97 protein-coding genes and 1 pseudogene (1 of these 98 running past the window's edge) are annotated in these 114569 nt (G+C 71.7%); 40 read left to right on the top strand and 58 right to left on the bottom strand.

Annotated features, from left to right (window positions below; translation table 11 throughout):
* A protein-coding gene (gene sufB, locus ACIHAR_RS22070) for a Fe-S cluster assembly protein SufB (protein WP_365462752.1) crosses the window boundary here: on the bottom strand, positions 1-1030 show its 5' portion. The gene continues 392 nt to the left of window position 1, outside the view; 1030 of the gene's 1422 nt are visible here — the first part of the coding sequence; its start codon is at positions 1028-1030; the stop codon falls past the left edge of the window.
* A complete protein-coding gene (locus tag ACIHAR_RS22065) occupies positions 1027-1761 on the bottom strand; it encodes a metalloregulator ArsR/SmtB family transcription factor (RefSeq protein ID WP_365462754.1) in 735 nt (244 codons plus the stop codon). Before ACIHAR_RS22065 ends, sufB begins: the two co-directional genes overlap by 4 nt.
* A 173-nt stretch (positions 1762-1934) precedes the next feature.
* Between ACIHAR_RS22065 and ACIHAR_RS22060 the strand changes: the two genes are divergently transcribed.
* From ACIHAR_RS22060 to ACIHAR_RS22045, 4 genes are all read left to right on the top strand, one after another.
* Positions 1935-2738, top strand: a complete 804-nt coding sequence (locus tag ACIHAR_RS22060) for an AAC(3) family N-acetyltransferase (protein WP_365462756.1) — start codon at positions 1935-1937, stop codon at positions 2736-2738.
* A 168-nt stretch (positions 2739-2906) separates the two neighbouring features.
* Positions 2907-3830 carry an ABC transporter ATP-binding protein gene (locus ACIHAR_RS22055; protein ID WP_365462758.1) on the top strand — a complete coding sequence of 308 codons (924 nt, stop codon included), beginning with the start codon at positions 2907-2909 and terminating at the stop codon, positions 3828-3830.
* Positions 3831-3880: 50 nt separating this feature from the next.
* Positions 3881-4597 (top strand): ABC transporter permease, encoded by a 717-nt coding sequence (locus ACIHAR_RS22050; RefSeq protein ID WP_400021320.1) that lies wholly within the window; start codon positions 3881-3883, stop codon positions 4595-4597.
* A gap of 64 nt (positions 4598-4661) precedes the next feature.
* Positions 4662-5672: a COX15/CtaA family protein gene (locus ACIHAR_RS22045; RefSeq protein ID WP_365462760.1), complete on the top strand. Its 1011-nt coding sequence runs from the start codon at positions 4662-4664 to the stop codon at positions 5670-5672.
* A 101-nt stretch (positions 5673-5773) separates the two neighbouring features.
* Here the strand turns inward: ACIHAR_RS22045 and ACIHAR_RS22040 are convergent, their stop codons facing one another.
* The 3 genes from ACIHAR_RS22040 to ACIHAR_RS22030 all read right to left on the bottom strand — a co-directional run bounded on the left by ACIHAR_RS22040 (position 5774) and on the right by ACIHAR_RS22030 (position 8370).
* Positions 5774-6880 (bottom strand): amidohydrolase family protein, encoded by a 1107-nt coding sequence (locus tag ACIHAR_RS22040; RefSeq protein ID WP_400021204.1) that lies wholly within the window; start codon positions 6878-6880, stop codon positions 5774-5776.
* An 80-nt stretch (positions 6881-6960) separates the two neighbouring features.
* Positions 6961-7293, bottom strand: coding sequence for a hypothetical protein (locus ACIHAR_RS22035; RefSeq protein WP_365462764.1), 333 nt, complete (start codon positions 7291-7293; stop codon positions 6961-6963).
* Between the two features lie 108 nt (positions 7294-7401).
* The gene (locus tag ACIHAR_RS22030) at positions 7402-8370 is read right to left on the bottom strand and encodes a heme o synthase (RefSeq protein WP_388755556.1); all 969 of its coding nucleotides are present in this window, start codon (positions 8368-8370) and stop codon (positions 7402-7404) included.
* Positions 8371-8768: 398 nt separating this feature from the next.
* Between ACIHAR_RS22030 and tkt the strand changes: the two genes are divergently transcribed.
* From tkt to pgl, 5 genes are read left to right on the top strand one after another with little or no spacing between them, the layout of a single operon-like run.
* Positions 8769-10856, top strand: coding sequence for a transketolase (tkt, locus tag ACIHAR_RS22025; protein WP_400021201.1), 2088 nt, complete (start codon positions 8769-8771; stop codon positions 10854-10856).
* Positions 10857-10889: 33 nt separating this feature from the next.
* Positions 10890-12008, top strand: coding sequence for a transaldolase (gene tal / locus ACIHAR_RS22020; protein ID WP_365462768.1), 1119 nt, complete (start codon positions 10890-10892; stop codon positions 12006-12008).
* Positions 12009-12012: 4 nt separating this feature from the next.
* Complete coding sequence (zwf, locus tag ACIHAR_RS22015) at positions 12013-13551, top strand: glucose-6-phosphate dehydrogenase (RefSeq protein ID WP_365462770.1); 1539 nt, start codon at positions 12013-12015, stop codon at positions 13549-13551.
* Entirely contained in the window at positions 13548-14642 is a 1095-nt protein-coding gene (opcA, locus tag ACIHAR_RS22010) for a glucose-6-phosphate dehydrogenase assembly protein OpcA (RefSeq protein ID WP_400021198.1), read from the top strand. The genes zwf and opcA overlap by 4 nt, the downstream gene beginning before the upstream one ends.
* Positions 14639-15421 carry a 6-phosphogluconolactonase gene (gene pgl / locus ACIHAR_RS22005; RefSeq protein ID WP_384650320.1) on the top strand — a complete coding sequence of 261 codons (783 nt, stop codon included), beginning with the start codon at positions 14639-14641 and terminating at the stop codon, positions 15419-15421. The genes opcA and pgl overlap by 4 nt, the downstream gene beginning before the upstream one ends.
* Positions 15422-15479: 58 nt before the next feature.
* Here pgl and ACIHAR_RS22000 read toward each other — a convergent pair whose 3' ends face one another.
* From ACIHAR_RS22000 to ACIHAR_RS21980, 5 genes are all read right to left on the bottom strand, one after another.
* Positions 15480-16319, bottom strand: coding sequence for a carbohydrate ABC transporter permease (locus ACIHAR_RS22000; protein WP_400021195.1), 840 nt, complete (start codon positions 16317-16319; stop codon positions 15480-15482).
* On the bottom strand, positions 16316-17680 hold the full coding sequence (locus tag ACIHAR_RS21995; RefSeq protein ID WP_365471698.1) for an ABC transporter permease subunit: 1365 nt from the start codon (positions 17678-17680) through the stop codon (positions 16316-16318). The genes ACIHAR_RS22000 and ACIHAR_RS21995 overlap by 4 nt, the downstream gene beginning before the upstream one ends.
* Before the next feature lie 7 nt (positions 17681-17687).
* The gene (locus tag ACIHAR_RS21990; protein ID WP_365471701.1) at positions 17688-19016 is read right to left on the bottom strand and encodes an extracellular solute-binding protein; all 1329 of its coding nucleotides are present in this window, start codon (positions 19014-19016) and stop codon (positions 17688-17690) included.
* 37 nt (positions 19017-19053) lie between these two features.
* A complete protein-coding gene (locus ACIHAR_RS21985; RefSeq protein ID WP_365471740.1) occupies positions 19054-20676 on the bottom strand; it encodes a glycoside hydrolase family 13 protein in 1623 nt (540 codons plus the stop codon).
* A gap of 210 nt (positions 20677-20886) precedes the next feature.
* Complete coding sequence (locus ACIHAR_RS21980; RefSeq protein WP_365471704.1) at positions 20887-22158, bottom strand: ABC transporter substrate-binding protein; 1272 nt, start codon at positions 22156-22158, stop codon at positions 20887-20889.
* Positions 22159-22280: 122 nt separating this feature from the next.
* Here ACIHAR_RS21980 and ACIHAR_RS21975 point away from each other — a divergent pair, with 122 nt between their 5' ends.
* The 3 genes from ACIHAR_RS21975 to ACIHAR_RS21965 are packed head-to-tail and all read left to right on the top strand — an operon-like array spanning position 22281 to position 25878.
* Positions 22281-22796, top strand: a complete 516-nt coding sequence (locus ACIHAR_RS21975) for a PadR family transcriptional regulator (RefSeq protein WP_365471707.1) — start codon at positions 22281-22283, stop codon at positions 22794-22796.
* Positions 22793-23542 carry an ABC transporter ATP-binding protein gene (locus tag ACIHAR_RS21970; protein WP_400021191.1) on the top strand — a complete coding sequence of 250 codons (750 nt, stop codon included), beginning with the start codon at positions 22793-22795 and terminating at the stop codon, positions 23540-23542. The genes ACIHAR_RS21975 and ACIHAR_RS21970 overlap by 4 nt, the downstream gene beginning before the upstream one ends.
* A gap of 53 nt (positions 23543-23595) precedes the next feature.
* A complete protein-coding gene (locus ACIHAR_RS21965; RefSeq protein ID WP_400021189.1) occupies positions 23596-25878 on the top strand; it encodes an FtsX-like permease family protein in 2283 nt (760 codons plus the stop codon).
* 160 nt (positions 25879-26038) lie between these two features.
* Here the strand turns inward: ACIHAR_RS21965 and pgi are convergent, their stop codons facing one another.
* The 12 genes from pgi to uvrC form a co-directional block, all read right to left on the bottom strand.
* Complete coding sequence (gene pgi, locus ACIHAR_RS21960; protein WP_400021187.1) at positions 26039-27694, bottom strand: glucose-6-phosphate isomerase; 1656 nt, start codon at positions 27692-27694, stop codon at positions 26039-26041.
* A 73-nt stretch (positions 27695-27767) separates the two neighbouring features.
* The gene (locus ACIHAR_RS21955; RefSeq protein WP_400021185.1) at positions 27768-29036 is read right to left on the bottom strand and encodes an MFS transporter; all 1269 of its coding nucleotides are present in this window, start codon (positions 29034-29036) and stop codon (positions 27768-27770) included.
* Between the two features lie 165 nt (positions 29037-29201).
* Entirely contained in the window at positions 29202-29537 is a 336-nt protein-coding gene (locus tag ACIHAR_RS21950) for an RNA polymerase-binding protein RbpA (RefSeq protein WP_003976875.1), read from the bottom strand.
* 210 nt (positions 29538-29747) lie between these two features.
* Complete coding sequence (gene secG / locus ACIHAR_RS21945; protein ID WP_365471746.1) at positions 29748-29978, bottom strand: preprotein translocase subunit SecG; 231 nt, start codon at positions 29976-29978, stop codon at positions 29748-29750.
* A gap of 133 nt (positions 29979-30111) precedes the next feature.
* Complete coding sequence (tpiA, locus tag ACIHAR_RS21940) at positions 30112-30888, bottom strand: triose-phosphate isomerase (RefSeq protein WP_365471719.1); 777 nt, start codon at positions 30886-30888, stop codon at positions 30112-30114.
* Positions 30889-30893: 5 nt separating this feature from the next.
* Positions 30894-32105 (bottom strand): phosphoglycerate kinase, encoded by a 1212-nt coding sequence (locus tag ACIHAR_RS21935; protein ID WP_365471722.1) that lies wholly within the window; start codon positions 32103-32105, stop codon positions 30894-30896.
* Positions 32106-32241: 136 nt separating this feature from the next.
* Positions 32242-33249: a type I glyceraldehyde-3-phosphate dehydrogenase gene (gap, locus tag ACIHAR_RS21930; RefSeq protein WP_365471725.1), complete on the bottom strand. Its 1008-nt coding sequence runs from the start codon at positions 33247-33249 to the stop codon at positions 32242-32244.
* Positions 33250-33478: 229 nt separating this feature from the next.
* Positions 33479-36436, bottom strand: coding sequence for a M14 family zinc carboxypeptidase (locus ACIHAR_RS21925; protein ID WP_400021182.1), 2958 nt, complete (start codon positions 36434-36436; stop codon positions 33479-33481).
* 156 nt (positions 36437-36592) lie between these two features.
* Positions 36593-37582 (bottom strand): DNA-binding protein WhiA, encoded by a 990-nt coding sequence (gene whiA / locus ACIHAR_RS21920; RefSeq protein WP_365471731.1) that lies wholly within the window; start codon positions 37580-37582, stop codon positions 36593-36595.
* Positions 37573-38640, bottom strand: coding sequence for a uridine diphosphate-N-acetylglucosamine-binding protein YvcK (yvcK, locus tag ACIHAR_RS21915; protein ID WP_365471734.1), 1068 nt, complete (start codon positions 38638-38640; stop codon positions 37573-37575). The genes whiA and yvcK overlap by 10 nt, the downstream gene beginning before the upstream one ends.
* Positions 38637-39719: an RNase adapter RapZ gene (gene rapZ, locus ACIHAR_RS21910; RefSeq protein ID WP_400021179.1), complete on the bottom strand. Its 1083-nt coding sequence runs from the start codon at positions 39717-39719 to the stop codon at positions 38637-38639. The genes yvcK and rapZ overlap by 4 nt, the downstream gene beginning before the upstream one ends.
* Entirely contained in the window at positions 39716-41791 is a 2076-nt protein-coding gene (uvrC, locus tag ACIHAR_RS21905) for an excinuclease ABC subunit UvrC (RefSeq protein ID WP_400021177.1), read from the bottom strand. The genes rapZ and uvrC overlap by 4 nt, the downstream gene beginning before the upstream one ends.
* 475 nt (positions 41792-42266) lie before the next feature.
* Between uvrC and ACIHAR_RS21900 the strand changes: the two genes are divergently transcribed.
* Positions 42267-43226: a hypothetical protein gene (locus ACIHAR_RS21900; protein WP_400021175.1), complete on the top strand. Its 960-nt coding sequence runs from the start codon at positions 42267-42269 to the stop codon at positions 43224-43226.
* 30 nt (positions 43227-43256) lie between these two features.
* Here the strand turns inward: ACIHAR_RS21900 and ACIHAR_RS21895 are convergent, their stop codons facing one another.
* Positions 43257-43700, bottom strand: a complete 444-nt coding sequence (locus tag ACIHAR_RS21895) for a Rieske (2Fe-2S) protein (RefSeq protein WP_365470230.1) — start codon at positions 43698-43700, stop codon at positions 43257-43259.
* Positions 43701-44040: 340 nt separating this feature from the next.
* Here ACIHAR_RS21895 and ACIHAR_RS21890 point away from each other — a divergent pair, with 340 nt between their 5' ends.
* Positions 44041-45096, top strand: coding sequence for a LacI family DNA-binding transcriptional regulator (locus ACIHAR_RS21890; protein ID WP_400021317.1), 1056 nt, complete (start codon positions 44041-44043; stop codon positions 45094-45096).
* Entirely contained in the window at positions 45093-46004 is a 912-nt protein-coding gene (locus ACIHAR_RS21885; protein ID WP_400021172.1) for a carbohydrate kinase, read from the top strand. The genes ACIHAR_RS21890 and ACIHAR_RS21885 overlap by 4 nt, the downstream gene beginning before the upstream one ends.
* 57 nt (positions 46005-46061) lie before the next feature.
* On the opposite strand, the gene ACIHAR_RS21880 is transcribed toward ACIHAR_RS21885, so the two are convergent.
* Entirely contained in the window at positions 46062-46916 is an 855-nt protein-coding gene (locus ACIHAR_RS21880; protein WP_400021170.1) for a helix-turn-helix domain-containing protein, read from the bottom strand.
* A 100-nt stretch (positions 46917-47016) separates the two neighbouring features.
* Between ACIHAR_RS21880 and ACIHAR_RS21875 the strand changes: the two genes are divergently transcribed.
* A complete protein-coding gene (locus ACIHAR_RS21875) occupies positions 47017-47589 on the top strand; it encodes a YceI family protein (protein ID WP_400021168.1) in 573 nt (190 codons plus the stop codon).
* A 135-nt stretch (positions 47590-47724) separates the two neighbouring features.
* Here ACIHAR_RS21875 and uvrA read toward each other — a convergent pair whose 3' ends face one another.
* Positions 47725-50754, bottom strand: coding sequence for an excinuclease ABC subunit UvrA (uvrA, locus tag ACIHAR_RS21870; RefSeq protein ID WP_365470239.1), 3030 nt, complete (start codon positions 50752-50754; stop codon positions 47725-47727).
* Positions 50755-50977: 223 nt separating this feature from the next.
* Here uvrA and ACIHAR_RS21865 point away from each other — a divergent pair, with 223 nt between their 5' ends.
* Together ACIHAR_RS21865 and ACIHAR_RS21860 are read left to right on the top strand one after the other, a co-directional pair.
* Positions 50978-51664, top strand: coding sequence for a maleylpyruvate isomerase family mycothiol-dependent enzyme (locus tag ACIHAR_RS21865; protein WP_365470242.1), 687 nt, complete (start codon positions 50978-50980; stop codon positions 51662-51664).
* A 10-nt stretch (positions 51665-51674) separates the two neighbouring features.
* The gene (locus ACIHAR_RS21860; RefSeq protein WP_365470245.1) at positions 51675-52331 is read left to right on the top strand and encodes an MBL fold metallo-hydrolase; all 657 of its coding nucleotides are present in this window, start codon (positions 51675-51677) and stop codon (positions 52329-52331) included.
* 357 nt (positions 52332-52688) lie between these two features.
* Here the strand turns inward: ACIHAR_RS21860 and aroQ are convergent, their stop codons facing one another.
* The gene (gene aroQ / locus ACIHAR_RS21855) at positions 52689-53162 is read right to left on the bottom strand and encodes a type II 3-dehydroquinate dehydratase (protein ID WP_365470247.1); all 474 of its coding nucleotides are present in this window, start codon (positions 53160-53162) and stop codon (positions 52689-52691) included.
* A 101-nt stretch (positions 53163-53263) separates the two neighbouring features.
* Here aroQ and ACIHAR_RS21850 point away from each other — a divergent pair, with 101 nt between their 5' ends.
* Complete coding sequence (locus tag ACIHAR_RS21850; RefSeq protein WP_365470250.1) at positions 53264-54310, top strand: S66 peptidase family protein; 1047 nt, start codon at positions 53264-53266, stop codon at positions 54308-54310.
* A gap of 69 nt (positions 54311-54379) precedes the next feature.
* Complete coding sequence (locus tag ACIHAR_RS21845; RefSeq protein ID WP_365470253.1) at positions 54380-55690, top strand: MFS transporter; 1311 nt, start codon at positions 54380-54382, stop codon at positions 55688-55690.
* A gap of 163 nt (positions 55691-55853) precedes the next feature.
* On the opposite strand, the gene ACIHAR_RS21840 is transcribed toward ACIHAR_RS21845, so the two are convergent.
* The 6 genes from ACIHAR_RS21840 to ACIHAR_RS21815 form a co-directional block, all read right to left on the bottom strand.
* Positions 55854-56954 carry a calcium:proton antiporter gene (locus ACIHAR_RS21840; protein ID WP_400021163.1) on the bottom strand — a complete coding sequence of 367 codons (1101 nt, stop codon included), beginning with the start codon at positions 56952-56954 and terminating at the stop codon, positions 55854-55856.
* A 219-nt stretch (positions 56955-57173) separates the two neighbouring features.
* Complete coding sequence (locus ACIHAR_RS21835; RefSeq protein ID WP_400021161.1) at positions 57174-58175, bottom strand: TerC/Alx family metal homeostasis membrane protein; 1002 nt, start codon at positions 58173-58175, stop codon at positions 57174-57176.
* A gap of 289 nt (positions 58176-58464) precedes the next feature.
* Positions 58465-60489: a TerD family protein gene (locus ACIHAR_RS21830; RefSeq protein WP_400021159.1), complete on the bottom strand. Its 2025-nt coding sequence runs from the start codon at positions 60487-60489 to the stop codon at positions 58465-58467.
* Positions 60490-60550: 61 nt separating this feature from the next.
* A complete protein-coding gene (locus ACIHAR_RS21825; protein ID WP_365470264.1) occupies positions 60551-61129 on the bottom strand; it encodes a TerD family protein in 579 nt (192 codons plus the stop codon).
* A gap of 154 nt (positions 61130-61283) precedes the next feature.
* The gene (uvrB, locus tag ACIHAR_RS21820) at positions 61284-63443 is read right to left on the bottom strand and encodes an excinuclease ABC subunit UvrB (RefSeq protein WP_400021156.1); all 2160 of its coding nucleotides are present in this window, start codon (positions 63441-63443) and stop codon (positions 61284-61286) included.
* Positions 63444-63483: 40 nt separating this feature from the next.
* Positions 63484-64356 carry an MHYT domain-containing protein gene (locus tag ACIHAR_RS21815; RefSeq protein WP_400021154.1) on the bottom strand — a complete coding sequence of 291 codons (873 nt, stop codon included), beginning with the start codon at positions 64354-64356 and terminating at the stop codon, positions 63484-63486.
* A 275-nt stretch (positions 64357-64631) separates the two neighbouring features.
* Between ACIHAR_RS21815 and ACIHAR_RS21810 the strand changes: the two genes are divergently transcribed.
* The 3 genes from ACIHAR_RS21810 to ACIHAR_RS21800 all read left to right on the top strand — a co-directional run bounded on the left by ACIHAR_RS21810 (position 64632) and on the right by ACIHAR_RS21800 (position 67549).
* Complete coding sequence (locus tag ACIHAR_RS21810) at positions 64632-65501, top strand: glycerophosphodiester phosphodiesterase (protein ID WP_400021152.1); 870 nt, start codon at positions 64632-64634, stop codon at positions 65499-65501.
* A 76-nt stretch (positions 65502-65577) separates the two neighbouring features.
* On the top strand, positions 65578-66132 hold the full coding sequence (locus ACIHAR_RS21805; protein ID WP_400021150.1) for a methylated-DNA--[protein]-cysteine S-methyltransferase: 555 nt from the start codon (positions 65578-65580) through the stop codon (positions 66130-66132).
* A 130-nt stretch (positions 66133-66262) separates the two neighbouring features.
* Positions 66263-67549 (top strand): MFS transporter, encoded by a 1287-nt coding sequence (locus tag ACIHAR_RS21800; protein ID WP_400021148.1) that lies wholly within the window; start codon positions 66263-66265, stop codon positions 67547-67549.
* Positions 67550-67602: 53 nt separating this feature from the next.
* Here the strand turns inward: ACIHAR_RS21800 and ACIHAR_RS21795 are convergent, their stop codons facing one another.
* Positions 67603-68031, bottom strand: coding sequence for a VOC family protein (locus ACIHAR_RS21795; RefSeq protein ID WP_365470282.1), 429 nt, complete (start codon positions 68029-68031; stop codon positions 67603-67605).
* A 99-nt stretch (positions 68032-68130) separates the two neighbouring features.
* Between ACIHAR_RS21795 and ACIHAR_RS21790 the strand changes: the two genes are divergently transcribed.
* Both ACIHAR_RS21790 and ACIHAR_RS21785 read left to right on the top strand, forming a co-directional pair.
* The gene (locus tag ACIHAR_RS21790) at positions 68131-69039 is read left to right on the top strand and encodes a pseudouridine-5'-phosphate glycosidase (protein ID WP_400021146.1); all 909 of its coding nucleotides are present in this window, start codon (positions 68131-68133) and stop codon (positions 69037-69039) included.
* Complete coding sequence (locus ACIHAR_RS21785; RefSeq protein ID WP_400021144.1) at positions 69024-70124, top strand: carbohydrate kinase family protein; 1101 nt, start codon at positions 69024-69026, stop codon at positions 70122-70124. Before ACIHAR_RS21790 ends, ACIHAR_RS21785 begins: the two co-directional genes overlap by 16 nt.
* A gap of 313 nt (positions 70125-70437) precedes the next feature.
* On the opposite strand, the gene ACIHAR_RS21780 is transcribed toward ACIHAR_RS21785, so the two are convergent.
* A complete protein-coding gene (locus ACIHAR_RS21780; RefSeq protein WP_365470287.1) occupies positions 70438-71232 on the bottom strand; it encodes a methyltransferase domain-containing protein in 795 nt (264 codons plus the stop codon).
* On the opposite strand from ACIHAR_RS21780, the gene ACIHAR_RS21775 reads away from it, so the two are divergent.
* Both ACIHAR_RS21775 and ACIHAR_RS21770 read left to right on the top strand, forming a co-directional pair.
* Complete coding sequence (locus ACIHAR_RS21775) at positions 71231-71398, top strand: hypothetical protein (protein WP_400021142.1); 168 nt, start codon at positions 71231-71233, stop codon at positions 71396-71398. The genes ACIHAR_RS21780 and ACIHAR_RS21775 overlap by 2 nt on opposite strands.
* 246 nt (positions 71399-71644) lie before the next feature.
* Positions 71645-72772, top strand: a complete 1128-nt coding sequence (locus ACIHAR_RS21770; RefSeq protein ID WP_365470290.1) for a magnesium and cobalt transport protein CorA — start codon at positions 71645-71647, stop codon at positions 72770-72772.
* A gap of 60 nt (positions 72773-72832) precedes the next feature.
* Here ACIHAR_RS21770 and ACIHAR_RS21765 read toward each other — a convergent pair whose 3' ends face one another.
* From ACIHAR_RS21765 to ACIHAR_RS21755, 3 genes are all read right to left on the bottom strand, one after another.
* The gene (locus tag ACIHAR_RS21765; protein WP_365470293.1) at positions 72833-73267 is read right to left on the bottom strand and encodes a CBS domain-containing protein; all 435 of its coding nucleotides are present in this window, start codon (positions 73265-73267) and stop codon (positions 72833-72835) included.
* Positions 73268-73606: 339 nt separating this feature from the next.
* Complete coding sequence (locus tag ACIHAR_RS21760) at positions 73607-74020, bottom strand: PPOX class F420-dependent oxidoreductase (RefSeq protein WP_400021139.1); 414 nt, start codon at positions 74018-74020, stop codon at positions 73607-73609.
* Positions 74021-74151: 131 nt separating this feature from the next.
* A complete protein-coding gene (locus ACIHAR_RS21755; protein WP_365470298.1) occupies positions 74152-74793 on the bottom strand; it encodes a uridine kinase in 642 nt (213 codons plus the stop codon).
* A 329-nt stretch (positions 74794-75122) separates the two neighbouring features.
* Between ACIHAR_RS21755 and ACIHAR_RS21750 the strand changes: the two genes are divergently transcribed.
* The 3 genes from ACIHAR_RS21750 (at position 75123) to ACIHAR_RS21740 (ending at position 78080) form a co-directional block, all read left to right on the top strand.
* Positions 75123-75827, top strand: coding sequence for a DUF2293 domain-containing protein (locus ACIHAR_RS21750; RefSeq protein WP_400021137.1), 705 nt, complete (start codon positions 75123-75125; stop codon positions 75825-75827).
* A gap of 150 nt (positions 75828-75977) precedes the next feature.
* The gene (locus ACIHAR_RS21745) at positions 75978-76457 is read left to right on the top strand and encodes an anthrone oxygenase family protein (protein ID WP_365470303.1); all 480 of its coding nucleotides are present in this window, start codon (positions 75978-75980) and stop codon (positions 76455-76457) included.
* A gap of 135 nt (positions 76458-76592) precedes the next feature.
* The gene (locus ACIHAR_RS21740; protein ID WP_400021135.1) at positions 76593-78080 is read left to right on the top strand and encodes a glutamate synthase subunit beta; all 1488 of its coding nucleotides are present in this window, start codon (positions 76593-76595) and stop codon (positions 78078-78080) included.
* Between the two features lie 117 nt (positions 78081-78197).
* On the opposite strand, the gene ACIHAR_RS21735 is transcribed toward ACIHAR_RS21740, so the two are convergent.
* Positions 78198-78794, bottom strand: a complete 597-nt coding sequence (locus ACIHAR_RS21735) for a carboxymuconolactone decarboxylase family protein (protein WP_400021133.1) — start codon at positions 78792-78794, stop codon at positions 78198-78200.
* Between the two features lie 47 nt (positions 78795-78841).
* Here ACIHAR_RS21735 and ACIHAR_RS21730 point away from each other — a divergent pair, with 47 nt between their 5' ends.
* The gene (locus ACIHAR_RS21730; RefSeq protein ID WP_400021131.1) at positions 78842-80335 is read left to right on the top strand and encodes a PLP-dependent aminotransferase family protein; all 1494 of its coding nucleotides are present in this window, start codon (positions 78842-78844) and stop codon (positions 80333-80335) included.
* Positions 80336-80769: 434 nt separating this feature from the next.
* Here ACIHAR_RS21730 and ACIHAR_RS21725 read toward each other — a convergent pair whose 3' ends face one another.
* From ACIHAR_RS21725 to ACIHAR_RS21715, 3 genes are all read right to left on the bottom strand, one after another.
* Positions 80770-81582, bottom strand: coding sequence for an SAM-dependent methyltransferase (locus ACIHAR_RS21725; RefSeq protein ID WP_400021129.1), 813 nt, complete (start codon positions 81580-81582; stop codon positions 80770-80772).
* A 114-nt stretch (positions 81583-81696) separates the two neighbouring features.
* On the bottom strand, positions 81697-81951 hold the full coding sequence (locus ACIHAR_RS21720) for a DUF397 domain-containing protein (protein ID WP_365472439.1): 255 nt from the start codon (positions 81949-81951) through the stop codon (positions 81697-81699).
* Positions 81952-82812 (bottom strand): helix-turn-helix transcriptional regulator, encoded by an 861-nt coding sequence (locus ACIHAR_RS21715; protein ID WP_365472442.1) that lies wholly within the window; start codon positions 82810-82812, stop codon positions 81952-81954.
* Positions 82813-83070: 258 nt separating this feature from the next.
* Here ACIHAR_RS21715 and ACIHAR_RS21710 point away from each other — a divergent pair.
* The 3 genes and pseudogenes from ACIHAR_RS21710 to ACIHAR_RS21700 all read left to right on the top strand — a co-directional run.
* A pseudogene (locus ACIHAR_RS21710) lies at positions 83071-83796 on the top strand (ATP-binding protein); the annotation flags it as partial.
* 473 nt (positions 83797-84269) lie between these two features.
* Positions 84270-84710 (top strand): hypothetical protein, encoded by a 441-nt coding sequence (locus ACIHAR_RS21705; protein ID WP_365472444.1) that lies wholly within the window; start codon positions 84270-84272, stop codon positions 84708-84710.
* A gap of 340 nt (positions 84711-85050) precedes the next feature.
* On the top strand, positions 85051-87159 hold the full coding sequence (locus ACIHAR_RS21700; protein WP_400021126.1) for an ATP-binding cassette domain-containing protein: 2109 nt from the start codon (positions 85051-85053) through the stop codon (positions 87157-87159).
* A 28-nt stretch (positions 87160-87187) separates the two neighbouring features.
* Here ACIHAR_RS21700 and ACIHAR_RS21695 read toward each other — a convergent pair whose 3' ends face one another.
* The 5 genes from ACIHAR_RS21695 to ACIHAR_RS21675 all read right to left on the bottom strand — a co-directional run bounded on the left by ACIHAR_RS21695 (position 87188) and on the right by ACIHAR_RS21675 (position 93018).
* The gene (locus ACIHAR_RS21695; protein WP_199844529.1) at positions 87188-87364 is read right to left on the bottom strand and encodes a hypothetical protein; all 177 of its coding nucleotides are present in this window, start codon (positions 87362-87364) and stop codon (positions 87188-87190) included.
* A gap of 156 nt (positions 87365-87520) precedes the next feature.
* Positions 87521-88210 carry a DUF899 domain-containing protein gene (locus ACIHAR_RS21690; RefSeq protein ID WP_400021124.1) on the bottom strand — a complete coding sequence of 230 codons (690 nt, stop codon included), beginning with the start codon at positions 88208-88210 and terminating at the stop codon, positions 87521-87523.
* A 122-nt stretch (positions 88211-88332) separates the two neighbouring features.
* Positions 88333-89721 carry an amidohydrolase gene (locus ACIHAR_RS21685; RefSeq protein WP_400021122.1) on the bottom strand — a complete coding sequence of 463 codons (1389 nt, stop codon included), beginning with the start codon at positions 89719-89721 and terminating at the stop codon, positions 88333-88335.
* A gap of 279 nt (positions 89722-90000) precedes the next feature.
* Positions 90001-91839 (bottom strand): FUSC family protein, encoded by a 1839-nt coding sequence (locus ACIHAR_RS21680; protein WP_400021315.1) that lies wholly within the window; start codon positions 91837-91839, stop codon positions 90001-90003.
* A gap of 387 nt (positions 91840-92226) precedes the next feature.
* Positions 92227-93018, bottom strand: a complete 792-nt coding sequence (locus ACIHAR_RS21675; RefSeq protein ID WP_400021120.1) for a nucleotidyltransferase domain-containing protein — start codon at positions 93016-93018, stop codon at positions 92227-92229.
* A gap of 124 nt (positions 93019-93142) precedes the next feature.
* Here ACIHAR_RS21675 and ACIHAR_RS21670 point away from each other — a divergent pair, with 124 nt between their 5' ends.
* Positions 93143-93853, top strand: coding sequence for a hypothetical protein (locus ACIHAR_RS21670; RefSeq protein WP_400021118.1), 711 nt, complete (start codon positions 93143-93145; stop codon positions 93851-93853).
* A 343-nt stretch (positions 93854-94196) separates the two neighbouring features.
* Complete coding sequence (locus tag ACIHAR_RS21665; protein ID WP_400021116.1) at positions 94197-95678, top strand: LamG domain-containing protein; 1482 nt, start codon at positions 94197-94199, stop codon at positions 95676-95678.
* Between the two features lie 51 nt (positions 95679-95729).
* On the opposite strand, the gene ACIHAR_RS21660 is transcribed toward ACIHAR_RS21665, so the two are convergent.
* The 3 genes from ACIHAR_RS21660 to ACIHAR_RS21650 form a co-directional block, all read right to left on the bottom strand.
* Positions 95730-96425 (bottom strand): uracil-DNA glycosylase, encoded by a 696-nt coding sequence (locus ACIHAR_RS21660; protein WP_365472465.1) that lies wholly within the window; start codon positions 96423-96425, stop codon positions 95730-95732.
* 110 nt (positions 96426-96535) lie between these two features.
* Positions 96536-97219: a methyltransferase domain-containing protein gene (locus tag ACIHAR_RS21655; RefSeq protein WP_365472468.1), complete on the bottom strand. Its 684-nt coding sequence runs from the start codon at positions 97217-97219 to the stop codon at positions 96536-96538.
* Positions 97220-97318: 99 nt separating this feature from the next.
* On the bottom strand, positions 97319-98218 hold the full coding sequence (locus ACIHAR_RS21650; protein ID WP_400021113.1) for an acyltransferase domain-containing protein: 900 nt from the start codon (positions 98216-98218) through the stop codon (positions 97319-97321).
* 96 nt (positions 98219-98314) lie between these two features.
* Here ACIHAR_RS21650 and ACIHAR_RS21645 point away from each other — a divergent pair, with 96 nt between their 5' ends.
* Positions 98315-98581, top strand: a complete 267-nt coding sequence (locus ACIHAR_RS21645; RefSeq protein WP_365473454.1) for a DUF6343 family protein — start codon at positions 98315-98317, stop codon at positions 98579-98581.
* 28 nt (positions 98582-98609) lie between these two features.
* Here the strand turns inward: ACIHAR_RS21645 and ACIHAR_RS21640 are convergent, their stop codons facing one another.
* The 4 genes from ACIHAR_RS21640 to rpsA form a co-directional block, all read right to left on the bottom strand.
* Complete coding sequence (locus tag ACIHAR_RS21640; protein WP_365473451.1) at positions 98610-98990, bottom strand: tetratricopeptide repeat protein; 381 nt, start codon at positions 98988-98990, stop codon at positions 98610-98612.
* 50 nt (positions 98991-99040) lie between these two features.
* Positions 99041-99670, bottom strand: a complete 630-nt coding sequence (coaE, locus tag ACIHAR_RS21635) for a dephospho-CoA kinase (RefSeq protein ID WP_400021110.1) — start codon at positions 99668-99670, stop codon at positions 99041-99043.
* A gap of 69 nt (positions 99671-99739) precedes the next feature.
* Complete coding sequence (locus tag ACIHAR_RS21630; protein WP_365473445.1) at positions 99740-100678, bottom strand: PAC2 family protein; 939 nt, start codon at positions 100676-100678, stop codon at positions 99740-99742.
* 212 nt (positions 100679-100890) lie between these two features.
* Positions 100891-102381: a 30S ribosomal protein S1 gene (rpsA, locus tag ACIHAR_RS21625; RefSeq protein WP_023551529.1), complete on the bottom strand. Its 1491-nt coding sequence runs from the start codon at positions 102379-102381 to the stop codon at positions 100891-100893.
* A 378-nt stretch (positions 102382-102759) separates the two neighbouring features.
* Between rpsA and ACIHAR_RS21620 the strand changes: the two genes are divergently transcribed.
* Both ACIHAR_RS21620 and hrpB read left to right on the top strand, forming a co-directional pair.
* The gene (locus ACIHAR_RS21620) at positions 102760-103596 is read left to right on the top strand and encodes a class I SAM-dependent methyltransferase (protein WP_365473143.1); all 837 of its coding nucleotides are present in this window, start codon (positions 102760-102762) and stop codon (positions 103594-103596) included.
* A gap of 106 nt (positions 103597-103702) precedes the next feature.
* Positions 103703-106225 (top strand): ATP-dependent helicase HrpB, encoded by a 2523-nt coding sequence (hrpB, locus tag ACIHAR_RS21615; protein ID WP_400021108.1) that lies wholly within the window; start codon positions 103703-103705, stop codon positions 106223-106225.
* Here hrpB and ACIHAR_RS21610 read toward each other — a convergent pair.
* The 3 genes from ACIHAR_RS21610 to ACIHAR_RS21600 form a co-directional block, all read right to left on the bottom strand.
* Positions 106215-107207 (bottom strand): DUF3068 domain-containing protein, encoded by a 993-nt coding sequence (locus tag ACIHAR_RS21610; RefSeq protein WP_365473134.1) that lies wholly within the window; start codon positions 107205-107207, stop codon positions 106215-106217. The genes hrpB and ACIHAR_RS21610 overlap by 11 nt on opposite strands.
* Positions 107208-107229: 22 nt before the next feature.
* Positions 107230-107364, bottom strand: coding sequence for an SPW_0924 family protein (locus ACIHAR_RS21605; protein WP_365473088.1), 135 nt, complete (start codon positions 107362-107364; stop codon positions 107230-107232).
* Between the two features lie 151 nt (positions 107365-107515).
* On the bottom strand, positions 107516-109291 hold the full coding sequence (locus ACIHAR_RS21600) for a lytic transglycosylase domain-containing protein (RefSeq protein ID WP_400021105.1): 1776 nt from the start codon (positions 109289-109291) through the stop codon (positions 107516-107518).
* Positions 109292-109628: 337 nt separating this feature from the next.
* Between ACIHAR_RS21600 and ACIHAR_RS21595 the strand changes: the two genes are divergently transcribed.
* Complete coding sequence (locus ACIHAR_RS21595) at positions 109629-110468, top strand: DUF4184 family protein (protein WP_400021103.1); 840 nt, start codon at positions 109629-109631, stop codon at positions 110466-110468.
* Here the strand turns inward: ACIHAR_RS21595 and ACIHAR_RS21590 are convergent.
* Positions 110455-110802, bottom strand: a complete 348-nt coding sequence (locus ACIHAR_RS21590) for a hypothetical protein (protein WP_400021101.1) — start codon at positions 110800-110802, stop codon at positions 110455-110457. The genes ACIHAR_RS21595 and ACIHAR_RS21590 overlap by 14 nt on opposite strands.
* Before the next feature lie 378 nt (positions 110803-111180).
* A complete protein-coding gene (gene polA, locus ACIHAR_RS21585) occupies positions 111181-113907 on the bottom strand; it encodes a DNA polymerase I (RefSeq protein ID WP_400021098.1) in 2727 nt (908 codons plus the stop codon).
* Positions 113908-114569 lie beyond the last annotated feature (662 nt).

Raw genomic sequence — 114569 nt, 5'->3', positions numbered from 1 at the left:
GGGCCATGTGGACCATCTTGGCGCCGGCGTCCTGGTGCTGGCCCTCGCCCGCGAAGGCGATGGACAGGGTCTCGCCCTTGGCGTGCTCGCCCATCAGGTAGACGGCCGGGTACTTCATCGTCACCTTGGAGCCGATGTTGCCGTCGATCCACTCCATGGTCGCGCCCTCGTAGGCGACGGCGCGCTTGGTGACCAGGTTGTAGACGTTGTTCGACCAGTTCTGGATGGTCGTGTAGCGGCAGCGGGCGTTCTTCTTGACGATGATCTCGACGACCGCGGAGTGCAGCGAGTCCGACTTGTAGATCGGGGCGGTGCAGCCCTCGACGTAGTGCACGTAGGCACCCTCGTCGACGATGATCAGGGTCCGCTCGAACTGGCCCATGTTCTCCGTGTTGATGCGGAAGTAGGCCTGGAGCGGGATCTCCACGTGGACGCCCGGCGGGACGTAGATGAACGAGCCACCCGACCACACGGCGGTGTTCAGCGCGGCGAACTTGTTGTCACCGGCCGGGATGACGGTCCCGAAGTACTCCTTGAAGAGCTCCGGGTGCTCCTTCAGCGCGGTGTCGGTGTCGAGGAAGATGACGCCCTGCTCCTCCAGGTCCTCGCGGATCTGGTGGTAGACGACCTCCGACTCGTACTGGGCCGCGACACCGGCGACGAGGCGCTGCTTCTCCGCCTCCGGGATGCCGAGCTTGTCGTACGTGTTCTTGATGTCCTCGGGCAGGTCCTCCCAGGACTCCGCCTGCTTCTCCGTGGAGCGCACGAAGTACTTGATGTTGTCGAAGTCGATGCCCGACAGGTCCGAGCCCCAGTTCGGCATGGGCTTCTTCTCGAAGAGCTTCAGGCCCTTGAGGCGGAGCTTGGTCATCCACTCCGGCTCGGACTTCTTCCCGGAGATGTCCTTGACGACGTCCTCGTTCAGACCGCGCTTCGCAGCGGCACCGGCCTCGTCGGAGTCGGCCCAGCCGTATTCGTACTTGCCCAGACCCTCGAGTTCGGGGTGAGCAGTCTCCGTGGGGAGAGTCATGCGGGGTTCCTCCCGGCCGTGCTTGCAGATGCGTTGTGGGAAATCTTGGGGATGAACGTCGTGCAGACGCCGTCGCCGTGGGCGATGGTCGCCAGTCGCTGGACGTGCGTTCCGAGCAGCTGGGAGAAGATCTCCGTCTCCGCCTCGCAGAGCTGCGGGAACTTTTCCGCGACGTGAGCGACCGGGCAGTGGTGCTGGCAGAGCTGCTCGCCGACCGGTGCGCTGCGCGCCGTAGCAGCGTACCCGTCCGCACTCAGGGCCTTGGCCAGCGCTTCGGTGCGCTGTTCGGGGGCCGCGGCCTCGATCGCCTCGCGGTACGCGGCGGCCTGCTCGGCGATCCTCGCGCGCGCGAAGGCGACGACGGCCTCGTCCCCGCCGAACCGCTCCTGGATCCAGCGGAGCGCGTCCGCGGCGAGCTTGTCGTACGACTGGTCGAAGGCGTCGCGACCGCAGTCGGTGAGGGCGAAGACCTTGGCGGGACGCCCGCGGGTCCGCGCGCCGTACACCCGCTGCTCGCGAGCTTCCACGACGTCGTCGGCGACCAGCGCGTCGAGGTGCCGGCGCACGGCGGCCTGGGTGAGGCCCAGCCGCCCGGCCAGCTCGGCGACGGTCGACGGCCCGTGGTCCAGGATGGACCGCGCGACCCGGTTGCGCGTCGAGCGCTCACCGGTCGCCAGCTCCTCCTGAGGGGCCCCCGTGGGGGTCTCCCGAGCCTGTCCGACGTTTTTCACAACGCCATTGTTGCGTAATTCCGCGGAGCCAGGCAAGCGGCGTCCGGAGCGGCGGACGGTGCCCTGCGTCACTTAGGCATACCTAATCTGACCTGCGCAAACGATCTTTGATCGATCAGAGGGGCAAGGAAACCACTGGCCCCCGGAGCACGGGGCGAGGACACTCCGGAAGCATGCCCACACCCTCTCCGACCGGCCCACTCGTCACCCGCGACAGCCTCGCCGTCGACCTGCGCAGGCTGGGTGTCGAAACGGGAGAGACCCTCCTCGTCCACTCCTCCCTCAGCTCGCTCGGCTGGGTCTGCGGAGGCGCCGTCGCGGTCGTCCAGGGACTGCGGGACGCGCTCGGCCCGGACGGCACCCTCGTGGTCCCCACCCAGTCCGGCGACCTGTCCGACCCGGCGCTGTGGGGCCGTCCTCCCGTACCGGAGGAGTGGTGGGAGCGGATCAGGGCCACCATGCCGCCCTACGACCCGCTGATCACCCCCAGCCGGGGGGTCGGCGTGATCCCCGAGAGCCTGCGGACCTGGCCCGGCGCCCTGCGCAGCGCGCATCCGCAGACCTCGTTCGCGGCGCTCGGTCCGCGCGCGGCCGAGATCGTCGAGGGCCACGCACCGGACTGCCGGCTCGGGGAGCGCAGCCCCCTGGCGCGGCTGGAGAAGCTCGGCGCGCGCGTCCTGCTGCTGGGCGTCGGCTACGACAGCTGCACCAGCTTCCACCTCGCCGAGTACCGGATCGAGTCCCCCCTCGTGGCAGTGGGCCGGCCCGCGCCCGGCGGAGGCTGGGAGGTAGTCACCGAGGTGTCCGTCGACTCGGACCGGTTCGACGAGCTGGGCCACGACTTCGAACGGGACCGTCCCGTCGTCCGCGGAAAGGTGGGCGCGGCCGACGCGCGCCTGTTCCCGGTCGCGGACGCGGCGGCCTACGCGCAACGGTGGCTGCCGCTGCACCGGCCGCGCGGGGAGGAGACGGCGTAGGCGGTGACGGGCCGGGAGGCAGCCCCTGTCCCGAGCCCGGAGGAGCGGGGCGCGCTCCCCGTCCCACCTGCGCGGAGGGAGGCTCCCGCCCGGCCCGGTGGGCTTCCCGGGAGCGGATCCCCAACCCGCCGACCTGAGTCCCCGCCCGCGAACCTAGACTCTGGAGCCATGCGAACTGAGCCTGTCGTCCGGGTCCAGGCCCTGGTGAAGCGGTACGGGACGAAGACCGCGGTGGACGGCCTCGACCTGACGGCCCGGCCGGGTGTCACCGCCGTCCTCGGCCCGAACGGCGCCGGCAAGACGACGACGATCGAGACCTGCGAGGGCTACCGCCGGCCGGACTCCGGCACCGTGCGCGTCCTCGGCCTCGACCCCGTGGGACAGGCCCGTGAACTGCACCCCCGCATCGGTGTGATGCTGCAGTCCGGAGGTGTGTACTCGGGCGCCCACGCCGACGAGATGCTGCGGCACGTCGCCAGGCTGCACGCCCGTCCGCTCGACGTGGACGCCCTGATCGAGCGACTCGGCCTCGGCACCTGCGGCCGGACCGCGTACCGGCGGCTGTCCGGCGGGCAGCAGCAGCGGCTCGCGCTGGCGATGGCCGTCGTGGGGCGCCCCGAGCTGGTGTTCCTGGACGAGCCGACGGCCGGCCTCGACCCGCAGGCCCGTCGCGCCACCTGGGACCTCGTCCGGGACCTGCGGGCCGACGGCGTCTCCGTCATCCTGACCACCCACTACATGGACGAGGCCGAGCAGCTCGCCGACGACGTCGCGATCATCGACGCCGGCCGGGTCATCGCCCAGGGCTCCCCCGAGGAGCTGTGCCGCGGCGGCGCCGAGAACACGCTGCGCTTCACCGGCCGCCCCGGTCTGGACGTCGGCTCCCTGCTCAAGGCCCTGCCCTCGGACTCCTCCGCCGCCGAGCTCACCCCCGGTTCCTACCGGGTCAACGGCAAGGTCGACCCGCAGATGCTGGCGACGGTGACCTCCTGGTGCGCGCAGCACGGGGTGATGCCGGACCGGATCTCGGTGGAGCGGCACACCCTGGAGGACGTGTTCTTGGAGCTGACCGGCAAGGAGCTTCGCTCGTGACCACCACTGGCACCTACACCCCCGAGCCGGGCGCGGCCCCCCTCCCCCGCATGATCGCGGCCCAGGCGGCGCTGGAGACGAAGATGCTCCTGCGCAACGGCGAGCAACTGCTGCTCACCGTCGTGATCCCGACGCTGCTGCTGGTGCTGTTCAGCACGGTGGACATCGTCGACACGGGCGCGGGCGAGGCGGTGGACTTCCTCACACCCGGCGTCCTCGCGCTCGCCGTGATGTCCACCGCGTTCACCGGCCAGGCGATCGGGACCGGTTTCGAGCGTCGTTACGGCGTCCTGAAGCGGCTGGCGTCCTCGCCGCTCCCCCGCTGGGGCCTGATGACCGCGAAGACGCTGTCCGTGCTCGTCACGGAGGTCCTCCAGGTCGCCCTGCTGACGGGGATCGCGTTCGCGCTGGGCTGGTCCCCCCACGGCAACCCGCTGGCCGTCCTGCTCCTGCTGGTTCTCGGCACGGCCGCCTTCTCCGGCCTCGGTCTGCTGATGGCGGGCACGCTGAGGGCGGAGGCCACGCTGGCCGCGGCCAACCTGGTGTTCCTGCTGCTCCTGGTCGGCGGCGGGGTCGTCGTGCCGCTGGACAAGTTCCCGCCGGCCGCCCAGGACGTCCTGGGCCTGCTGCCCGTCTCGGCCCTCTCCGACGGCCTGCGGGACGTGCTCCAGCACGGGGCCGGCATGCCGTGGGGCGACCTGGGGATCCTGGCGGTGTGGGCGGTCGCCGGGCTGGCCGCCGCCGGCCGGTTCTTCCGCTGGGAGTGAGGCGCCTGCCCGGCCGCACGGCACGGGGGCCCCTCGTGAAAGCGTGCACAAGCGGCCCCCTACGATGGAACGCGTGCCAAACGTGACCCGCGCCGACGCCGTAGCGGCCGTCCGCAACCCTCTCGCCTTCATCGCCGAACGCTGGACCCCCACACCGCGGACGGTCCAGCGGGCGGCCCTCGCCGCACTCGTGATGTCGGTGGTCATCGTGGTCACCGGCGGCGCCGTGCGCCTCACCGGGTCCGGGCTCGGCTGCCCGACCTGGCCCAAGTGCACCGACGACTCCCTCACCGCCACCAGCGAGATGGGCGTCCACGGCGTCATCGAGTTCGGCAACCGCCTGCTGACGTACGTGCTGTGCGCCGCGGTCGGCTGGGCGATCATCGCCGCCCGCTCGCAGAAGCCCTACCGGCGCAGCCTGACGCGGCTGGGCTGGGCGCAGTTCTGGCTGGTCATGAGCAACGCGATCCTCGGCGGGATCGTGGTCCTCGTCGGCCTCAACCCGTACACGGTCGCCGCGCACTTCGTCGCGACCTCGGCGCTGATCGCCGTCGCGACGGTGATGTGGCAGCGCACGCGGGAGGGCGACACGGCGCCCCGTCCACTGGTCGGCAGGTCCGTGCAGCAGCTGGTGTGGTTCCTGGTCGCGGCCTCGGTCCTGCTGATCCTGGTCGGCACGGTCGTGACCGGCGCGGGCCCGCACGCGGGCGACTCCAGCGAGGTCGAGCGGATGCCCGTCGACTGGGAGTCGGTCAGCAAGGTGCACGCCGTGCTGGCCTGGATCGTGGTGTCGCTGACGTTCGCCCTGTGGTTCGTGCTGAAGGCGGTCGACGCGCCCGCGGGCCCGCTGCACCGCACCCGCGACCTCTTCCTGATCCTGCTCGCGCAGGGCGTCATCGGCTACGTCCAGTACTTCACCGACCTCCCCGAGATCCTGGTCGGCCTGCACATGCTCGGCTCGGCCCTGACGTGGATCGCGGTCCTGAGAGTGCTGCTCGCGCTGCGCGAACGCCCGGAGACGACGGTCGACCTGCCGGGTCCGGCGGCCGAGGCCACGGTTGGCTCGCGCACCTGAGTCGGCCCCGCGCCGCTCGGCCGGGCGCCGGACGGCACCGGCCGGGCGCAGCGGGCGCCTGCCCCACCGCTCCTGCCGCACGTCCCCTTGTTCAGCACGCCTCACTCCAGCCCGTACACCCTTCGCGCGTTCTCGGCCGCCACCAGCCCCGCGACCCGCTGCGCGTCCGCGAGGGACCAGGCGCCCTCGGCGACCCAGGCGCCCAGGACCCTGCCCAGGGCCTCACGGAAGAGACGGGCGCCCACGACGTGCAGTTCGGGCAGCCCCCGGGCGCCGGTGGAGAAGAGGATCTTGCCGAAGGGGGCCAGTTCCAGGATCTCCGCGAGGATCGTCGCCGCGCGGGCGCCGGTGCGCAAGAGCGCGGCGCCGGAGTCGGCGTAGACGTGCGGGAAGGCGCCGGCGAGATGGGCGGCGTGGCGGTGGTACGGGTAGCCGTGCAGGAGGACCAGGTCCGTGCCGAGACCGGCCGTCGCCCGGACGAAGTCCGTGAGGAGGACGGGGTCCGTGCGGTCCGCGCGCGGGCCCGGCGCGCCGAGCCCCGCGTGCAGCTGGAGGGGCAGCCCCGAGGCGACGGCGCTCCACAGCAGGTGCCGTAGCAGGACCGGGTCGCTCAGTTCCCCGCCGACCCGGCGTGCGGACAGCCAGCGGCCCGCCGCGCCCCGCACCTCGCCCGGACCGGGCGGCTCGGGCGCGAGCGCGAGGCCGTGCCGGACGCCGGCCACGGAGGTGAAGGCGACGGCGTGCGCGGCCGCGCCGTGCACCGCCTCGGCGAGGTTGGCGAGGAAGGCCTCGACGGTGCCGGAGGTGTCGGCGACCTGTTCGGCGAGGAGTTCCAGGGGGACGATCTCGCGGGCCTCGGCGCCGCCCGCGGAGGCGATCTCGTCGGGGCCCGTGAGGTCGCCCGGCGGGCCCGTGTCGACGAGGTAGGTCGTGATGCCGCTGCCCCGCAGCAGCCGGCGGCCCGCCTCGAACGCGCCGAGTTCACGGCGCCGGGCGAGATACCGGGCGGGCGGGCAGTGCGGCTCCAGGCCGAGGAGCGGGGGGCACCAGCGGCGTACCGCGAAGCCGGTCTGGGTGTCGAAAAGGGTGGTGCCGGAGGCGGGCGGGCCCTCGGTGCGGGCCAGCTGGGCCTCGAACGTGCCGAGGCCCAGCTCCGTTCTCAGGACGCCGTGGCAGTACTGGTCCACCAGGGACGGCGTTTCGATCATCCGGACTCCCCGACGGCTGGACCGTGTGCTCGGCGTACTCCTCACACGGCCTAACGGGTGAACCCGGTGTCAGGTAGTGCTCAGGTGTTGGACGGGCCGCCGACCTGGATCCCGGCCATGCGCGTCCACTCGTACGGACCGGTCTTCACCTTGGCCGCGAACTCGCCGTCGAAAGCCTCGTGGACGGTGATGCCCGCCTTCTCGACGGCCTGCCTCGCGATGTCGACCGAGGGCGCCACGAGGTCGCCCCAGCCGCCGTCCTCGCCGACGAGCACGATCCGGGCGCCGCGCTCCCCGAGGTAGGCGACCTGGCCCTCCGCACCGCCGTGCGCCTTGGAGAAGGTGCTGATCCGCTTGGCGAGCCGGGCCACCGTGCGCCCGGCCTTCGCGTCAACCTGCTTGGTGTCTGCCATGGTCAGGATGCTACCGACGGGTAGATCGAACGGCGACGGCCGGGGTGCGTGGCCTTGACCACGCACCCCGGCCGTCCCGTCGTACGGGGATCCTCGGGGATCGATCGATCAGCGGAGGAAGGGATCCACCGCCACCGCCACGAACAGCAGCGAGACATAGGTGATGGACCAGTGGAACAGCCGCATCTCCTTCAGCTTCGCGCCGGTGACCTCCGCCTTGGCGCGGTTCTGCAGGGCGTGCGCCTCCCACAGCCACCAGCCGCCGGCCGCCAGCGCGACCGCCGTGTAGAACCAGCCGGTGTAGCCGAGCGGGGTCAGCAGCAGCGAGACGGCGACCATCACCCAGCTGTAGATCACGATCTGCCTGGCGACCACCTTGTTGGAGGCGATGACCGGCAGCATCGGCACGCCCACGCGCGCGTAGTCCTCCTTCACCTTCATGGACAGCGGCCAGTAGTGCGGCGGCGTCCAGAAGAAGATGACGGCGAAGAGGATCACCGGCGCCCAGGACAGCGAGTTCGTCACGGCCGACCAGCCGATGAGCACCGGCATGCAGCCCGCGATGCCACCCCACACGATGTTCTGCGAGGTGCGGCGCTTGAGGAGCATCGTGTAGACGACGACGTAGAAGAGGAGCGCGCCGAGGGCGAGCCAGGCGGACAGCCAGTTGACGGTCAGGCCGAACAGGAGCGTCGAGACGACCGCGAGGGTGATGCCGAAGACGAGGCACTCGCGCGGGCTGACCATGCCGGTGACCAGCGGGCGCTGCGAGGTGCGGTCCATGAGCGCGTCGATGTCGCGGTCGATGTACATGTTCAGCGCGTTGGCGCCGCCCGCGGACAGATAGCCGCCGACGGAGGTGAGCAGGACCAGCGTCAGGTCCGGCACGCCCTGCTGCGCCAGGAACATCACCGGGACGGTGGTGATGAGCAGCAGCTCGATGATCCGTGGCTTGGTCAGCGCCACGAACGCCTTGACCCGGGCCCCGACCGGCCGCCGACTCGGGCTCTGGCTCGTCCCGATAACCCCCGCTGGACGGGATTCAACGGCCGTCACGCACACCCCTGACAGAGACATCCCAGCGAGCCTCCCCGTGTGAAGTCCGGGTAAAGGCTCGCGCGTACCACGCCACTGTAGACGTTGCCCATACCTCGCCCTTCGCGGGGGTGGCCTCGTGTTGGGAGGGGCCGGTCGGGGGTGTGTCGCGGGCGCTTTCCGAGGTGCGCTCATCGGTCGCACTGAGGCTCGATTGAGCAGTCAGATGAGCGGGTCCGTATTCATGTGGCGAACGGGATCCCGGCCAGTCGGGAGGCGGATCGCCGGGAGTCCCGGCAGTCTGGAATGACTCGAAAAAACGCACGTCCTCACGGGGGTAGGCTCGACAGCGGCCGGTGGGCACCCAGTGCACCGGCAGCCGGTGGGCGCGCGCCCGAAGCAGCCGGTATTCGACATGTGGAGAGGAGCCCTGACTCAGGGTGAGCACCAAGCCGACCACCACAGACCTCGAGTGGACCGAGTTGGACCAGCGAGCCGTGGACACCGCCCGCGTCCTGGCCGCCGACGCCGTACAGAAGGTCGGCAACGGCCATCCCGGTACGGCGATGAGCCTGGCGCCCGCCGCCTACACCCTCTTCCAGAAGGTGATGCGGCACGACCCCGCGGACGCCGACTGGGTGGGCCGCGACCGTTTCGTGCTGTCCGCGGGTCATTCGTCCCTGACCCTCTACACCCAGCTGTACCTGGCCGGCTTCGGCCTGGAGCTGGACGACCTGAAGGCCTTCCGGACGTGGGGGTCGAAGACCCCCGGTCACCCCGAGTACGGCCACACGGTGGGCGTCGAGACCACGACCGGTCCGTTGGGCCAGGGTGTCGCCAACGCCGTCGGCATGGCGATGGCCGCCCGCTACGAGCGCGGCCTGTTCGACCCGGAGGCCCCGCAGGGCCAGTCCCCCTTCGACCACTTCGTCTACTGCATCGCCGGTGACGGCTGCCTCCAGGAGGGCATCTCGGCCGAGGCGTCCTCGCTCGCCGGCCACCAGAAGCTCGGCAACCTGGTCCTGCTGTGGGACGACAACCACATCTCGATCGAGGGCGACACCGAGACGGCCGTCTCCGAGGACACCGTCAAGCGCTACGAGGCCTACGGCTGGCACGTGCAGCGCGTGGCCCCGAAGCCGGACGGCGACCTCGACCCGCACGCCATCTACAACGCGATCGAGGAAGCGAAGAAGGTGACGGACCGGCCGTCCTTCATCGCGATGCGCTCGATCATCGCCTGGCCGGCTCCGAACGCGCAGAACACGGAGGCCGCGCACGGCTCGGCGCTGGGCGACGACGAGGTCGCCGCCACCAAGCGCGTGCTGGGCTTCGACCCGGAGCGGACCTTCGAGGTCGCCGACGAGGTCATCGGCCACACCCGCAAGGCGCTGGAGCGCGGCGCGGAGGCGAAGGCCGAGTGGGAGAAGTCCTTCCAGCTGTGGCGGGACAAGAACCCCGAGCGTGCGGCCGAGTTCGACCGGATCGCCGCGGGCGAGCTGCCGGCCGGCTGGGAGGAGAAGCTCCCGGTCTTCGAGCCCGGCAAGAGTGTGGCGACGCGTGCCGCGTCCGGCAAGGTGCTCCAGGCGCTCGGCGCGGTCGTCCCCGAGCTGTGGGGCGGTTCGGCCGACCTGGCCGGCTCCAACAACACGACGATCGACAAGACGTCGTCCTTCCTGCCCGCCGGCAACCCGCTGCCGGAGGCCGACCCCTACGGCCGCACGGTGCACTTCGGTATCCGCGAGCACTCCATGGCCGCGGAGATGAACGGCATCGCGCTGCACGGCAACACCCGCGTCTACGGCGGTACGTTCCTCGTCTTCTCCGACTACATGCGCAACGCGGTGCGCCTGTCGGCCCTGATGCACCTGCCGGTGACGTACGTGTGGACGCACGACTCCATCGGCCTCGGCGAGGACGGCCCCACCCACCAGCCCGTCGAGCACCTCGCGTCCCTGCGCGCCATCCCGGGCCTGAACGTCGTCCGCCCGGCCGACGCCAACGAGACCGCGGTCGCCTGGCGCGAGATTCTCAAGCGCTGGACGAAGGAGTTCGGCAAGGGCGCCCCGCACGGTCTGGCCCTCACCCGTCAGGGCGTGCCGACGTACGAGCCCAACGAGGATGCGGCGAAGGGCGGCTACGTCCTGTTCGAGGCCGACGGCGGCGAGCCGCAGGTCATCCTGATCGCCACCGGCTCCGAGGTGCACGTGGCCGTGGAGGCGCGTGAGCGGCTCCAGGCCGACGGGGTGCGGACGCGGGTCGTGTCCATGCCCTCCGTGGAGTGGTTCGAGGAGCAGGACCAGGGGTACCGGGACAGCGTGCTGCCGCCGAACGTGAAGGCCCGGGTCGCGGTCGAGGCGGGCATCGGCCTGACGTGGCACAAGTACGTCGGGGACGCCGGCCGCATCGTTTCCCTGGAGCACTTCGGTGCGTCGGCCGACGGCAAGGTCCTCTTCCGCGAGTACGGCTTCACTGCCGAGAACGTGGCCGCCCAGGCCCGGGAATCCCTCGCGGCCGCCCAGCGCTGACGCTCACACACGACCTGTAGGAGATGTAATTCCATGACAGACGCACTCAAGCGCCTCTCCGAGGAAGGCGTCGCGATCTGGCTGGACGACCTGTCGCGCAAGCGGATCACGTCCGGCAACCTCGCCGAACTGATCGACCAGCAGCACGTCGTGGGCGTCACCACCAACCCGTCGATCTTCCAGAAGGCGATCTCGCAGGGCGACGGCTACGACCAGCAGCTGTCGGACCTGGCCGCCCGCAAGGTCACCGTCGAAGAGGCGATCCGCATGATCACGACGGCGGACGTCCGGGACGCCGCCGACATCCTGCGCCCGGTGTTCGACGCCACCGGCGGTCAGGACGGCCGGGTGTCGATCGAGGTCGACCCGCGTCTGGCCCACGACACCAAGGCGACGGTCGCCGAGGCCAAGCAGCTTGCCTGGCTGGTCGACCGGCCCAACACGCTGATCAAGATCCCGGCCACCCGGGCGGGCCTGACGGCGATCACCGAGGTGATCGGCAACGGCATCAGCGTCAACGTCACCCTGATCTTCTCGCTGGAGCGCTACCGCGAGGTCATGGACGCCTACCTGGCGGGCCTGGAGAAGGCGCGCGAGAAGGGCCTGGACCTCTCGCTGATCCACTCGGTGGCGTCCTTCTTCGTGTCCCGCGTGGACACCGAGATCGACAAGCGGCTCGACGCGCTCGGCACCGACGAGGCCAGGGCCGCCCGTGGCAAGGCCGGCGTCGCCAACGCCCGCCTGGCCTACCAGGCGTACGAGGAGGTCTTCTCCTCCGACCGCTGGAGCGCGCTGGAGAAGGCGGGCGCCAACAAGCAGCGTCCGCTGTGGGCCTCCACCGGCGTGAAGGACCCGGCGTACAAGGACACGCTGTACGTGGACGACCTGGTGGCGCCGAACACGGTGAACACCATGCCGGAGGCGACCCTGTTCGCCACCGAGGACCACGGCGGGATCACCGGCAACACCATCGCCGGCACCTACGAGCAGGCCCGCGCCGACCTCGACGCGGTCGCCGCGCTCGGGATCTCCTACGACGACGTGGTCCAGCTCCTCGAGGACGAGGGCGTCGACAAGTTCGAGGCGTCCTGGAACGACCTGCTCAAGTCGACCGAGGCGGAGCTGGAGCGCCTCGCCCCTTCGGAGGGCTGAGAAGTTGTCCCCCCTTTCCGGTTCCGGAGCGAACCCGCTTCGTGACCCCGCAGACCGACGGCTCCCGCGTATCGCGGGGCCGTCGGGCCTGGTCATCTTCGGCGTCACGGGTGATTTGTCACGTAAAAAGCTGATGCCCGCGGTGTACGACCTCGCCAACCGGGGTCTGCTGCCTCCGGGCTTCTCGCTGGTCGGGTTCGCCCGCCGCGAGTGGGCCAACGAGGACTTCGCCCAGGAAGTCCACGACGCCGTGAAGGAGCACGCCCGCACCCCCTTCCGCGAGGAGGTCTGGCAGCAGCTCATCCAGGGCATGCGCTTCGTGCAGGGCACCTTCGACGACGACGACGCCTTCGAGCGGCTGCGCTCGACCATCGAGGAGCTCGACAAAGCGCAGGGCACGGGAGGCAACTTCGCCTTCTACCTGTCGGTGCCGCCGTCGGCCTTCCCGGTGGTCATCCAGCAGCTCAAGAAGCACGGTCTGGCGGACCAGAAGGGCGGCTCCTGGCGGCGCGCGGTCATCGAGAAGCCGTTCGGCCACGACCTGAGGTCGGCCGAGGAGCTCAACGCGATCGTCCACGAGGTCTTCGCCCCGGACCAGGTCTTCCGCATCGACCACTACCTGGGCAAGGAGACCGTCCAGAACATCCTGGCGCTGCGCTTCGCCAACACGATGTTCGAGCCGATCTGGAACCGGTCCTTCGTGGACCACGTGCAGATCACGATGGCCGAGGACATCGGCATCGGCGGGCGGGCGGGCTACTACGACGGCATCGGCGCGGCCCGTGACGTCATCCAGAACCACCTGCTCCAGCTGATGGCGCTCACCGCGATGGAGGAGCCCGCCTCCTTCGACGCGGACGCGCTCGCCGCGGAGAAGACCAAGGTGCTGGGCGCCGTCCGGCTGCCGAAGGACCTGGGCCGCGACACCGTGCGCGGTCAGTACGCGGCCGGCTGGCAGGGCGGCGCGAAGGCGGTCGGCTACCTCCAGGAGGAGGGCATCGACGCGCAGTCGAAGACCGACACCTACGCGGCCATCAAGCTGGAGATCGACAACCGCCGCTGGGCGGGCGTCCCCTTCTACCTGCGCACCGGCAAGCGCCTGGGCCGGCGCGTCACCGAGATCGCGGTCGTCTTCCAGCGCGCCCCGCACTCCCCCTTCGACCACACGGCGACGGAGGAGCTCGGCAAGAACGCGATCGTCATCCGCGTCCAGCCCGACGAGGGCGTGACCGTCCGCTTCGGCTCCAAGGTGCCCGGCACCTCGATGGAGATCCGTGACGTGTCGATGGACTTCGCCTACGGCGAGTCCTTCACGGAGTCCTCCCCGGAGGCGTACGAGCGGCTGATCCTGGACGTGCTGCTCGGCGACTCGAACCTCTTCCCGCGCACCGAGGAGGTCGAGCTGTCCTGGAAGATCCTCGACCCGATCGAGGAGTACTGGGACGCGAACGGCAGGCCCGCGCAGTACCCGGCCGGAACCTGGGGGCCCGTCGAGGCGGACGAGATGCTCGAACGAGACGGACGGAGCTGGCGCCGGCCATGAAGATAGACCTCACGGACACCACCGCCAGCAAGATCAACAAGGCACTGGTGCAGGGCCGGCGGGCGATCGGCACGCCGGCCGTGGGCATGGTGCTCACGCTGGTCATCGTCACGGACGAGGAGAACGCGTACGACGCGCTGAAGGCCGCGAACGACGCCTCGCACGAGCACCCCTCGCGCACGCTCGTGGTGATCAAGCGCGTCTCCCGCTCCCCCCGTGACCGCACCCAGTCCCGCCTCGACGCCGAGGTGCGGGTGGGCGCGGAGGCGGGCACCGGCGAGACGGTCGTCCTGCGGCTGTACGGCGAGGTGGTGGACCACGCGCAGTCGGTGGTGCTGCCGCTGCTGCTGCCGGACGCGCCCGTCGTCGTCTGGTGGCCGGTGAACGCGCCGCTGGACCCGGCCGCCGACCCCCTGGGCGCGCTGGCCCAGCGCCGCGTCACCGACACCTACGCCGCCGAGCAGCCGGTACGGGACCTGGCGGCCCGCTCCAAGGCCTACACCCCCGGTGACACCGACCTGTCGTGGACCCGCATCACGCCGTGGCGTTCGATGCTGGCCGCGGCCCTGGACCAGGTCACCTGCCGGGTGGAGTCGGTCGAGGTGGAGGGCGAGGAGTTCAACCCGAGCTGCGAGCTGCTGGCGATGTGGCTCGGCGACCGGCTGGGCGTCCCCGTCCAGCGCTCGCTGTCCGGCGGGCCGGGGCTCACGGCGGTGCGCATGGCCACCGACTGCGGCGCGATCGTGCTGGACCGGGCCGACGGCTCGCTGGCCACCCTGTCCATCGAGGGCCAGCCCGACCGTGCCGTGGCGCTCAAGCGCCGGGACACGGCCGAGCTGATCGCGGAGGAGCTCAGGCGGCTGGACCCGGACGACACCTACGCCTCGGCGCTGCGGTTCGGGGTGGATCGGCTGAACGCCTCCACCGCGCCCGCGGTCGGCGAGGAGCCGGCCGCGTCCGGGGAGCCGGGGGCGTCCGGGGAGCCGGTCGCCGTCGAGACCCCTGTGGAGGAGGCCGCGAAGGCGCCCGCGAAGCAGGCGGCGAAGAAGACCGCCCGGAAGGTCCCCACGAAGAAGGCGACGGCGAAGTGAGCGCTCCGCAGCTCGTCGTGCACCACGACAAGGACCTGATGGCACAGGCCGCCGCGGCCCGCCTGATCACGAAGGTCGTGGACGCGCAGGCCTCCCGGGGCCACGCGTCCGTGGTCCTCACCGGGGGCCGCAACGGCAACGGCCTGCTGGCCGCGCTGGCGGCCGCGCCCGCCCGGGACGCCGTCGACTGGGGCCGGCTCGACCTGTGGTGGGGCGACGAGCGCTTCCTGCCGGAGGGCGACCCGGAGCGGAACGTCACGCAGGCCCGCGAGGCGCTGCTGGACTCCGTCCCCGTGGACCCGAAGCGCGTGCACGCCATGCCCGCGTCGGACGGTCCGTACGGCACCGACGTGGAGGCGGCCGCGGAGGCGTACGCCGAGGAGCTGGCCCGGGCGGCCGGCCCCGAGAACCACGGCGCCGTGCCCACCTTCGACGTCCTGATGCTGGGCGTCGGCCCGGACACCCATGTGGCCTCGCTCTTCCCGGAGCTGCCGGCCGTACGGGAGACCGAGCGCACGGTGGTCGGCGTCCGCGGCGCTCCCAAGCCCCCGCCGACCCGCGTCACCCTCACCCTGCCGGCCATCCGGGCGGCCCGTGAGGTGTGGCTGCTCGCGGCCGGCGAGGACAAGGCGCAGGCCGTCGCCATCGCCCTCTCGGGCGCGGGCGAGATCCAGGCCCCGGCGGCCGGCGCCCACGGCCGCGCCCGCACCCTGTGGCTGCTGGACTCGGCTGCGGCCTCGCAGCTCCCGAGGTCGCTGTACCCGCCGGCGTCGCCCTGAGACGCGCGGGGGCGGCGGGCCTTCCCGGCCCGCCGCCCCTTGCCCCCCCGGTGGGCGCTCACTTCACCGAGCCCGCCATCACTCCCTGCACGAAGTGCTTCTGGAACGCGAAGAACACGACCACCGGCACCACCAGCGACACGAAGGCCCCCGGCGCCAGCACGTCGACGTTGCTCCCGAACTGCCGTATCTGGGACTGCAGCGCGACCGTCAGCGGCTGCGCGGAGCTGTCCGCGAACAGCAGGGCCACCAGCATGTCGTTCCACACCCACAGGAACTGGAAGATGGCCAGGCTCGCGATGGCCGGCCGGCCCACCGGCAGGACCAGACGGGTGAAGATCCGCCACTCGCTGCCGCCGTCCATCCGGGCCGCCTCCAGCATCTCCTTCGGTATCTCGACGAAGTAGTTGCGCAGCAGGAACACGGCGAAGGGCAGCCCGTACGCCACGTGGAAGAGCACGACGCCCGGAATCGTCCCGAACAGCCCGAGCTGGCCGAAGAGTTTGGCCACGGGCAGCAGTCCGATCTGCACCGGCACCACCAACAGCGCCACCACGACCAGGAAGACCGCGTCCCGTCCGGGGAAGTCCAGCCAGGCGAAGGCGTATCCGGCGAGGGCCGCGAGCACGACGACCAGCACGGTGGTCGGCACCGAGATCAGGACGGTGTTCCAGAACGCCTGGGTGATCCCGGCGTTCTGCAGCAGCGCCGAGTAGTTGTCGAAGGACAGCTGCCCGGGAGTGGCGAACACCGTCCACCAACCGCCCTTCGCGGTGTCCTCGGCGGACCGCAGCGAGGACAGGAACAGGCCTGCCAGGGGAGTCATCCACACCAGGCCGACCACCACGAGGAAGGCCTGGACGAGCCCGTTGCCCAGGTGGCGCCTGAAGGCGTTCATCGCTGACTCCTTCGGAAACGGCGGACGTTGAACACCATGGCCGGGACGACCAGCAGCAGGAGCAGCACTCCCAGCGCGCTGCCCAGCCCCTGGTTGTTGCCGCCGCCGAACGACACCAGCCACATCTGCGTCGCGAGGACGGTCGCGTCCTCCTGCACCGGTCCGGGCGCGATGATGTAGACGAGGTCGAAGACCTTCATCACGTTGATCACCAGGGTCACGAAGACCACGGTCAGGACGGGCGCCAGCAGCGGAACCGTGATGCGCCGGAAGATCTGCCATTCGTTCGCGCCGTCCATCCGCGCCGCCTCCAGCGCGTCCCGGGGCAGCGTCGCGAGTCCGGCGCCGATCAGCACCATCGCGAAACCGGTCCAGATCCACAGGTAGGCCCCGATGATCGCCGGTGTGACCAGTGCCGGCCCGAGCCAGGAGACACCGTCGTAGGGCGCTGCGAAGTTCGACGCGGGGAGCCGCAGCGTGTAGGCGCCGGCGTCCAGGCCGGACAGGCGGAAGGAGCCGTCCGGCGCCGTCGTCGTGCTCGCGACCGTCCGTCCGTCGCGGACCGCCTCGACCTCCATCTCCGGCAGGCCGCTCTCCCGCCGGTCGACCTTGCCCTGTTCGCCTCCGCCACCCGGGGTGAAGTCCAGGTACACCACCCCGCGCAACTCGTCGGGTGCCGCCGTGCGGCCGGCTGCCGCGTACGCGGGTCCGGCGTCCGCGGGCAGGTCCTTCGGCGGGACGCCGACCAGCGGGAGGGTCACCGTGTCGCCGGGGGAGACGCTCGCGCCGGTCCGGTACGAGCCGTCCGGCTGCCCGGTGAGTCCCTGGCCGTCGCGTGCGCGGGCCGTCGGATAGGCGGACGTGCCCTCGAAGGCGTCGTGGACGGCGACGACGGCCGCGTTCAGCACGCCCTTGTCCGGGTCCTCGTCGTACGCGAGCCGGAAGATGATGCCGGCGGCGAGGAAGGACACGGCCATCGGCATGAACAGCAGCAGCTTGAACGCGGTCGCCCAGCGGACCTTCTCCACCAGCACGGCGAGGATCAGTCCGAGGCCGGTCAGCAGGGCGGGCGCCACGACGACCCAGATCGCCGTGTTCCGCACGGCCTTGAGGGTCGCCGGGTCGCGGAACATCTCGGCGTAGTTCTCGCCGCCCACGAAGCGGGTGCCGGAGGCGTCGAAGAAGCTGCGGCCGACCGAGAACAGCACCGGGTAGACGACCAGGGCGCCCAGCAGGAGCAGCGCGGGGAGGACGAAGAGCAGGGCGACGATCCTCCCGCGCCGCCGCAGGCGCCGTCGCCGCGTGGGGTCGGCGAGGCCGAGGGGCGGTGGGGCCGCCTCTTTCACCAGGGTGGTGGTCATGGCCGCATCAGCCCTGGTAGGCCTTGGCCGCCGCGGCTTCCAGCTCGGCCGCGGTCGCCTTCGGGTCGGACGGGTCACGCAGGAAGTCCTGGAGCAGCTTCCACTCCCCCGCGCCCTTGGTGCCGCCGAACGCGGCCGGCGCCTGGTCGGACATGTCGAAGCGGACCGAGTCCCCGGCTCCGACGAGGGACTTGGCGGTGGCGCGGGTGACGTCGTCGCCGTAGGAGGCGAGGTCGAGGTTCTTGTTCGGGGACAGGAAGCCGCCCGCCTCCGCCCACACGGCCGCGGCCTCGGGGGTCGCCAGGTACTCCAGGAGCGCCATGCCCGCCTCGGCGTTCTTGCCGTCCTTGAGGACCACCGCCGCGTCGCCGCCGCTGACCACCGGCGCCTCGCCGCCGCCGACCGCCGGGAACGGGAAGAAGTTCGCGTCCTGGCCGATCGCCTTGCCGAACTGGTCCTTGGCGACACCGGCGACGAAGTCGCCCTCGTAAACCATGCCCGCCTCGGGCTTCGGCCCGAACACCTTCTCCACGGACCCCGGGAAGTCCGTGTTCAGGGCTCCCTTCTGGCCGCCCGCCAGGAGCTGCTTGTCCTTGAACAGCTTGCCGAGTGTGGTGAGCGCCTCGACCACGGACGGGTCGGTCCACTTCAGCTTGTGGGCGGCGAGGGCGTCGTACTTCTCGGGGCCGGCCTGGGAGAGGTAGATGTTCTCGAACCAGTCGGTGAGGGTCCAGCCGTCCTGCCCCGCGACCGAGAAGGCGGCCAGTCCGGAGTCGGACAGGGTGCGCCCGGCGGTCAGCATCTCGTCGTACGTCGTGGGCGGCTCGACGCCGGCCTGGGTGAGGGCGTCGGGGCTGTACCAGACGGTCGACTTGTGGGCGGCCTTGAAGTACAGGCCGTAGAGCGTGCCGTCGACGCTGCCGTACTTCTTCCACACGGGCGCGAAGTTGGCGTCCACGGACTTGCGGGCGGTGTCGGACAGCGGCTGGAGCCAGCCCTTCTCGGCGAACTGCTTGAGCACGCCGACCTGCGGGACCATCACCAGGTCGGGGGCGTTGCCGCCCTCGATCTTGCTGCCGACGACGGTGGAGACGTTGTCCCCGGTGGAGACGAACTGCGTCTTCGCGCCGGTCTTCTCGCTGAACGCGTCGAGCACCTTCTGGAAGTTCTTCTGCTCGCTGCCGGACCACACGCCGGCCACGGTGACCGTCCGGCCGCTGAGCGCCTTGTCACCGCCGCCGGCCGAGACCGGGCCGCCGCCGCCACAGGCGGTGGCGCCGAGCGCCAGGGCGAGTGCGGTGCAGCTCGTGAGCAGGGTCGTACGTCGTCGCATCATCGTTGATGTCCCTTCAGGGAGTGGGAGTTGACGGAGGTCAGAGGTCGCTCAGCCACCAGGCCGACGTCGAGCCGGGCAGCACGCCGGCCGGGCAGGGGCCACTGGACAGCAGCGGTGTGCCGGAGACCGGGGCGGGCATGGGTGTCGTACCGAAGTTCACGGCGCAGACCAGTCCGTCGCCGCGGACGAAGGCGAGCACGCCGGGCGGGGTGTCCAGCCAGCGCAGCGAACCCTCGCCCAACTGGGGCAGTGCGGAGCGCAGTTGCAGGCCGTCGCGGTAGAGGTGCCAGAAGGAGCGGGTGTCGGCGAGCGCCCGGTCCGTGGCGTACTCGGCGAAGTACTCCGGCTGCGGCAGCCACGGTTTGGCCCCCTCGGCTCCGGAGGTGAAGCCGAACGGCGAGGCCTGTCCCGACCACGGCAGCGGGACGCGGCACCCGTCCCGGATGCGTGCGCGGCTGCCGGTGCGCCGGAAGATCGGGTCGGTGAGCACGTCGTCGGGCAGGTCGACGACCTCGGGGAGACCCAGTTCCTCGCCCTGGTAGATGTACGCGGCGCCGGGCAGCGCCAGCATCAGCAGGGCGGCGGCGCGGGCGCGGGCGGTGCCGAGTCCGCTGCCCTCGGTGGCCGGTTCGCCGTAGCGGGTGACGGTGCGGACCTGGTCGTGGTTGTTGAGGACCCAGGTCACCGTCGAGCCCGTCCCGGCTATGTCCTGGATGGCCTCGGAGACGACCTTGCGGAAGGCGTCGGCGTCCCAGGGGGCGCTGAGCAGGTCGAAGAAGAAGGCCTGGTGGAGTTCGTCGGGGCGGACGTACTGGGCGTGTTCGCGGGCCGTCGGGACCGAGACCTCGCCGACCAGGAGCCGTTCGCGGCCGTCGCGTGCCGTGTACTCCTCGCAGACCGCCCGCCAGTGCCGCCACACCTCGTGCACCTCGGGCTGGTTCCAGGCCAGCGGGTTGACCGAGTCCCGGGTGCGGGCGTCGGCCTCCGGGTCCGGGGAGTCGGGCAGGTCCGGGTGTTTGAAGAGGCCGGCGGCGACGTCGATACGGAAGCCGTCGACACCCCGGTCCAGCCAGAAGCGGAGGATGCGGTCGAACTCGGCGGCCACCTCGGGGTTGCGCCAGTTCCAGTCCGGCTGTTCGGGGGTGAACATGTGCAGGTACCACTGGCCGGGGCGGCCGTCCGCCTCCGTGACGCGGGTCCAGGCCGGGCCGCCGAACATGGCGTGCCAGTTGTTGGGCGGCTCGGAGCCGTCCGGGCCACGGCCGTCGGCGAAGTGGAAGCGGGCCCGGGCCTCGCTGCCCGGAGCGGAGGCGAGCGCCTCACGGAACCACGGGTGCTCGCTGGAGCAGTGGTTCGGGACGATGTCCAGGAGCACCTTGACGCCGAGGCGCCGGGCAGCCGCCACCAGCAGGTCGAACTCGGCGAGGTCGCCGAAGAGCGGGTCGACGTCGCAGTAGTCGGCGACGTCGTAGCCGTGGTCGTGCTGCGGGGACGGGTAGAAGGGGCTCAGCCAGATCCCGTCCACGCCGAGTTTCCTCAGGTACGGCAGCCCGGCCCGGACGCCGGCGAGATCGCCGATGCCGTCACCGGTGCTGTCCAGGAAGCTGCGGACGTACACCTGGTAGATCACTGCGTCGCGCCACCAGTGGTGGGTGTCGATGCGCTGGAGACTCACCCCGTTGACCTGTCTGTGCGTGCTGACGGTTATGCATGCATGTTAAGTAGGGGTGTCGCGAGGGTGTCAACGAACAGTCGCAAGATACTGGACAGTTGGACCTTTATATCCGGACTTACCCACCCAGAGAGAAGGAAGATGAGACGTCCGCGTTACCTAACAAGTAACTAGAAGGGGGGTCGGGAGAGCCCAGCCCTAACGCGACGAGACGGCCGCGAGCTCGCGCGCCAGGCGGCGCACCGCGGCCTCGGGCGCCTCGTGCCCGGTCATCGCGTCGTGCACGACCGACTGCACCACCAGGCTGACCTGGTCGTAGCGCGGGCTCTTGGGGCGCGGCGCGGCCGCGAGCACGCTCTCCCGCAGGGTCGGCAGGTAGGGGAACGCGCGGATCAGCCCGGGGTCCTCGTACAGCGCGGCGCGAACGGGCGGCAGCGCGCCGCGCGTGAGGACCTGGCGCTGGACCGGCTCACTGGTGAGGTAGGAGATCAGACGCGCGGCCGAGTCGGGGTGCCGCGCGTGCGCGGTGACGGCGAGGTTCGATCCCCCGAGGACGCTCGTGCCCGGGCCGTCCGGTCCCGGCAGGGGTACGGCGCCGATCCGCCCGGCGACCTGGGAGCCCCTGGCCGAGGCGGCGACGTAGGCGTACGGCCAGTTGCGCAGGAAGAGCAGCCGGCCGTCCTGGAATGCCTGTTTGGACTCCTCCTCCTTGTACCGGAGCGCCTCCTGCGGTATCCAGCCCTCGCGCACACCCCGGGCCAGGAACCCGATGCCCTCGCGGGCGGCGGCCGAGTCCACGGTGACGCGCGCACCCTCGTCCCCGAGGATCGTGCCGCCCGCCGAGTAGACGGCCTCGGCCGCGTTCACGGTGAGGCCCTCGTACGGCAGGAACTGGCCGGCGTAGCCGTCGAGCCCGTACTTCGGGGCGACGGTCCTCGCGTAGCGCTCCAGCTCGGCCCAGGTGCGCGGCGGCGGGACGCCCTCCTCGGCGAGGACGTCCTTGCGGTACAGCAGGAGGCCGGCGTTGGTGACGTACGGGACGGCGTACAGCCGACCGTCGTAGGTCGCCGTGTCCACGACCGGCGACAGGAAGGTCCCGAGGGGGAAGCGGTCACGGGGCAGCGGGCGAATCCAGCCGGCGGCGGCGAACTCGGAGGTCCAGCTCACGTCGATGTTGAGGACGTCGAAGCGGCCGCGGTCGCCGTCGCGCAGGTCGGTGGCCATCTGCGCGTGGGTCTCGTCGGCGGAGTCCGGCAGCTCCACGAGGGTGACCCGCTCGCCGGGGTGGGTGCGGTTCCAGCCCTCCAGGAGGGGTCCGAGATAGCCGGTGAGGTCCCCGGCGGTGGCGAGCGTCAGCGGCCCGCGGCCGCCCGCGGCCCCCTCGTCGGCCTGCGCGCCCGAGGCCGCGTACCCGGTCATGACCACGACGAGAACAAGGAGCCCCCTACCGGCGGCGCGTATCCACCGCATAGGTTCCTCCTTGCACACCCGGCGCCGGGCACCTTCGCCCGGAGTCAGAGGACATGTATACCTGTTAGGTATGGGCGATACTAGGGTCTGGAGCACATTGACCAGACAGGAGGACAGCACACGTGCGCCTGCCCCTCCTGGCACTCCTGGCGCGCGGTCCGGCCCACGGCTACGAGCTCAAGCACGACCTTGAGCAACTGCTGGGCTCCGCGTACCCTCAGCCGAACGTCGGCCAGATCTACGTGACCCTCGGCCGCCTCGAGAAACAGGGACTGATCGAGGGCGAGGACGTCGAGCAGTCGAGCCGGCCCAACAAGAAGGTCTACCACCTCACCGAATCCGGGCGGGAGGCGCTGCGCGCCTGGTTCGAGGAGCCCGAGGACGAGCCGCGGGTACGGGACGAGTTCTTCATGAAGCTGGCCCTCGCCCCGCAGACCGGTCTCGCCGACCAGATCGCCCTCATCAACACACAGCGGCGCCAGTACCTCAACACCATGCGCAGCCTGTCGAAACTGGCGGCCGCCGAAGACCGGAGCAACCGCATCGCCCATCTGCTGATCGAGGGCGCGATGCTGCACCTGCAGGCCGACCTCGACTGGCTGGAGCGGTGCCAGGAAGAGCTGGAGGAGCTGGAGTGAGCGACCGCCCCACTCCCGTGCTGCGCGCCGAGGGCCTGGTCAAGACGCACCACGGCGAGGGCGCCCCGGCACGTGCCGTGCGCGGGGTCGACCTGTGCGTCAGCCAGGGGGAGTTCCTGGCGATCACGGGTCCGTCCGGAGCCGGGAAGTCGACCCTGCTGCACCTGCTCGGCGGGCTGCAGCGGCCGGACAGCGGCAGCCTCTGGCTGGACGGCGTGTGCACGGACGCGTACAGCGAGGCGCGCTGGGCGGTGGAGCGCAGGAAGCGCATCGGGTTCGTCTTCCAGTTCTTCAACCTGGTGTCGAACCTGTCGGTCGCCGACAACGTCGAGCTGCCCGCGCTGCTCGCCGGGGCCTCCCCCCGGCAGGCGCGCGCGGAACGCGAGGCGCTGCTGGGCGAGCTGGGGCTCTCGGGCAAGGAGCGGAGCATGCCCGGCGAGCTCTCCGGCGGCGAGCAGCAACGGGTCGCCCTGGCCCGGGCCCTGGTCAACCGCCCGCCGCTGCTGCTCGCCGACGAGCCCGCGGGCAGCCTGGACAGCAAGGGCACCCGCGAGGTGATGCGGCTGCTCTCCCGCTTCCACCAGCGCGGCCAGACGATCGTGCTGGTCACCCATGACGCGCGGCTGGCGAGCGCCGCGGACAGGGTGATCAGCTTCTTCGACGGGCGCATAGCCGACGACGCGGTACTGGACGGCACACCGGCGCGCGGCATCGGGACGTCCGGCGTGCTGGAGCTGAAGGACTGACATGCGGGTCCAGGACCGTCCCCGCGCCCTGACCGAGCGGAGGGGCTGACGCCGTGCGAGCCACCTTGCGCTGGGCGCACTCCGATCTGCGCACGCACCGCGGCGAGGCGCTGTTCCTCGTGCTCGCCACGGCGGGCATCGTCGCCTCGCTGCTGCTGGCCACCGCGCTGTTCGGTTACGCCACCAACCCCTGGCAGCGGGTGTTCACGCAGGCGCGCGGCGCCCACGTGTGGATCCACACCGATCCGGCCGCGGAAGCCGGCAGGCTCGACGCGCTGGACGGCGTCGAGTCCGTCGCGGGCCCCTACCCCGTCGCCTCCGTCACCCTGACCTCCCGCGGCGCCCGCGCCTCGGTCGAGCTGCGCGGCACGCCCGAGCGGCCCGCCGTCGGCCGGCCGCTGCTCACCTCCGGCCGGTGGCTGGACCCCGCGACCCCCGACGGGGTGGTGCTGGAGAGCCGTCTCGCCCGCACCCTGGTGGCCGAACCCGGCGACACCCTCACCGCGCCCGGCACCGCGCGGAGACTGACCGTCCTCGGCATCGCCGAGAGCGCCGAACCGCGCTTCCGGCCGGGCGGCCGGCCCGGGCTCGTCTGGGCGCTCCCCCCGGCCCTGACCGACGCCGGCGGCCAGGTGATCGGACTGCGCCTGACCGATCCCGACGACACGGACTACGCCGTCCAGCGCGCGGTCACCGTGCTGGGAGCCGACGCGGTCGGCGAGGTCTCCACCTGGCAGCAGGCCCGCGCCGAGGCCCAGGGCGACAACCGGCTGCTGGGGCAGGTGCTGGGCCTGTTCGGCCTGGGCGCGCTGGCCGCCGCCGGACTCGCCGTGCACGGGGCGATCGGCACCCGCATCCGCGGGCATCTGCGGGACATCTCCGTGCTGAAGGCGATCGGGTTCACCCCCGGCCAGGTCGTCCGGATCTTCCTGCTCCAGCACATCGCCTACGCGCTGCTCGGCGCCGCGGCCGCGGCGGCGCTCGTCCAGGCGCTGGGCCGCCGGATCCCGGGGCGCCTGGGGGACGCGGTCGGCGTGTGGCAGGGGCTGCCCGGGCACACCGTGGCGCTGTTCGCCGTGCCGGCGGCGGCGGTGCTGTTCATCGGCGCGACCACCGGGCTCGCCGCCTGGCGGGCGGGGCGCGTGCCTCCGGTGCCGTTGCCGCGGCCCGCGGTCCCGGCGGGCGGGCGGCTCTCGGGCGTGGCGCGCCGGGCGCTCGGGCTGCGGCTGCCGCCCGCGCTCGTCCTGGGCTGGCACAGGGCGTTCACCCGCCGGCTGCGGTCTGCCGCTTCCGTGGCCCGGCTCGCGCTGCCGCTGCTGTTGATCGTGGTGGCGCTGAGCGCCTGGACCACCATGGACCGCTTCCACAGCAACCCCGAGCGGTCCGGTCTCCCGACCGCGCTCACCGTCCGGGCGGACGCCGGACTGACCGACCGGGAGACACGCACCCTGCTGGAGCGCGACCCGCAGGTCGCCGTCGCCTACCCGGGCGTGGAGGTGGCGGCCCTGGTCCCGGGCCAGACGGCCACGATCGCCCTGCGTGGCCTCGGCACCCGGCAGGACCCGTACCCCTACACCCTGGCCGAGGGCCGTCCCGCGCGCGACCGCGACGAGGCGGTGGCCGGACAGGGCCTGCTCGACCTGCTGGACGTACGCGTCGGCGACTGGGTGCGGATGACCGTGGGCGACCAGCCGCAGATCCTGCACATCGTGGGCCGCAGCATCGAGCCGGCGAACGCCGGACGGGTCATCTCCACCTCGCTCGACACCCTCCGGGAGAACGACCCGGGGATCGGTCCGACGCTGTACCAGCTGCGGCTGCGGCCCGGCGCCGACCCGCAGACGGTCGCCAGCCGGCTGACCACGGCCGGGCACGGTCATCTCGACGTGCACGCCGTGACGAACCCGGCCGACGGGCTCTCCCCGCTGCGCGGAGTCGTCGCGGGGGTGATCGCCGTCCTGGCGCTCATCGGGCTGATCGAGCTGCTGACCGCGATCGGCGGCACGGTGCGCGAGGGTGAAAGGGATCTGCTGGCGCTCAAGGCCATCGGCCTGTCCCCGCGGCAGATCACCGCGATCACCGTCACCGCCACCGGCTGCACCGCCCTCGCCGCGGTCCTCGTCGGTACGGCCCTGGGCATGCCCCTCGCGCACTGGCTGATCGATGCCCAGGGCAGGTCGAGCGGTATCGGCGCGGGAATCGCCCAGGGCCCGTCCCCCGCTCTCCTGCTGCTGCTCGGCACCGCCGCGGTGCTGGGGGCGAGCGCGCTCGCCGCCGTGCCGGCGGCCCGCGCCGCCCGTCGCCGTCTCGCGGACACCCTGAACGCCGTGACCTGAACGCCGTGACCTGACGGGGGCACCGCACGCGGTGCCCCGACCGGCGCCGGGCTCCCCCGGGACGGGCTTCGCGGGACGGGGCTCCCCCGGGACGGGTCTCCCCCGGGATGGGGCTACGCGGGACGGTGCGGCCGCGCGCCGCCCCGTCCCGCGGCGGTCGTCACCGCCGGCCGCGCAGCTCCCGGTACCTGGCGACCAGCGCCCGCGTCGAGGCGTCCAGGCCGGGCACGTCGGCGCCCTCGGTCAGCGCGGGCTCGACGCGCTTGGCGAGGACCTTGCCCAGCTCCACGCCCCACTGGTCGAAGGAGTCGATGTTCCACACCGCGCCCTGGACAAACACCTTGTGCTCGTAGAGCGCGACGAGCTGGCCGAGGACGGACGGGGTCAGCTCGCGCGCGAGGATCGTGGTCGTGGGGTGGTTGCCCCGGAACGTCTTGTGGGCCACCAGCTCGTCCGGCACGCCCTCGGCCCGCACCTCGTCCGGCGTCTTGCCGAAGGCCAGGGCCTGCGTCTGCGCGAAGAAGTTCGCCATCAGCAGGTCGTGCTGCGCCTTCAGCTCACCGCTCAGCTCGGCGACCGGCTCGGCGAAGCCGATGAAGTCCGCCGGGATCAGCTTCGTGCCCTGGTGGATCAACTGGTAGTAGGCGTGCTGCCCGTTGGTGCCCGGCGTGCCCCAGACGACCGGCCCGGTCTGCCAGTCGACCTCTTTGCCGTCCCGGCCGACGGACTTGCCGTTCGACTCCATGTCGAGCTGCTGGAGGTAGGCCGCGAACTTCGACAGGTAGTGGCTGTAGGGCAGGACCGCGTGCGACTGGGCGTCGTGGAAGTTGCCGTACCAGATGCCCAGCAGACCCAGCAGCAGCGGGACGTTGGCCTCGGCGGGGGCGGTGCGGAAGTGCTCGTCGACGAGGTGGAAGCCGTCGAGCATCTCCCGGAAGCGGTCCGGTCCGATGGCGATCATCAGGGAGAGGCCGATCGCCGAGTCGTAGGAGTAGCGTCCGCCGACCCAGTCCCAGAACTCGAACATGTTGGCCGTGTCGATGCCGAACTCCGCGACCTTCTCGGCGTTCGTCGACAGCGCCACGAAGTGCTTGGCGACGGCCGCCTCCTCCCCGCCGAGCGCGTCCAGCAGCCAGGTGCGGGCCGAGGTCGCGTTGGTGACCGTCTCGATGGTGGTGAAGGTCTTGGACGCGATGATGAACAGCGTCTCGGCCGGGTCGAGGTCCCGGGTCGCCTCGTGCAGGTCGGCGCCGTCGACGTTGGAGACGAACCGGAAGGTCAGCGAACGGTCCGTGTACGCGCGCAGCGCCTCGTACGCCATGGCCGGGCCCAGGTCGGAGCCGCCGATGCCGATGTTGACGACGTTCCTGATGGGCTTGCCGGTGTGGCCGGTCCAGGCTCCGGAGCGGACCCGGTCGGCGAAGTCGGCCATCTTGTCGAGGACGGCGTGCACCGCGGGGACGACGTTCTCCCCGTCCACCTCGATCACCGCCTCGCGCGGGGCTCGCAGGGCGGTGTGCAGCACTGCGCGGTGCTCCGTGGTGTTGATCTTCTCCCCGCGGAACATGGCGTCCCGCAGACCGAAGACGTCGGTGGCGGCGGCCAGCTCCCGCAGCAGCCGCAGCGTCTCGTCGGTGACGAGGTGCTTGGAGTAGTCGATGTGCAGGTCGCCGACCTGCAGTGTGTAGCCGCTGCCGCGCCCGGGGTCGGCGGCGAACAGCTCACGCAGCTGCACCTCACCGAGTTCCTCGCGGTGCTTGGCCAGAGCGGTCCACTCGGGCGTCTGGTTGAGCCTCGTACGGCCGTCTGCGTTCATGTCGGACCCAGCCCTCTTTCCTCACCTGTCCGTGCTGCGCATGTTGTCCCGCTGCGGGTCCCAACCTAATTGATCAGCGCGTGACGTGAGCTGTCCCGGGACCGTCCTGCGGTGCGACCACTGGTACGTCCGCCTTGGCCGCCGGTATCAACGACAGGACCGCCAGGGCGAACAGCAGCGCCGTGAGCAGCGCGGGCGTGTTCAGGCCGAAGGCCGCCGCCACGGCTCCGCCGAGCAGGGCACCGAGCGGGGCGCCGGAGGTGGAAGCCGTCCGGAAGGCGGAGGAGACGCGGCCCACCATGGACGCGGGGCTGCGTTGCTGCATCAGCGTGACCTGGTGGACGTTCCACACCATGCCCATGATGCCGAGCAGCAGCATGCCGGCGAGGAGGGCGCCGAGATGGCGGACGGTGCCCATGAGCAGCAGGGACGCCGTCTGCACGGTCCCGCCGAGCAGCAGGGCCCGGACCCGCCCCGTGCGCCGTGCGATCCGCTGGGCGACGAAGCCGCCGACGAGGCTGCCCACGGCGTACACCGTCATGGCGGCGGCGAACCCGGCGTCGCCGGCGTGCAGCCAGTGCGTCACGTGCAGCACGAGGGTGCCGATCAGGGCGCCCATGCCGATGTTGCAGAGCAGGGTGGCCAGGCAGACGGGCCGCAGGACGCGGTCGCGCCACAGCACGCGCAGCCCTTCGCCGATCTCCGCCCGCAGGGTGCTGCCCGCGGGGCGCGGCTCCCGCTCGGGCGGACGTATCCGCAGGGAGGCGATGAGGGCGGCGGCCAGCAGATAGGTGGCCGCGTCGGCCGCGAACGGCATGAAGGCGCCGACGCCGAGCAGCAGCGGCACCACCGGCCCGGCCGGCAGGCCGCCGGCGAGCTGCTGGCCGGTCATCAGCCGGGCGTTGGCTCCGCCCAGGGCCTCGCGGGCCACCAGGGACGGCAGCAGGGCCGTGGCGGCGTTGTCGAAGAGCGTCTGGAGAGTGGTCAGCAGGAAGGCGAGGGCGAGCAGCAGCGGGATCGAGGCGTGGCCGAGTCCCACGGCGAGCGCGAAGGCGGCCACGAGGAGGCCGCGCACGGCGTCCACGGCCCACATCGCGCGCCGCTGGTCCACGCGGTCGGCGACCGCCCCGCCGAGCAGGCCGAACAGCAGCCAGGGGACATAGCCGCAGGCGGTCACGGAGGCGATGACCAGGGGGTCGTCCGTGAGCTGCACGGCGAGCAGGGGCAGTGCGGTGGTCCGCAACGCGTCCCCGAACCGCGAGACGACGGCCGCGCTCCACAGTCGCCCGAAGCCGCCGCGCCACGCGGGCGCTCCGCTGTCCGCCGTGCCGACCGTCGCCACAACTACCCCTCCCCGTTCGCCGGTTCGCCGTCGCCACGAGGGCCGCGACGAGAACCACTGCGAGAACGGTAGAGGGAGCCACTGACAATCGGTCCGGCGGCGGCCGGTCGATGGGCGAAACAAGACCGGCCAGGTGCCTGTGGGCACCTGGCCGGACGTCAACTCCTAGATTTCGCCCCGCAGTTTGGCGAGCGCCTCGGCGAGGATCGCCTCGCCGTCCGCGTCGCTGCGCCGCTCCCGCACATAGGCGAGGTGCGTCTTGTAGGGCTCGGTGCGCGGCGGGTCCGGCGGGTTGTCCCGGTCCTGGCCGGCGGGGAAGCCGCAGCGCGGGCAGTCCCAGGTCTCGGGCACCTGCGCGTCGCTGGCGAAGCTGGGCTGCGTCTCGTGCCCGTTGGAGCACCAGAAGGAGATGCGCAGACGCGGCGCGGACTCGCCGCGCTCGGCCTCGCCCATCGGCCCCGCCCCGACCCGGCTTCCTCGGATCGCGTTGCCACTTGCCACGGTCGTAACTCCCTGCGTGATGGTGCCGCAAAGCGAGTCGGCGTTTCGCTTCGCTGCGAGCGCCTCAGTCTACGTAAGGCCCAACGCGCGTCCAGTGATTGGAGTTACAACCCCCACACGTAGACGCAAGCCCCATGATAGGCCGCGCTCAGCTGCGCGTACCGAACATGGGGCCTTACGTACCGAATGTGCTTTTGTGTGCGCCGCTGATCAGCTGTTCGTCTTCATCAGGAGACCGAGGACCACGATGCACGCGCACCAGAGCAGACCGATCACGACGGTGATGCGGTCGAGGTTGCGCTCGGCGACCGAGGAGCCGCCGACGGAGGACTGCATGCCGCCACCGAACATGTCGGAGAGGCCGCCGCCCTTCCCCTTGTGCATCAGCACCAGCAGCATCAGCAGCAGGCTGAAGACGATCAGGGCGATCGAGAACCCCAAAACCACGGCTGGACCAACTTCCTCGGAATCGGATAACGACGGGGCCGAAGCGTCTTCGGCTTCACACTCCGATGACAGCCTCGGCCCCGCAAGGGTACGACGGATCGCCGCTACCGCATACTCACAGCTCGGATCACTGGTCGCGGAAGCGCACGATCTTGACGAACTCGTCGGCGTCCAGCGAGGCGCCGCCGACCAGGGCGCCGTCGATGTCGGCCTGGGCCATGATCTCGGCGACGTTGCCGGCCTTCACGGAGCCGCCGTACTGGATGCGGACCTTGTCGGCCACGTCCTGGGAGTACAGCTCGGCGATCTTGCCGCGGATGGCGGCGCAGACCTCCTGCGCGTCCTCGGCGCCGCAGACCTTGCCGGTGCCGATGGCCCAGACGGGCTCGTAGGCGATCACGATCGTCTCGGCCTGCTCGGCCGGGAGGTCCTTGAGACCGCCTTCGACCTGGGTGAGGGTGTGGGTGACGTGGTTGCCCGCCTCGCGGACCTCCAGCTCCTCGCCGACGCACAGGATCGGGGTCAGGCCGTGCTTGTAGGCGGCCTTGACCTTGGCGTTCACCAGCTCGTCGGTCTCGCGGTGGTACTGGCGGCGCTCGGAGTGGCCGATCGCGACGAACGTGCACCGGAGCTTGGCCAGCATCGGGCCGGAGATCTCGCCGGTGTAGGCGCCCGAGTCGTGCGCGGAGATGTCCTGGGCGCCGTACTTGATCTTCAGCTTGTCGTGCTCCACCAGGGTCTGCACGGAGCGCAGGTCGGTGAACGGCGGCAGGACGGCGACCTCGACGGCCTCGTAGTCCTTGTCGGCCAGGGCGAAGGCGAGCTTCTGGGTGTGGGCGATGGCCTCGAGGTGGTTGAGGTTCATCTTCCAGTTGCCCGCCATCAGCGGCGTGCGCGTGCTCATGTAGGTCAGTCCTCCAGTGCGGCGAGGCCGGGGAGCGTCTTGCCCTCGAGGTACTCGAGGGAGGCGCCGCCACCGGTCGAGATGTGGCCGAATGCGTTCTCGTCGAAGCCGAGCGTGCGCACGGCCGCGGCGGAGTCACCGCCGCCGACGACGGTGAACCCCTTCGAGTCGACGAGGGCCTGGGCGACCGCCCGGGTGCCCTCGGCGAAGTCGGGGTGCTCGAAGACGCCCATGGGGCCGTTCCAGAAGACGGTCTCGGCGTCGGCGAGCTTCGAGGCGTACAGCTTGCGGGTCTCCGGACCGATGTCCAGGCCCTCCTGGTCGGCGGGGATCGCGTCCGCGGCGACGACGGTCGGGTGGGCGGGGGCCTTCGTCTTCAGGTCCGGGAACTCGGTCGAGACCAGGACGTCGACGGGCAGGACCAGCTCGACGCCGGTCTTCTCGGCGCGCTCGATGTACTCGGTGACGGCCGGGATCTGGTCCTCCTGCAGGAGGGAGATGCCGACCTCGTGGCCCTTGGCCTTGAGGAAGGTGTAGGCCATGCCGCCGCCGATGAGGAGGCGGTCGGCCTTGCCGAGCAGCTCGTCGATGACGGCGAGCTTGTCGGAGACCTTGGCGCCGCCGAGCGCGACGACGTACGGGCGCTTGACGTCCTCGGTGAGCTTCTTCAGGACGCCGACCTCGGTGGCGATGAGGGAGCCGGCCGCGTGCGGCAGGCGGGCCGGCAGGTCGTACACGGAGGCGTGCTTGCGGTGCACCGCGCCGAAGCCGTCGCCGACGTACACGTCGGCGAGTTCGGCGAGCTGGTCGGCGAAGGCGCCGCGCTCGGCGTCGTCCTTGGACGTCTCGCCGGGGTTGAAGCGCAGGTTCTCGATGACCGCGACCTGACCGTCGGCCAGTGCCCCGACGGTGGAGCGGGCGGACTCGCCGACCGTGTCGGTGGCGAACGCGACGGCGGAGCCGAGGAGTTCACCGAGGCGGGCGGCGGCGGGGGCCAGGGAGAAGGCCGGGTCCGGGGCGCCCTTGGGGCGGCCCAGGTGAGAGGCGACGACCACCTTGGCGCCCGCGTCCGCGAGGGCCTTGACGGTCGGCAGTACGGCGCGGATGCGGCCGTCGTCGGTGATGGCGCCGTCGGCGAGCGGCACGTTGAGGTCGGCGCGGACGAAGACCCGCCTGCCGGCCACACCTTCGGAGAGGAGTTCGTCGATCGTCTTCATGAAAGGGACTCCCGGGAGGGCTGGTGGTACTCCGGTGATCGTAGAGAGGGCTGTTCCGTACGTGAGGCAGGGCCCGGGCGGCGCGTCCGTGCGCCGCCCGAGCCCTGCCTTCACATGGGGGTGCCTGCTCCGAGGGTCAGAGCTGGCCGCCGACGAAGACCGTCAGGTCGACGAGGCGGTTGGAGTAGCCCCACTCGTTGTCGTACCAGCCGATGACCTTCACGTTCTTGCCCTCCTGGACCATGGTCAGGGAGGAGTCGAAGGTGCAGGACGCCGGGGCGTTGACGATGTCGGAGGAGACGATCGGGTCCTCCGTGTACTCCAGGATGCCCTTGAGCTCACCCTCGGAGGCCTTCTGGAAGGCGGCGTTGACCTCGTCCTTGGTGACCTCGCGGCTGAGCTCGAGGACGAGGTCGGTGACCGAGCCGGTCGGGACCGGGACGCGCATGGCGATGCCGTCCAGCTTGCCCTTGAGCTGCGGCAGGACCAGCGCGGTGGCCTTGGCGGCACCGGTGGTGGTGGGGATGATGTTCTCGGCGGCGGCACGGGCGCGGCGCAGGTCCTTGTGCGGGAAGTCCAGGATGCGCTGGTCGTTCGTGTACGCGTGCACCGTCGTCATCAGACCCTTGACGATGCCGAAGTTCTCGTCCAGGACCTTGGCCATCGGCGCCACGCAGTTGGTGGTGCAGGAGGCGTTGGAGATGACGTGGTGGTTGGCCGCGTCGTACTTGTCCTGGTTGACGCCCATCACGATGGTGACGTCCTCGTCCGTCGCCGGAGCCGAGATGATGACCTTCTTGGCGCCGCCGGCGAGGTGCTTCTCCGCGTCGGCCTTCTTCGTGAAGATGCCGGTGGACTCGATGACGATGTCGACGCCCAGCTCGCCCCACGGGATGTCGGCGGGGTTGCGCTCGGAGAGGACCTTGATGGTCTTGCCGTCGACGGTGATCGTGTCGGCGGTGTGGGAGACCTCCTGCTTGAGGCGGCCCAGGATGGTGTCGTACTTCAGCAGGTGGGCGGTGGTCGCGGTGTCACCCAGGTCGTTGACAGCCACGATCTCGATGTCTGCACCCTGCTCCAGCAGCGCGCGGAAGTAATTACGACCGATGCGGCCAAAGCCGTTGATGCCTACGCGGATCGTCACGAACCGATCTCCTCGTTGGTACGCCGGCCATGCGGTGCCGGCGAGCTGTATTTGGGATGTCCCCGACCACCCCCGACCCTACCTCTCCGAGGGCCCCGTGGTGACATCGAGTTGCCGCATACACGGCAGGACGGCCCGTACCCGCCAGTAGGGGTACGGACCGCCCTGGCCCGAAGGCCCGATCACTCGTTTCGGTCACACCGCGTGGCGCGATGTTGACCTCAGCGTGTCACTCGCCAAGTGAGTCGAGGGCCTTTCCGATGAGCGCGTTGCGGTCCGCCGCGGCGGTGAGGTGCTCCAGGCCGAAGCCCAGCAGCACGGTGTCGTCCGTGGCGACCGAGGCGTACGTCTGGAAGAGCGCCCCGGAGCGCGTCCAGTCCTTGACGACCGCGGGGCTGCCCGCGGGCGGGCCGGGCACGCTCCAGGCGCCCAGCGACGTCTCGAAGCCCTCGGTCTCGGTCGCCGTGCCCCCGATGACGAGGGAGGCGTTGTCGACGAGGACGCCGCGGCCGCCGGAGCCGGGGTCGGTGATGTAGGAGAGCGCCACCTCGACGGTCTTCCCGGCGTACGCGGAGAGGTCGAAGGACACCTCCTGCCAGCCCGCCGAGGCTCCGGTGAAGCTGTTCCACGAGCCGCTGGTGCCGGTGGGCGTGCAGGCTCCGCCGGAGAGCGTCAGGTACCGCTTGAGGGCGGGATGGGCCTGGATGAAGTAACCCGCCTCGCACTCGACGGGCACGGCGGTGCTGGTGGCGCCGCCGGCCTCCGGGAGCGTGGTCCAGTCGTCCGCGCCGGCGGTGTGCGCCTCCAGCACGGCGTGGTCGTAGCCCTCCTCGGTGTTCCAGAGCATGCGCGTGCGCAGGGCGGGCTTGTCGGACGCGCTCACCCCGGTGAGGTCGATGGTGCGGGTCAGCCGGTTCCAGACGTAGTCGCTGTGCGTGACGGCCGCCATGGTCGCGCCCTCGAAGGGTCCGTACGGGTTGACGGTGCCGGGGTAGCGGCCCGCGCCCGCGCTCGTGAACTGCGGGAAGGCGCTCACGGGCAGGGTGTCGGAGGTGACGCCGTAGGAGCCGGCCTGGTTGAGCGGGTTGCCGGGCGCCGCGGCCAGGGGCCCGGTGGCTCCGGCGAGCGCGCCCGCGCCCTCGAAGGAGGTCGCGTCGGACAGGGACGTACGGGTGTAGGCGCCCAGGTAGTACTGGCTGAAGTCATTGGACGGGGTGCCGTCGCCGAGGTCGACGTTGCCGCCGGCCAGCTCTCCCGCCTCGATCAGCTTGCCGCCCTCGTTGAGGTAGGCGCGCAGCTGCAGCTGGGTCGGGTTGCCGGGGACGCTCGCGCCCGTGTAGTGGACGACCGTGCCGAAGTGGCTCAGCACGCCGAGCGCGTCCGGCACGCCCTGGGTGGCGACGTCCCAGACGACCGCCTTGCGGCCGTTCGCCTTCAGCGCGTCGACGTAGGTCTGCGCCTGCGTGGCGGCCGCGCCCTCCTCGGCGACGACGAGGGTGTCGGCCCTGGGCCGCTCGGCGACGGTGTAGGTGAAGTGCTCGCTGGAGACCTTCTTGCCGCCGGCGGTCTCGCCGGTGAACCACACCTCGACCTTGTCGCCCGGTTCGCCGTCCTCGACCTCGGCCCGGTACTCGTCGAAGTAGAGGTTGTCGTCACCGCCGTAGGTCTCGCCGCCCTTCCAGGGCCTCAGCGTCTCGTCGTGGACCCGGCCGCCGTTGACGCGGTAGTTGAGCTCCTTGTCGCGGATCGCCTTGCGGACGACGACGGAGACCTCCTGGTCGGCGCCGCGCGCGTACGACGTGGTGAACGGCGCCGGAGTGAAGTCGGCGGCGGTCAGACCGACCGAGGACTTCGGCTGGTCGGGGCGGGCGGCGCTCTCGGCGACGGAGAGCGCGAACGGGATGTTCTTCGCGAACTCCTCCTGGATCAGCTTCTCGTCGTCCGGGAAGTTGAACACCGACTGGCAGTCGGCCGCGTTCCACTGGTCGTCCGGGTAGAGGTTCGAGACGGTCTGACAGGTCGACATCTCGGGGGTGAACATCGCCGTGCCGTTGACGTTGGCCGCGTGACCGTCGGCCTCGCCGTTGGTGGTGTACAGCTCCGAGGAGACCTGCGGGTGGTAGCCGGGGATGGCGGAGTTCTCCGGGGTGCCGGCGAGGGCCTCGTAGAGCACGTCGTCCGGGGTGTCGGTGGCGACCTGCCAGCCCACGCCGTAGAGGAGGAGTTCGGCGGCGGAGTGGTAGTTGATGCCGTACTCGAAGCCGATGCGCCGCTCGAAGGCGTCCAGCGCCTTGGTCTCGGGCTCCGAGTTCGGGCCGGCACCGCGGTAGGTCTGGCTGGTGGGGTTCGGGGACGAACCCTCGTCGTCGTAGCCCCACTTGTAGGCGAAGTTACGGTTGAGGTCGACGCCGTCGCCGGTGGAGATCGCGCCGTCGTCGTTGACGTCCCGCAGGTTCTTGCGCCACAGGCGGTTGTCGGTGCTCTCGAAGGTGTAGTCGTAGCCGTCGGGGTTGGCCGACAGCACGAACCACAACTCGGTGGTGTCGACGAGCTTCTTGATGCGCCGGTCCGTCTTGTAGTTGTCCAGGTAGTGGTGGAGCAGCCGGCGGGTCATCTCCGGGGTGATCCACTCGCGCGCGTGCTGGTTGGACAGGTACAGCACGGAGGGCTTGGAGCCGTCCTTGGTCTTCTTCGCGTTCTTGGTGAGCTTGAGCGCGAGGATGTCCTGGCCGTTGACGGTCTTGCCGATGGAGACGACCTTGGTGAGGCCGGGGTTCTCCTGGCCGGTGCGGAGGATCTCCTCCTTCAGGCCGCCCTTGCCGCTGTACGGGCGGAACACTCCGTCGGAAGCGGCCTCGACGCGGCTCTCGGCCTTGGCCGAAAGGGTGTGCTCGGTGAGCGGGACGCCCTGCTTCTCGAGAGTCTTCGCCTGGTCGTCGGTGAGGTAGACCTCGACGGTCGCGGTGCCCCGCTCGGGCGCCTGCTCACTGAGTTCGTGACCGTCCTGACCGGCCGCCAGCAGCAGCGGGATCTGCTTCTTGGTGACCTCGGCGCGGAAGACCTTGACCTCGTCCGCGTCGGATTCCCGGGGTGTTCCCCCGGACTGTGCCTGGGCGATGGGTGCGATGCTCGCTCCGCCGATCAGGAGCGCGCCGACAGCGAGGATCGATCTCGCTCTACGTCTCATGAACCCCCCTAGCGTGGGTCCGCCACAGCAGCGAACAGAAGCCAGGCTCATGACAGTCCATGATCGAGTCAAGGGTGCGTCAAGGACACGCGAACGCCGGTGCCCACCACCCAAGCGGAGGCGGGAACCGGCGTTCTGACAGGACCTCAGCCGTGCTCAGACGGCGAGATTGTCGGCGAGCTCCTCGGTGAGGTTGGCCTCGGTGCCCGGAATGCCGAGGTCGGAGGCCCGCTTGTCGGCCATCGCGAGCAGACGGCGGATCCGGCCGGCGACCGCGTCCTTGGTCAGCGGCGGGTCGGCCAGGGCGCCCAGTTCCTCCAGCGAGGCCTGCTTGTGTTCCATGCGCAGCCGGCCGGCCGCGGCGAGGTGCTCGGGGACCTCGTCGCCGAGGATCTCCAGGGCGCGCTGGACGCGGGCGCCGGCGGCGACGGCCGCGCGCGCGGAGCGGCGCAGGTTGGCGTCGTCGAAGTTGGCGAGACGGTTCGCCGTGGCGCGCACCTCACGGCGCATCCGGCGTTCCTCCCAGGCCAGCACCGACTCGTGCGCACCCAGACGGGTGAGCAGGGCGCCGATGGCGTCGCCGTCGCGGACCACCACCCGGTCGACCCCGCGCACCTCGCGGGCCTTCGCGGCGATGGACAGGCGGCGGGCGGCGCCGACGAGGGCGAGCGCGGCCTCGGGGCCGGGGCAGGTGACCTCGAGGGAGGACGAACGGCCGGGCTCGGTGAGCGAGCCGTGCGCCAGGAAGGCCCCGCGCCAGGCCGCCTCGGCGTCACAGGTGGCCCCCGAGACCACCTGCGGGGGCAGGCCCCTGATCGGCCGGCCGCGGCCGTCCACCAGGCCGGTCTGACGGGCCAGTTGGTCACCGCCGGCGACGACGCGCACGACGTAGCGCGAGCCGCGGCGCAGACCGCCGGGCGCCATCACGATCAGCTCCGAGCTGTGGCCGAAGATCTCCAGGATGTCCCGCTTGAGCCGGCGGGCCGCCATCGCGGTGTCCAGCTCCGCCTCGATCACGATCCGACCGCTCACCAGGTGAAGGCCGCCGGCGAACCGCAGGATGGCGGAGACCTCCGCCTTTCTGCAGCAGGTCCGGGTGACGGGGAGCCGGGAGATCTCGTCCTTCACCGCTGCCGTCATCGCCATGGGCCGATCCTTCCATGCATCCGAAAAATACGGTCGTACGCGGCGGCCAGCAGCTCCGGATCATGCCGCGGAGTGCCGTCGGGCCGCGCCACCGGCGCCAGCTCGACCGCGGCCCCGAACCGCTTGGCGGCGTCGGTCAGCGAGTCGCGGTCGGGCACGGCTGCCTCGTCGGCCAGCACCACGTCCAGGGCGAGTTTAGGGGCGTGTCGTCCCAAAACCTCCAAATGACGCTGCGGGGAGAAGCCCTCGGTTTCTCCGGGCTGCGGCGCGAGGTTCAGGGAGAGTACCCGGCGTGCCTTCGTCTCCATGAGGGCGTCCAGCAGTTCGGGCACCAGCAGGTGCGGGATGACCGAGGAGAACCAGGAGCCGGGCCCGAGTACCACCCAGTCCGCGTCCAGGACGGCCGCGACCGCCTCCGGGACGGCCGGGGGGTCGTGCGGCACGAGGTGCACGGACTGCACCTCGCCGGGCGTCAACGCGACGGTCGCCTGCCCCCGCACCGTGTCGACCTCCTCGGGCCGCGCCGGGTCGTGCCCCTTGACCAGCGCCTGGAGCTCCAGGGGTACGGCCGACATGGGCAGCACGCGTCCCTGTGCGCCGAGGAGCTTGCCGACCAGGTCCAGGGCCTGGACGTGGTCGCCGAGCTGCTCCCACAGGGCGACGATCAGCAGGTTGCCGACCGCGTGGCCGTTGATCTCGCCCTGCGACTGGAAGCGGTGCTGGATGACCCGGGCCCAGGTCTGGCCCCAGTCGTCGTCGCCGCACAGCGCGGCCAGCGCCTTGCGCAGGTCGCCGGGCGGCAGCACGCCCAGCTCGTCCCGCAGGCGCCCGCTGGAACCGCCGTCGTCGGCCACCGTGACGACGCCGGTGAGGTCGCCGGTGATCCGGCGCAGTGCGGCGAGCGAGGCCGACAGGCCCATGCCGCCGCCGAGGGCGACGACCTTGGGCTGGGTGCCGCGGCGGCGCGGTTTGCCGCCCCGGGCTTCGACCGGCCGGCTCACGCGCCGTTCCGGCGCCATCCTGCGCAGCCGGCCCAGCCGCGGAGTACGTCCTGTCATTCCCGTCCCATGTCCCGGTGCACGACCACCGTCTCCACGCCCTCGGCCGCGAGTCGCGCGGCGAGCCTCTCCGACATCGCGACCGAGCGGTGCTTACCGCCCGTACAGCCGACCGCGATGGTCACATAGCGCTTGCCCTCCCGACGGTAGCCCGCGGCGATCAGCTGGAGGATCTCCGCGTACCGGTCGAGAAACTCCTTGGCGCCGGGCTGGTTGAGGACGTAGGTCGCCACCTCGTCGTTCAGCCCGGTGTAGGGGCGCAGCTCCGGGACCCAGTGCGGGTTGGGCAGGAAGCGCATGTCCACGACCAGGTCGGCGTCGACCGGGAGGCCGTACTTGAAGCCGAAGGACATGACGGTGGCCCGCAGCTCGGGCTCCTCCTCGCCCGCGAACTGGGCGTCCATCTTGGCGCGCAGCTCGTGCACGTTGAGGCTGGAGGTGTCGATCACCAGGTCGGCGTCGCCGCGCAGCTCGCGCAGGAGCTCGCGCTCGGCGGCGATGCCGTCGACGATGCGGCCGTCGCCCTGGAGGGGGTGGGGGCGCCGCACGGATTCGAAGCGGCGCACCAGGGCCTCGTCGGAGGACTCCAGGAAGACGATCCGCCGGGTGACGTTCCTCGCCTCGAGGTCGGCGAGGGATTCGCGGAGGTTGTCGAAGAAGCGACGGCCGCGCACGTCGACGACGACCGCGATCCGGGCCACGTTGCCCTGGGAGCGGGCGCCGAGCTCCACCATGGTGGGGATCAGGGCGGGCGGCAGGTTGTCGACGACGAACCAGCCGAGGTCCTCCAGACACTTGGCGGCGGTCGAGCGGCCCGCCCCGGACATGCCGGAAATGATCACCAGCTCGGGGATGGCCGCCTCGGGGATGCCGGGCGGTGTGACGTCCGTACTCACCTGTGCTCCGTCTTCGTGTCCTGCGGTGTGCTCGGCGCTGTCCGGGCCCGTCTCGGGCGCGGCGGCGTCGTGGCGTGTGTCGCGCCGGGCGGAATCCTCGCCGGTCTCCCTGGGCGCTTGCTGGGACGCTGCTGTGAGCGCCTGATCTCGGTCGGCTGTGGGCTGTGCGTCGTGCTCGGTCATGTCTCCTGCCCCCGTCGTTCTCGTGGGGCGCCCGTGCTCACGGGCTCCCCGGGGGAGCCCGCCGTCGTTTCGGGCTCCTCCTCATCCATGATCTCTCCGGTCGCCGTGTTCACGGCGGGTGCGGGCGGGGCCGCCTGGGCGAGGGCCGCGGCGATCGTCTCGGCGGTCTTGCGGCCTATGCCGGGTACCTCGCAGATCTGGTCTATCGTCGCGGCACGCAGCTTCTTCACCGAACCGAAGTGCTTTATCAGCGCCTGCCTGCGGCTGTCGCCGAGGCCCTGGACGTCGTCGAGGGGGCCGGCGCGGAACCGTTTGGCGCGCTTGGTGCGCTGGTAGGTGATCGCGAAGCGGTGGGCCTCGTCACGGACCCGTTGGAGCAGGTAGAGGCCTTCGCTGGTGCGGGGCAGGACGACCGGGTCGTCGTCGTCCGGCAGCCAGACCTCCTCCAGTCGCTTGGCGAGGCCGCAGACGGCGATGTCGTCGATGCCGAGCTCGTCCAGGGCCCGCTTGGCGGCCGCGACCTGCGGCTGTCCGCCGTCGACGACGACGAGCTGCGGCGGGTAGGCGAACCGCTTGGGGCGGCCGTCGTCCTCGGTGAGGGTGTCGGCGGGAGCTTCGGGGAGGCTGCCGTCGGCGGCGGCAGGCTCGCCGTCGGTCCACTCCCCCGTCCTCTCCTTCTCCGCGAGGTAGCGCCGGAAGCGGCGGGTGATCACCTCGTGCATGGAGCGGACGTCGTCCTGGCCCTCGAAGCCCTTGATCTGGAAGCGGCGGTACTCGCTCTTGCGGGCGAGGCCGTCCTCGAAGACGACCATGGACGCGACGACGTCGTCGCCCTGGAGGTGCGAGACGTCGTAGCACTCGATGCGCAGCGGGGCGCTGTCCAGGTCGAGGGCCTCGGCGATCTCCTCCAGGGCACGCGAGCGCGTGGTCAGGTCGGAGGCGCGCTTGGTCTTGTGCAGGACGAGCGCCTGCTGGGCGTTGCGCTCGACGGTCTCCATGAGGGCCCGCTTGTCGCCGCGCTGGGGGACGCGCAGGGAGACACCCGAGCCGCGGCGGCCCGTGAGCCACTCCTGGACCGGCTCCACCGGGTCGGGCAGAGCGGGGACCAGGACCTCCTTGGGGACGGCGTCCCCGGTCTCCTCGCCGTAGAGCTGCTGGAGGGCGTGTTCGACGAGGGCGCCGGTGGTGACCTCCTCGACCTTGTCGGTCACCCAGCCGCGCTGGCCGCGCACGCGTCCGCCGCGGACGTGGAAGATCTGCACGGCCGCCTCCAGCTCGTCCTCGGCGACCGCGATCAGGTCGGCGTCGGTCGCGTCCGCGAGCACGACCGCGTTCTTCTCCATGGCCTTTTTCAGGGCCTCGATGTCGTCGCGCAGGCGGGCCGCCCGCTCGTACTCCATCTCCTCGGCCGCCTCCATCATCTGCTTCTCCAGACGACGCAGGTACGTGCCGGTGCGGCCGGTCATGAAGTCGCAGAACTCGTCCGCCAGATCCCAGTGGTCGTCGGCGGAGATCCGCCCGACGCAGGGCGCGGAGCACTTCCCGATGTAGCCGAGCAGGCAGGGGCGGCCGGTACGGGCGGCGTTCTTGAAGACGCCGGCGGAGCAGGTGCGCACCGGGAAGACGCGCAGCAGCAGGTCGACGGTGTCGCGGATCGCCCACGCGTGCGCGTACGGCCCGAAGTACCTGACGCCCTTCTTCTTGTGGCCGCGCATCACCTGCACGCGCGGGAACTCCTCGTTCATCGTCACCGCGAGGTACGGGTAGCTCTTGTCGTCGCGGTACTTGACGTTGAACCGGGGGTCGTACTCCTTGATCCAGGAGTACTCCAGCTGGAGCGCCTCCACCTCCGTGGACACGACCGTCCACTCCACGGACGCGGCCGTGGTGACCATCGTGCGCGTACGCGGATGCAGTCCCGCGAGGTCCTGGAAGTAGTTCGCCAGGCGCTGGCGCAGGCTCTTCGCCTTTCCGACGTAGATCACCCGGCGGTGCTCGTCGCGGAACCTGTAGACCCCAGGCGAGTCCGGGATCTGTCCCGGCTTGGGGCGGTAGCTGGAGGGGTCGGCCATGTCTCACACCCTACTGGCGCGGAGTGACAGTCCGGCGGGGCTGTGGACAACGGAGGGGGAGGTGTCCGGGGGTGGGGTGCTTGGGTGGCGGGGGTGCTCGGGTGGCGGGGCGCTCGGGTCGCGGGAGGGCCCGGGTGGCGGGGCGCTCGGCTCGGGGAGTGCTCGGGTGGCGGGAGGCGTTCGTCGACGCGGGCGGGGCGGAGTGGGGTGGCGTGGGGCGGCGTGGCGGAGGGCTGGGGGTGACGGCTTGGGGTGGTACGGCGTGTGGTGGGCAGGAGTCCCGACTCGGCCAACGGCAGGCCTCGTTCGGGCCTCGGGTGTTGTCGGGACTTGGTCAACACGCTTCAATGCGGGGGAACTCGGGGCGGCGCAGCACGCCCTACGGGTATGAAGGCGCCCCCGCGTCACCGGAGGGCCCGGGCACAACACGAACGGTCCGACCAGCCGTCGTGCGCATTCACAGAAAGGCCCCTGCATGCCGCATGCCCCACACCACGCGGACGCCGCCGCCGACGTCGCCGCCGCGGACCTGGACGCGGCCCTGCGGGGCGGCCCCTTCCACGTCGCCCTGCGCGCCGCGATCGCCGCCCGGGGGCTGCCTCTGCAGCGCGTTCAGCACCATCTCTCACGGCACGGCGTCAAGGTCGGGGTCACCAGTCTCAGCTACTGGCAGCAGGGCGCCCGGCGTCCGCAGCGCCCCGAGTCGCTGAGGGCCGTCCGGGCCCTGGAGGAGATTCTTCGCCTGCCGGACGAGTCACTGATCCGGCTCCTCACCGAGGCCGACGCCGACACGGCCGACGGGCAGCCGACGGGCCGCTCCTACCGTTCGTACGTGCAGGCCTCGGACATCCTGGACAAGCTGCTCGTCGAACTGGAGTGCCCGCCGGACGACGGACTGCACGCCCTCGGCCATCATGAACGGGTGCGCATCGGCGCCAACCGGGAACTCCTGGGGCGCGAGTCCCAGCACATCGTCCGCGCCCACCGCGACGGCGTCGACCGCTTCGTGGCCGTCCACCACGGCGACCCCGGCTGCTCTCCCGAGCGGATGACGCTGCACGCCCTGGAGAACTGCCGCCAGGGCCGCGTTCGCCGGCACCATGAGACCGGCATCCTCGTCGCCGAGCTCCTGTTCGACACCCGTCTCAGAGCCGGCGACACCTTCCTCTTCCGCTACGCCGTCGAGGACGGCACCGCGGGCGCCTCCCGTGAGTACGTCCGCGGCTTCGGCACCCCGGGCGGCCAGTACTCCCTCCAGATACGGTTCGACGAGAACGCGCTGCCGACACGCTGCCACCGCTTCACCCGGCACTCGGCGGCGGCACCGCGCAGCGGCCGTCAGGAACTGCCGCTCAGCCGGCGGCACCGTTCCGTCCACCTCGTCGAGCCGCGTGTGCGGTCGGGCGTGGTGGGCATCGGGTGGGACTGGGAGTGAACGGACCCGCCCCGGTCGACGCCGCCCGGATCAGGCGCGCGGCCCCGCCACGATCCGGCCGTTCTCGGCCTTGACCGACAGCTCGCTGAGCGGCACGGTCGCCGGTTCCCGCACCACCGCGCCGGTCGTCGCGTCGAACTCGCTGCCGTGACAGGGGCAGATCAGCGTTGTCCCGTCGAGTTTGTTGATGGGGCACCCCGCGTGCGTGCAGACCGAGCTGTAGGCCTTCAGCTCGCCGCTCGCCGACCGGCTGACGACCACGTTGTGGTCCCGGTAGAGCTTCGCGCTCCCCTTCCCGACCTCGCTGTCCGCGCCGAGTTCGACCGGGACGGTGGGCGTCGCGGGCGCCGTGGTCCCGCCGGTCGGCGAACAGGCGGCCAGACCCAGCCCGGCGGCGGGCACGAGAGCCGCGGCCGGTGCGACAGCCGCTCCTCGCAGGACGGTACGGCGGCTCGCGGAGGATCGGTCGGGCATGCGGACTCCACTGCTGGTCGGACGGCGGTACGGGGGCGGAGGCGGTGACGACGGTGCCGAGCGGCTCAGGTCAGCCGCGATGCCGATGTCACCCGGCAAGTCGACTGCCGGGCAGTCGGCCAGCGATCACCCGTCACCGGCGACCAGCCATTAGCCACCAGCCACCAGCCACCAGCCACCGCACGATACAGCCGCAGGGTGGGCGAGCTGCGGCGGGGGTTGCATGGGCTTGAGCGGGGTTGTGCGGACGTAAACGCTTGCGCAAGCGTTTACGCGCCCTCCACCGATGAGGTACCTTCCCGGCCAGAACGGCACCGCCGCTGTCAGGAAGGGCTCCTCGATGCCGACCATGGCCGACGTCGCACGGCACGCCGGTGTCTCCGTGGCCACCGTCTCGCACGTGCTGAACAACACCCGCCCCGTGCTGCCCCACACGCGACAGGCCGTTCTCGACGCCATAGACGAACTCGGCTACACGCCCAACACCCTCGCCCGCTCCCTGGTGACCTCGCGCACCCGCTCCATCGGGCTCGCGGTGTCGGCGATCAGGAACCCCTACTTCACCGAGATCCTGCAGGGCGTGGAGGCCGCCGCCCTGGAGGAGGGCTACAGCCTGCTGCTCGCCGATCCGCACGACGACCCCGCCCACGAACGCAAGGTCGCGCAGTTGCTCCACGAGCGCCGGGTGGACGGCATGATCGTCGCGCCGTCCGCGGACCCCGGCGGGCTCCTCGCCTACCTCATCCGTCACCGTGTGCCGGCCGTCCTCCTCGACCGCACCGTCGACGCCCCGGCGGACGGCGTTCCCCGTTTCGACCAGGTGTGCGCCGAGAACGCCGAACCCATGGCCCAGCTGGTCACCCACCTCGCCGACCTGGGCCACCGCCGCATCGCCCTGGTCGCCGGCCTGCCCGGCCTCAGCACCACCGCCGAACGGATCACCGGCTACCGGCAGGGCCTCGCAGCCGCCGGGCTCCCCTACGACGAGGCCCTCTTGGCACACGGCGACTCCGAGTCGGCCGGCGCCGGACGGGCCACCACAGCCCTGCTGTCCCTGGCGACCCCGCCGACCGCGCTGGTCACCGGAAACAACGTGATGACCCTCGGTGCCCTGCACGCCCTGCGCGCGCACGGCCTGACCGTGCCCGACGACATCGCGCTGTGCTGCTTCGACGACTTCGCCTGGGCGGACTTGTTCTCCCCCCGGCTGACCGCGGTCGCCCAGCCCGGCAGGGACATCGGCGCCCGGGCCGTCCGCGTGCTCCTCGAACGCCTCGCCGCACCCGACCGGCCTGCCCGGACCGTGCGGCTTCCCTGCACCTTCGTGCACCGCACGTCGTGCGGCTGCGGCACCGACCGGCAGTCCAAGCCATCCGAGAAAGGAACCGCCCCGTGATCGTCGTCGCAGGTGAGGCCCTGATCGACCTGGTACCTCAGGGCCCGGGCGCCCTGGCGGCTCTGCAGCCGGCCCTCGGCGGCGGCCCCTACAACACCGCCGTGGCCCTCGGCCGCCTCGGCTCCCCCACCGCCTTCTGCTCCCGCACCTCCTACGACGCCTTCGGCGAGGCGCTGCTGGACGGACTGCGGGAATCGGGCGTGGAGGTGTCGGCGGTGCAGCGCGGCCCCGAGCCCACCACACTCGCCGTGGCCACGATCGACGGCAACGGCTCGGCCGCCTATTCCTTCTACGTCGAGGGCACCGCGGACCGGCTGTTCACCGTCCCGGCCGGCCTGCCCGCCGGGACGCGGGCGGTGTCCTTCGGCACGTGCTCACTCGTCCTGGAGCCGGGTGCGGGCGCCTACGAGAAGCTGATGCGGAGTGCGGCGGCGCAGGGCCTGTTCACGGCGCTCGACCCGAACATCCGGCCCGGTCTGATCCCCGACGCCGACGCCTACCGGGCCCGCTTCAGGGGCTGGCTGCCCTCGGTGTCGCTTCTGAAGCTCTCGGAGGAGGACGCCCGCTGGCTGGGCGGTACTCCCCGCGAGTGGCTGTCCGCCGGCCCCTCGGCCGTTGTGATCACGCACGGCGGCGACGGGCTGACCGCCTTCACCCGGGACGGCGCCGTGTACCCGGTGCCCGGTGAGAAGGTCGACGTCGTGGACACCATCGGCGCGGGCGACACCGTGAACGCGGCCCTGCTGCACGGACTTTCGGCGCTGGACGCCCTGTCTCCGGCCGCGCTCGCGGGCTTGGGCCGCGAGGGCTGGGAGCGGCTGCTGCGGTACGCGGCCCGCGCGGCGGCGATCACCTGCTCCCGGGCGGGCGCCGAGCCGCCGTACGCCGCCGAAGTGGGCGAACTGTAGAGGGGCGCGGAGCGGCCTGCGTCCACCGGCCGGCGTCTCCCGGCCGGCCGGTGTGCATCAGCCGCTCACAGCGCGCAGCGCCCCCGGTTTGCGTCCGTTGAGGTGGTCCAACGCCGTGGCCGTGGCCTCGTCGGCCGGTAGGTGGACCATGAGGCGCTGGCCCTCCTCCGGCAGGGACAGCACCTCGTACGACAGGCGCAGCCGTCCTGCCTCCGGATGGTCGACGATGTCGATGCCGAACCGGGCCGGCATCGACGGAACGGCTGCCAGCCGATCGCTGAACGGGGCGCCCGCGGTGACGGTCAGCTCGTCGGCGAGCGCGGCGACGTGCGGGTCGTGCAGGGTGGCCTCGTGCCGGAGGTGGGCGACCTGCTCGTCGGCGAGGCGGTCCCAGCCGGGGAACACGGCCCGGGCCCGTGCGTCGGTGAACAGGTACCTCATGACGTTGGGCGCGCTGCCGTCGAGCAGGCCCAGCGGGCGGGCCAACCGCTCGTAGCCGGCGGTGTGCGTCACGATGTCGCCGATCCAGTTGAGCAGGACCGCCGGTGTCGGCTCCAGCCGGTCCAGGAGCGCGCGCACGGTGGGACGTACCGTGCGGGCAGGAGGTGCCGCCGAGGTGCAGAGCACCTGGTCGACACCGGCCTCCTTGGCCAGACGGCGCAGCAGGATGCGGTCGGGCACAGCCAGGCGCAGCGCGTCGCCGAGGGCGCCGAGGACCTGGGGCGAGGGGTTGCGGTCGCGCCCCTGTTCCAGGCGGGTGAGGTATTCGACGCTGACGCCGGCGAGCGTGGCCAGCTCGGCTCGGCGCAGTCCGGGCGTACGGCGCCTGGGGCCTGCGGGCAGCCCGACGTCGGCGGGTGTGACGGCTTCGCGGCGGGTGCGCAGGAAGGTGCCCAACTCGTTGTCGCTCACCCACCGAACGTACAACGGGTTCCGCCGCTGAGGGTGGCCCTCTCACTACCACCCTCGAGCCGGTCTCCCTTCCGTCCGGCGGCGCCGGGAGGGTGGAGACATGACTCAGGACAACACCGTGAAGACGCCGACCACGACGGCCCTGCCCCTGTCGCCGGGCGACTGGGAGCTCGACCCGCTGCACTCGGCGGTCAACTTCACCATCCGGCACCTCGGGATCGCCAAGGTGCGCGGCCGCTTCCGCGAGGTGACGGCCGGGCTGTACGTCGGTGAGACGGCCGACGACGTGCGGGTGAGCGCCGAGATCGCTCTTGCCTCTGTGGACACCGGGAACCCCGACCGGGACGCCCACACCCGCTCGGCCGACCTGCTCGACGTGGAGAAGCGTCCGACGATGGCCTTCCGCTCGACGCGCGTGTCCGGGGAGGGCGAGGACTGGACGATGGAAGGGGACCTGACCATCGGGGACGTGACCCGCCCGGTCACGCTCGCCGTCGACTTCGGCGGGGTGGTGGACTCCCCTGTGGACCAGAGGAGGCACGCCGGTTTCGAGGCGACGGGTGAGATCCGGCGCAGCGATTTCGGGCTGGACTTCGGCGCCGGGTTCCTCGGTGACGTTGTCAAGGTGCAGCTGGACATGCAGTTCGTCGAACCGCAGGGCCAGGGCGGCTGATGGTGGAACGGACGGCGCCCCGCGGGAAGTTCCCGCGGGGCGCCGTGTTTCCCGCAACGACCGGAATTATCACGACTGTTCAGAAGCAGTCATGATCTGACGGCTGTTCGGCCGGACTCCGGAACGCCGCTCGGCTCAGGCCTTGCGGGCGCGAGTCGTCTTCTTCGCGGGGGTCTCCTTCGTGGCCCCGGCCGCCTTCTTCGTCGCCGTGTTGTTGACGGACGTCGTGGCGGACGCCGTCTTCCTCGCCGTCGACCTGGCCGCGACCGTCTTCTTCGCCGCCGTCCCGCGCGAGGCCTTGACCGGTGCCGCGTCGCTGATGCGGTCAGCGCCGAGAATCTCCCGCAGGAACTTGCCGGTGTGGCTGGCCGGCACCCCGGCGACCTCCTCTGGGGTTCCCTCGGCGACGACGAGGCCGCCGCCGGCGCCACCCTCGGGGCCCATGTCGACCACCCAGTCGGCGGTCTTGATCACGTCGAGGTTGTGCTCGATGACGATGACCGTGTTGCCCTTGTCGACGAGGCCGGAGAGGACCTTGAGGAGCTTGCTGATGTCCTCGAAGTGCAGGCCCGTGGTCGGCTCGTCCAGGACGTAGACCGTGCGGCCGGTGGAGCGGCGCTGCAGCTCGCTGGCGAGTTTGACGCGCTGGGCCTCACCGCCGGACAGGGTGGTCGCGGACTGGCCGAGCCGGACGTAGCCGAGCCCGACGTCCTTGAGTGTGTTGAGGTGACGGGCGATCGCGGGAACGGCCTCGAAGAAGTCCGTCGCCTCCTCGATCGGCATGTTCAGGACGTCGGCGATGGACTTGCCCTTGTAGTGGACCTCCAGGGTCTCCCGGTTGTAGCGGGCGCCGTGGCAGACCTCGCACGGGACGTACACGTCCGGGAGGAAGTTCATCTCGATCTTGATCGTGCCGTCGCCGGAGCAGTTCTCGCAGCGGCCGCCCTTGACGTTGAAGGAGAAGCGGCCGGGCAGGTAGCCGCGGACCTTCGCCTCGGTCGTCTCGGCGAACAGCTTGCGGATGTGGTCGAAGACCCCTGTGTACGTGGCCGGGTTCGACCGGGGGGTGCGGCCGATGGGCGACTGGTCGACGTGCACGACCTTGTCGACGAGGTCGTCGCCGTCGACGCGGGTGTGCCGGCCCGGCACGTTCCTCGCGCCGTTCAGCTCACGGGCCAGGTGGGTGTACAGGATGTCGTTGACCAGCGTCGACTTCCCGGAACCGGACACGCCGGTGACGGCGGTGAACACGCCCAGCGGGAAGGAGACGTCGATGTCCTGGAGGTTGTTCTCGCGGGCGCCGTGCACCGTGAGCTGCCGGGCCGGGTCACGCGGACGGCGGATGTCGGGTACCGGGATGGCCTTCTTGCCGGACAGGTACTGACCGGTCTGCGACTCGGCGTTCGCGAGCAGCTCCTTCAGGGAGCCGCTGTGGACGACCTTGCCGCCGTGTTCGCCGGCGCCCGGGCCGATGTCGACGACCCAGTCGGCGACCTTGATGGTGTCCTCGTCGTGCTCGACGACGATGAGCGTGTTGCCCATGTCGCGCAGTCGGACGAGGGTCTCGATCAGCCGGTGGTTGTCGCGCTGGTGCAGACCGATGGACGGCTCGTCGAGGACGTAGAGAACGCCGACGAGGCCGGAGCCGATCTGGGTGGCCAGGCGGATGCGCTGGGCCTCGCCGCCGGAGAGCGTGCCGGCCGCGCGGTTGAGGGAGAGGTAGTCCAGGCCGACGTCGACCAGGAACCTCAGCCGCTCGTTGACCTCCTTCAGCACCCGCTCGGCGATCTTCTTGTCGCGGGCGTTGAGCTTGAGCTCGCCCAGGAAGTCCGCGCAGTCGCTGATGGACATCGCGGAGACCTCGGCGATGGACTTCTCCATGATCGTGACCGCGAGAACGATCGGCTTCAGGCGGGTGCCCTCACAGGTGGGGCAGGGCACCTCGCGCATGTAGCCCTCGAAGCGCTCGCGGCTGGCGTCGCTCTCGGCCTCGCTGTGCCGGCGCTTGACGAAGGGGACGGCGCCTTCGAACGGCGTCGTGTACACGCGCTCGCGGCCGTACCGGTTGCGGTAGCGGACCTCGATCTGCGTCTTGTGCCCGTAGAGGAGCGCCTTCTTCGCGCGCTGCGGCAGGCCCGCGAAGGGGATGTCCGTCCGGAAGCCCAGCGCGTCCGCGAGGGCCCCGATCAGACGGCCGAAGTAGTCCTTGGTGTGGCCGTGCGACCACGGGTGGATGGCGCCCTCGTCGAGGGACTTGTCCTCGTCGGGGACGATCAGCTCGGGGTCCACCTCCATGCGCGTACCGATGCCGGTGCACTCGGGGCAGGCGCCGAAGGGCGAGTTGAACGAGAAGGAGCGGGGCTCCAGCTCCTCGAACGACAGGTCGTCGTACGGGCAGTACAGGTGCTCCGAGAACATGCGCTCGCGCTCGGGGTCGTCCTCGGGGAGGTCGACGAAGTCGAGCACGACCATGCCGCCGGACAGGCCGAGGGCGGTCTCGACGGAGTCGGTGAGCCGGCGCTTGGCGGACTCCTTCACCGTGAGGCGGTCGACGACCACCTCGATGGTGTGCTTCTCCTGCTTCTTCAGCGTGGGCGGGTGGGACAGCTGAATCGTCTCGCCGTCCACGCGCGCGCGGGAGTAGCCCTTGGTCTGGAGGTCGGCGAAGAGGTCGACGAACTCGCCCTTGCGCTCACGCACCAGCGGGGACAGGACCTGGAAGCGGCTCCCCTCCGGCAGCTCCAGAACCCTGTCGACGATGGCCTGCGGCGACTGGCGCGAGATGGGGCGGCCGCACTGGGGACAGTGCGGCTTGCCGATGCGCGCGAACAGCAGACGCAGGTAGTCGTAGACCTCGGTGATCGTGCCGACCGTCGAGCGCGGGTTGCGCGAGGTCGACTTCTGGTCGATGGAGACCGCCGGGGAGAGGCCCTCGATGAAGTCCACGTCCGGCTTGTCCATCTGGCCGAGGAACTGCCGGGCGTACGACGAGAGGGACTCCACGTAACGCCGCTGGCCCTCGGCGAAGATCGTGTCGAAGGCCAGCGAGGACTTGCCCGACCCCGACAGGCCCGTGAAGACGATGAGCGAGTCGCGCGGCAGGTCGAGCGAGACATTCTTGAGATTGTGCTCGCGCGCGCCACGGACGATGAGACGGTCGGCCACGCCGGTCCGCACCTTTCTTGAGAGAAGTGACAGGGGCGGGGCCCCCGTCTTTCTCAGACTAGGGGGAGCCACTGACAACGCCGGTCGGGATTCACCGGTTCACAACAATCCCCGGCCATCCAGCATGCCCGACGCCGCCCCTGACCATATAGCACGCGCATTCGATTTGCGGGCGCGGTCCACCACCTTCACCCGAAGGAGTGGCGAAGCTAGGGTCAGCACCATGACTGATCACGCTCATGACCTGGTGTCTGTACGCGAAGCGACCGAACGGCTGCTCACCGCAGTCGCGAAGCTGGACGACGCGGCGGTGACCGAACCGTCACGCCTGCCCGGCTGGAGCCGCGGCCACGTCCTCGCCCATCTGGCCCGCAACGCGGACGCCCTCGTGAACGTCCTCCAGGGCCGTCCCATGTACGTCTCCGGTGAGGCCCGGGACGCGGACATCGAGCGGGACGCCCCGCGCTCCCTGGACGTCCAGCTCGCGGACCTGCGGGACAGCGCGGCGCGCTTCCAGGACGCCGGGGCCGCGCCCGCCGACTGGTCGCGGACGGTGGAACTGCGGAACGGGGTGACCGACTCCGCGGCCCGGGTGCCCTTCCGGCGGTGGGTCGAGATCGAGCTGCACCACGTGGACCTCGGCATCGGCTATGAGCTGGAGGACCTGCCGGCGGAGTTCACCGAGCGGGAGATCGTCTTCCTCGCGGAGCGGTTCACCGGGCACCCGGACGTGCCGCCGACACGCCTGACGGACGGCACCCGCGCGTGGCACACGGGCCGTGAGGGCGACGGGTCCGAGGTGACCGTCAACGGGTCCCGCGCCGACCTCCTGGGCTGGCTCGCCGGGCGCCGCGACGGCGCGGGGCTGACCGTCGAGGGTGGAGCCCTCCCGGCCCTTCCCCCGCTATAGGCTGGCAGCCATGACGTACAGCGGAGAGGTGAGGGTCGGCGGCCCGGCCGACGTGCACGAGCTCAAGGACCTGATGATCACCAAGATCGCGGTCGGCCCGATGGACAACAACGCCTATCTGCTGCGCTGCCGGGCCACGGACGAGCAGTTGCTGATCGACGCGGCCAACGAGGCGGAGACGCTCCTCGGCATGATCGGTGACGACGGCATCGCCTCCGTCGTCACCACCCATCAGCACGCCGACCACTGGCAGGCGCTCGCCGAGGTCGTCGCCGCCACGGGCGCGCGTACGTACGCCGGACGGGACGACGCCGCGGGCATCCCGGTGCCCACCGACGTCCTGGTCGACGACGGCGACGTCATCCGAGTGGGCAACGTGGAGCTCACCGCGCGCCACCTGGTCGGGCACACGCCGGGTTCGATCGCCCTCGTCTACGACGACCCGCACGGACATCCCCACGTGTTCACGGGCGACTGCCTCTTCCCGGGCGGCGTGGGCAACACGCGCAAGGACCCCGAGGCGTTCGCCAGTCTGATCCGCGACGTCGAGACGAAGATCTTCGACGCGCTCCCCGACGAGTCCTGGGTCTACCCGGGACACGGCAACGACACCACGCTGGGCGCCGAGCGTCCGCACCTGCCGGAGTGGCACGCGCGCGGGTGGTGATTTTCGCGTGCGCCCGTGGTGGCGCACGGTGCGCACCCGTGAGGGGGCGCGCGTCGCCACACGCGCGCCCCGTGTGAATGGCGTGCACGCGCCGGTGCCTCACGCGCGCTCCCCGCGACCATGGTCGCGCTGTCAACTGGTGGTAGCCCCGCGCGGGATGACGGCTCCCGCACGGAACGGGCCGCCGGCCTACGTTCCCCGCCCTCGGCCGGCGGCCCAGGCGTCGGGGTGCGGCCGTCATCACAAGACGGCAATGCCCGCCCCACCGTCCGGACCTGGGTGCGCACGCGGCGCTTCCTGTGGCGGGGCGTCGAGGCGGGGCCGGCCGTAAGGGGGCGGACTCCCGGAGACCGGTGCTTACGCGTCCGCCTTCCCCGTCCCCGCCAGCGCGGCGACCCGTTCGACGCCGAACACGTATCCCTGCACACCGCACCCCGCGATGACGCCGTCGGCGCGCAGGGAGACGTAGGAGTGGTGCCGGAACGACTCCCTCTGGTGGATGTTGGAGATGTGGACCTCCAGCACCGGCAGACCGTCGCAGGTGTTGAGCGCGTCCAGAATCGCGACCGACGTGTGGGAGTAGGCGCCGGGGTTGATCACGATCCCGCAGTGGTTCAGGCGCGCCTCGTGGATCCAGTCGACCAACTGACCCTCGTGATTGGACTGCCTGAAGTCCACTGTGCCGCCGTGCGCGGCAGCCGCCTTGACGCACATCGCCTCGACGTCGGCCAGGGTGTCCGACCCGTAGATCTCCGGCTGGCGCTGGCCCAGGAGGTTCAGATTGGGGCCGTTGAGGATCATGATCGGGGCGCTGGCGAGGGTGCGGGGCACGGTTCCTCCGGTCCGTCGGGGTGGTGCGGCCCGTCGAGGCCGCCGCTCAGACCCGGTTTATCACGGTGAAACAGCAGGACAGCAGGCCGTACGCTCCCGGCATGACGATCCCCGCGTATCCTCCCAAGCCCTCACCCGGTGACCGCGTAGCCGTCGTCTCGCCGTCCGCGGGCCTTCCCGGGCTCTTCCCGCGCCCTTACGAACTGGGGCTGGAACGGCTGCGGAAGGAGTTCGGTCTGGACCCGGTCGAGTACCCGACGACCCGGAAGACGGGCGCGACCGCGCGGGAGCGCGCCGACGACATCCACGCGGCCTTCTCCGACCCGGACGTGAAGGCGGTCATCGCGTCGATCGGCGGCGACGACCAGATCACCGTCCTGCCGCTGCTGGACCGGGAGTTGATCCGCGCCAACCCGAAACCGTTCTTCGGGACGAGCGACAACACGAACCTGCTCGCGTACCTGTACAGCACCGGCATCGTCGGCTACCACGGCACGAGTGTGATGGTGCAGCTCGGTCGGCCCGTGGGCATGGACCGGCTCACCGCCGACTCCTTGCGGGCGGCGCTGTTCACCTCGGGCCCGTACGAACTGCGGCCCGCCGAGCGCTGGAACGACATCGACCGCGACTGGGCCGACCCGGCGACCTTCGAGGCGGAGCCGGAGACCCGTCCCGGCACGGGCTGGACGTGGCTCAACGCCGACCGCGTGGTGGAGGGCCGCAGTTGGGGCGGCAGCCTGGAGATCCTCTCCTGGCTGCTCATGGCCGACCGCGAGATCTCGCACGACCTGTCCGTGTACGACGGCGGTGTGCTGATCCTGGAGACCTCGGAGGAACTGCCCAGCGCCACGGAGGTCTTCCGCACCCTGCGGAGCATGGGCGAGCGCGGCCTCCTGCAGCGCTTCCCGGCGCTGCTGATGGCCCGCGCCAAGACCTGGTCCTTCGAGCATCCGCACGGCCCTGGGGAAGCCGCACGGTACGCCGCCGAGCAGCGCGAGGCGGTGCAGCGCGCGCTGGCCTCGTACGCCCCCGACACCTTGGTCGTTTTCGACGTGGACTTCGGCCACACGGATCCGCAACTCGTCCTCCCCTACGGCGGGACGATCCGCGTCGACGGCCCCGCACGGCGCATCACCGTCACCTACTGAGCCGGTCGGCACGGCCCGCGCCGCCGTGCGCCCCCGTAACCCGCGGTGACGCCGGGTGGTTGAGGCGTCATGCACGACGTACACACCGTGAAGGCGCCCTCCATGCCACGGCTCGCGGCCGCCTCGCTCGCCGGGACGGCCATCGAGTTCTACGACTTCTTCGTCTACGGGACCGCGGCCGCGCTGGTCCTGGGGCCGTTGTTCTTCCCGACGTTCTCGCCACTGGCGGGGACGCTGGCCGCCTTCGCGACCTTCGGTGTGGGGTTCGTGGCGCGGCCGCTGGGCTCGGTGCTCTTCGGGCACATCGGGGACCGGCGCGGACGCCGGCCGGTCCTCGTCGTCTCCCTGCTGCTGACCGGCGCCTCGACGGTCGCCGTCGGATGCCTACCGACGTACGACCAGATCGGTCTCACCGCTCCCCTGGCGCTGCTCGTGCTGCGCTTCCTCCAAGGGCTGGGGCTGGGAGGGGAGTGGGGCGGCGCGGTCCTGCTGACGGCGGAGCACGCACCCGCCGAGCGGCGCGGCCTGTGGTCGAGCTTCCCGCAGGTGGGTCCCGCGGTGGGCTTCGTGCTGGCGAACGGAGTGGTGCTGGTCCTGACGGCGACGCTCACCGAGGCACAGTTCGCGCAGTGGGGGTGGCGGGTGCCGTTCTGGGCGGCCGGCGTCCTGGCGGTGCTCGGACTGTGGCTCAGGTCCTCCCTCCCGGAGAGTCCCCGGTTCCTGGAGATCGACGACCACGCGCGCGTGCCGCTCGTCGAGGTCGTGCGCTCCCATGGCCGACTCGTCCTGCTGACCGCCGGCGCCCTCGCCGTCGGGTACGCGATCTTCTACGCCGTCACGACGTGGTCCCTGGCCTACGCCACGGAGCGACTCGGGGTGAGCCGTACCGTCATGCTCGCCTGCATCATGGCCGCCGTGGTGGTGAAGGGCGCGCTGACGCCCGTGGCGGCACTGCTCGGCGACCGCTTCGGCCGGCGTCCGCTCTGCCTCGCAGGGTGCGCCGCGGCCGCCCTGTGGATGCTCCCCATGGTCGCTCTCCTGGCGACCGGCGAGCCGCTTTTGATGTTCTTCGGCATCCTGGGGGCACTGGTCGCCTTCGTCACGATGTTCGGCGTGATCGCCGCCTACCTGCCGGAGCTGTACGAACCGCGTGTGCGTTGCACGGGTGCGGCGGTGGGCTACAACCTCGGTGGCGTTTTCGGGGGCGCTCTCACACCCATCGTGGCGACGGCCCTCGCGGAACACGCGGGGCGCGTGCCGTGGGGGGTGGGCGCGTATCTGACAGGCGTCGCTCTGCTCAGCCTCGGATGCTTCGCCCTCCTCCCGGAGACACGTCCGGCGCCGGTGGCGGCGCCGGAGGCGGAGGCGGCCGCGGGATGACGACGGCGGACCTGAGCGGCTGCGCCGCGCCGCGTACGCCCCGCAGACCACGGCCGCCCCGGTCCTGGAGGCGACCGCGGGCTGATGAACGGCAGAGCGATGGCAGCCGCGGGGTGACGAACGGCAGGCGGGGGCAGCAGCGGGGTGCCGGATGCGGGACGGACTACGGGTTGATCGCCAACTCCAGGTACGCCGCGAGCAGCACCAGATGCACCCCGCCCTGGAGCGGCGTGGCCCTCCCCGGCACCACCGTCAGGGAGGCCACCACGACGGTCAGGGCGAGCAGCACCATGTGGGTGGCGCCGAGCCCCAGGACGAGTGGGCCGGAGAGCCAGATCGAGGCCAGGGCGACGGCGGGGATGGTCAGGCCGATGCTGGCCATCGCGGAGCCGAGTGCGAGGTTCAGGCTGGTCTGCACCCGGTCGCGGCGCGCGGAGCGCAGCGCGGCGATGGTCTCGGGAAGCAGCACGAGCATCGCGATGATCACACCGACGACGGCGTGGTGCAGGCCGGCGGCCTCCACTCCGGACTCGATCGTGGGCGATACGCCCTTGGCGAGGCCGACCACGCCCAGCAGGGCCATGCCGAGCAGCCCGAGACTGAACAGGGCGGTCCGGGTGGACGGCGCGTGGGCGTGCTCGTCGGCGGAGATCACGTCGCCCTGCCGGGTGATCGGCAGGAAGTAGTCACGGTGCCGGATGGTCTGCGTCGCCACGAACAGGCCGTAGAGGATCAGCGAGGACAACGCGGCGAAAGTGAGCTGGAAGGTGGAGAACTCGGGTCCCGGCTTGCTGGTGGTGAAGGTCGGCAGGACCAGGCTGAGCGTGGCCAGGGTCGCTACGGTCGCCAGGGCGGCGCCGGTGCCCTCCGGATTGAAGATCGCCGTGCCGTGGCGCAGCGAGGCGACGAGGAGGCACAGGCCCACGATGCCGTTGCAGGTGATCATCACCGCGGCGAAGACCGTGTCCCTGGCGAGTGTCGCGCTCTTGTCGCCGCCGTCCGCCATCAACGTGACGATCAGAGCCACCTCGATGATCGCCACGGCTACCGCGAGCACCAGGGAGCCGAACGGTTCGCCGACCCGGTGGGCGACGACCTCCGCGTGGTGGACGGCGGCCAGGACGGCTCCCGCGAGGACCATGGTCACCAGAGCGACGACCACGCCGGGCAGGTCACGGCCCCAGGTGAGGACCAGCAGGAGCACCGCGAGTGCCGGCACGAGGGACGTCCACCGGATGATGAGCGACCTGGGCCGAGCAACCATGCAGCGATCGTCGCAGAGCGATACTCGCTTCGCATTCCGGCCCGCACCGCCGTCCCTTCACCGGAGCGGCCGCTCCGTCGTAGATGCGCCCACGGTCCCCTCCCCACCCGGTCGTGGCGTCCCCGGCGGGAACCCCGCCGCACAGCGAAGCGCCGGAAGCGGTGACCGGCAATCCGCCGACCACCGCTTCCGGTGAGGGATGTCGCTACGTCGTCCGTGTCAGACGTCGATCGCGTCCTTCGAAGCGCCTTCGTTCCCGGTCTGCGCCTCCTCGGCCGCCGCCTGCTTCCGCGTGGCTCGCAGGCTGGTGATCGTGGTGACAATCAGGACGGAGCAGATGACGCCGAGCGAGACCGGGATGCTGATCTCCGGGACGTGCACCCCGGACTCGTGCAGCGCGTGCAGCACCAGCTTGACGCCGATGAAGCCCAGGATGATCGACAGGCCGTAGCTGAGGTGGATCAGCTTCTTCAGCAGACCGCCGATGAGGAAGTACAGCTGCCGCAGACCCATCAGCGCGAACGCGTTGGCCGTGAAGACGATGTACGGGTCCTGCGTCAGGCCGAAGATCGCGGGGATCGAGTCGAGGGCGAACAGCACGTCGGTGGTGCCGATCGCGAGCATGACGACCAGCATCGGGGTCATGACCCGCTTGCCGTTCTGCTCGATCCAGAGCTTGGTGCCGTGGTAGCGGTCGGCGACACCGAACTTGCGCTCGGCGGCCTTGAGCAGCTTGTTCTCCTCGTACTCCTCGTCCTCCTCCTCGGCCCGGGCCTCCTTGATGAGCTTCCAGGCGGTCCAGATCAGGAAGGCGCCGAAGAGGTAGAACACCCACGAGAAGCTGGCGATGATCGCGGCGCCCGCGGCGATGAAGATGGCGCGCAGGACCAGGGCTATGAGAACGCCGACGAGCAGCACCCGCTGCTGGTACTGCGACGGGACCGCGAACTTCGCCATGATCAGGACGAAGACGAAGAGGTTGTCGACACTGAGCGACTTCTCGGTGATGAAGCCGGCGAAGAACTCACCGGCGGGCTGACCTCCGCCGAAGATCAGCAGGCCGAGCCCGAAGAGCCCGGCGAGAGCGATCCAGACACCGGTCCAGATGCCGGCTTCCTTGATCGAAACGTCGTGTGGCTTGCGGCCGATGAAGAAGTCGACCGCGATGAGGGCGGCAAGGCCCACGATGGTCAGGACCCACAGGGTCGTGGAAACATCCACTGCGCCTCCGGCAGTACGTAACGGCAGGTAATCAGCGTCGTCGCGCTGCCGGAGGTCTCTTCCACCCCGGGTTCCGGCACGCAGCTTGCGCGCGGGACCACACGGGCCGACGCCCCGGGATCTGGTCAGATCCGTATTGACGGGTACGCCGCAGCAGACAGGGAGTACTCCCCTCCGTACGAAAGACAGTACCCCAATCACCAAGGATTGGTAAAGCAGTTGGCAAAAGAAAGACCAAAGCAGCTGGTCAGGGCACCTTTACGCGTGCTTGGCGAAACGGGTGAGCAGGTCACCCCCGCCACGAACGGCGGGCCGTGGCAACCTCGGTGAGGACACGCTGGAGCACCTGGCTGCCCGGGGGAACGAGCGCCGGCTCGTAGGTCCAGGCGTGTCCGACCCAGGGGTCGGCGAGGTGGTCGTCGGGCAGCGGCGTCAGGCGCATCAGCCCACGCCACAGCGGATCCAGCAACGGACCGTAACCATCGGCGTCCTCACGGTCGGCGACCATCATCAAATGGACACCGACGGTGGGGCCCTCGTCCGCGAGGTAGCGGAGTTGGTTCACCGCACGGTCGTCGAAGCCGTGCGGGAAGTCGTTGACGACCAGGAGTTGCTGGGACGTGTCGAAACCGGGCGGGAGCGAGTCGGCCGCGCCCCCGCGCACGGCCATCTGCACCAGGTCGACACGCTGGGTAAGCCGGCTCAGGACGTCCGCCACACCGGCCGCGCCGACGGCGGGCGGAGTCGCGAGTACACCGGTCTGCACCAGCGGCGCGAGCGCCTGCGCGCCCGAACCGGCCGGGTCGATGACGTGCACCGTGAACTCGCCCGCGGGATGCACCGCCAGCAGTCGGGCCGTGTGCGCCACCGCCGATTCCATGGCGAGGCGCCGTAGCTCGTGGGAGTCGGCGAAGGAGCCGTCGGACGACCCCGTCCGGCCGCTGTCGATCCACAGGCCGCGCTCCAGCGGGAGTCGGATCAGCATCGGGATGCGCAGCCGGTCGCTCTCCGACACATGCAGGTCCCCCAGCCGCAGGGCCATGGGCATCTCCATGGGGACGCGGTAGGCGTGCCAGACAGGGCTGTCCCAGCGGGCGTACGCCGGTGGCAGCGCGGGTTCGACGACGTCGGCCTCGGCGGTGAGCTGCGCGAGGTCACGGTCCAGGGCCTGCCGGGCCTGGTCGACGAGCTGCGTGTGCTTGGCGCGGGCCTTCTCCCGGGCGGCGTCGCCCTGACCGCCGATGCGGCTGCGCGGGTCGGAGAGGACCTCGTCGAGTTCCCTCTCCATGCGCGTGTCGGCGAAGTCGACGGCGCTGCGGTAGGCCGCCGTGGTGCGGGCCAGGTCCTCGAACATGCCCCAGACCTGGTTGTAGAGGCGCTCCTCCATGGACCAGCCGGTCGCGTCCCCGGCGACGGGCTGCCCGGGCTGGGCCCGGGGCGCGGTGGGCGGGGGCGGCGGGGTCGTGTTCCGGCGGCGCGGGTGGCTGTAGTCGATCGGGCCGCCGGCGGTGGGCGCCGCCGGAGTCGTCGCCTGTGTGGTCGCCGACGGATCCGCCGGCGGGGAATCTGTGGGGTAGGCCGCTCCGCTCTCCGAGGTCCCCGACGTCTGCGCGGCCGGGCTCGGGACGGCTGTGTACGGCCCTGCGGCGCCCTGCACGCCGTACGGCGAGCCGCTCTGGTCCTGGCCGAGAGTGGAGGCCGCCGCCTGCCGGGAGCGGTCGCCGTCCGCCGTGCGCGGTGGTGGGGCCGGCACGGAGCGGGCGAGACCCCGGACCACGGCCTCGTTGATGTGGGTCGCGAGCTGGTGCGCCTGTGGCAGGCCCTGGTCGGTGAGGAGGTCGGCGAGACCCCCGGCGTAACCCTGGCCGACCGCGCGCACCTTCCAGGCGCCCTGGCGCCGGTACAGCTCCAGGGCGACGACGGCCGACTCGGCGTCCAGGCCGGTGATGGTGTAGCTGGCGACCTCGGTGCCGTCGAGGCCGGTGACCGCGACGAAGGGGGCCGCGAGGGAGCCGAAGGTGACCGGTCCCCCGACGCCCGTGGGCACGGCCAGCAGGATGCTGACGCGGTGCACGGCCGCCGCGACGGCGTCCAGGTCCACCGCCAGGCGGTGATCGGCGGCCGCCTGCCGGGAGACCTCGAGGCCGGGCAGGGTGGGAGCGCCCGGGTGGGCCACCCATTCCACGCCGTGGATCCTGCCGCTCTCGTCGCTGAGCGTGGCACCGGCCACGATCGGCGTGCCGGCCGAGACCCTGATCTCGAGGCGGGCCTGGGAGAGCGGGTGGTTCTGCCCCCGCACCAGCTCGGCCGTCATCGCCTGTCGTCCCCCTGTGTCGCGTGTGACGTTGTCGTGTAGCGCTCCGCCCCCGGTGGGCCTACAGCACCGGCAGGATGGCGGGCATCAGGTCCTGGAAGGTGCGGCCGTTGGCCTGGGCGCCCAGGGCCGTCATGCTCCAGCCGCCGCCCACGCGGTGCACCTTGGCCATGATCTGGGCCGTGTACGCGCCGCCGCCGGCGAGCGTGTAGCGGGCGAGCTCCTGGCCGTTGGTCTCGTCGACCAGACGGCAGAACGCGTTCTGCACCTCCTGGAACGTCTGGCCCGTGAAGGAGTTCACGGTGAAGACGATCTGGTCGATGTGGACCGGGACGCGGGCCAGGTCGACGAGGATCGCCTCGTCGTCGCCGCCCTGGCCGACACCGCCGACGAGGTTGTCACCGGTGTGCCGGACGGAGCCGTCGTCGCTCACCAGGTGGCGGAAGAAGACGACGTCGACCGGCTGCTTGTCCGCGAACAGGACGGCGGAGGCGTCGAGGTCGATCTCCCGGGTGCGGGAGCCGAACAGGCCGCGCCGGGGGGCCGCCTGCCAGCCGAGACCCATGCGCACCGCGGTCAGGCTGCCTCCGTCGTTCTTCTGCAGACTGATGGCCTGACCCTTGGTCATGTTGACGGTCACGCGCTGATTCCCCTCTCGAACTGTCCCCTGTTGCCGCGGACCCCGCGGTTGACGAAAACCCTACGCAAGGGCACTGACAACGCCGTACCCATGCCCGGACTTTGTGTCGTTCTTGCAACACAGTGCGTACGGCGCCCGGGGCTCGCCTGGTCCGTCAGGCCAGGCCGGCCTCCTTCATCTGGCGCAGTTCCTTCTTCATCTCGGAGACCTCGTCACGCAGCCGGGCGGCGACCTCGAACTGGAGGTCCGCCGCGGCGGCCCTCATGCGCGCCGTCATCTCCTCGATCTGCTCGGCGAGTTCAGCCGCGGGGCGGTCCGTCGGAACCGTCTCCTTGGCCTTCCCCTTGGCGGACTTGGCGGCGGACTTGGCCGGCTTCGCGCCCTTGGCCGCCTTGTCGCCCAGGGAAGGCACGGGAGCCTTGGTGCCCCGTCCGTCCTTCTTCGCTCGGTAGCCCGAGCCGAGGAGCTGCTCGGTGTCGACCTCCTCGCGGGCGATCTGCGCGACGATGTCGTTGATCTTCTTGCGCAGCGGCTGCGGGTCGATGCCGTTCGCCGTGTTGTAGGCGATCTGCTTCTCCCGGCGCCGGTTGGTCTCCTCGATCGCCCGCTCCATGCCAGGGGTGATCTTGTCGGCGTACATGTGGACCTGACCGGAGACGTTGCGCGCCGCGCGGCCGATGGTCTGGATCAGCGAGGTGCCGGAGCGCAGGAAACCCTCCTTGTCGGCGTCGAGGATCGCGACCAGGGACACCTCGGGCAGGTCGAGGCCCTCGCGCAGGAGGTTGATGCCGACCAGGACGTCGAACTCACCGGCGCGCAGTTCGCGCAGCAGCTCGATGCGGCGCAGCGTGTCGACGTCGCTGTGCAGGTAGCGGACCTGGATACCGAGCTCCAGGAAGTAGTCGGTGAGGTCCTCCGCCATCTTCTTGGTGAGCGTGGTGACCAGGACGCGCTCGTCCCTCTCGACGCGCGTGCGGATCTCGTGCACCAGGTCGTCGATCTGGCCCTCGGTGGGCTTGACCACGACCTCGGGGTCGACGAGGCCGGTGGGGCGGATGATCTGCTCCACGACGCCGTCGCCACGCGAGAGCTCGTACTTGCCGGGCGTCGCCGACAGGTAGACGGTCTGCCCGATGCGCTCCTGGAACTCCTCCCACTTCAGGGGACGGTTGTCCAGGGCGGAGGGCAGGCGGAAGCCGTGGTCGACGAGGGTGCGCTTGCGGGAGGCGTCACCTTCGTACATGGCTCCGATCTGCGGGACGGTGACGTGGGACTCGTCGATGACGAGCAGGAAGTCGTCCGGGAAGTAGTCGAGCAGGGTGTTCGGCGGGGAGCCGGGCGAACGGCCGTCGAAGTGCATCGAGTAGTTCTCCACGCCGGAGCAGGTGCCGATCTGGCGGAGCATCTCGATGTCGTACGTGGTGCGCATGCGCAGGCGCTGGGCCTCCAGGAGCTTGCCCTGCTTCTCCAGCTCGGCCAGCCGCTCGCCCAGCTCCTTCTCGATGTCGTTGACGGCCCGCTCCAGGCGCTCGGGGCCGGCGATGTAGTGGGAGGCCGGGAAGACGTACAGCTGCTGGTCGTCGCTGACGATCTCGCCGGTGAGGGGATGGAGGGTGGACAGGGCCTCGATCTCGTCGCCGAACATCTCGATGCGGACGGCCAGCTCTTCGTAGACCGGGAAGATCTCGATGGTGTCGCCGCGCACCCGGAACGTGCCGCGGGTGAACGCCATGTCGTTGCGCGTGTACTGGATGTCCACGAAGCGACGCAGCAGGTCGTCGCGGTCGATCTCCTCACCGACCTTGAGGGGGACCATGCGGTCCACGTACTCCTGCGGGGTGCCCAGGCCGTAGATGCAGGAGACCGAGGCGACCACGACGACGTCGCGGCGGGTGAGCAGCGAGTTGGTCGCCGAGTGCCGCAGCCGCTCCACCTCCTCGTTGATCGAGGAGTCCTTCTCGATGTAGGTGTCCGACTGCGGGACGTACGCCTCGGGCTGGTAGTAGTCGTAGTACGAGACGAAGTACTCGACCGCGTTGTTCGGCAGCAGCTCGCGGAACTCGTTCGCCAGCTGGGCGGCCAGCGTCTTGTTCGGCGCCATCACGAGCGTGGGGCGCTGGAGCTTCTCGATCATCCACGCGGTGGTGGCGGACTTGCCGGTGCCGGTCGCGCCCAGCAGGACGACGTCCTTCTCACCTGCCTCGACGCGCTGGGCCAGCTCGGCGATGGCCGTCGGCTGGTCACCGCTGGGCTGGTAGGGACTGACGACCTCGAAGGGCGCCACCGTGCGTTCGATCTGGGAAACGGGCCGCATGCCATCCACCGTACGACCCCCCACTGACAACGGGGTGCGATCAGCGGTTCTGCGGGGTCCTGGGCTCGTGGTGGGCCACCTTGCGGCGGGTGCGGAGCCGGTCGCGGCGGGAGGGGTGGGTACCGGGGGTGTGCGGGTGGGCCGGGATGCCGGGTTTGTGCTCCACGGGGGTCCGGTCGGGCTTGCCCATGGCCATCAGCGGGTCGAACAGGACGACGACTCCCGCGAGGCAGAGAAAGGCGAGGGGACCGATCAGCAGCGGCGCGAGCAGGCCGGCGGGAGAGTCCCCCTGGGACGGCTCGCCGGTGGCGTGCAGGTGCACGCTGACGGCGGCCATGCCCGTGTAGTGCATGCCGGCGACGGCGAGCCCCATCACCAGACTCGCGCCCACGCTCCACAGGAATCCCCTGGCCTGGCCCGTGACCCACAGGGCGGCGGTGGCGGCGGCCATCGCTATGACGACGGAGACGGCCACGGTCAGGGTGTTGTACTCCAGATTTCCGTTGAAGCGCATCCCGGCCATGCCCAGGTAGTGCATCGAGGCGATGCCCAGGCCGGTGATCGTGCCCCCGGTGAACAGTGCGGTGCCGGTGGCGCCCTTGTAGCCCACTATGAAGATCCCTATGCCGACCATGACGATGGCGACGCCCAGGCTGGCGTAGGTGGTCGGTTTGTCGTAGTGGATCGGGGCCCCGTCGATCGTGAAGCCCATCATGGCGATGAAGTGCATGGTCCAGATGCCGGAGCCGATCGCCGCGGAGCCGAGGGCGAGCCATCCGGGGCGCCAGGACTGGGCGACGAGCAGGGCTCTGGTGGTGCAACGCAGGCCGAGGGCTCCACCGAGGCAGGCCATGAGGTAGGCCACCAGCAGTGTGACGATTCCGTAGCTGAATCCGTCGACCGTGCCGTGCATGCGCGGTTGCCCTTCCGCCCTGTTGCTGATTTCCCTGAAACGCGCCCTCTCCGGGAGGGCGCGAGCGGCCAGGGGTGACTGCAGAGAGTATGACTCCCACCGGAATGGTCGAACGATTTTCCGGCAAAGAAACACGCCCCTGCCCCACATGTGCGGCACCGGTGACAGGGCCTGGGCATCTCCTTTCCTTCTGTGGTCGTCCTGCACTGCGGCACCGTTGACCGTCTGCTGTCACAGTGGAGCCGTACGTGATCACCCTGACACGAGGAGTACCCATGTACGCGCGCGTAGTCGCCGTCATGACCACCGCGCTCCTGGGCGCCGTCGCCTTTCTGCTCCCCGTTCACGACGCGCGGGGCACCGGCCACCGGCCCGAGGTCATCGCTCACCGGGGTGCTTCCGCACAGGCCCCGGAGAACACCCTGGCCGCCGTCGACGGGGCGGCTCGCCTGGGCGTCCGCTGGGTGGAGAACGACGTCCAGCGCACCAGGGACGGTGAACTCGTGGTGATCCACGACGACAGTCTCCGCCGGACGACCGACGTCGAGGAGGTCTTCCCCGGGCGCGCCCCCTGGCAGGTGAAGGACTTCACCGCGGCCGAGATCGCGCGGCTCGACGCGGGCAGCTGGTTCGGCCCCGCTCACGCGGGCGCGCGCGTGCCGACGCTGAAGGAGTACCTCCGCCGTGTCGAGCTTCACCACCAGAAGCTGCTTCTGGAGATCAAGAACCCGCAGCTGTATCCGGGGATCGAGCGGGACACCCTCAAGGCGCTGAGCGACGAGGGCTGGCTCGATCGGCGCCATGTCACCGGCCGGCTGATCGTGCAGAGTTTCAGCGCCGACAGTCTGCGGGTCGTGCACGATCTCGAGCCGGCGGTCACGACCGGCTTGCTGGGCCGTCCGTCCGAGACGGACCTTCCCCGGTACGCGGCCTTCGCCGATCTGATCAACCCGTCGTACGCGTCCGTCTCGCCGGGTTACGTGTCCGCGGTGCACGCGGTCGCGGGGCCGCACGGGAAACCGCTGAAGGTGTTCGTCTGGACCGTCGACGACGCCTCCGTCGCCCGGAACATGGCCGGGTACGGCGTCGACGGCGTCATCACCAACAAGCCCGACGTGGTGCGGCAGGCCCTGCCCCGCTCCTGACGCCCGGGCGGACGGCCTCCGCGCTGCCGCAGCCGGCCGGGGCTTCGTTGTCAGTGGCAGCCCGTACCGTGGGCGCATGGACAGCCATGGGCAGTACGAGCAGCAGGTCGTGTGGACCGTCGTCGGCACCGACATCGGTCCGCTGCTGCTGGCCGCGACCCGCGAGGGTCTGGTCAACATCGTGTTCCACGCCACCGACACGGTGCGCGACAGGGCGCTCGGCCGCCTCGCGGACCGGTTGGGCACCGAGCCCGTCGAGGCACCCGGCTCCCCGCTGCTGGCCGAAGCGATACGTCAGGTCGAGGCCTACTTCGCGGGTGAGCGTCACGACTTCGAGCTGGCCCTGGACTGGTCTCTGATCTCCGGCTTCAACCGGCAGGTGCTGCGCGAGCTCGCCACCGGCGTCCCGTACGGGGCGGTCGTCGGTTACGGCGATCTGGCGAAGCGGGTGGGGCAGCCGGGTGCCGCGCAGGCCGTGGGGGTGGCGATGGGAGCCAATCCCCTGCCGGTGGTCGTGCCCTGCCATCGGGTCGTGGAGAGCGACGGCGGGATCGGTGGCTTCGGTGGCGGCCTGGAGACCAAGCGGAAGCTGCTCGCCCTGGAAGGGGTGCTGCCGGAGCCGCTGTTCTGAGCCGCGGCCCCGGGGGCCTGTGCAGGCAGGGCAGAAGAGGGGAGACTGCGCCGATGACCACCCGCCTCACCCGTCGGCACGACCGTGGACCGATCCTGTGCGGCGACGCCGACAGGGTCCGGGGTACGTCGTGACCGCCGTCGAGCGGGCGCCCGACCCGCCCGTCACCGCCGACCACCTGCCCGCCCTGCGACGCCGTACGACCGCCGTGCTGGTCGCGAGCCAGATCCTCGGCGGGCTCGGTGTCGCCACCGGCATCGCGCTGGCCGCCGTACTCGCGCAACAGGTCAGCGGCACTGAGGCGCTGTCGGGTCTCGCGCCCACCGCGACCGTCGCCGGTACGGCCGTGCTGTCGATGCCGATGGCCGCGCTGATGACCGCGCGCGGGCGCAGACCCGGCCTGGTGCTGGCGTACCTCGTGGGCGCCCTCGGCGCCGGTGTGGTCGTGGTGGCGGCGCGGGTCGGAAGCTTTCCGCTGCTGCTGGGCGGCATGGCCGCGTTCGGCGCGGCTTCGTCGGCGAATCTCCAGGCGCGGTTCGCGGCCGCCGACCTGGCCGAGCCGCAGCGCCGGGCCCGGGCCATCTCGCACGTGGTGTGGGCGACGACCCTCGGCGCGGTGCTGGGGCCGAACATCGCCGCGCCCGCCGGCCGCAGCGTCTCCGGGCTGGGGATACCCGAGGCGGCGGGACCCTTCCTCTGGGCGGCGGTGATCTTCCTGACGGCGGCGGTCGTGGTGGCCGTGCTGCTGCGCCCCGATCCCCTGCTGACGGCCCGCGCGCTGGCTCCGGAGGACGAGCGGTCCCCCGGAGCCCGTTCACTGCGCGCGGGGCTGGACGCGATCCTCGCCTCTCCCCGTGCCCGGCTCGCACTGGTGACGGTGGCCGTGTCACACACGGCGATGGTCTCCGTCATGTCGATGACCCCGGTCGACCTCGCCCACCACGGGGCGGGTATCGATCTGATCGGTCTGGTCATCAGCGGTCACATCGCCGGCATGTACGCGTTCTCACCGTTGATGGGGCGGCTGGCGGACCGGGTGGGACGGCTGTCGGTGATCGGGCTCGCGGCGGGGCTGCTGGCCTGTGCGCTGTTCCTTGCCGGGACCGCGGGCGACCGGCACGGCCAGACCGCCGTCGGCCTCTTCGTGCTCGGACTGGGCTGGTCGGCCGGGCTGGTGTCCGGCTCCGCCATGCTCACGGACGCGGTGCCGCAGTCCGCGCGGGCCGCCGCGCAGGGCCTGTCCGACCTCACCATGAACGCCTCGGCGGGCATCGGAGGAGCGGTCGCCGGACTCGTGGTGGCCCAGGCGAGCTACGCGTGGCTGAACCTGGCCGCGGCGTGCCTGCTGCTGCCCCTGGCGGGACTGGCCCTGTTCACGCGGGGCAGACCGGCGGAAGGCGCACGGGACGGCGGCTGACAGCCGGGGCGCCGGGGACACGCCCGTGAGGTGCGTCGGAGAGGTTGGACGCATCAGTCGTAGTGCCGTACCTCGACGACGTTGCCGTCCGGGTCGCGGAAGTAGAAGCTGCGGGTCGCCCTGCCGCGGGCGCCGAAGGAGCCGTGCGAGACGTCCGACACGGGGACGCCGTGGTCGGCCAGGCGGCCGGCGAGCGCGTCGAAGGCTGCCGGGGGCAGGGCGAGACAGATGTGGTTCACGGGGTGTCCCGCACTGTCCGCAGCCCCGGGGAGCATGGTCATGCGTTCCGCCGTGGTCAGCGGCATGAGGTCGAGGAGTGCGTCCTCGTTGACGCGTACGGACGGGAACGGCGCCTGGCCCTCGGCGAACTCGGAGACACGGACGGGTTCCAGGCCGACGGTCCTCTCGTAGAAGGCGGCCGCGGCGAGCGGGTCGCGCACCCACAGGACGACGTGGTCGAGACGTGTCGTGTTGTCCGTCATGCCTTCCAGGCTCGTGTCGTCCCCCACAGGCCGCAAGGGTTTGACCGGGTGCGTCGCCCGCCAGAGATGAGGGAAGACCGAAGGACAGGAGGCGGGCACGTGGTGTTGGTGGTGTCGGAAGAGGTGCGGGAGGCGGTCGACGCGCGTCGACCCGTGGTGGCGCTGGAGTCCACGATCATCGCCCACGGGCTGCCGCGCCCGCGCAATCTGCAGGTGGCGAGGGAGCTGGAGGCGGTCGTGCGCGCGGAGGGCGCCGTACCGGCGACGATCGCCGTGCTGGACGGGCGGCCCCATGTCGGCCTCGACAAGGAGCAACTGGAGCGGGTCGCCAACGAGGACGGGATCCGCAAGCTGGGCCACCGGGACCTGCCGCTCGCGGTCGCCTCGGGGGCCGACGGGGCGACCACGGTGTCGGCGACCGCACTGCTGGCGTCGCTGGCCGGCGTACGGGTGTTCGCGACGGGCGGCCTCGGCGGAGTCCACCGGGAGTGGACGGTGACCCAGGACGAGTCGGCCGATCTGGGGCTGCTGGCCCGCACACGGATCACCGTGGTGTGCGCCGGGGTGAAGTCGATCCTGGACGTTCCGGCGACCCTGCAGCGGCTGGAGACGCTGGGCGTCGCCGTGGCCGGGTACGGCACGGACCGCTTCCCCGGCTTCTACCTGTCCGACTCCGGGCATCCGGTGGACTGGACGCTGGACAGCCCGCAGCAGGTCGCGGACGTCATGCGCGCTCAGAATGCGCTGAGCATGCCGGAGTCCGCACTGATCGTCGCCAATCCCGTCCCGCAGGCGGAGCAGTTGGATCCGGAGCTGCACGCGCGTGTGCTCGCCGCAGCCCTTCAGGCCTGTGAGGAGCGGGGCGTGACCGGTCAGGCCGTGACGCCGTTCCTGCTCGACTACCTGGTCCGGCACACCGACGGCGCCTCCCTGAGCGCCAATCTGGCGGCGGTGCGGGGCAACGTACGGCTGGCGGCACGGATCGCCACCGCGTGGGCCGGGGCGTGACCGGAAGGTCGGGCAGCGTGGGCCGGCGTCCGCCAAGTGGCGCGTTGCTGGTGGTCGGGGACGTCGTGACGGACATCGTCGCGCGGCACCGGGGACCACTGGCCGCCGGGACGGACACGGCCTCCGTCATCCGGACGCTGCCGGGCGGGGCGGGCGCCAACGTGGCGTGCTGGGCCGCGCATTGGGGATGTGCCGACGTACGGCTGCTGGGCCGGGTGGGTGCCGAGGCGGTGGCCTGGCACGAACGGGAGCTGATCGACCGAGGGGTGAGGCCCCGGCTCGTCGTCGATCCGGAGGCTGCGACAGGGACGGTGATCTGCCTGGTCGACACCGACGCCGCTGCCGAGCGGACGTTCCTCACCGACAGCGGCGCGTCCCTGAGGCTGGATCCCGGCGACTGGTCGGATTCCCTGCTCGACGGGGTGGGCCGGCTGCATCTGTCGGGCTACCTGCTGTTCTCCGCGTCCGGACGCGCGCTGGTGCGGACGGCGTCGGCGTCGGCACGCGCGCGTGGGGTGCCGGTGAGCCTTGACCCCGCGTCGGCGGGATTTCTGGTGGAGTTGGGCGTGGAGCGTTTCCTGGCCCTCGTCCAGGGAGTTGACGTCCTGCTGCCCAGCCGCGACGAGGCGTGTCTGCTGACCGGGTTGCCCGACGGGGCGGACGCGGCGGCCGCACTGAGCCGCCATGTCCCGCTGGTGGTGGCCAAGCAGGGGGCGGACGGCGCGCTGGTGGCCCGCGACGGCGCCGTGACCGCCCGCGTCCCCGCCGTCCCCGCGACGCCCCGGGACACCACGGGCGCCGGCGACGCGTTCACGGGCGCGTTCCTCACCGCCCTGCTCGCGGGCGCCGAGCCCGGCGACGCGGCCGCCGAGGGGTGCAGAGCGGGTTCGCGGGCGGTGGAACGGGTGGGCGGCAGACCGCCCGGCTCGGGAGACGAACCGGCGTCGACGGCGGGGCGGTCCGTACCGGCCGAGCGGTCCGCACCGGCCGACGGCATCACAAAGACGACGGCACCGGCGACGACGACACGATCGACGGCAGAGGACGGTGCGGCGCCGACGGTGCGCACCAGCCCCGCCGACTGAGGCGGCGGACGCGGACACGAGCCGGGCGGCGGCCAGACGGACGCGGTCGCGTCCCAGGTCCTCGGCCACGCGCAGCGGCCAGGGAGTGCGGTGTCGGCACTGACGTGCCTGGCATGGCACCACGGGGCCGACCGACGGTGGGAGATTTCACGCCTGCGGCCCGCTTGTCGCTTCAAGCTTCCGCTTACAGGTGACACGCCATTGCCGCCTTGCAGCCCCGACTCGCAGCCCCGCTTCACCGCTGTTGGGCGCCGACCGCTCCAGCCTTCAGCGCTCCAGCGCTCCAGCCTCCAGCGCTCCCAGAGCGGCTCCCCTACCCCTTCCGGCCCCACGCCGAGATCATCGGCGCCGTAGCCAGGTCCATGGAACCGGAGGCGATGTTGGCCAGGTGCCGGTCGATGTCCTCGTCGGTCGCGAGGCCGGCGGAGACGAGGTCGTCGCGGATCAGGCGGACGGTCGCGGATTCCAGGGCGGCGCAGGCGGGTGAGGTGAGCGGGAAGTAGGCGTCGGCCTCGACGCGGCGCAGCCCTGCCTCGCGGAGGAGACGCGGGAGTGAGCGACCGTAGGCGAGGTCGGCGCCACGATCGGCGAGAAGTTCGCGGAACCCGTGCCGGAGCCGGTTCGCCAGTTGCTGCTCGGGGCCGTGCTCGTCCGGGCAGATCAAGGGCTGCAGGGAGGGATCCGCGTCCTCGAGCAGGAGCCGTCCGCCGGGGCGCAGAGCTCTGACCATCGACCGCAACGCCCGTTCCCGCTCGGGAACATGGACCAGGACGAGCCGGGCGTGCACCAGGTCGAAGCCCTCCCCCGGCGGTGCCTCTGCGCCGACGTCGTGGGTCCGCACCTCGACCGGCTGGCGGGCCGCGGGGGTCAGTCGGGACGTGTCGATGTCGGTCGCGACGACCTTGCCGGTCGGTCCTACCTTCTTCGCCAGCCAGGACACCACGGAGGTGCCGCCCGCCCCGACCTCCCAGCAGCGCCAGCCGGGCCCGACACCCAGGTGTTCCAGGTGCCGGAACGTCGTGGGGTCGAAGAGCGCGGCGAGGGCCTCGAAGCGTTCGCCCGCCTCGGCCCGCCGATTGTCGAGGAGATACCCGTCGGATCGCGTCATGCGGCGATCATCCCAGTCGCCCTGGTTGTCGGAGGCGGTCGACGCGGCCGGTCTGCCAGGCCCGGAGGTGATCGACGCGGCCGGTCTGCCAGGCCCGGAGGTGATCGACGCGGCCGGTCTGCCAGGCCCGGAGGTGATCGACGCGGCCGGTCCGGCCCGGAGGTGATCGACTGCGGCCGGTCTGCCAGGCCCGGAGGCGGGCAGAGGGGGCGCAGGAACGGGAGGGGATGAGGAGGGTGAAGAAGGGGTGGGAGCCCGTGTCGCGGGCAGACCCAATTCAGGCCGTCCACAGGCGGGAACAAAGCGGAACGCCCCCTTTCCACAGGCTCGCGCACGGGTTGCGCGGGCCTGGCAGACTGGCGTGCCAGGGCGCAGGAACGCGCCACGGGGAGATCCACGCGAGGAGATCCAGATGACCATGGCAGGGAATCTGCGGAAGGTCACCGGCCTGGGCGCGGTCGGTGGCCTGCGGAGGATGGCACGGCTGGCTCGGCGGCGTCCCCGGGTCGACCTGAGCCACCCCGCGCGGTCCCCGCTGGGTTCCTCCGTGGTGAACTGCGTGTCGTACCAGGACGGCGCCCGGACTCCGGTCGGCGGCGATCTCGTCGAAACGGTGGAGCGCGTGCGCAAGAGCGGCCACGGGTTCGTCTGGCTCGGCCTCCACGAGCCTACGAAGGAGGAGTTCGCGGGCATCGCCGAGCTGTTCGACCTGCATCCGCTGGCCGTCGAGGACGCCGTCGAGGCCCATCAGCGCCCGAAGGTGGAGCGGTACGGCGAGATGCTGTTCGCGGTGTTCAAGACGGTCTGCTACGTCGAGCACGAACAGCTCACGGCCACGAGCGAAGTGGTCGACACGGGCGAGATCATGGTGTTCGTCGGTCAGGACTTCGTGATCTCGGTGCGGCACGGGCGGCACGGCTCGCTCGGTCCCCTGCGCGAGGATCTGGAGTCCGATCCGGCGCAGCTGGCCAAGGGCCCGTCAGCGGTGCTGCACGCGATCGCGGACCACGTTGTCGACGAGTACCTCAACGTCATCGACGCCGTGCACGCGGACATCGACCATGTGGAGATGGACGTCTTCGCCCACAACGGCGAACGGGCCGATCCGGGCCGCATCTACCAGCTCAAGCGTGAACTCCTGGAGCTGAAGCGGGCGGTCGTGCCGCTGAGCCGGCCCCTGGTGGACCTGGCCGACCGACCGGTGCGGGTGGTCGACCCGGAGATACAGGCCTACTTCCGGGACGTCTCCGACCACCTGCTGCGCGCCAAGGAGCAGATCGCCGCGTTCGACGAACTGCTCAACTCGATCCTCCAGGCGCACCTCGCGCAGGTCACGGTCGCGCAGAACTCGGACATGCGGAAGATCACCGCCTGGGCCGCGATCGTCGCCGTGCCGACCATGGTCTGCGGGGTGTACGGCATGAACTTCGACCACATGCCGGAGCTGCACTGGCGATACGGCTACGGCATGGTCATCGGGGTGATATCCCTCGCCTGTCTGGTGCTGTACCGCGGTTTCCGGCGCAACGGCTGGCTCTGAGCGGCTGAAGGCTCGACCCGCGCGGCTGGACGTTCGACTCTGCCCAGTACGTCCTGTTCATCAGTGCCGGGCGGTGCCGGTCCTCGCGTAGACGCTCTCGGCCCAGGAGGCCATCTGGTCCTCGGTCAGGTGCTGGGCAAGGTCGGACTCGCTGATCATGCCCACCAGGCGTTTGTTCTCGATCACCGGCAGCCGGCGGATCTGGTGCTCCTGCATCTCCTGGATCACCTCGCTGATGTCGGCTCCGGCGTCGATCCAGCGCGGTGTTCCCTGTGCCATCTCGCCGGCGGTGACCTTGGCGGGGTCGTGGCCCATGGCCACGCAGCCCACGACGATGTCCCGGTCGGTGAGGATGCCGCAGAGCCGTTCGTCCGAGTCGCTGATGGGCAGGGCCCCGACGTTGAGCTCGCGCATCAGCTGGGCGGCGCGGTCGAGAGTCTCGTGGGCGGGGATCCACTGGGCGCCCCGATGCATGATCTCTCCGGCGGTGGTCATGGTGTACCTCCCGGTGCCGGACGGCCGGTGCGACACGGAAGGCGCCGTTCTCCCGGCGGCCTGCTGCCTCGTGTTCCGGCTGCCCCGTGTTCCGGCTGTCCCATGTTCGAGCTGTCCCATGTTCGAGCTGTCTCATGGTTCAGCTGGCGTGCGTTTGTTCAGCTGGCGTGCGTTTGTTCAGCTGGCGTGCGTTTATTCAGCTGTCTCGTGTTCCAGCTGTCTCGTATTCCGGCGCCCTTCATTTTCGCCGGGTGGGGAGGGGGACGCACCTTCGGCGTGCCGGGGTGAGGGGCCATGACCGGGCTGCGCGCCGGGCCGGCTTTCACGGGCGCCGCCCGCTCAGGCGGAGAACCCCAGGACCTTCTTCGGCACGATGCGGATGATCACGCGCACCTCGTCGTCCCGCTCCGCGGGCGGATCGATGCCTAGGTACTTGTGGGAGAGCTCGTGGGGCAGCCGTTTGTCCTCGTCCGGGAGGATCTCTGCGGTGCCGCGGATCTCGACCGAGGTGTAGGGGTTGGCGAGGTCGAAGACGGTCAGGCTGATTCGGGGGTCGCGGCGAAGGTTGCGCACCTTCTGGCGGCCGTCGGTGGAGGAGAAGAGGACGGTGTCGCCCTCGCGTTTCATCCAGACCACCGAGTTCTGAGGAGCGCCGTCGGGGCCGACGGTGGCGACGGAGGCGAAGTTCCTTCCGTCGAGGAGGGCACGGACAGGGGCGTCGAAGACGACGGAGATCTGCGAGGAGATCGTCATGGCAGCAGCCTAATTATATGCACGCGCATTGAAAAGCGCTTCGCCGGATCGACCGCCGGAACACGCACCGGGTCGCCGGCCCGGCCGATCGCCGGGGCGTCCAGCAGCCGGTGTCCCGGTCACCCGGCGCATCACCCACTCCATGCCGGATGCCGGGGGTCGTCGGCGCGGACGAGGACGTCGGCCGTAGCCGCGGGGTCGGTCTCCTGGGTGTAGCGCTCGAAGGCGGGCAGCGTCCAGTGCTCGCTCTGCGGCGTGCGACGGCGCAGGGCGGGCGGGGAGAGGAGGACGTGGACGGTCAGGTCGAAGGGGAACCAATGCCGGAGCAGGAGGGGGCCGTGCAGCAACAGGACGCCACCCGGCGGGAGTTGGACGTAGGGGCTGCGCGTGGCGCGGTCGGTGAGGGGATCACGGAGGTCGGGCAGGATTCGGCCGTCGCCATCGGGGTCGAGGGGGCCGAACACCTCGCGCCACAGGGCGCCGGTGTCGAACCAGCCGTTGTAGTAGGCCTCCACGTCGTGGTGGCCGTGTTCCAGGCGGAGGGAGGCGGGGCGCAGGAAACCGTGGGTGTCGACGACACGGGAAGGGCGGCCGCGTATGCGCAGTGCTGCGGCGACGCGTTCGGCGAGGTCGCCGGGGCGGGCTGCCGGAGCGCCGTCGAAGGCGACGCGCGGCCAGGGGCTGCCGTCGTCCGGCGTCAGGTCGCGCAGGCGGTCGGCGAGGAGGTCGCCGAGCCGTTCCCAGGTGATCGCTTCGAGTCGCACACGGCCCATGATGCGTCAGGCGCCGGCCGGGACGCGCGGCGCTCGCGAGCGCCGCGGACGGTGGGGAGGGTGGGCGGCTGACGGTGAGCGGGGGGGGTGGGGGGCTGACGGTGAGCGGGGGGTGGGGGGCGAGAAAGCGCGGAAAGGTGGGCCGCGCGCCCGAAACGGGCGTCCTAGACACGAAGCATCGAGCGAGAAAAGGGGCAGTTCGCTGAAGCAGTGCGGGCCGCCTTCGAAGCGGCGGATGGCCACGCCCGTCCACTCGGCCGGGCCCGACCCGTCAGCGGGAGGACGGAGGACTGCGTGGCCCCGGGGTCACCAGGGGGAATGAAGCCCGTATGCCGGCCCTCGCAACTCCCCCGCACAGCACCAGGCTTGTCGTCGTCCAGCCGCTGCGCCGCAGGCACTGTGCCGGGTGCCGTCGCGGGCCGGTGTCCATGGTGGTCCTGGAGGACGGCGCGCCGCGCTGCCTCGACTGTGCCGACCTGGGGCATCTGGTGTTCCTGCCGCGCGGTGACACGGCGTTGACCCGCAGGTCGCGGGAAGAGAGCACGCTGTCGGTCGTCGTCGTCCGGTTCAACCGGCGCAAGGGGCGCTACGAGCGCCAGGGCGTCCTCGTCGAGGAGGCGGGGCTGGTCCGGGCCGAGGCGCGCTGTCTGGCGGACGCCGAGGCGAGGCGGCGGCGCAGGGCACGGGACGCGCGGCGGCGGGCGGCGCAGGACGCGCGGTTCACGGAGGCCTTCGCGACGGAGATCCTTCGGCTGTTCCCCGGCTGCCCGGTGGACCGGGCCCGTACGATCGCCGCCCACGCGTCGGTGCGGGGTAGCGGGCGCGTGGGGCGCAGCGCAGCCGGGCGTGCGCTGTCCGAGGGGGCGGTCGTCTCGGCGGTCGTGGCGTCCGTACGGCATCTGGACACGTCGTACGACCGGCTGCTGATGAGCGGAGTGCCGCGGCGCGAGGCGCGCCTGCGGATCGCCGCGGGGGTGGAGACCGTGCTGCGGGAGTGGGGGTGGGGGGCAGGGATCGGCTCCGGCGGGGCGTGAGGTGCCGAGTCGTCTCCGAAGGCGCGCTCTGGACGCTCGCGTATGGGTCGGAGGCTCGTGGCGATGTTCGCGGTCGACCGGCGGGAATTCACTGGTGGTGACGGAAGGGGCCGGGCGGTTTCCCGGCGGGAGGTGGGAGGAGACGTGGTGATGATCGATGGACCGTACCTGGTGCTGACGCTGCTCGGGGTGATCGGCACCGGGCTGGTGGCCGGGACGTTCTGCGGCTTCTCGACCTTCGTGATGAGGGGCCTGGCGTCGCTGCCGCCCGCGCAGGGCGTGGCGGCGATGAACGCGATCAACGTGAGCGCGGTGACGCCGGCGTTCATGCTCGTGTTCGTTGGGTCCGCGGTGGTGTGTGCGGTGATCGCGGTGGTGACGTTCGTGCTCTGGCCGGACGAGGGGACGGTGGAGCTGCTGGTGGGGAGCGCGCTGTACCTGTTCGGCTCGTTCGGGGTGACGGTGATCGCGAACGTGCCGCGCAACAACGCCCTGCTCAAGCTCGCCCCGGGCACATCGGAGGCAGCCAGGTACTGGCCGACGTACGTGCGCGAGTGGACGGTGTGGAACCACGTCCGCACGGTCGCCTCGGCCGCTGCCGCCGTCGCGTACGTCCTCGCTCTCACGTGACGGGCGGCCTGGTCCCACCGTGCGAGAAAGCGCTGTCCCGTCCTCTGCGCGGGAGACCGGCGGGACGTATCGTGGCCGGAAGAGTGCCGCCCGATGACGCAAGGCCTGCCACACGCGTACGCAAGGAACACGGCCATGGCCGATCCCAAGGGATTCATGACCACGCCCCGCCAGGACTGGCCCCGCCGGCCCGTGGAGGAGCGGGTCCGGGACTGGGACGAGGTGTACGTCCCGGGAGCGCTGCTCCCCATCATCAGCAAGCAGGCGGACCGCTGCATGGACTGCGGCATCCCCTTCTGTCACGACGCATGCCCGCTCGGCAACCTGATCCCCGAGTGGAACGACCTGGTGTCGCGGGAGGACTGGCGGACGGCGAGTGACCGGCTGCACGCCACCAACAACTTCCCGGAGTTCACCGGACGGTTGTGTCCCGCGCCCTGTGAGGCGGGGTGCGTGCTCGCCATCAACCAGCCCGCCGTCACCATCAAGAACGTCGAGGCCGCCATCGCCGACCGGGCCTGGGAGGAGGGTTTCACCCCGCCGCGGCCGCCGGACCGACTGTCCGGGCGGACGGTGGCGGTGATCGGTTCCGGGCCCACCGGTCTGGCCGCGGCGCAGCAGCTGACCCGGGCCGGGCACACGGTCGCGGTGTACGAGAAGGACGACCGGATCGGCGGGCTGATGCGGTACGGCATCCCCGCGTTCAAGATGGAGAAGCACCATCTGGAGCGGCGCATAGAGCAGATGCGTGCCGAGGGGACCAAGTTCCGCACGTCGACGCAGGTCGGGCGGGACATCATGGCCGCCGATCTGCGGTCGCGCTACGACGCGGTGGTGGTCGCCACCGGGGCGACCGCCTGGCGGGAGCTCCACGTGCCGGGCCGGGAGTTGACCGGCATCCACCAGGCGATGGAGTACCTGCCGCTGGCCAACAGGGTGTGCGAGGGGGACCTGGAGACCTCGCCGATGTCCGCCGCCGGCAGGCACGTCGTCATCGTGGGCGGCGGCGACACCGGGGCGGACTGCCTGGGGACGGCCGTACGGGAGGGTGCCGCGTCCGTCACCCAGCTGGACATTTACTCCCAGCCGGGCGCGGACCGCGACGAGGACACCGATCCCTGGCCGACGTACCCGAAGATCTACCGGCTCTCGGCCGCGCACGAGGAGGCCCGCGATCTCGGGACGGCGCCGGCGGCGGACGCGGACGCGCGCCTGTTCGCGGCGTCCACGCTCCGCTTCACCGGCGACGGGAACGGGCACGTCCGCTCGCTGCACCTCGTCGAGGTCGACGCGCACCGGCGGCCGGTCGAGGGCACCGGGCGGGCGCTCCCCGCGGACCTCGTCCTCCTCGCCCTCGGCTTTTCCGGGCCGGACCGGGAGGACGGCCTCGTCGAGCAGCTGGGGCTGGCGCTGGCGCCGCGTGGCACGATCGCGCGGGACGCCGGCTTCGCGACGAACGTGCCCGGCGTGTTCGCCGCGGGGGACGCGGCGCGCGGACAGTCGCTGATCGTGTGGGCCATCGCGGAGGGACGGGCTGTGGCGGCGGCCGTCGACCACTACCTGACGGGGAGTTCGCGCCTGCCGGCGCCCATCCGGCCGCACGACCGCCCGATGACCGCGTAGGGGCGGCGACGGCGGGGGTGATGCCGCGGAGAGCGCTGGCCCCGGGGGCCGGGGACGTCGGCGGCGCCGGCCGCCGAGGCCGGGGCGTCGGCGGCGCCGGCCCTCGAGGCCGGGGCGTCAGCGGCGCTCGTCCGTCCCTGCCACCTTGGCCGTGGCGAGGGCCACGCGGTTCCACGTGTTGATCGTGCAGATCAGCGCGAGCACCTGGGCGAGCTCCGCGTCGTCGAAGCGGGCCGCGGCCTCGGCGTAGACGTCGTCCGGGACGCTCTTCTCGGCCACGAGCGTGACCGCCTCCGTCAGGGCGAGGGCCGCCTGTTCCCTCTCGGTGAAGAAGTGGCGGGCCTCGCGCCAGACGGCGACCATGTGCAGCCGGTCCTCGCTCTCGCCGGCCTTGCGGGCGTCGTTGGTGTGCATGTGGAGGCAGTACGCGCAGTGGTTGAGGTGGGAGGCGCGGATCTGGATCAGTTCGACGAGAGCCGGGTCGAGGCCTTCCCGGGCGGCGGCGTCGAAGCCGACGAGGGCACGGAAGGCCTTGCGGGCGGACCGGGCGAAGTCGAGTCGGGTGCGGGCGGATCCGGCGGCGGCGATCGCGACGGAGGGGTCCGCAGGGGTCGCGGGGGCGATGGTTCGCGTGGCGGGCGCGGCCGGCGCGCGGTGGGTGGCCTGCGTGTGCGCGGTCTGGGTGTCCTGCGCGTGTGCGGTGTTGGTCGTCATGGCATTGAACCTATGGGCCGTAAAGACCGCCTGTAGGGTGCATTTTCATGGAGGAATCGTGGGTCAATTCCGCCGAACGGATCGGTGCAGACCTGCACCTGGAGCTGTTCGAGCCGGGCGGGCGCCGGGCCTCGCTGATCCGGGCGTTGCGGGAGGCCGTACGCAGCGGGCGGCTCGCGCCGGGCACCCGGCTGCCGCCGTACCGTTCGCTCGCCGCCGACCTCGGGGTCGCCCGCAACACGGTGGCCGACGCCTACGCTGAGCTGGTGGCGGAGGGCTGGCTGACCGCTCGCCAGGGGTCCGGTACGAGGGTCGCCGATCGCGCCGAACCTCTGCGACACGCCGCGCGGACACCGATCAAGGCACCTCTACGCGCGCGTGGACCGCTGCACGACCTCCGGCAGGGCGCTCCGGACGCGTCCGCGTTCCCGCGCGCGGCCTGGCTGGTGTCCTATCGGCGCGCCTTGCAGCAGGCGCCCAGCGAGGTGTTCGGACCCGGCGATCCGGCCGGGCGCCGTGAACTGCGGGAGGCGCTCACCGAGTACCTCGCACGCGCCCGTGGCGTGCGTACCGAACCCGAACGCATCGTCATCTGCTCCGGTTTCGCGCACGCGCTGCGCCTTCTGTTCGGGCAAGGCGGAAGCGCGGGCCGGAACGGAGGGGGAGGCGGACACGTGGGCGGGGGCGATGACGGGGTGCTGCACGGCCCACTGGCCGTGGAGGCGTACGGGCTCGGCTTCCACCGGGGGCTGCTGGCGACGGCGGGCGTGCGGACCGTTCCGCTCGCCCTCGACGCGGACGGGGCGCGCGTCGGCCTGCTGGAGCGTGAGCGGGGCGTGTTGCTCACGCCGGCGCACCAGTTCCCGACCGGCGGTCCGCTGCACGCCTCGCGCCGGGCCGCCGTGATCGACTGGGCACGCGCGCGTGGCACGGTGGTGCTGGAGGACGACTACGACGGCGAGTTCCGCTACGACCGCAAACCCGTCGGCGCCGTCCAGGGCCTCGACCCCGAGCGGGTGATCTACATCGGCTCGGTCAGCAAGAGCCTGTCCCCCGCGCTGCGGCTGGGCTGGATGGTGCTGCCGGAGCAGTACGTCGACGACGTCCTCGCGGCCAAGGGCGAGCGGGAAGCCTGGGCGAGCGTCCTCGATCAGCTGAGCCTGGCCGACTTCATCCTCTCCGGGGCGTACGACCGTCATGTGCGGCGTATGCGGCAGCGGTACCGCCGGCGTCGGGACCGCCTGGTCGAGGCGCTCGCCGAGCACGCGCCCCATGTGGAGGTCACCGGCGTCGCGGCCGGGCTGCACGCGGTGCTGCGGCTGCCGCCGGGCACCGAACGCTCCACGGTCAAGGCGGCCGCCTGGCAGGGCATCGCCCTGGACGGCCTGGCCGCCTTCCGCCACCCGGAGACGACCATGAGGGCGGTGGACGGACTCGTGGTCGGCTACGCGACCCCGTCGGAGCACGCGTACGGTGCGGCGGTGGACGCCCTGTGCGGAGTGCTGCCACCGGGCGAGCAGCGCGGCCCGTCCACCGTGTGAGCCCTTCAGGCGTGAACCGGCCGTGATCAGGCGTGATCAGGCGTGCGGGAGATCCTCGGTCGGCTGCGGGACTCGCCCCCGCGCCAAGCCCCAGGCGCCAAGCCCCAAACCTCAAGGCTCAAGGCTCAAGGGCCCGGCGGAGCCCAAGCCACGAGTCCCCGCCCCCAGGCCCCACGCGCCCAGTGCGAGCCAGAGCCCCGCGTCAAGCCGAAGGCCCGGACCCCAGGCCGGGGGTCCGGGCCCGAAGCTGCAGCCCCACGCCCCGGACCCCAGGCTTGAAGCCCGAAGCCCCAGGCCCGAAACTCCAGGCCCGCGCCCCAAGACCGAAGCCCCAGCCCCAGGCCGCAAGTCCCAAGCCCCGCGCCCCAAACCCCAAACCCCAAGCCCCAAGCCCCAAGCCCCAAGCCCCAAGCCCCAAGCCCCAAGCGGCAGCGTCAGCCCATTCGTCCCACCGCCCCATATCCCGGAATCACGCCGTCGTCCTGTCCCGGCACCTGTTCCCCCAGCTCCGGGTGCCAGTCGGGGACGATCGCGACTCCGGGGTCCACCAGGTCGAGGCCGTCGAAGAAGCGGGTGAACTCCTCGCGGGAGCGCAGTGCCAGCGTGACACCGGCCGCCTTCAGCTTGGCCGTGGCCGCCGCGGACTCCTCCGGGGTGAAGTCGGCGGTGGCGTGCGTCATCATCAGGTAGCTACCGGAGGGGAGTTCGGCGAGCAGGCGGTCCACCAGCTCGTGCGCGCCGTCCTCGTCGGAGATGAAGTGCAGCAGGGCGACCAGCGACAGGGCGATGGGCCGGTCGAAGTCCAGGATCTTCCTGGCGCCCTCGACGATGGCCGCCGGATCGCGGACGTCCGCCTGCAGGTACTCCGTGACGCCTTCGGGCGTGCTGCGCAGCAGGGCGGCCGCGTGGGCCAGCACGATCGGGTCGTTGTCGCAGTAGACCACGCGCGCGTCGGGCGCGATCTGCTGGGCGACCTGGTGGAGGTTGGGCTCGGTCGGGATGCCCGTGCCGATGTCCAGGAACTGCCGTACGCCGTTCTTGGCGAGCCAGCGGGTGGCCCGGTGCATGAAGGCGCGGTTGACCCTGGCCATGACCGGGACACGGGGGTCGAGGGCCAGCATCTGCCGGCCCATCTCCTCGTCCACGGGGTAGTTGTCCTTGCCGCCGAGGTACCAGTCGTACATCCGGGCCGGGTGGGGCTTGCTGGTGTCGATCTCGACGGCAGTGGTGGGGTCCTGCCCGGTCATGAGGCGCTCCGTAAGACGCGGTGGGTGGTCGATGAAGTAGTCAAGGAAGTAGTCAAGGGCGTAGTCAATGCAGAGCCATTGCACAGAAGCTGAATCAGGACAGGGGCATGCGCCTCAGGACAGCAGGAAGTCGGCCACCCCCGCCTTCGCGCCCTCGATGAAGGCCGTCATCTCGTCGGTGGTGTAGATCAGGGCCGGACCGTCCGGGTCGGTGGACTGACGTACGGCGATCCGGCCGTCGGCGAGCTTCATGGCCTCCAGGCAGTTCCCGCCGTTGCCGCCGCTCCACGGCTTGTGCCAGCCTTCGCTGCCCAAGTCCCGCGCGGGCATGCCGTTGTAGACCCGTTTGCGCGGCTTGATGCGATCCATTCACAACTCCTTGCGGAGATCCCGGAGGATCTCCTTGGTGCGATGTGCTGTAGCGGCCTGCGCCGCCATGCGGTCCATGACCTCGAGGTGGGTCGCCACCTCGGTGCGCGCGTCGAGGTAGACCGCGCCGGTCAGGTACTCGCTGTAGACCATGTCCGGAAGCTCCGTCATGGCGAATCGGAACAGCACGAAGGGCCCGTACGTACCGGGGTGCGGCCCTGCGGAGAACGGGGCGACCTGCAGCGTCACGTTGGGCAGCTTCGTGGCCTCGAGCAGTTTGTCGATCTGCGCGCGCATCACCTCCGGGCCGCCGACCGGGCGGCGCAGCACGGTTTCGTCCATGACGACCCACAGCCGGGGGGCGTCCTGACGAGTGAGCAGTTCCTGGCGTTGCATGCGCAGGTCGACGAGGCGCTCGATGTCCTCGGGCCGGGTCTGGCCGATGGCGCCGGATCTCAGGACGCCGCGGGCGTAGTCCTCGGTCTGGAGCAGCCCGGGGACGAAGTGCGGCTCGTACTGGCGGATCAGGGCGGCCGCGCCCTCGAGGCTGACGTGCATCGAGAACCAGCCGGGCAGGACGTCGTGGAAGCGCTGCCACCAGCCCGGCTTGTTGGCCTCCTCGGCCAACAGGACGAAGCCGTCGGCCTCTTCGTCGCTCACGCCGTACGCCTTCAGCAGCAGCTGGAGGTACGGGATCTTGAGGGCGACCTCGGCCATCTCCATACGGCGGACCGTGGCGGGTGCGACGCGGAGGATGCGGGCGGCCTCCTCGCGCTTGAGCCCCGCGCGTTCCCGCAGGTCCAGCAGGCGCCGGCCGAGGACGACCTGTCCCACCGTCGGCGCGGACCGCGGTTCGCTCACGCTCCACCTCCACGAAGAGCCCGGTTCGGGCGGCCTGTTGAGACCGGTCGGCCGGTCACGAAAAGAATGCTGACAGCCCTACGGCGCCACTCGAAGACCGAATCGAAGATCTGTACGAGTGAGTACTGATCTCCAGTGATCCCAACTGGCGCCGTTCAACGTGCTGTTGCGAGCAGTGTGCCACGGCGGTCCACCGCGTCACACAGCACTCTGCATTTTTCAGAGTGACACTTGCCAAGTGTTCACGGCGGGGCGATAGTGGCAAGCGTGATTCCGTCCGCGCCCTTAGGAACAGACGCCGCCGCAGGCCGCCCCCAGGGTCTCGGCGCCGATGGCGCTCCTCCCGCCCGAGCGGGTTCGAGAGTGGGGGAGGGAGCAGGCCCCGACCAGGCCGCTGCCGAGCGCCGATTCCGTTTCGAGCTGGCCGCCCATCCGGGCTCCCCCGCGCAGGCAAGACGTCTGACACGGGCTCGACTGACCGGCTGGTCGGTGTGCGAGGACACCTGCGACACGGCCGATCTCGTCATATCCGAGCTGGTCACCAACGCCATCGTGCACACCGCGAGCGGCACCGTCGTCTGCGAGCTGTACGACGGCGGCGACCTCGTGCGCATAGCCGTGCGCGACGAGGGCTGCGCTCCCGGTGAGCCGCACCCGTCCCCGCAGCGGCCCGAGGAGGAGCACGGGAGGGGACTGTTCCTCGTCGACGCCCTGTGCCAGGCGTGGGGCGCCCAGGAGAACGGCCCCGGGCTGCTGGTCTGGGCCGACCTGGCTCGCGGAGGTGACCACGGCGTGCGTGCGGAGGCCGGTCCCGGCGACCACGCCGAGGTGCTGGACGCCCTCACGGGATGCCACGCCGACGCCGTGTCCGAGGACGGCGTCCCGGAAACCCGTGTCGGTCCGGGCGTCCCCCGTAACGACCTCGGGTGGGGCGCCCGCCCGAAGCCCGGCCCGGCCGACGGTTCGGGCGACGAGGACGACGCCACGGAGCACGCCGACCACGGCGATCACGGGGACCACGCCGAGCAGGAGCACGCCGAGCAGGGGCATCGGAGCACGGCCGCGGAGGGACGGATACCCGCCCCCGCACCCCGAGCACACCGCGGCCCCGCGGCCGGCGAACCGCTTCCCCATGTGGCCCCACAGCTGCCGCACGTGGCTCCCCAGCTGCCGCACGTGGCTCCCCAGCTGCCGCAGCTGACCACACAGCTGCCCCATCTGGCCACGCAGATGCCGCACGTGCCCCCGCAGCCGCCCCACGTGCTCCCGCAGCTTCCCAACGTGCCCCCGCAGCGGCATCACGGCCAAGAGACCCGCAGCCGCGCGACCGGCACCCCCGCGGCCGGCCCGGTCGACGCCTTCCCGTGGTCGACCGACCACGCTCTCGACACCGCCCCCAAGACGCCTTCCTGGCGCCCGCGCTCCGGGACCGGACGGAACCTGGACCGGGACCCCGCGTGAGCGCCGTGCCCGGCCGGTCGCCGGTGCTCAGCCTCGACACCCTCGTACGCCTCCGGCGCGACCGGGGCCGCAGCGCCACGGCGCCCCGCCGCCTCGCCGTGCCCGAGGGCATGACCGCCCCGCTGGGCTGCGACGCCGTCGCCCTTCCGGCAGCCCTCGGCGAGCTGGTCATGCCCCGTCTGCCGCGCGTGGGCTGTGTCTACGCCGACGAGGCGCACTGGTGGTGGCTCGTCCCCTCGGACTCCGACTACGCCCTGGAGTGGCCCGCCCCCGCGCACTACGCCACGGGCGCGCTCGTCCCGGACTCCCCGCACGCCCCCGACCTCATCCACCGGCCGGACGGCACGCTGCCCTACACCCCGCCTATCCCCCTCTACCTGACGGTGTGCCGCCTCACGGGAACGGTTCCGGCCTGGTCGCGTCCGATCAGCGCGTAGGACACACCCGCGCGCACGACACACCCGCGCGTAGGCCACACCTCGCACGGGGCACCCCGCGAAACGGCGCCGTAGGCCACACCCCGCGCGGGGGCACCCCGCGAAACGGCGCGGTGGGGCGCGCCGCGCCACAGCGCCGCACCGCGCACAGTGGTGCGGCCGCGTCTGCCGCTCGCGGGCCGGCCGGTCGCCCCTCACCCACCACGCGCCCCGCCCCGCTCCCTCCGGCGACGCCCCCGGGCGCACGCCCCCGCGCACCGGCCGCCCCGCCTTGCGCCCTGCCTTCCCGTCGCCCCTGCCGCGATAGTGGCCACTTGTCCACGATCGGGGGAGGGCGACGATGCGGAAGGTGCCGAAACAGCAGCGACCTGACGAACGTGAGGTGTCCGAGTCGGAGCGGCTGCTCTTCGGGGGCCCGCTCCGCTACGACATGGGCTGGAACCAGCACCGGGACGCCTTCCTGGAGCTGAACTTCCGCGCCATGCTGGCCCGGCTGCCCTCCCTGCTCGCCGTCAGCCTCCGCCTGGCCCGGCAGGCCGACCCCCGGGCCGCGGGGGTCGTGCTGGCCGCGGAGGTGGGCCGGGGCGTGGTGCAGGCGGTGAGTCTCCTCGCCGTGAACACCATCCTGGGCCGGCTCGTCGGCGAGGGTTCGATCGAGGACCGGCTGCGCGGCGCGGCGCCCGCGCTGGCCGCCATGGCCGTCGCCCTCCTCGTCGGGGCGGTGCTGCGGGCGGCGTCGACGTACGCCACCGGGCGGCTGGAGCCCAAGGTGGAGCGGGTGGCGACCGAGCTGTACCTGGAACGGGCGGCCGCCGTGGAGCTGGCCGCGATCGAGGACCACGCCTTCCACAAGCTGCTGGACACCGCTCAGTACGGCGCACGGTCGGCGGGCCGGATGATCATGTACGGCACGCGGGTGATCAACGCGATCATCTCGCTGGCCGCGGCGGCGGGCGTCCTGACCGTCCTGCATCCGCTCCTGCTGCCCCTGCTGGTGACGATGACCCTCCCCAGCGCCTGGAGCGCCCTGACGAACGCCCGGCGCCGCTACGAGTCCTTCCACACCTGGGTGCAGCACGCGCGCGCGGGCCACCTCCTCGCCGGCCTGCTCACCGAACCGGCGGCCGCGCCCGAGATCCGCGTCCACGGGGTCGGCCCCTTCCTGCTGCGCCACTTCCGCTCCATGTCGGAGACCGCGGAGGCGGAGCAGGCCCGGCTGGCCCGGCTCGCCGCCCGCACCGGCCTGTTCGCGGCGGCCTGGACGGGCCTGGCGACGGTGGCGACGTACGCCACGCTCGGCGGTCTGCTGATCACCGGGACGATGGCGCTCGCGGTGGCGGGCACGGCCGTGATCGCGATCCGCAGCGGCTCCGCGAGCCTGAACACCCTCGTTCTGGAGATCAACCAGCTCCACGAGGAAGCCCTGTTCGTGGGCGACCTGCAACGCCTCTACGCCGAGGCGGCCGAACGGGCGATCCCGGAGGGCGGCACGGCCCTGCCCGAGGACCCCCGGGAGATCCGCTTCGAGAACGTCACCTTCGGCTACCCGGGTGAGTCGGCCCGCCCGGCGCTCGCCGACGTCAGTCTCACCCTCCCCCTCGGCCGGATCATCGCGCTCGTCGGCGAGAACGGCTCCGGCAAGACGACCCTGGTGAAGCTGCTGGCGGGGCTCTACACGCCGGACCGGGGGCGAATCCTGTGGGACGACGTCGACGCGGCGGACGCCGACCGGCGCCAGCTGGCCGAACGGATCGCGATGGTGGCGCAGGACTTCAAGCGGTGGCCGTTCACCGCCCGGGTCAACGTCGCCGTCGGCCGCTCGTCCACGCCGCTGACCGAGGAGCGGCTGGCGGACGCGATCGGGGAGGCGGGCGCCGAGGAGGTGGTCGCGGACCTGCCCCGCGGTCTGGACACGCTGCTGGCCCGGCACTTCAGCGGTGGACACGAGTTGTCGGGCGGGCAGTGGCAGCGGCTGGGCATCGCGCGGGCGGCGTACCGGCGCGGTCGCATCCTGATCGTGGACGAGCCGACGGCGGCCCTGGACGCCCGGGCCGAGCTGGAGGTGTTCGAGAAGATCCGCGCGCTGGCCGACGGCGGCCAGACGGTCGTCCTGATCACGCACCGGCTGGCGTCGGTCCGCCACGCCGACCTCGTGCACGTCCTGGACCAGGGCCGGCTGGTGGAGTCCGGAAGCCCGGACGAGCTGCTGGCGGGCGGCGGCGTCTACGCGGAGCTGTACGCGCTCCAGGCGGAGCAGTTCACGAGCCCGCGGGCGGCCACGCCGACGGTCGAGGTGACGGACACGCCGACCGCCGAGGTGACGGCCACGCCGACCGCCGAGGTGACGGCCACGCCGACTGCCGAAGTGACGGTCCCGTCGACTGCGGAGGTGACGGCCAGCCCGACGGCCGAGGTGACGGCCCATGCGCCCGCGTCGAAGGCGGGCTGACCGGAAGGGTGTCCGGCGCGCCGACGCGTCAGTCCGTGGCGTCGCCGCCGCGGACGATCACCAGGAACGTGTCGGTCGCGAGGTCCATGACCACCTCGGCGGCCAGCCCCTCCATGCGTCGCGCGTGCGCGAACTCCTCCGCCGGCCACGACCCGCGCGGCCCGCCTGCGGGAAAGCGCTCGAGCACCGTTCGCCCGTTCACCATCTCGCACCTCCCAGAAAGCGTCGTACTTGTGAGGAGTTAACGCTCCCGGGGCACGGATCGCCTCGCCCGGTGACGGTACTGAGACGTAGTTGACACTCGGTCAGCGCAGAGGGTGAGAATTCGATCACCTTGCGAACACAATGGCTACGGCCCGCGTCAGAACTCGTACTCATCGTGATAGCGGACGGGCTCACTGCCCGCAGGCGCCCCGAAGCACGACGCCCGTCCCTTCGGTTCCTCCCACGCCTCCTGCCGCCCGAGGGCCGTGAGGTCCAGGAAACCGGTGGTCGAGCCGAGTCCGTCGAGCCCGCGCTCGTAGGTCGAGTAGGTGTGGAACACCCGGTCGCCCTCGCGCAGGAAGCAGCTGACCCCGGGCCGCTCGACCAGCTCTCCCTCCCGCTCCAGGGTTACTTCGAAGTCGCGGTTGAAATCACTGCCGTACGAGGAGTACCAGGGGGCCGTCCAGCCCATCCGGGCCTTGAACGGCAGGATCCGGGTGAACGGCGCCCGGGAGACGACGGCGAACGAGGTGTCGCGCGCCTTCAGGTGTGCGAGGTGGCCGACCTGGTCGAGGAAGGCGGAACAGCTGCGGCAGCCCGCGTTCCACTCCGGGGCGAACATGAAGTGGTGAACCACGAGTTGGTGGCGCTCCTCGAAGAGGTCCGCCCGGGTCGCCTTGCCGTCGCCGCCCTCGAAGACGTACTCCTCACCGATCTCGACCATGGGCAGGCCGCGCCGTTCGGCGTTGAGCGCGTCCCGCGCGCGGGTCACCGCCTTCTCCCTGACCAGCAGTTCCTCACGCGCGGCACGCCACTCCGCGCGCGAGACGACCTCCGGAAGCGACATGGGCCCTCCAGTGCAGCGGTCCGTTCGTGGTGGTGACCGATGCCGGGAGCGGAACTCATCGCCGCCGCGGGACTTTTCTCCCCACCCCTTTCCTCCCTGCCGGCTGGCCTCCCTGCCCCTCCTCAGGTGTCGTACTGCTGGATGCGCCGGCCGTGGCTGCGGTCCAGGAGCGCGGGCATGCGCTGCCCCAGTTCCCGCACGACCCCGGGTACGTCGAGGGTGAGCAGCTCACGGTCGCGCATGAGGACCCGGCCGTCGACGATCGTGGTGCGTACGTCGGAGGAGCGGGCGCTGTGGACGAGGGTCGCGGCGAGGTCGTGCACGGGCTGGGTGTGCGGGCCGGTGAGGTCGACGAGGATGATGTCGGCGCGCCGGCCAGGGGCGATGCTGCCGATCCTGTCCCCCAGTCCGAGGGCTCGCGCGCTCTGCGTGGTGGCGTGGTGCAGCGCCTGACGGGAGGTCAGCCAGCGGGGGTCGCCCTCGGTGGACTTCTGGATCAGGGAGGTGAGGGCCATCGACTCCCAGACGTCGAGGGAGTTGTTGGAGGCCGCGCCGTCCGTGGCGAGTCCGACGGGGACCCCGATCTCGCGCAGGGCCCGGATCGGGGTGGTGGTGGGCCAGGCGAACTTGAGGTAGCCGCGGGGGGCGCTCGCCACGGCCGTACGGCCACGCGCGCGTGCGAGGACGGGCAGGTCGCGTTCCAGGATGCCGGTGCCGTGGGCGATCAGGACGTCGGTGTCGAGGATCCCGGTGCGTTCCAGGACCTGGACGGGGGTGACGCCGTGGCGGGCGAGGCTGGTGTCGGCCTGGTCGCGGTTCTCGGAGGCGTGCAGGTGGACGGGGAGGCCGTGGGCGCGGGCGAGGTCGGCCGTGGCGGCGAGGTCGGCGTCGGTCACGGTGTACGGGGCGTGCGGGGCGAGGGCGGTGGTGATGCGGCCGTCGGCGCCGCCGCGGTGGCGGAGCGCGAACTCCAGGGACTCCTCGCGCCCGCGCTCGCCCTGGGAGGAGAAGTAGGCCTGACCCAGATGGGCCCGGATCCCGCACTCGGCCACGACGGCGGCGACCGCGTCCATGGCGAAGTAGTGGTCGGCGAAGCAGGTCACGCCGCCGCGGATCATCTCGGCGCAGGCGAGCCGCGCGCCGAGTTCGACGTCCTTGTCGGTGAGGTTGGACTCGACGGGCCAGACGACGTCGTTGAACCACTCCTCGGTGGGCAGATCCTCCGCGAGGCCTCGCAGGGCGACCATCGGCGCGTGCGTGTGGCAGTTGACCAGTCCCGGCATCGCGATCTGGCCGCCGGCCTCGATCCGTTCGACCGCCGGGATTCCGGCCGCCTCGGCGGCAGGGGTGACGGCGTCGACGCGTCCGTCGCGCACGACGACGGCGGCGTCCTGCAGGAACCCGACGCGCTCGTCCTCGCCCTGAACGTCGTGCACGAGGACGGCGCAGCCGGTGATGAGGAGGTCGGCGGTGTCGGGTGGGGGCGGGGAGGGCGTCCGCGAGGGCGTCATCACGTCACCGTACGACGCCGGGGCAGACCTGCGTGAGCCGTGGCGCGCATCGTGTCCCGAACCCGTCGACGGACCCGGCGCGGGCGGGTGCGGCCCGCTCACCGGGGCGCCTCTCCGAGGCGGCAGCCGAACAGGCGGCCCGGTCGCCGGGCGGCGTGGCAGCGGCGTGGCCGAGCGGCGAGGCGGCCGGTCGCCGGGCGACCTGCAACCGCCCCCGACGCGAACGCCGACGGCCGGTGACCGCCGAACGCTGGGACGCTGCCCGGCCGACTGTCCCGCCTAGACGGCCGCAGCCCGCCCCGGGATCTCCGTCTGCACCCCCACCCGTTCCCCCTGGACGGCCAACTCACCGAGGAGTTCCCTGAGGAGGTCGCTGTGCCGGGAGTCGAGTCGTCCCGTGTCGTCGAGGTGGACGGCGCAGGCGGTCGTCGTGTCGACGAGGCGTTCGAGGAGGGCGGCGACCTCGTCCGTGCCCTCGGTGTGCCGGGCGAGGGCGGGTAGTTCGGCGGCGGCCAGGGAGATGGCGGTGCGGGCCTCGGCGAGGGTGCGGTAGGCCTCGCGGCGCAGCGTCCAGCGGGCGGCGCGGTCGTCGGAGCCGTCGAGGACGTGGAGGAGGTAGGCGTGCGCGGCGGTGGCCGCGGCGGCGAGCCGGGCGCGTACGTGCCCGCCGCGCTCCCCCGGCATCGGCAGGTGCCCGACGATCAGCACGAGCGCGCAGGCCAGCAGGGTCTCCCCGATCCGGCTGACGGAGGCCTGCGGCTCCCCGCCGACCATCACCAGGGCCAGGACCAGGACGGTGACGACGGTGGTCTGGGCGGCGAAGTGCCGTGTGGAGACGGGGATGAGCGCCCCGCACACGGCGACCAGCGCCACGAGACCTTCCGGCCGGGGCAGTACGGCGGCGAAACCGGCGAAGACGAGCGCGCCGAGCACGGTGCCCGCGGCCCGGCACAGCACCCGTGACACCAGGGGCCCGAGGTCGGGCTTGACCAGGAAGACGGCGGTGGCGGGCAGCCAGTACCAGTGCGTGTGCTGCCCGTACCAGTGGGAGTGGTGCAGGGCCTGTGCGATGGCGGCGCTGGCCCCGAAGCACAGGGCGACCCGCATCCCGTACTCGCGCCCGCCGACGCCGAGGGCCGTCCGCAGCACGTCACCGGGGCTCCGCCGCCGGGTGTGCAGGTCGCCCCCGCCGCCTTGGTCGAAGGCGTCGGCGGCCTGCAGCAGGGCGTCGTCGAGGGCGCGCAGCGCGGGCGCCGATCGGGAGGGCGCGGGCAGCGGCCCGGTGGACGCGTTCTCCCGTACGGCCGCGGCGAGGCGCCGGGGCCCTTCGGAGACGCGCCCGGAGACGGGCTCGCCGGCCCAGGCGAGTGCGGTCGCAGCCTCGGCGAGGGGCAGCGCGGCGGCGTACTGGGCGTGCAGCCGGCGCTCGGTCGCGGAGCTGGCGTACCGGCGCAGGCGGGGGCCGGCGAGGGCGTCCTGCGCGTGGTCGAGGGCGGCGGTGAGGGCTGCTCGGCGGGCGGTGGCCTGCTCGGTGCCGGCGGCGTCGAGCAGGTCGGCGACGGCCTGGTACACGTCGGCGACGGCGGCCCGTTCCCCGTCGAAGCGGAAGTCTCCGGTCAGTGCGCCGGGCGTGGGCAGGGCGAGGCGCAGCACGAGCAGCCAGCAGGCACCGGCGAGGAAGGCGAGGGCGCGCGCCCCGCCGCTCTCGGGGAGGGGCATCCCGGCTCCGACCGCGGCGGCGACCAGCAGCTGCGTGCCGGCGCCCGAGGCGACGGGCCCGATGGCGCTCATGCCGCCGGCGAGGAGTCCGAGCCCGGTGAGCACGAGGGTCAGCGCCACGGCTCCCAGCCCGTCCCCGGCGTACGTGCCGGCGAGCAGGCCGCCCGCCCCGGCGAGCGCGGGCGCGCCGAGCCGCCTGACGGCGGCGCGTCGGCTGCCGGGCCGGTCGTTGATCCCGGCGAGCATGGCGGCGATCGCGGCGACGACTCCCAGGGAGGTGCGGTCGGCGAGCACGGCCACGAGCAGCAGTGGTCCGGCGGCCAGCGCCCCGCGCACGACCGCACTCCACGGAACGGGCCCGCGCTGCGTCCGCAGGGCGTGGGCGAGCCAGGGCGGCAGAGGGGTGAATGCGCGAGCGGGAACGTGCGGGCGCGGGGACACGGAGCTCCTGTCGTGACGAGGGCGGGGTGTGCCTTCGGGCGACGGTGGCCGGGGCTGTGGGGGCGTGCGGTGGTGCTGGGGCTGTGTCTCCACGGTACGGGCGGATCTTGGAGAGGTGGGGACGGATGCGTTTCAGCGCGGTGACACTTCGCCGGAATTCCGAGTTCTTTATGAACGCAATCCCTCGAGAGGGAAGGCAAGCCCTCGAACGGCCCGGAAGGGCGCTCGCCGGGCTGAGGGGCAGCGTGCGCCCTCTCCGGACGCGCGCCTACGCGCCCTCCGCCGTGCGCGCCGCCTTGGCCGCCGCCGCCGTCTCCCCGAGGAGGACGCGTTCCGGACGCGCGCCTACACGCCCTCCGCCGAACGCGCCGCCTTCGCCGCCTCCACCGTCTCCTCGAAGAGAGCGCGGGCCTGTTCGAGAGCCTCGGTGACGCTTCCGTTGCCCAGTTCCGCGAGGAGGTAGTCGACGCCCCTCAGACCCGCCCGTTCCAGGAGGCGCTTCTCGTTGATCACCCACTCCCCGCGCGCGGCCAGCACGGCGTGACCGGTCTGCGCGGCGGCGACGGCCAGCGCGCCGGCGGCTTCGGTGCGCCGGTCGCGGGGCGCGTGGTGGGCTGCCGCGTAGGCGAGGGTGGCGCGCGCGGTGCCGTACCAGCGTTCGCACGCCGTGCGGCGCAGCTCGTCCGGATAGCCGGCCGGTCGTGGCAGCCCGCCCCGCAACACGCGGTTGATCGACAGCTCGGCGACGACCAGGTAACTGGGGATCCCGGCGAGGTGGAACATCAGCGGCTCCACCCGGAAGCGCCCCTGCTGTGCCTCGGCCCGCTCGTGTTCGACGACGTCGAGGTCCCGGTAGTGGACGTCGACGCGCCGGCCGTCGATCGTCAGCCAGGCGCCGCCGTTGAAGACGCCGCCGCCCCAGCCGCCGACCTCGGAGACCTCGCCTTCCCAGCCGACGGCGCGCAGGTCGGCCGGGTCGAAGGGGCCGCGGTAGTAGACGGCGAGGTCCCAGTCGCTGGCGGGCTCGTGCGTGCCCTGGGCCCGGGAGCCGCCGAGGGCAACGGCCCGGACGGTGGGGAGGGCGGCCAGGCGGTCGGCGGTGGCGGCGAGGAAGTCGGCGTCGCTGAGGGCGGGCATGCGCGCAGCGTACGGATCGGCGTGCCGTCCCCTCCACGCGATTACGCAGCGGGCTCGGGGTCACTGTCAGTGGTGCGCGTTATCAAGGAAGCCGTCACGCAGTGTAACGACGGGGGAGGTCGTGATGACGACGCCTGAGCAGGACCACGAGGGTCGGGAGCCGGCCGACGGCCTGGGTGCGCAGCGGGTCCGGGAGGGTGGTGCCGACGCGCGGCCGTCCCGGACGCACCTTTCCGCGGCCGGTCTGCGCTCCCGGGGCTGGACGGGCGCAATGGTGCGGGAACTGCTCGGCGAACCGGACCTGCTCGGGGTCAATCCGCATGTGCGCTCGGCCCCGCCGACCCGCCTCTATCGGGTCGAGCGGGTCGAGGCCGTCGAGCGGAGTGAGGGGTTCCGTGCGGTGGCGGCGGCTGCCGCGCGTCGGTCCCATGCCGAGAAGGCGGCCGACCGGCGCAGGCGGCGGGAGGTGCTGGCGCGCATCGCGGCGGAGCCCGTCGCCGTCCCCAGGCATGCGCCGGAGCAGCTGGCGGCCTTGGCGGTCGAGCACCGTCGGCGCGGGAAGGAGGGGCGGGCGCACGGGCGGGAGGACGCTCGCGCGGTGGTCGCCGACCCCGATCCCGACACGCTCCGGCGGTGGAAGGTCGACTACCTGTGCCATCGGCTGGCCCGGTACGACGACCTCCTGAACGCGGCGGGCAGGGGCCCCGGCCGGACGGCCGCGGAGGAGTTGCTGCGGCGCAGGATCTACACGGCCATCGCCGAGGCGCACCCCGACCTTGCGCAGGAGTGCGAACGGCAGCTGCGGCAACGGCAGTGCGGACCCCCGCATGCCTGACCCGCCCGGGGTGGAGTTCAGCCCGTCGGAGCCTCCAGCCCCGTCCTCTCGGTAGCGGCTCGGCGAAGCATCCGGCTCGGCCGGTCCGCAGCCCCATGCCATGCCCATCAGCGCAGGCGAAGGTCGGCGCGGCCAGGACGGGCACCGTGGTGTTGCCGACCCTGGCGACGAGCTCCGCCGGGTCGGTGACGGCCTCACCGAACACCTCCAGCGGGCCGGCCGCTCCACCGTGCGCCACCTGTTCGGGGAGCGTTCGGACCACTCTTCCGCCTAGACTCTGCCGACCCTTCGGACACACGTCCGAACGGAGACAGGCGTGAACATGGGGACGGAGAGAACCAACATGGTCAGCAGACGTGGGCTGTTGAGTGGTGCGGCACTCGTGGGGGCGGGCGCGATGACCGCTGTGCTGGGCGGTGCGGGGAGCGCCGCGGCCGACGCCCCGCTGGACACCCCGTTCACCCCGGTCGGCGCACCGCACCTCGCGGAAGCCGAACGGATGGTCCAGTACCAGCGGCTGCTGGCGGCCGGCTACCTCACCGACGGCCTGGCCGGACACTGGCCGCTGGACGGCTCCGGCACCGACCGCTCCGGGCGCGGCCGCGCCGTCACCCCCGGCTCCGGCACGAGCTGGACGACCCTGCGAGCCGGCGGCGAACTCAGCTTCGACGGCACCTCCAACGCCTACGCCGCCACCACGTCCGCACTGGACACCACGGCCCCCTTCACCGTCTCCGCCTGGGTCTGTCTGTCGAACGACGCCACCAGCCCGGCCGACCTCACGAACATGTACACGGCAGTCAGTCAGGACGGCGCCAGTTGCAGCCGCTTCCTCCTCCAGTACGACGACACGGCCCACGCCTGGGCGTTCAAGGTCCGCAGCGAGGACCAGAGCGTCAAGATCTCCGCCCTGGCCGGCACCACCACCCCCGAGCTGGGCCGCTGGACCCACCTGACCGGCGTCTGGGACGGCAGCCGCATCCACCTCTACGTCAACGGCGTACTGGAGGGCAGCGCCGACGCGACCCTGTCCTGGGCCGCGACCCAGGGCTTCAACATCGGCCGGGGCCGCTGGGACGGCGCGTACGTGAACCGCTTCAAGGGCGCCATCGACGACGTCCGCGCCTACGGCCGCGCCCTCGGCGCCGACGAGGTCTCCCTGATCAGCGGCCGCACCGCCCGCCTCAACAACGTCTACCTGATCGGTTCCCCGTCGACCGTCACCTGGGGCACGCCCGACGACCTGACGAGCTGGACCGCCCGGGCCCGCTGCTCCTCCTTCATCACCTGGGTGCTGAAGCACACCTACGGCTGGGCCGACGACGCCTACTTCACCCAGTACTTCCAGGACCGCATCCCCGAGGCCGCCGACTACCGCCAGGCCTTCACCAACGGCACCGCCGGCCCGCGCTTCCGCCAGATCCACAAGGTCACCGACCTCCAGCCGGGCGACCTGATCTCGGTCGACTACAACGGCCAGGTCGCCGACAACACCGGCCACATCGTCATGGTCCGCGAGGTCAAGGGCGTCTTCAGCGGCGTCGCGGACTTCACCGGCGAGACCCAGTACGCCGTCGAGGTGGTCGACTGCACGGCCGAACCGCACGGCGTGTACGCGTTGACCAACTACCCCAAGTATCCCGACACCCGCATGGTCAGCCTGGTGAAGGAGGAGAACTTCGAAGGCGTCGGCATCGGCCACATGATGTTCTACGCCTCCAACGCCACCGGCGAGTTCTCCCGGTACCGCTGGAGCGTCAACACCGCCAAGACGAGCGCCCACTCCGTCGCGGACCGACCGATCGCCGCGGCCCGGATCGTCTGAGCGCCGGATCCCCCAGCCCTCGCAGCGGCAGGCGTCGGCGGCACCGGACGGTCACGGCAGTCCGGCCGCTGTCGCCGCCGTCCGCAGGACCTCCCGCAGCATCTCGGGGGTGAGCCGCCCGGTGAAGGTGTTGCGCTGACTGACGTGGAAGCAGCCGAAGAGGTCGAGGCCGTCCAGCGGCACCCGGGCCCCGTGCGCGAAGGCGGGCCGCGGACGGGGCACGGACCAGCCGGCCGCGCTGAGCGCGGGCAGCGCCGCCTGCCAGCCGAAGGCGCCCAGGACGACGACCGCCCGCAGTGTCGGCCGCAGCAGCCGCAGCTCTTGGACGAGCCAGGGCCGGCAGGTGTCCCGCTCCTCGGGGGTGGGCTTGTTGGCGGGCGGTGCGCAGTGCACGGGCGCGGTGACCCGGACGCCGTGCAGGACGAGCCCGTCGTCGGCGGACACCGACGTCGGCTGCGAGGCCAGTCCGACGTCGTACAAGGCCTGGTACAGCACGTCCCCGGAGCGGTCCCCGGTGAACATACGGCCGGTGCGGTTGCCGCCGTGCGCGGCCGGGGCCAGCCCGACGATCAGCAGACGGGCGTCGGGAGGACCGAAACCGGGCACCGGTCGCCCCCAGTACGTCCAGTCGGCGAAGGCCGCCCGTTTCGTCCGGGCCACCTCCTCACGCCAGGCCACCAGCCGGGGACAGGCCCGGCAGCCCGCGACTCGCAGGTCGAGAGCGGTGAGGGCGTGAGGGGCGTCCATGCATCCACCGTAAGACCGCACCGGCTCCGCGCCGGAACGCGCGGAGGTGCACGCGCGACGAGAGCCGGCGGGGCCGGCAGCATGAGCGGGATGGCCGCGTCTCCCCCTGCCTACTCCCCCACCCGCACCGCCCTCACCCAGATCCGATCCTCCGTCAGGTACCGGTCGACCCGCAGTCCGGCCTCGGACAGCGCCACCTCGAACTGTTCCTTGGTCAGCGGCCGTGAGAGGAACGTCTGTGTCCACGCCACGTCCGGGTACACATACTCGGCCCGGACCGAGTTCACCCCGTCGCCGACTGGGACCGCCGACAGGATCCGTACCGTGCAGCCGCTCGGGTCGACGCGCTCGCGGGGCACGTCGGTGTGGTAGTCCTCCCCCTCGCGCTGGATCAGGACGTACCCGTCCTTCGCGACGTGCCGTGCGCAGGTGCGCAGCATGCCCCGCCGTACCTCGACGTCCCCTGTGTGCACGAGGAACGACGCGAGCATCACCACGTCGAAGGTCTCGCCAAGGTCGAGGTCCTCGATGGGGCTGCATATCGTGCGTGCCCCGCGGACGCGTTCGAGCATGTCGGGGGACTCGTCGACCGCCGTGACGGTGAAACCGCGCTCCAGGAGAGCGTGGGTCACGCGGCCCACGCCGCTGCCCAGTTCGAGGATGTGGGCGCCCGCGGGCACGGCCGCGGAGACGACGTCCGGCTCGGTGCCCACGGGCAGGCGGGCGTAGTGTTCGACCGCGCAGCCGTCCGGAGTGATGGCACCGGGGCCCGTTCCCTCGTATCCCTCGCGCATGTCCAGCGTCATGCCTGTCGAGCGGCTCGGTCCCGTCCGGGCGTTCCCATCACCCACCAGTTCACCCTTTCGAGTGATGAGTGTGCGTTCGGTGGCCGGCTACAGCGCGAACCAGCCGCTGGGGACGTACCAGTGGCCGCCGTCGCGCAGGTGGTCCACGACGGCGCGTTCGAGGACGGTCCGGCGCGGCAGCCGGTCCAGGGGTACGTCGGCCGTGCCGAAGACGAAGCGCACGGGGGCCATGTCCTCCGGCTCGTCGGGCACTCGAACGGCACGGAACCGCTTCTGGAAGCGGACGATGTTGGAGTCCTCCGGCAGGTACCGCCTCAGTTGCGGGTCGAGCAGCCAGGAACCGCAGCTGGCCACGGCGTAGGGCTCCTCGGGGTAGTGGCGGGCGAAGAACTCCCGTGCCCGCGCGAGGGAGCGGTCGCAGGCCTCCGACGACAGCGGCCCCATGAAGTCCGGCACGTGCAGGGCGAGGACGGGGTCGTCGGGCCCGAGCGTGAGCCCGGCCGCCGCGGCCGAGTCGCTCGTCCACCGCCCGGCGCGGTCCCGTTGGAACTGCAGCCGGCCCAGTTGGTACAGCTCGCCGTGGAAGTGCAGTGAGAGCCATCGCGGGGACAGCACGCCCCCGGTGCCGTGCCAGCGGCGATACCAGGCGACGCAGCGGCCGAGGTCGGCGAGGGTGCGTCGCGAGACCTCCTCCGGAACGCCCCGCTCACGGTGGTGGGCCCGGACGTGGGGCAGCGCGGCGACGTACACGTACAGCGGGAGGAACCGCGTGAGCGCCTCCGGGGCGCCCGCGAGCTCCGGCAGGGCGGTCGTCCCTCGGATCTGCCCCATCCCCTCCACGAGGTGCTCGACGGCCTGCTCCACGAACCGAAGCGTCTCCGGGTCACCCACGACCCGCCGGCTCAGCCGGACGGGTTCTTCGATGTCCTGGTGCGGTACTCCGAGGTCGACGAGGATCTCGGCCAGCTCGTCACTGTCCGGCAGCACGAATCGGGACTCCTCTTCGGTCGACGGCTCCCATGAAGGAGGGGCTGCCTGGAGAACGTCCGGGACGAGGAGTACGTTTCAGGAAGGAGTGATGACATGCGTACGGGCAGTGAGCCGGTGACAGCGCGCAGTGCGCTGAGGATGCGTCTCTGGCTGAGCGTGTGGGGCCTGGCGTGGGCGGTCTTCGGGACGGTCGCGTTCGCGCTCGCGGGGCGCTTCGGCTGGGCCATGGCCTGCGGTGTGCTGTCGCTGGTGGTCGCCGTCGACCTGACGATGATCCTCAGGCACATCCGGCAGGGGCCGCACTATCAGCCAGGTCGGCAGATTCCGCCGTACCGGCCACCGGATCACGGCCGTCCGTGAGCCCGCCCACGGCCCGCGGCCGCGGACCTCACGAGTCGAAGCGTGCCGCCTTCAGGTACTGCGGGTTGGGGTCCAGGGCGGCCGCCAGGCGGAAGTGTCGCTTGGCCTGGTCGCCGCGGCCCTGCCGTTCGTAGGTGCGGGCGAGCGCGAAGTGCGCGAAGGCGTTGTCCGGCTCCCGCTCCAGGACGATCGCGAACTCCAGCTCGGCGGGCCGCAGTTGCGCGGCGGCGAAGAAGGCGCGGGCGCGCAGCAGTCGGGCGGCGGTGTTCTCGGGGTGTGCGGCGATGACGCCGTCGAGCAGCTTCACCGCGCCCCGCGGGTCCCGTGCGGCGAGCAGCTGCTCCGCGGCACGGAAGTCGATGACGTGCGTCTCCGGAGTACGTCCGGTCGAACCGCTGGTATCGGGCACGGAAAAATCCTTCCCTGGCTGCAAGCGTTCAACGCCCGGAGCGGTGGCCGCTATTCCTGCGACGGTCCGGAGGCCTGTCGCGGCGCGCGCGCCCGGCGTGCGAGGTCGTCCCACACGTCCTTGACGCGCCGTTCCAGGTCCGCCAGCGGTACGTCGTTGTCGATCACGACGTCCGCGATCTCCCGGCGTTTCTCACGGGTCGCCTGCGCGGCCATGCGCGCGCGTGCGTCCTCCTCGGTCATGCCGCGCAGCCGCACGAGCCGGTCCAGCTGGGTCTCGGGCGGGGCGTCGACGACGATCACGACGTCGTAGAGGGGCGCCAGCCCGTTCTCGGCGAGGAGGGGGACGTCGTGGACGACGACGGCGTCCTCGGGGGCGGCGGTCTCCAGTTCGCGTGAGCGGGCACCGACGAGGGGGTGCACGATCGCGTTGAGGACGGCGAGCTTCTCCGCGTCGGCGAAGACGATGGAGCCCAGCTTGGGACGGTCGAGGCTGCCGTCCTCGGCGAGGACGTCCTCGCCGAAGGCGTCGACGACCGCCGCGAGTCCGGGGGTGCCGGGCGCTACGACCTCGCGCGCGATGCGGTCCGCGTCGATCAGCACGGCGCCGCACTCGACGAGCAGCCGGGACACCTCGCTCTTGCCGGCGCCGATCCCGCCGGTCAGGCCCACCTTCAGCATGACGGGAAGCTTAGGGCCTGCCGCCGACACTGCACCCGGCGGGCCCCCGGGCACGCACCCGGGAAGACTTCAGCCCTCTCCTTCGCGCTCGGCCAGGAACTTCTCGAACTCCCGCCCGATCTCGTCCGCCGACGGGATGTCCACCGGCTCGGCGAGCATGTTGCCGCGGGTCTCGGCGCCCGCGGCGGCGTCGTACTGGTGCTCCAGGCCCTGGACGAGAGCGGTGAGCTCCTCGTCGCCCTCCTGGATCTGGCGGTCGATCTCCGTCTGCGTCCGGTGGGCGTCCGTGCGCAGTACGTGCGCGATGCCGGGCAGGACCAGTCCGGTCGCGGCCGTGATGGCCTCCAGGACGGTCAGGGCGGCGTCCGGGTACGGGGAGCGGGCGATGTAGTGCGGGACGTGCGCGGCGACACCGAGGACGTCGTGGCCGGCGTCCATGAGGCGGTACTCGACGAGCGCCTCGGCGCTGCCCGGGACCTGGGCCTCGTCGAAGGGGCTGCGGTGGCCCGGGACGAGGTCGGTGCGGTTGCCGTGCGGGGTGAGGCCGACGGGGCGGGTGTGCGGGACGCCCATGGGGATGCCGTGGAAGTTCACGGACAGGCGCACTCCGAGCCGTTCCACGATCTGCCGCACCGCGGCGGCGAAGCGCTCCCACTCCACGTCCGGCTCGGGTCCCGACAGCAGCAGGAAGGGTGCTCCGGTGGTGTCCTGGACGAGCCGTACCTCGATGGAGGGCTCCTCGTAGTCGGTCCACCGGTCGCGCTTGAACGTCAGCAGCGGGCGACGGGCACGGTAGTCGACCAGGCGGTCGTGGTCGAAGCGGGCGACGACCTGGTGGGGCAGCGTGTCGAGCAGCCGGTCGACGATCTGGTCGCCGGTCTCCCCCGCGTCGATGTATCCGTCGAAGTGGTAGAGCATGACAAGTCCGGCCGACTCCTGGGCGAGCGCCATGTCGACGACGGCCAGCCCCTTCGGCTCCCATGCGTACAAACCCTGCGGATCAAGCACAGTGACCGCTCCTCCTCGTGTTCGTACTGCACAACGTGACACGCGGCACTGACATTCCCGGGCGAGGGCAACTCCCTCAGGAGCGCGGGGAACTGCGCGGCAAGCCCCCGCAGGCCCGCGGCCGACCGCAGGCCTGCTCGGAGCAGCACTGAGGGGCCGCACCTCGAAAGGTACGGCCCCTCAATCAGCCACTAGGCCTCAGCGGCGAGCGATCAGCTCTGGCCGCCGGCCAGCTTCTCGCGCAGCGCGGCAAGCGCCTCGTCCGAGGCCAGCGCGCCGGAGGTGTCGGCGCCCTCGGAGGAGTACGAACCGCCGGTCGCGGCCGGAGCGGCGGCCTCGCCACCCTCGGCGGCGGCAGCGGCGTCGGCCTCGCGGGACTTGATGACCTGCTGCTGGTGCTGCTCGAAGCGGGCCTGCGCCTCGGCGTACTGGCGCTCCCACTCCTCGCGCTGCTTCTCGTAACCCGGCAGCCAGTCGTTGGTCTCCGGGTCGAAGCCCTCGGGGTAGATGTAGTTGCCCTGGTCGTCGTAGGACGCGGCCATGCCGTACAGGGTCGGGTCGAACTCGACCGAGGCCGGGTCGGCACCGAAGGACTCGTTGGCCTGCTTCAGCGAGAGGCTGATGCGACGGCGCTCGAGGTCGATGTCGATGACCTTGACGAAGATCTCGTCGTTGACCTGGACGACCTGCTCCGGGATCTCCACGTGGCGCTCGGCCAGCTCGGAGATGTGGACCAGACCCTCGATGCCCTCGTCCACGCGGACGAACGCACCGAACGGAACCAGCTTCGTGACCTTGCCGGGCACGACCTGGCCGATCTGGTGGGTGCGGGCGAACTGCTGCCACGGGTCTTCCTGGGTCGCCTTCAGCGACAGGGAGACACGCTCGCGGTCCATGTCGACGTCGAGGACCTCGACCGTGACCTCCTGGCCGACCTCGACGACCTCGGAGGGGTGGTCGATGTGCTTCCAGGACAGCTCGGAGACGTGAACCAGACCGTCGACGCCACCCAGGTCCACGAAGGCACCGAAGTTGACGATCGAGGAGACCACACCGGAGCGGACCTGACCCTTCTGCAGGGTCGTGAGGAACGTCTGGCGGACCTCGGACTGGGTCTGCTCCAGCCAGGCACGGCGGGACAGGACCACGTTGTTGCGGTTCTTGTCCAGCTCGATGATCTTCGCCTCGAGCTCCTTGCCCACGTAGGGCTGGAGGTCGCGGACGCGGCGCATCTCGACCAGGGAGGCCGGGAGGAAGCCGCGGAGGCCGATGTCGAGGATGAGACCACCCTTGACGACCTCGATGACGGTACCGGTGACGATGCCGTCCTCTTCCTTGATCTTCTCGATCGTGCCCCAGGCACGCTCGTACTGGGCGCGCTTCTTCGAGAGGATCAGGCGGCCTTCCTTGTCCTCCTTCTGGAGGACCAGGGCCTCGATCTCGTCGCCGACGGCGACGACCTCGTTCGGGTCGACGTCGTGCTTGATCGAGAGCTCGCGGCTCGGGATGACACCTTCGGTCTTGTAACCGATGTCGAGCAGGACCTCGTCCCGGTCGACCTTCACGATGACGCCGTCGACGATGTCGCCGTCGTTGAAGTACTTGATCGTCTCGTCGATCGCTGCGAGGAATGCTTCCTCGTTACCGATGTCGTTGACCGCTACCTGCGGGGTGGTGGCGGTGGTCTCGGTGCTGCTCGTCATGTGGGAAAGGGCTCCGGTACGGACATTGAAGTCGTAGGTACTGCTTACGCCGGGAGCCCGTTTCGCTCTGCAGAAGCCGGACAGCCAAGGAAGCGCCCCACCAGCGAACTGGCGACAGCGCCTCGACAACCGAGGGGACATACAACAGATGCGAGCGCAGCCTGCTACGTCTGAGGTGCGCAGGCCCGCAGCGCAACTTGTAGCATACGGGGGCAGCCGGGCATGGTCAATGCGCGAAGGCGCACACCCGGGGCGGATCGCCGCATTCCCGGCACACAACCTGTCTCCTGAGGCCGAAAAGGCCGCAGGAAATCCCTCCGGCGACACTTCGGTGGCACCGCCGGGCGGGTTGCACGGAAGAGTACGACGAGGGAGCCGATCATCCAAGAGCCCGTATCGCCCCGGCCGGAGTCCGATCCCGCCTTCGAGCCGGAGGCCACCCGACGCGAGTCCGACGTCACGGAGAGCGCCCGCGCCAACCGGGGCTGGTGGGACCGCAACGCGGACGAGTACCAGATCGAGCACGGCACGTTCCTCGGCGACGACCGCTTCGTGTGGTGCCCCGAGGGCCTGGACGAGGTGGAGGCCGAGCTGCTCGGCCCGGCGGAGGAACTGAAGGGCCGGGACGTCCTGGAGATCGGAGCCGGCGCCGCCCAGTGCTCGCGCTGGCTGGCCGCCCAGGGCGCGCACCCGGTCGCCCTGGACCTCTCCCACCGCCAGCTCCAGCACGCCCTGCGCATCGGCGGAACGTTCCCGCTCGTCTGCGCCGACGCCTCCGTGCTGCCCTTCGCGGACGCCTCCTTCGACCTGGCCTGCTCGGCGTACGGGGCGCTGCCCTTCGTCGCGGACCCGGTTCTGGTCCTGAAGGAGGTGCGCCGGGTGCTGCGCCCGGGCGGCCGTTTCGTCTTCTCCGTGACCCACCCGATCCGCTGGGCCTTCCCGGACGAGCCGGGGCCCGAGGGCCTCTCGGTCTCCGCCTCCTACTTCGACCGCACGCCCTACGTCGAGCAGGACGAGGAGGGCCGCGCGGTCTACGTCGAGCACCACCGCACGCTCGGCGACCGGGTGCGCGACGTCGTGGCGGCGGGCTTCCGTCTGGTGGACCTGGTGGAGCCGGAGTGGCCGGACTGGAACACCTCGGAGTGGGGCGGCTGGTCGCCGCTGCGCGGCAGCCTCATCCCGGGAACGGCCATCTTCGTCTGCGAGCGCGACTAGTCGCCGCCGAACCCCCGCATCCTCACGCGCGCGTAAGGATGCGGGGGTTCTCGCCTGCGCGCACGCGCGCGGTTACGCGTTCCTGCGGCGTACGACACTGGGGGGCGTGATCCGCTACGACTCCCTGGACGCGCTGCCCGTGCGGGCCGCCCTGCCCGCTCTGAACGACGCCCTGGACGGGCACGGCACCGCCGTCCTGGCCGCGCCGCCCGGCACCGGCAAGACGACGCTGGTGCCGTTGGCGCTGGCGGGCCTGCTGGGCGAGGGGCCTGTGCGGCGGGTGGTCGTGGCCGAGCCGCGGCGGATCGCGGCGCGGGCGGCGGCCCGGCGGATGGCCTGGCTGCTGGGCGAGAAGGCGGGCGAGAGCGTCGGGTTCACGGTGCGCGGGGAGCGGGTCGTCGGGCGGCACACGCGCGTGGAGGTGGTGACGACCGGTGTGCTGCTGCAACGCCTCCAGCGCGACCAGGAGCTGACCGGCGTCGACGTCGTGGTCCTGGACGAGTGCCATGAGCGGCATCTGGACGCTGACACGGCCGCCGCCTTCCTGTGGGACGTCCGCGAGGCGTTGCGGCCGGAGCTGCGGCTGGTGGCCGCGTCTGCGACGACCGACACGCAGGCCTGGTCACGGCTGCTGGGCGACGCGCCGGTCGTCGAGGCCCACGCCACCGTCTACGACGTCGGGGTCGTCTGGGTGCCGCCGCCGCGTCCGGTGCGGCCGCCGCACGGCATGCGGGTCGATCCGGCGCTGCTGTCGCACGTGGCGTCGGTGGTGCGGCGGGCGCTGGCCGAGCGGTCGGGGGACGTGCTGTGCTTCCTGCCGGGCGTCGGTGAGATCGCGCGGGTCGCGGGACAGCTCGGGGATCCGGGCGGGGTGGACGTGCTCCAGGTGCACGGGCGGGCGGCGGCGGCCGTGCAGGACGCGGTGCTGGCGCCCGGTGAACGGCGCCGGGTGGTCCTGGCGACGTCGGTGGCCGAGTCGTCGCTGACGGTGCCCGGGGTGCGGGTGGTCGTGGACTCGGGGCTCGCGCGGGAGCCCCGGGTGGACCACGCGCGCGGGCTGAGCGCGCTGACGACCGTGCGGGCCTCTCAGGCGGCCACGCGGCAGCGGGCCGGACGGGCCGGGCGTGAGGCGCCCGGCGTGGTGTACCGGTGCTGGGCGGAGGCAGAGGACGCCCGCCTCCCGCGTTTCCCGTCCCCGGAGATCAAGGTGGCCGACCTCACGGCGTTCGCCCTGCAGGCGGCGTGCTGGGGCGACCCCGACGCCTCCGGGCTGGCGTTGCTGGACCCGCCGCCGGGCGGGGCGATGGCGGCGGCGAGGAGCCTGCTCGCGGCGATCGGCGCGGTGGATTCCGCCGGCCGGGCCACGGAACGGGGTGTGCGGCTGGCGCGGCTGGGGTTGCACCCCCGGCTGGGGCGGGCGCTGCTCGACGGGGCGTCTTTGGTGGGTGCGGAGCGGGCCGCCGAGGTCGTCGCTCTGCTGAGCGAGGAGGCTCCGCGGGAGTACGGGGACGACCTGGCGGGCGCCTTGCGGAGTGCTCGGCGTGGCGGCGACGCCTATGCGGGGCGGTGGCGGTCGGAGGTGCGGCGGCTGCGGGCCGTCGCGGCGGAGTTCCCCCCGCCGCCCGCCCATGGCACTCCTCCGCCGGAAGTGCGCACCGAGGACGGTCGCGTCGGCCTCGTCGCCGCCCTCGCCTTCCCCGAGCGCCTCGCCAGGGCCGACGGCGGCTCCGCGCTCATGGTCTCCGGTACCCGCGCCGAACTCCGGGAGGGCTCCGGCCTGCGCGGCGCCCCGTGGATCGCCGTGGCCGTGGCGGACCGTCCCGTGGGCAAGGGGCACGCGCGTGTGCAGCTCGCGGCGGTCGTCGACGAGGAGGTCGCCCGCCTCGCGGCCGCCCCGCTGCTCGACGAGCGGGACGAGGTCCACTGGTCCGACGGCGACGTGGTCGCCCGGCGCGTCGAACGGCTCGGTGCGGTGGAGCTGGGGGTTCGGCCCCTCAGGGACGCCGACCCCGCGCTCGTACGCCGGGCCGTCCTGGAGGGGCTGCGGCAGGAGGGGCTGGCACTGCTGCGGTGGTCGTCGGAGGCTGAGGTGCTGCGGCAGCGGCTGGCGTTCCTGCGGCTGCACGTCGGGGAGCCGTGGCCCGACGTGTCCGACGCGTCGCTCCACGCGCGCGTGGAGGACTGGCTGGAGCCGGAGCTCGGCCGGGCCCGGCGGCGTGCCGATCTCGCGCGGATCGACGCCGGGCAGGCGCTCGCCCGACTGCTGCCCTGGGCCTCGGGTGAGGCGGCCCGGCTGGACGAGCTGGCGCCGGAGCGGATCACGGTACCGAGTGGGTCCGGGGTCCGGATCGACTACGCCGACCCCGAGCAGCCCGTGCTCGCGGTGAAGCTGCAGGAGATGTTCGGGCTGCAGGAGTCGCCGCGGATCGCGGGTGTGCCGCTGCTCGTGCACCTGCTCTCCCCCGCCGGGCGGCCCGCGGCCGTCACCTCCGACCTCGCCTCCTTCTGGCGGGACGGCTACAAGGGCGTGCGGGCGGAGCTGCGCGGCCGCTATCCGAAGCATCCGTGGCCGGAGGACCCGGCCGGCGCGGTGCCGACCCGGCACACCAACGCGCGGCTCAGGCGGTGACCGGCTCCGGTGCGGCGGGCTCGGCGGGCGAGGGCTCGTCCGGGCGGCGGCCGCGCGCCTCGAGGCAGAGGGACAGGGCCAGCAGGAGGGCGCCGAGGAGCAGGAAGCCCCAGGGGAGGTGGGACGTCATGAGCAGGACCAGGGTGCGGTTGGACCTGACCAGGTCGACGGTGTGCTCGAGGTAGTCCTCGCGCATCTTGACGTGCCCGGCGAACGCCGTCACCTTGTCGCGGTCGCCGAGCAGGGTTCCGCCGCGGAGTTCCTCCTTGTGGATCTCCTCGCCGTACACGGGTGCTCCGGTGAGGGGTTCGACCCAGAACTTCCGGACGGTGGTGTACCACCGGGTGGTGCCGGTCGCGGCGACGGTCTCCGGGGTGATGCCGGCGACCGGCATGGTCCTGGGCATGGGGACCTCGGTCCAGGGGATGGTCTGCTCGAAGTAGTAGACCTCCAGGCCGTGGAAGTCGCGGGCGCCCTTGTAGTGGATGGGGGCGGTGACGCGGGCCTGGGCGTCGAAGTACTCGTAGTCCCGCTTCTCCGTCAGGAACGGCCACTTGAACTCCAGGCCCTCCCGGCGCACCGGGTCGCCGTCGACCATCTCGCCGGTGGCGTGCACGGGTTCCTGGGTGTGGGCGTCGAAGATGTAGCGCTCGGGGACCCGGGAGACCATCCTGCCGTCGGGGCCCTGGACGTAGGACAGGCCGTCCCAGACGACGACGTCCCGGCCGGCCGTCTTCTCGATCTCCTCGGAGGCCTCCACGTTGCCCTTGAGGGTCTGCACGATGGTGACCTCGGGGACCGTGCGGGCGGTCATCGTGCCGTAGTCGAGGAGGGTGGCGTTCTTCGCCTCCAGGACCATGCTCTGGTACGCGTTCGCCGGAACCTTGGCCAGGCGGGGGAAGGCGTACCAGCGCAGCAGCGGGGACAGTGCCGCGAAGAACACGGCGAGGGCGAGCAGGATCAGGCTGGCCTTGCGGCGCATCTCGGCCTCCCCTCCCGGGTGGTCACGGGTGTGCGGGCACGGTCGTCAGCAGCGGTTCCGGGGAGGTCCGGCCCGTCGGGGTGCCCACGGCGGTGAGCGTGAGGACGAGGGCGATCGCGACGGCGAGGCCGGTCGCGGCGGCGATCAGGGCGCGCATACGGGCCTCCCGGCGCGGGGCGGTGACCACAGGAACTGATGGTTCGTCAGGTCGGGGCACCGTAGCAACGGGCGGGCGAGATGAGAACACGTCGCACACGACGACGGCGCCCCGCTCGGGTGGAGGGGGCGCCGCCGTCGTACGGAGAGGGTTACGAGCCGGTCGTCGCCGACTCCGACGGGCTCGCGGACGGGCTCCCGGAGGCGCTCTCCGAGGGGCTCGGCGAGGACGACGGGGCGGCGGTGACGGTCAGTTCGACCGTGAGGGTGGCTCCGCCCGTGGTGGTGATGCGCAGCAGGAACGTGCCGGTGGTGTCGTCGGCGTAGAGCTTCGGCAGCTTCAGCAGGCCGTCGGCGCCGGTCTGCAGGTCCGTCAGGGCGCGGACGGGGTTGCCGGCGGCGTCCTTGAAGTAGGGGCCCTTGTCGATCGCGGTCGCGTCGTCGGCCGACTTCACCAGGGTGGCGGTGGCCGCCACCCTGCCGGCCGCGGCGCCCTTGTACGTTGCCTTGACCTCGACCTGCTCGGCGAACTCCCCGCCCGCGGTGCAGGTCAGGGCGGTGCTGCTGGTCCGGGCGAGGGCGTCGGCGGCGCGGGCCGTGACGGTGGCCGTGTAGTCCAGGGCGGAGATCAGGCGGCCCACGACCGTGGCACGCACGGTGAAGGCTCCGGTCTTCTCGCCCGCTTGGAGGGCAGGTGCGGTGGCCACGCCCTTGCTGTCGGTGATGATCGTGGCGAAGCGCTCGCCGCCCGTGAAGGTGGCGTCGGTGTCGCCGACGATGGTGAAGCGGACCCTGACCTTGCCGACGGCCTTTCCGGCCTCGGTCTCGGTCCGCGCGCTGATCCGCTGCGTGAACGCGTCGCCCGCCATGGCGGTGAGCTTGCCCGTGCCCGCGTCCTCGATGTGGTGGACCGTGTCGGTCGGCGTCGGGGCCGGAGTGGTGGGTGTCGTGGGCGTGGTCGGCGTGGTCGGCTTGGTCGGCTTGGTGGGCGTCGTCGGCTTGGTAGGCGTGGGGCTCGGCGAGGGCTTCGCCGGCGGCGTGGAGGGCGTGGGCGACGTGGACGGGGAGGTGGTCGCCCCTCCGTCGTTGTCGTCGCTGCGGTTGGACGGCAGGCTGCCGGTGCCGTCGGGGATCTCGTGGGTGCCCTTGCGGTAGTACTCCAGCCACGAGCGGACCGTGTTGAAGTACTCCGTGGAGTTGTTGTAGCTGAGGATCGCGCTGCGCAGCCCGGAGGCGGTCGACATGTCCCAGCTGTAGCGGCACAGGTAGTGACCGGCGGCGAGGGCCGCGTCGTAGATGTTGTTGGGGTCCTTCTTGCCGTCGCCGTTGCCGTCGCGGCCCGCCCACGCCCAGGTGGACGGGATGAACTGCATGGGGCCCACGGCGCGGTCGTAGGTGGTGTCACCGTCGTAGGCGCCGTTGTCGGTGTCGCTGATGTTGGCGAAGCCGTTGCCGTTGAGGACCGGGCCGAGGATCGGCGAGTAGGTGGTGCCGTCGGCGGACACGCGGCCGCCCCGGGCCTGCCCCGACTCGACCTTGCCGATGGCGGCGAGGAGTTCCCACGGCAGGTTGCAGCCGGGCTTGGCGTCGGCGAGGGCCGCCGCGGCCTTCTTGTAGGCGTCCAGCACGGTCGCCGGGATGCCGGCCTCCGTGTCACCGGTGGCGGCCGGGGTGGTGCCGGCGCTCTGGCTCGGCGAGGGGCTGGGGCTGTTCAGCGGCGGCAGGTCCGTGTAGTAGGGCGAGTTGCCGGTGGCGCTGTCCTCGACGCCCGTGTCGGCGGACGGGGAGTCGGCGGCGGTCCGTCCGCCGGCCTGGCCGCCGGCCGTGACGTCGGGTGCCTGGGACGCGGCCAGGGCCGCGACGGCCACCGCGGCCACGGTGGTGTTGACCGCTCCCTTGCGCAGCCTCCTGCCGAAATGCGCCGACATGAAGTGAACCCCTCCCGTGGACACCCGAGCGCCCGTCTCCGTCTGTCTCTCTCGCCCTGCAGGACGACCAGCCTCACTCGCCCTGTTGGGACGATCATCCCGCCCCGTGGGTTGCGCTCCCGGGCGGTTTGCGCTGTTCTGTTCGCTTGTTCGACCGCGCCCGCGGGCACGGCGATCCACAGGACCCTACGACAACTTGGTTTGCACCGGCACCCGTTCGAACCCGGTATTCACCTGCCGGTCACCTCGTCCGGCCTGTCGGTGGCCTCCCGCATACTGGTCGCGTCGTCGAAGATCCGGCCGGCCCGTCCGGCAACGTCCGCCCCGGGGAGCCCAGTTGCCGTTCACCCTGAGTCACGCCGCGGCCGTGCTGCCCGCCGTCCGCGCGGACGGCTCCGGCCGCGGACGGCTCGTCCCCGCCTTCCTGGTGGCGGGTTCCTTCGCGCCCGACCTGACCTACTACGCGGCGAGCGTCGCCTCCGAGGCCATGGCCTTCGGCGACGTCACCCACTCCTTCACCGGCGTCCTCACCGTCGACGTGCTCGTCACCTGGGCGCTGGTGGGCCTGTGGCTGCTGGTCCGCGAACCGCTCGTGGCGCTCCTGCCGCGCTCCCGTCAGGGCCGTGCGGCCACCCTGACGCGCTGCGGATCCCCCCGCGCGCGTGTCCGGCCGTCCACGCTGCTGTGGTGGTACGTGTCGGCGGTGCTCGGCTCGCTGACCCACGTGGTGTGGGACGCCTTCACCCACCTCGACCGGTGGGGCATGCGACTGTTCCCGGTGCTCGGCGAGAACATCGCGGGCTCACCGCTGTACTGGTACCTGCAGTACGGCGGTTCGGCCGTCGCCGCGCTCGTGATCGCCCTCTTCGTGGCGCACGCGCTGCGCCGAACGCCCGCCGCCGACCCGGTCGGAGTCCCCCTGCTGTCCGTTCGGGACCGGTGGTGCGCCGGAGCCGTGATCGGCGGCTGTGCGCTGGTCGCGGCGGTGCAGCGGGCGACCCGGTGGTGGGAGTACTGGGGTTCCCGGGCAAAGCCGTACGAACTGATCCCCACGCTGTGCTTCGGCGCCGGCGCCGGGCTGGTGCTGGGGCTGCTTCTCTACGCCGTGGGCGTGCGCGTGAGCCGCCCGGCGGCCCGGGAGACCGTCCGGCGACCGGACGAGGTCAGCGTTCGCTGAACGGCTCGCCTCCCGGCGTCATACTCGCGACGAAGACGGTCATACGGCGGCCCGCCCGCGGTCTGCGGAGCCGGCCGAGCCCGTCGAGAGCGAGGGCCAGGTAGCCCCGCGCGACCTCCGCCCGGGCGATCGGGGCGAGCCGCCCGAGGCGTGCGGCGGCCTCCCGGAGGGCCGTGCGGGCAGTCCGGGGGACACGGGGAGTGGCGGCGCCGCGCGAGAAGGCGGGGAGCGGTCGCCCCAAGGGCGTCGCGTCGGGGTTGACCTGCTGTTCGGCGGTCGCCGTGGCGTGAACGCGTGCGGGTGCCGTCCGGCGGTGGAGCATGCGTATACCCATGGCGGCATCTTGGCGGGCGGACGTGGCGGGGGCGTTCCGACAAGGGCCACGTGGGTGAGGTCCCTTCGGGGCACACGACGGCCCCCTGACCCTGGCGGAGCACGCGGACACCGCCTCACCACGGCCCCCTGCCCCGCCGGGGGACGCGGCGAGAACACACGGATGGACCCTGCGCCGATTCACCCGCCCGTGGACCGGCCCCGCCGTCCACGGGCGACAGCGGGCCGACCGGTACCCGGGCCGAGCGACCCACCGACCGCGAACCGGCCCCGACCGCTGCCCGCGACGACGCCGCGAGCAGCAGCCGGCCCGACGCACCCTCCCCCGTACGCACCAGCCGCCCTCGGGCAGGACCCACCGGATCCCGCCCGCCGGAGGCTAGTGCGCTGCCGACTCCCAGTCCGCGCCCGAGCCCACCGACACGTCCAGGGGCGCCCTGAGGTGGACGGCGGTGGACATCTCGCGGCGCACGAGTTCCTCGGCCGTCGCGCGCTCGCCGGGGGCGATCTCCAGGACGACTTCGTCGTGGACCTGGAGCAGCATGCGGGACTTCAGGCCGGCCTCCCGCAGCGCGCTGTCCACCTTGAGCATGGCGATCTTGACGATGTCGGCCGCCGTGCCCTGGATGGGCGCGTTGAGGGCCATGCGCTCGGCCGCCTCGCGGCGCTGGCGGTTGTCGCTGTTGAGGTCGGGCAGGTAGCGGCGGCGCCCGAAGAGCGTCGCCGTGTAGCCGGTCGCCCGGGCCTCGTCGACCGCTCGGCGCAGGTAGTCCCGTACGCCGCCGAAGCGCTCGAAGTAGGCGTCCATCAGGGCGCGGGCCTCCGCCGCCTCGATGTTCAGCTGCTGGGAGAGGCCGAACGCCGACAGACCGTACGCCAGGCCGTACGACATCGCCTTGATCTTGCGGCGCATCTCCGCGTCCACGGCGGTGGGCTCGACGCCGAAGACCTGCGAGGCGGCCGTGGTGTGCAGGTCCTCTCCGGAGGTGAACGCCTCGATGAGGCCCTCGTCCTCGGAGAGATGGGCCATGACCCGCAGCTCGATCTGGCTGTAGTCGGCGGTCATCAGGGACTCGAAGCCCTCACCGACGACGAAGCCGCGGCGGATGGCCCGTCCCTCGTCCGTGCGGACGGGGATGTTCTGCAGGTTCGGGTCGGTGGAGGACAGGCGGCCGGTGGCGGCGACGGTCTGGTTGAACGTCGTGTGGATGCGGCCGTCCGCGGCGATCGTCTTGATCAGGCCCTCGACGGTGACGCGCAGCTTCGCCTGTTCGCGGTGGCGGAGCATGATGACCGGCAGCTCGTTGTCCGTCTGGGTGGCGAGCCAGGCCAGGGCGTCGGCGTCCGTCGTGTAGCCCGTCTTCGTCTTCTTCGTCTTGGGCAGGCCCAGCTCGCCGAAGAGGACTTCCTGGAGCTGCTTGGGGGAGCCCAGGTTGAACTCGTGCCCGGCCGCCGCGTGCGCCTCCTTCACGGCCTGCTGGACGGCACCCGCGAACATCTGCTCCATGGCCTGCAGGTGGGCCCGGTCGGCGGCGATGCCGTGCCGCTCCATGCGGGCGAGGAGGGCGGAGGTGGGCAGCTCCATGTCGCGCAGCAGGTCCGAGGCGCCGACCTCCTCCAGGCGGCCCCGGAACGCCTCGCCCAGGTCGAGGATCGCGCGGGCCTGCACCATCAGCGCCTCGGCCTCGGCACCGTCGTCGGCGCCGAAGGCGAGCTGCCCGTCGGCCGCGGCGGCGGGGGCCAGCTCCCGGTGCAGGTACTCCATGGACAGCGCGTCCAGGTCGAAGGAGCGTCGGCCCGGCTTGACCAGGTAGGCGGCGAGAGCGGTGTCCATGGAGACGCCGGCGATGCTCCAGCCGTGCTCGGCGAAGACACGCATGGCGCCCTTGGCGTCGTGCAGGATCTTGGGACGGTCCTCGGCGGCCAGCCAGGCCGCCCACGCGTTCTCGTCGGCCTCGTCCAGCTCCGAGGGGTCGAACCAGGCAGCCGCTCCGCCGGCCGCGGCGAGCGCGACCTCGGCGACCGAGCCGGTGCCCAGCGCCCAGGTGTCGACGGTGGCGACACCGAGTGTCTCCGTGCCGTGTTCGGCGAGCCAGCCGGCCAGCTCGCCCGTGCCCAGCACGGAGCCGTCCACGGCCACACCCCCGGTGACCACCGGGGTGGTCTCGGCCTCCGCGCCGCCCGGATCGACGGCGAGGAGCCGCTCGCGCAGCGAGGGGTTGCGGATCTCCAGGGTGTCCAGGACCATCGCGACGGCCTTGCGGTCGTACGGCGCCCGCTCGAGGTCGGCGACCCCCTTGGGCAGCTCCACGTTCCGCTCCAGCTCGGTGAGGCGGCGGTTGAGCTTGACGGCCTCCAGGTGGTCGCGCAGGTTCTGCCCGGCCTTGCCCTTGACCTCCTCGACCCGCTCGACCAGCTCCGCGAACGAACCGAACTGGTTGATCCACTTCGCGGCCGTCTTCTCCCCCACACCGGGGATGCCCGGCAGGTTGTCGGACGGGTCACCGCGCAGGGCCGCGAAGTCGGGGTACTGGGAGGGCGTCAACCCGTACTTCTCGACGACCTTCTCCGGGGTGAAGCGGGTCAGCTCGGAGACGCCCTTCGTCGGGTACAGCACGGTGGTGTGCTCGCTCACGAGCTGGAAGGAGTCACGGTCGCCGGTGACGATCAGCACTTCGAAACCCTCGGCCTCGGCCTGGGTGGCGAGCGTGGCGATCACGTCGTCGGCCTCGAAGCCGTCGACCGCGAACCGCGAGACGTGCATCGCGTCGAGCAGCTCCCCGATCAGCTCGACCTGCCCCTTGAACTCGTCCGGGGTCTTCGAACGGTTCGCCTTGTACTCCGTGAACTCCTCGGACCGCCAGGTCTTGCGGGAGACGTCGAAGGCGACCGCGAAGTGCGTGGGCGCCTCGTCACGCAGGGTGTTGGCCAGCATCGACGCGAAGCCGTAGATCGCGTTCGTCGGCTGGCCCGTCGCGGTCGTGAAGTTCTCCGCGGGCAGCGCGAAGAACGCGCGGTAGGCCAGCGAGTGCCCGTCCATGAGCATCAGACGGGGCCGCTCGCCGCCGGAGGTCTTCTCGGTCTTCTTCGATGCTGTCTCTGCCACGCCCCCGATCCTGCCACGCCCCACTGACACTCCGACCCACCCCCGCTCCGCCCCCACCCCCGGCCGGCCAACCCCTGACGCGGGAGCGCCCCCCGAACCCACCCGCACCCGCCATCGCACCGGATCGGGTCATGGCCCTACGGCGCAGCCGAAACGCTCCCGCACCCGCCCGGCGACCGGAACAGGCCATGGCACCGCGCCGCAGCCCAAACCCTCCCGCACCCGCCCGGCGACCGGAACGGTCATGGCACCGCGCCGCAGCCCAAACCCTCCCGCACCCGCCCGGCGACCGGAACGGTCATGGCACCGCGCCGCAGCCCGAACCCACCCGCACCCGCCATCGCACCGGATCGGGTCATGGCGTCGGCGCGCAGCCAGGACGCTCCCGCAGCCGCCCGCGGCGGGGAGTGGGTCGTGGCGGTGCGGCGCAGCCCGTCGCGTAGCGCTGCACGGCCAAGGGCCACCAATTCCAGCAAGCGGCCGTACGCCCAACCGGCGACGGGCTCGCCGCACCGCCACGACCCCGACCCACCCACACCCCGGCACGCGACGGCACACCCTCGGCCGGCACCTGAACCCGCACCCCAACCCCAACCCCCCCCCCCCCCCCCACCCCCCCCCCACCCCCCCCCACCCCCCCCCCCCCCCCCCCCCCCCCCCCC

Source organism: Streptomyces sp. NPDC052016, assembly GCF_044548445.1.
Classification (GTDB): domain Bacteria; phylum Actinomycetota; class Actinomycetes; order Streptomycetales; family Streptomycetaceae; genus Streptomyces.
The sequence above is the reverse complement of the archived record's forward strand: the minus strand, read 5'-3'. Positions and strand labels throughout refer to the sequence as shown.

What these genes read in the sequence shown, in the direction of transcription:
- ACIHAR_RS22060 (WP_365462756.1), top strand. Translation starts at nt 1,935, where the DNA reads ATGCCCACACCCTCTCCGACCGGCCCACTCGTCACCCGCGACAGCCTC.
- ACIHAR_RS22055 (WP_365462758.1), top strand. Translation starts at nt 2,907, where the DNA reads ATGCGAACTGAGCCTGTCGTCCGGGTCCAGGCCCTGGTGAAGCGGTAC.
- ACIHAR_RS22050 (WP_400021320.1), top strand. Translation starts at nt 3,881, where the DNA reads ATGATCGCGGCCCAGGCGGCGCTGGAGACGAAGATGCTCCTGCGCAAC.
- ACIHAR_RS22045 (WP_365462760.1), top strand. Translation starts at nt 4,662, where the DNA reads ATGGAACGCGTGCCAAACGTGACCCGCGCCGACGCCGTAGCGGCCGTC.
- ACIHAR_RS22040 (WP_400021204.1), bottom strand. Translation starts at nt 6,880, where the DNA reads ATGATCGAAACGCCGTCCCTGGTGGACCAGTACTGCCACGGCGTCCTG.
- ACIHAR_RS22035 (WP_365462764.1), bottom strand. Translation starts at nt 7,293, where the DNA reads ATGGCAGACACCAAGCAGGTTGACGCGAAGGCCGGGCGCACGGTGGCC.
- ACIHAR_RS22030 (WP_388755556.1), bottom strand. Translation starts at nt 8,370, where the DNA reads ATGTCTCTGTCAGGGGTGTGCGTGACGGCCGTTGAATCCCGTCCAGCG.
- tal (WP_365462768.1), top strand. Translation starts at nt 10,890, where the DNA reads ATGACAGACGCACTCAAGCGCCTCTCCGAGGAAGGCGTCGCGATCTGG.
- opcA (WP_400021198.1), top strand. Translation starts at nt 13,548, where the DNA reads ATGAAGATAGACCTCACGGACACCACCGCCAGCAAGATCAACAAGGCA.
- ACIHAR_RS22000 (WP_400021195.1), bottom strand. Translation starts at nt 16,319, where the DNA reads ATGAACGCCTTCAGGCGCCACCTGGGCAACGGGCTCGTCCAGGCCTTC.
- ACIHAR_RS21995 (WP_365471698.1), bottom strand. Translation starts at nt 17,680, where the DNA reads ATGACCACCACCCTGGTGAAAGAGGCGGCCCCACCGCCCCTCGGCCTC.
- ACIHAR_RS21990 (WP_365471701.1), bottom strand. Translation starts at nt 19,016, where the DNA reads ATGATGCGACGACGTACGACCCTGCTCACGAGCTGCACCGCACTCGCC.
- ACIHAR_RS21980 (WP_365471704.1), bottom strand. Translation starts at nt 22,158, where the DNA reads ATGCGGTGGATACGCGCCGCCGGTAGGGGGCTCCTTGTTCTCGTCGTG.
- pgi (WP_400021187.1), bottom strand. Translation starts at nt 27,694, where the DNA reads ATGAACGCAGACGGCCGTACGAGGCTCAACCAGACGCCCGAGTGGACC.
- tpiA (WP_365471719.1), bottom strand. Translation starts at nt 30,888, where the DNA reads ATGAGCACGCGCACGCCGCTGATGGCGGGCAACTGGAAGATGAACCTC.
- ACIHAR_RS21935 (WP_365471722.1), bottom strand. Translation starts at nt 32,105, where the DNA reads ATGAAGACGATCGACGAACTCCTCTCCGAAGGTGTGGCCGGCAGGCGG.
- ACIHAR_RS21925 (WP_400021182.1), bottom strand. Translation starts at nt 36,436, where the DNA reads ATGAGACGTAGAGCGAGATCGATCCTCGCTGTCGGCGCGCTCCTGATC.
- whiA (WP_365471731.1), bottom strand. Translation starts at nt 37,582, where the DNA reads ATGGCGATGACGGCAGCGGTGAAGGACGAGATCTCCCGGCTCCCCGTC.
- yvcK (WP_365471734.1), bottom strand. Translation starts at nt 38,640, where the DNA reads ATGACAGGACGTACTCCGCGGCTGGGCCGGCTGCGCAGGATGGCGCCG.
- rapZ (WP_400021179.1), bottom strand. Translation starts at nt 39,719, where the DNA reads ATGACCGAGCACGACGCACAGCCCACAGCCGACCGAGATCAGGCGCTC.
- uvrC (WP_400021177.1), bottom strand. Translation starts at nt 41,791, where the DNA reads ATGGCCGACCCCTCCAGCTACCGCCCCAAGCCGGGACAGATCCCGGAC.
- ACIHAR_RS21900 (WP_400021175.1), top strand. Translation starts at nt 42,267, where the DNA reads ATGCCGCATGCCCCACACCACGCGGACGCCGCCGCCGACGTCGCCGCC.
- ACIHAR_RS21895 (WP_365470230.1), bottom strand. Translation starts at nt 43,700, where the DNA reads ATGCCCGACCGATCCTCCGCGAGCCGCCGTACCGTCCTGCGAGGAGCG.
- ACIHAR_RS21890 (WP_400021317.1), top strand. Translation starts at nt 44,041, where the DNA reads ATGCCGACCATGGCCGACGTCGCACGGCACGCCGGTGTCTCCGTGGCC.
- ACIHAR_RS21875 (WP_400021168.1), top strand. Translation starts at nt 47,017, where the DNA reads ATGACTCAGGACAACACCGTGAAGACGCCGACCACGACGGCCCTGCCC.
- ACIHAR_RS21865 (WP_365470242.1), top strand. Translation starts at nt 50,978, where the DNA reads ATGACTGATCACGCTCATGACCTGGTGTCTGTACGCGAAGCGACCGAA.
- ACIHAR_RS21860 (WP_365470245.1), top strand. Translation starts at nt 51,675, where the DNA reads ATGACGTACAGCGGAGAGGTGAGGGTCGGCGGCCCGGCCGACGTGCAC.
- ACIHAR_RS21850 (WP_365470250.1), top strand. Translation starts at nt 53,264, where the DNA reads ATGACGATCCCCGCGTATCCTCCCAAGCCCTCACCCGGTGACCGCGTA.
- ACIHAR_RS21845 (WP_365470253.1), top strand. Translation starts at nt 54,380, where the DNA reads ATGCACGACGTACACACCGTGAAGGCGCCCTCCATGCCACGGCTCGCG.
- ACIHAR_RS21840 (WP_400021163.1), bottom strand. Translation starts at nt 56,954, where the DNA reads ATGGTTGCTCGGCCCAGGTCGCTCATCATCCGGTGGACGTCCCTCGTG.
- ACIHAR_RS21830 (WP_400021159.1), bottom strand. Translation starts at nt 60,489, where the DNA reads ATGACGGCCGAGCTGGTGCGGGGGCAGAACCACCCGCTCTCCCAGGCC.
- uvrB (WP_400021156.1), bottom strand. Translation starts at nt 63,443, where the DNA reads ATGCGGCCCGTTTCCCAGATCGAACGCACGGTGGCGCCCTTCGAGGTC.
- ACIHAR_RS21815 (WP_400021154.1), bottom strand. Translation starts at nt 64,356, where the DNA reads ATGCACGGCACGGTCGACGGATTCAGCTACGGAATCGTCACACTGCTG.
- ACIHAR_RS21810 (WP_400021152.1), top strand. Translation starts at nt 64,632, where the DNA reads ATGTACGCGCGCGTAGTCGCCGTCATGACCACCGCGCTCCTGGGCGCC.
- ACIHAR_RS21805 (WP_400021150.1), top strand. Translation starts at nt 65,578, where the DNA reads ATGGACAGCCATGGGCAGTACGAGCAGCAGGTCGTGTGGACCGTCGTC.
- ACIHAR_RS21795 (WP_365470282.1), bottom strand. Translation starts at nt 68,031, where the DNA reads ATGACGGACAACACGACACGTCTCGACCACGTCGTCCTGTGGGTGCGC.
- ACIHAR_RS21775 (WP_400021142.1), top strand. Translation starts at nt 71,231, where the DNA reads ATGCGGCGATCATCCCAGTCGCCCTGGTTGTCGGAGGCGGTCGACGCG.
- ACIHAR_RS21780 (WP_365470287.1), bottom strand. Translation starts at nt 71,232, where the DNA reads ATGACGCGATCCGACGGGTATCTCCTCGACAATCGGCGGGCCGAGGCG.
- ACIHAR_RS21770 (WP_365470290.1), top strand. Translation starts at nt 71,645, where the DNA reads ATGACCATGGCAGGGAATCTGCGGAAGGTCACCGGCCTGGGCGCGGTC.
- ACIHAR_RS21765 (WP_365470293.1), bottom strand. Translation starts at nt 73,267, where the DNA reads ATGACCACCGCCGGAGAGATCATGCATCGGGGCGCCCAGTGGATCCCC.
- ACIHAR_RS21760 (WP_400021139.1), bottom strand. Translation starts at nt 74,020, where the DNA reads ATGACGATCTCCTCGCAGATCTCCGTCGTCTTCGACGCCCCTGTCCGT.
- ACIHAR_RS21755 (WP_365470298.1), bottom strand. Translation starts at nt 74,793, where the DNA reads ATGGGCCGTGTGCGACTCGAAGCGATCACCTGGGAACGGCTCGGCGAC.
- ACIHAR_RS21750 (WP_400021137.1), top strand. Translation starts at nt 75,123, where the DNA reads ATGCCGGCCCTCGCAACTCCCCCGCACAGCACCAGGCTTGTCGTCGTC.
- ACIHAR_RS21745 (WP_365470303.1), top strand. Translation starts at nt 75,978, where the DNA reads ATGATCGATGGACCGTACCTGGTGCTGACGCTGCTCGGGGTGATCGGC.
- ACIHAR_RS21740 (WP_400021135.1), top strand. Translation starts at nt 76,593, where the DNA reads ATGGCCGATCCCAAGGGATTCATGACCACGCCCCGCCAGGACTGGCCC.
- ACIHAR_RS21735 (WP_400021133.1), bottom strand. Translation starts at nt 78,794, where the DNA reads ATGACGACCAACACCGCACACGCGCAGGACACCCAGACCGCGCACACG.
- ACIHAR_RS21730 (WP_400021131.1), top strand. Translation starts at nt 78,842, where the DNA reads ATGGAGGAATCGTGGGTCAATTCCGCCGAACGGATCGGTGCAGACCTG.
- ACIHAR_RS21725 (WP_400021129.1), bottom strand. Translation starts at nt 81,582, where the DNA reads ATGACCGGGCAGGACCCCACCACTGCCGTCGAGATCGACACCAGCAAG.
- ACIHAR_RS21720 (WP_365472439.1), bottom strand. Translation starts at nt 81,951, where the DNA reads ATGGATCGCATCAAGCCGCGCAAACGGGTCTACAACGGCATGCCCGCG.
- ACIHAR_RS21700 (WP_400021126.1), top strand. Translation starts at nt 85,051, where the DNA reads ATGCGGAAGGTGCCGAAACAGCAGCGACCTGACGAACGTGAGGTGTCC.
- ACIHAR_RS21695 (WP_199844529.1), bottom strand. Translation starts at nt 87,364, where the DNA reads ATGGTGAACGGGCGAACGGTGCTCGAGCGCTTTCCCGCAGGCGGGCCG.
- ACIHAR_RS21690 (WP_400021124.1), bottom strand. Translation starts at nt 88,210, where the DNA reads ATGTCGCTTCCGGAGGTCGTCTCGCGCGCGGAGTGGCGTGCCGCGCGT.
- ACIHAR_RS21685 (WP_400021122.1), bottom strand. Translation starts at nt 89,721, where the DNA reads ATGACGCCCTCGCGGACGCCCTCCCCGCCCCCACCCGACACCGCCGAC.
- ACIHAR_RS21675 (WP_400021120.1), bottom strand. Translation starts at nt 93,018, where the DNA reads ATGCCCGCCCTCAGCGACGCCGACTTCCTCGCCGCCACCGCCGACCGC.
- ACIHAR_RS21670 (WP_400021118.1), top strand. Translation starts at nt 93,143, where the DNA reads ATGACGACGCCTGAGCAGGACCACGAGGGTCGGGAGCCGGCCGACGGC.
- ACIHAR_RS21665 (WP_400021116.1), top strand. Translation starts at nt 94,197, where the DNA reads ATGGTCAGCAGACGTGGGCTGTTGAGTGGTGCGGCACTCGTGGGGGCG.
- ACIHAR_RS21660 (WP_365472465.1), bottom strand. Translation starts at nt 96,425, where the DNA reads ATGGACGCCCCTCACGCCCTCACCGCTCTCGACCTGCGAGTCGCGGGC.
- ACIHAR_RS21655 (WP_365472468.1), bottom strand. Translation starts at nt 97,219, where the DNA reads ATGCGCGAGGGATACGAGGGAACGGGCCCCGGTGCCATCACTCCGGAC.
- ACIHAR_RS21645 (WP_365473454.1), top strand. Translation starts at nt 98,315, where the DNA reads ATGCGTACGGGCAGTGAGCCGGTGACAGCGCGCAGTGCGCTGAGGATG.
- coaE (WP_400021110.1), bottom strand. Translation starts at nt 99,670, where the DNA reads ATGCTGAAGGTGGGCCTGACCGGCGGGATCGGCGCCGGCAAGAGCGAG.
- rpsA (WP_023551529.1), bottom strand. Translation starts at nt 102,381, where the DNA reads ATGACGAGCAGCACCGAGACCACCGCCACCACCCCGCAGGTAGCGGTC.
- ACIHAR_RS21610 (WP_365473134.1), bottom strand. Translation starts at nt 107,207, where the DNA reads ATGCGCCGCAAGGCCAGCCTGATCCTGCTCGCCCTCGCCGTGTTCTTC.
- ACIHAR_RS21605 (WP_365473088.1), bottom strand. Translation starts at nt 107,364, where the DNA reads ATGCGCGCCCTGATCGCCGCCGCGACCGGCCTCGCCGTCGCGATCGCC.
- ACIHAR_RS21600 (WP_400021105.1), bottom strand. Translation starts at nt 109,291, where the DNA reads ATGTCGGCGCATTTCGGCAGGAGGCTGCGCAAGGGAGCGGTCAACACC.
- ACIHAR_RS21590 (WP_400021101.1), bottom strand. Translation starts at nt 110,802, where the DNA reads ATGGGTATACGCATGCTCCACCGCCGGACGGCACCCGCACGCGTTCAC.